Source organism: Pontibacter chinhatensis (genome assembly GCF_900113285.1).
Taxonomy (GTDB): Bacteria; Bacteroidota; Bacteroidia; order Cytophagales; family Hymenobacteraceae; genus Pontibacter; species Pontibacter chinhatensis.
On record NZ_FOOT01000003.1, the window covers coordinates 1 to 115,343 of the forward strand.

The 115,343-nt window shown below is 53.2% G+C and carries 97 protein-coding genes (1 of these 97 running past the window's edge); 47 read left to right on the forward strand and 50 right to left on the reverse strand.

Going from position 1 to position 115,343, the window contains the following annotated elements:
- Positions 1 to 281 precede the first annotated feature (281 nt).
- Positions 282 to 1,526 (reverse strand): NAD(P)-dependent oxidoreductase, encoded by a 1,245-nt coding sequence (locus tag BM040_RS09150; protein WP_092100397.1) that lies wholly within the window; start codon positions 1,524 to 1,526, stop codon positions 282 to 284.
- A 236-nt stretch (positions 1,527 to 1,762) separates the two neighbouring features.
- On the opposite strand from BM040_RS09150, the gene gcvP reads away from it, so the two are divergent.
- Together gcvP and BM040_RS09160 are read left to right on the forward strand one after the other, a co-directional pair.
- Positions 1,763 to 4,681, forward strand: a complete 2,919-nt coding sequence (gene gcvP, locus BM040_RS09155; protein ID WP_092100399.1) for an aminomethyl-transferring glycine dehydrogenase — start codon at positions 1,763 to 1,765, stop codon at positions 4,679 to 4,681.
- A 231-nt stretch (positions 4,682 to 4,912) separates the two neighbouring features.
- A complete protein-coding gene (locus tag BM040_RS09160; RefSeq protein WP_092100401.1) occupies positions 4,913 to 5,524 on the forward strand; it encodes a DUF4136 domain-containing protein in 612 nt (203 codons plus the stop codon).
- A gap of 1 nt (position 5,525) precedes the next feature.
- Here the strand turns inward: BM040_RS09160 and BM040_RS09165 are convergent, their stop codons facing one another.
- The 10 genes from BM040_RS09165 to BM040_RS09210 form a co-directional block, all read right to left on the reverse strand.
- Positions 5,526 to 7,775 carry a TonB-dependent receptor gene (locus tag BM040_RS09165; protein ID WP_245756164.1) on the reverse strand — a complete coding sequence of 750 codons (2,250 nt, stop codon included), beginning with the start codon at positions 7,773 to 7,775 and terminating at the stop codon, positions 5,526 to 5,528.
- 232 nt (positions 7,776 to 8,007) lie between these two features.
- On the reverse strand, positions 8,008 to 9,993 hold the full coding sequence (locus tag BM040_RS09170; protein WP_092100405.1) for an OmpA family protein: 1,986 nt from the start codon (positions 9,991 to 9,993) through the stop codon (positions 8,008 to 8,010).
- A 20-nt stretch (positions 9,994 to 10,013) separates the two neighbouring features.
- Positions 10,014 to 10,952: a PorP/SprF family type IX secretion system membrane protein gene (locus tag BM040_RS09175; protein ID WP_245756165.1), complete on the reverse strand. Its 939-nt coding sequence runs from the start codon at positions 10,950 to 10,952 to the stop codon at positions 10,014 to 10,016.
- Between the two features lie 23 nt (positions 10,953 to 10,975).
- Positions 10,976 to 15,127 (reverse strand): ice-binding family protein, encoded by a 4,152-nt coding sequence (locus BM040_RS09180; protein WP_092100407.1) that lies wholly within the window; start codon positions 15,125 to 15,127, stop codon positions 10,976 to 10,978.
- Between the two features lie 435 nt (positions 15,128 to 15,562).
- On the reverse strand, positions 15,563 to 16,465 hold the full coding sequence (gene lipA, locus BM040_RS09185) for a lipoyl synthase (RefSeq protein ID WP_245756166.1): 903 nt from the start codon (positions 16,463 to 16,465) through the stop codon (positions 15,563 to 15,565).
- 123 nt (positions 16,466 to 16,588) lie between these two features.
- Positions 16,589 to 17,317 (reverse strand): hypothetical protein, encoded by a 729-nt coding sequence (locus tag BM040_RS09190; RefSeq protein ID WP_092100409.1) that lies wholly within the window; start codon positions 17,315 to 17,317, stop codon positions 16,589 to 16,591.
- Positions 17,318 to 17,531: 214 nt separating this feature from the next.
- Entirely contained in the window at positions 17,532 to 17,873 is a 342-nt protein-coding gene (gene ytxJ / locus BM040_RS09195; RefSeq protein WP_092100411.1) for a bacillithiol system redox-active protein YtxJ, read from the reverse strand.
- 25 nt (positions 17,874 to 17,898) lie between these two features.
- A complete protein-coding gene (locus tag BM040_RS09200; protein WP_092100413.1) occupies positions 17,899 to 18,264 on the reverse strand; it encodes a hypothetical protein in 366 nt (121 codons plus the stop codon).
- 31 nt (positions 18,265 to 18,295) lie between these two features.
- Entirely contained in the window at positions 18,296 to 18,502 is a 207-nt protein-coding gene (locus tag BM040_RS09205; protein ID WP_092100415.1) for a hypothetical protein, read from the reverse strand.
- A 93-nt stretch (positions 18,503 to 18,595) separates the two neighbouring features.
- Positions 18,596 to 20,575, reverse strand: a complete 1,980-nt coding sequence (locus tag BM040_RS09210; RefSeq protein WP_092100417.1) for an alpha-ketoacid dehydrogenase subunit alpha/beta — start codon at positions 20,573 to 20,575, stop codon at positions 18,596 to 18,598.
- Positions 20,576 to 20,898: 323 nt separating this feature from the next.
- Here BM040_RS09210 and BM040_RS09215 point away from each other — a divergent pair, with 323 nt between their 5' ends.
- The 8 genes from BM040_RS09215 (at position 20,899) to BM040_RS09255 (ending at position 31,265) form a co-directional block, all read left to right on the forward strand.
- Positions 20,899 to 22,158 (forward strand): M16 family metallopeptidase, encoded by a 1,260-nt coding sequence (locus BM040_RS09215; RefSeq protein ID WP_092100419.1) that lies wholly within the window; start codon positions 20,899 to 20,901, stop codon positions 22,156 to 22,158.
- 1,031 nt (positions 22,159 to 23,189) lie between these two features.
- Positions 23,190 to 23,642: a PepSY-like domain-containing protein gene (locus BM040_RS09225; RefSeq protein ID WP_245756167.1), complete on the forward strand. Its 453-nt coding sequence runs from the start codon at positions 23,190 to 23,192 to the stop codon at positions 23,640 to 23,642.
- Between the two features lie 157 nt (positions 23,643 to 23,799).
- Positions 23,800 to 24,249, forward strand: coding sequence for a MarR family winged helix-turn-helix transcriptional regulator (locus tag BM040_RS09230; RefSeq protein ID WP_092100423.1), 450 nt, complete (start codon positions 23,800 to 23,802; stop codon positions 24,247 to 24,249).
- Between the two features lie 56 nt (positions 24,250 to 24,305).
- Positions 24,306 to 25,130, forward strand: coding sequence for an aldo/keto reductase (locus BM040_RS09235; protein ID WP_092100425.1), 825 nt, complete (start codon positions 24,306 to 24,308; stop codon positions 25,128 to 25,130).
- Positions 25,131 to 25,230: 100 nt separating this feature from the next.
- Positions 25,231 to 26,331, forward strand: a complete 1,101-nt coding sequence (locus tag BM040_RS09240; RefSeq protein ID WP_092100427.1) for an alkene reductase — start codon at positions 25,231 to 25,233, stop codon at positions 26,329 to 26,331.
- 1,080 nt (positions 26,332 to 27,411) lie between these two features.
- The gene (gene ispF / locus BM040_RS09245) at positions 27,412 to 27,897 is read left to right on the forward strand and encodes a 2-C-methyl-D-erythritol 2,4-cyclodiphosphate synthase (RefSeq protein WP_092100428.1); all 486 of its coding nucleotides are present in this window, start codon (positions 27,412 to 27,414) and stop codon (positions 27,895 to 27,897) included.
- Positions 27,898 to 28,105: 208 nt separating this feature from the next.
- Positions 28,106 to 29,650, forward strand: coding sequence for a M28 family peptidase (locus BM040_RS09250; protein WP_092100430.1), 1,545 nt, complete (start codon positions 28,106 to 28,108; stop codon positions 29,648 to 29,650).
- Between the two features lie 238 nt (positions 29,651 to 29,888).
- Positions 29,889 to 31,265 carry a LutB/LldF family L-lactate oxidation iron-sulfur protein gene (locus BM040_RS09255; protein ID WP_092100432.1) on the forward strand — a complete coding sequence of 459 codons (1,377 nt, stop codon included), beginning with the start codon at positions 29,889 to 29,891 and terminating at the stop codon, positions 31,263 to 31,265.
- Between the two features lie 388 nt (positions 31,266 to 31,653).
- On the opposite strand, the gene BM040_RS09260 is transcribed toward BM040_RS09255, so the two are convergent.
- Positions 31,654 to 32,862, reverse strand: a complete 1,209-nt coding sequence (locus BM040_RS09260; RefSeq protein ID WP_092100434.1) for an NADH-quinone oxidoreductase subunit D — start codon at positions 32,860 to 32,862, stop codon at positions 31,654 to 31,656.
- Between the two features lie 218 nt (positions 32,863 to 33,080).
- Here BM040_RS09260 and BM040_RS09265 point away from each other — a divergent pair, with 218 nt between their 5' ends.
- From BM040_RS09265 to BM040_RS09290, 6 genes are all read left to right on the forward strand, one after another.
- The gene (locus BM040_RS09265; protein ID WP_092100436.1) at positions 33,081 to 34,151 is read left to right on the forward strand and encodes a hypothetical protein; all 1,071 of its coding nucleotides are present in this window, start codon (positions 33,081 to 33,083) and stop codon (positions 34,149 to 34,151) included.
- Between the two features lie 38 nt (positions 34,152 to 34,189).
- Positions 34,190 to 34,621, forward strand: coding sequence for a GNAT family N-acetyltransferase (locus tag BM040_RS09270; protein WP_092100438.1), 432 nt, complete (start codon positions 34,190 to 34,192; stop codon positions 34,619 to 34,621).
- A gap of 75 nt (positions 34,622 to 34,696) precedes the next feature.
- Positions 34,697 to 35,047, forward strand: a complete 351-nt coding sequence (locus tag BM040_RS09275; protein ID WP_092100440.1) for a hypothetical protein — start codon at positions 34,697 to 34,699, stop codon at positions 35,045 to 35,047.
- Between the two features lie 178 nt (positions 35,048 to 35,225).
- Positions 35,226 to 35,645: a hypothetical protein gene (locus tag BM040_RS09280; protein WP_139217788.1), complete on the forward strand. Its 420-nt coding sequence runs from the start codon at positions 35,226 to 35,228 to the stop codon at positions 35,643 to 35,645.
- A 210-nt stretch (positions 35,646 to 35,855) separates the two neighbouring features.
- Positions 35,856 to 36,044: a hypothetical protein gene (locus BM040_RS09285; protein ID WP_092100444.1), complete on the forward strand. Its 189-nt coding sequence runs from the start codon at positions 35,856 to 35,858 to the stop codon at positions 36,042 to 36,044.
- The gene (locus BM040_RS09290; protein ID WP_092100446.1) at positions 36,044 to 36,838 is read left to right on the forward strand and encodes an SPFH domain-containing protein; all 795 of its coding nucleotides are present in this window, start codon (positions 36,044 to 36,046) and stop codon (positions 36,836 to 36,838) included. The genes BM040_RS09285 and BM040_RS09290 overlap by 1 nt, the downstream gene beginning before the upstream one ends.
- Before the next feature lie 586 nt (positions 36,839 to 37,424).
- Here the strand turns inward: BM040_RS09290 and BM040_RS09295 are convergent.
- From BM040_RS09295 to BM040_RS09305, 3 genes are all read right to left on the reverse strand, one after another.
- Positions 37,425 to 38,033 (reverse strand): NADH-quinone oxidoreductase subunit C, encoded by a 609-nt coding sequence (locus tag BM040_RS09295; protein WP_317040166.1) that lies wholly within the window; start codon positions 38,031 to 38,033, stop codon positions 37,425 to 37,427.
- 61 nt (positions 38,034 to 38,094) lie between these two features.
- On the reverse strand, positions 38,095 to 38,610 hold the full coding sequence (gene nuoB, locus BM040_RS09300) for an NADH-quinone oxidoreductase subunit NuoB (protein WP_073851253.1): 516 nt from the start codon (positions 38,608 to 38,610) through the stop codon (positions 38,095 to 38,097).
- A gap of 37 nt (positions 38,611 to 38,647) precedes the next feature.
- Positions 38,648 to 39,166 carry an NADH-quinone oxidoreductase subunit A gene (locus BM040_RS09305; protein WP_092100448.1) on the reverse strand — a complete coding sequence of 173 codons (519 nt, stop codon included), beginning with the start codon at positions 39,164 to 39,166 and terminating at the stop codon, positions 38,648 to 38,650.
- 772 nt (positions 39,167 to 39,938) lie between these two features.
- On the opposite strand from BM040_RS09305, the gene BM040_RS09310 reads away from it, so the two are divergent.
- On the forward strand, positions 39,939 to 41,375 hold the full coding sequence (locus BM040_RS09310; RefSeq protein WP_092100450.1) for a thioredoxin-like domain-containing protein: 1,437 nt from the start codon (positions 39,939 to 39,941) through the stop codon (positions 41,373 to 41,375).
- 10 nt (positions 41,376 to 41,385) lie between these two features.
- On the opposite strand, the gene BM040_RS09315 is transcribed toward BM040_RS09310, so the two are convergent.
- Positions 41,386 to 41,952 carry a DinB family protein gene (locus BM040_RS09315; RefSeq protein WP_092100452.1) on the reverse strand — a complete coding sequence of 189 codons (567 nt, stop codon included), beginning with the start codon at positions 41,950 to 41,952 and terminating at the stop codon, positions 41,386 to 41,388.
- 144 nt (positions 41,953 to 42,096) lie between these two features.
- On the opposite strand from BM040_RS09315, the gene BM040_RS09320 reads away from it, so the two are divergent.
- Positions 42,097 to 42,777, forward strand: coding sequence for a hypothetical protein (locus BM040_RS09320; protein ID WP_092100454.1), 681 nt, complete (start codon positions 42,097 to 42,099; stop codon positions 42,775 to 42,777).
- 115 nt (positions 42,778 to 42,892) lie between these two features.
- On the opposite strand, the gene BM040_RS09325 is transcribed toward BM040_RS09320, so the two are convergent.
- Complete coding sequence (locus BM040_RS09325; protein ID WP_092101437.1) at positions 42,893 to 43,756, reverse strand: YDG/SRA domain-containing protein; 864 nt, start codon at positions 43,754 to 43,756, stop codon at positions 42,893 to 42,895.
- A gap of 52 nt (positions 43,757 to 43,808) precedes the next feature.
- Positions 43,809 to 44,099: an acylphosphatase gene (locus tag BM040_RS09330; RefSeq protein WP_317040167.1), complete on the reverse strand. Its 291-nt coding sequence runs from the start codon at positions 44,097 to 44,099 to the stop codon at positions 43,809 to 43,811.
- Positions 44,100 to 44,290: 191 nt separating this feature from the next.
- Here BM040_RS09330 and sdaAA point away from each other — a divergent pair, with 191 nt between their 5' ends.
- The 4 genes from sdaAA (at position 44,291) to BM040_RS09355 (ending at position 51,799) form a co-directional block, all read left to right on the forward strand.
- Positions 44,291 to 45,196, forward strand: a complete 906-nt coding sequence (gene sdaAA, locus BM040_RS09335) for an L-serine ammonia-lyase, iron-sulfur-dependent, subunit alpha (RefSeq protein ID WP_092100456.1) — start codon at positions 44,291 to 44,293, stop codon at positions 45,194 to 45,196.
- Positions 45,197 to 45,447: 251 nt separating this feature from the next.
- Positions 45,448 to 46,419 carry a porphobilinogen synthase gene (gene hemB, locus BM040_RS09340; RefSeq protein ID WP_175491028.1) on the forward strand — a complete coding sequence of 324 codons (972 nt, stop codon included), beginning with the start codon at positions 45,448 to 45,450 and terminating at the stop codon, positions 46,417 to 46,419.
- A 765-nt stretch (positions 46,420 to 47,184) separates the two neighbouring features.
- Positions 47,185 to 50,949 carry a S8 family serine peptidase gene (locus tag BM040_RS09350; protein ID WP_092100462.1) on the forward strand — a complete coding sequence of 1,255 codons (3,765 nt, stop codon included), beginning with the start codon at positions 47,185 to 47,187 and terminating at the stop codon, positions 50,947 to 50,949.
- Between the two features lie 298 nt (positions 50,950 to 51,247).
- Entirely contained in the window at positions 51,248 to 51,799 is a 552-nt protein-coding gene (locus BM040_RS09355) for a hypothetical protein (RefSeq protein ID WP_092100464.1), read from the forward strand.
- 403 nt (positions 51,800 to 52,202) lie between these two features.
- Here the strand turns inward: BM040_RS09355 and BM040_RS09365 are convergent, their stop codons facing one another.
- The 4 genes from BM040_RS09365 to BM040_RS09380 all read right to left on the reverse strand — a co-directional run bounded on the left by BM040_RS09365 (position 52,203) and on the right by BM040_RS09380 (position 56,296).
- Positions 52,203 to 52,583, reverse strand: a complete 381-nt coding sequence (locus BM040_RS09365) for a co-chaperone GroES (RefSeq protein WP_092101440.1) — start codon at positions 52,581 to 52,583, stop codon at positions 52,203 to 52,205.
- A gap of 17 nt (positions 52,584 to 52,600) precedes the next feature.
- Positions 52,601 to 53,128: a hypothetical protein gene (locus BM040_RS09370; protein WP_092100469.1), complete on the reverse strand. Its 528-nt coding sequence runs from the start codon at positions 53,126 to 53,128 to the stop codon at positions 52,601 to 52,603.
- Positions 53,129 to 53,224: 96 nt separating this feature from the next.
- A complete protein-coding gene (locus BM040_RS09375; protein ID WP_092100471.1) occupies positions 53,225 to 54,430 on the reverse strand; it encodes a homogentisate 1,2-dioxygenase in 1,206 nt (401 codons plus the stop codon).
- Positions 54,431 to 54,625: 195 nt separating this feature from the next.
- On the reverse strand, positions 54,626 to 56,296 hold the full coding sequence (locus BM040_RS09380; protein WP_092100473.1) for a S41 family peptidase: 1,671 nt from the start codon (positions 56,294 to 56,296) through the stop codon (positions 54,626 to 54,628).
- 237 nt (positions 56,297 to 56,533) lie between these two features.
- Here BM040_RS09380 and ruvX point away from each other — a divergent pair, with 237 nt between their 5' ends.
- Positions 56,534 to 56,950 (forward strand): Holliday junction resolvase RuvX, encoded by a 417-nt coding sequence (ruvX, locus tag BM040_RS09385; protein WP_092100475.1) that lies wholly within the window; start codon positions 56,534 to 56,536, stop codon positions 56,948 to 56,950.
- Positions 56,947 to 57,516 (forward strand): peptide deformylase, encoded by a 570-nt coding sequence (gene def / locus BM040_RS09390; RefSeq protein WP_092100477.1) that lies wholly within the window; start codon positions 56,947 to 56,949, stop codon positions 57,514 to 57,516. The genes ruvX and def overlap by 4 nt, the downstream gene beginning before the upstream one ends.
- An 81-nt stretch (positions 57,517 to 57,597) precedes the next feature.
- Here the strand turns inward: def and BM040_RS09395 are convergent, their stop codons facing one another.
- The 10 genes from BM040_RS09395 to BM040_RS09440 form a co-directional block, all read right to left on the reverse strand.
- The gene (locus BM040_RS09395) at positions 57,598 to 58,455 is read right to left on the reverse strand and encodes a hypothetical protein (protein WP_092100479.1); all 858 of its coding nucleotides are present in this window, start codon (positions 58,453 to 58,455) and stop codon (positions 57,598 to 57,600) included.
- 527 nt (positions 58,456 to 58,982) lie between these two features.
- Complete coding sequence (locus BM040_RS09400; RefSeq protein WP_092100481.1) at positions 58,983 to 59,507, reverse strand: GNAT family N-acetyltransferase; 525 nt, start codon at positions 59,505 to 59,507, stop codon at positions 58,983 to 58,985.
- A gap of 22 nt (positions 59,508 to 59,529) precedes the next feature.
- Positions 59,530 to 60,594 carry an FUSC family protein gene (locus tag BM040_RS09405; protein WP_092100483.1) on the reverse strand — a complete coding sequence of 355 codons (1,065 nt, stop codon included), beginning with the start codon at positions 60,592 to 60,594 and terminating at the stop codon, positions 59,530 to 59,532.
- A gap of 123 nt (positions 60,595 to 60,717) precedes the next feature.
- Entirely contained in the window at positions 60,718 to 61,179 is a 462-nt protein-coding gene (locus tag BM040_RS09410) for an SRPBCC family protein (protein ID WP_092100485.1), read from the reverse strand.
- A 191-nt stretch (positions 61,180 to 61,370) separates the two neighbouring features.
- On the reverse strand, positions 61,371 to 61,796 hold the full coding sequence (locus BM040_RS09415) for a PH domain-containing protein (protein WP_092100487.1): 426 nt from the start codon (positions 61,794 to 61,796) through the stop codon (positions 61,371 to 61,373).
- A 122-nt stretch (positions 61,797 to 61,918) separates the two neighbouring features.
- Entirely contained in the window at positions 61,919 to 63,046 is a 1,128-nt protein-coding gene (locus tag BM040_RS09420; RefSeq protein WP_092100489.1) for an erythromycin esterase family protein, read from the reverse strand.
- Between the two features lie 90 nt (positions 63,047 to 63,136).
- Positions 63,137 to 63,745 carry a hypothetical protein gene (locus tag BM040_RS09425; protein ID WP_092100491.1) on the reverse strand — a complete coding sequence of 203 codons (609 nt, stop codon included), beginning with the start codon at positions 63,743 to 63,745 and terminating at the stop codon, positions 63,137 to 63,139.
- A 92-nt stretch (positions 63,746 to 63,837) separates the two neighbouring features.
- Positions 63,838 to 64,254, reverse strand: coding sequence for a hypothetical protein (locus tag BM040_RS09430; RefSeq protein ID WP_092100494.1), 417 nt, complete (start codon positions 64,252 to 64,254; stop codon positions 63,838 to 63,840).
- 249 nt (positions 64,255 to 64,503) lie between these two features.
- Positions 64,504 to 65,028, reverse strand: a complete 525-nt coding sequence (locus BM040_RS09435) for a DUF421 domain-containing protein (protein WP_092100496.1) — start codon at positions 65,026 to 65,028, stop codon at positions 64,504 to 64,506.
- A 61-nt stretch (positions 65,029 to 65,089) separates the two neighbouring features.
- Entirely contained in the window at positions 65,090 to 66,343 is a 1,254-nt protein-coding gene (locus BM040_RS09440) for a DUF2254 domain-containing protein (protein WP_092100498.1), read from the reverse strand.
- A gap of 180 nt (positions 66,344 to 66,523) precedes the next feature.
- Here BM040_RS09440 and BM040_RS09445 point away from each other — a divergent pair, with 180 nt between their 5' ends.
- A complete protein-coding gene (locus tag BM040_RS09445) occupies positions 66,524 to 67,486 on the forward strand; it encodes a zinc dependent phospholipase C family protein (RefSeq protein ID WP_092101442.1) in 963 nt (320 codons plus the stop codon).
- Here BM040_RS09445 and BM040_RS09450 read toward each other — a convergent pair.
- Positions 67,483 to 68,391, reverse strand: coding sequence for an ion channel (locus BM040_RS09450; RefSeq protein ID WP_092100501.1), 909 nt, complete (start codon positions 68,389 to 68,391; stop codon positions 67,483 to 67,485). The two genes, BM040_RS09445 and BM040_RS09450, sit on opposite strands and share 4 nt — an antisense overlap.
- A 127-nt stretch (positions 68,392 to 68,518) precedes the next feature.
- Between BM040_RS09450 and BM040_RS09455 the strand changes: the two genes are divergently transcribed.
- The gene (locus BM040_RS09455; RefSeq protein ID WP_092100503.1) at positions 68,519 to 70,087 is read left to right on the forward strand and encodes a serine hydrolase; all 1,569 of its coding nucleotides are present in this window, start codon (positions 68,519 to 68,521) and stop codon (positions 70,085 to 70,087) included.
- 360 nt (positions 70,088 to 70,447) lie between these two features.
- Here the strand turns inward: BM040_RS09455 and BM040_RS09460 are convergent, their stop codons facing one another.
- The 3 genes from BM040_RS09460 to ettA form a co-directional block, all read right to left on the reverse strand.
- Positions 70,448 to 71,413, reverse strand: coding sequence for a GNAT family N-acetyltransferase (locus tag BM040_RS09460; protein ID WP_175491029.1), 966 nt, complete (start codon positions 71,411 to 71,413; stop codon positions 70,448 to 70,450).
- Between the two features lie 10 nt (positions 71,414 to 71,423).
- The gene (locus BM040_RS09465) at positions 71,424 to 72,416 is read right to left on the reverse strand and encodes a GNAT family N-acetyltransferase (RefSeq protein WP_092100507.1); all 993 of its coding nucleotides are present in this window, start codon (positions 72,414 to 72,416) and stop codon (positions 71,424 to 71,426) included.
- Positions 72,417 to 73,057: 641 nt separating this feature from the next.
- Complete coding sequence (gene ettA / locus BM040_RS09470) at positions 73,058 to 74,728, reverse strand: energy-dependent translational throttle protein EttA (RefSeq protein ID WP_092100509.1); 1,671 nt, start codon at positions 74,726 to 74,728, stop codon at positions 73,058 to 73,060.
- 340 nt (positions 74,729 to 75,068) lie between these two features.
- Between ettA and BM040_RS09475 the strand changes: the two genes are divergently transcribed.
- The 3 genes from BM040_RS09475 (at position 75,069) to BM040_RS09485 (ending at position 77,706) form a co-directional block, all read left to right on the forward strand.
- On the forward strand, positions 75,069 to 76,382 hold the full coding sequence (locus BM040_RS09475) for a DUF349 domain-containing protein (RefSeq protein ID WP_092100511.1): 1,314 nt from the start codon (positions 75,069 to 75,071) through the stop codon (positions 76,380 to 76,382).
- 283 nt (positions 76,383 to 76,665) lie between these two features.
- Positions 76,666 to 76,887: a DUF2795 domain-containing protein gene (locus BM040_RS09480; protein ID WP_007652164.1), complete on the forward strand. Its 222-nt coding sequence runs from the start codon at positions 76,666 to 76,668 to the stop codon at positions 76,885 to 76,887.
- Positions 76,888 to 77,025: 138 nt separating this feature from the next.
- On the forward strand, positions 77,026 to 77,706 hold the full coding sequence (locus BM040_RS09485) for an ABC transporter ATP-binding protein (protein WP_245756168.1): 681 nt from the start codon (positions 77,026 to 77,028) through the stop codon (positions 77,704 to 77,706).
- Positions 77,707 to 78,427: 721 nt separating this feature from the next.
- Here the strand turns inward: BM040_RS09485 and BM040_RS09490 are convergent.
- Positions 78,428 to 79,105: a 2-C-methyl-D-erythritol 4-phosphate cytidylyltransferase gene (locus BM040_RS09490; protein WP_092100515.1), complete on the reverse strand. Its 678-nt coding sequence runs from the start codon at positions 79,103 to 79,105 to the stop codon at positions 78,428 to 78,430.
- Between the two features lie 220 nt (positions 79,106 to 79,325).
- A complete protein-coding gene (gene queA, locus BM040_RS09495; protein ID WP_092100517.1) occupies positions 79,326 to 80,372 on the reverse strand; it encodes a tRNA preQ1(34) S-adenosylmethionine ribosyltransferase-isomerase QueA in 1,047 nt (348 codons plus the stop codon).
- A gap of 198 nt (positions 80,373 to 80,570) precedes the next feature.
- Between queA and BM040_RS09500 the strand changes: the two genes are divergently transcribed.
- Positions 80,571 to 81,818, forward strand: a complete 1,248-nt coding sequence (locus tag BM040_RS09500; RefSeq protein ID WP_092100519.1) for an ABC transporter permease — start codon at positions 80,571 to 80,573, stop codon at positions 81,816 to 81,818.
- A 143-nt stretch (positions 81,819 to 81,961) separates the two neighbouring features.
- Positions 81,962 to 82,825: an LOG family protein gene (locus BM040_RS09505; RefSeq protein ID WP_092101444.1), complete on the forward strand. Its 864-nt coding sequence runs from the start codon at positions 81,962 to 81,964 to the stop codon at positions 82,823 to 82,825.
- Positions 82,826 to 82,889: 64 nt separating this feature from the next.
- Here BM040_RS09505 and BM040_RS09510 read toward each other — a convergent pair whose 3' ends face one another.
- The 4 genes from BM040_RS09510 to BM040_RS09525 all read right to left on the reverse strand — a co-directional run bounded on the left by BM040_RS09510 (position 82,890) and on the right by BM040_RS09525 (position 89,961).
- Positions 82,890 to 84,971 carry a hypothetical protein gene (locus tag BM040_RS09510; protein ID WP_245756169.1) on the reverse strand — a complete coding sequence of 694 codons (2,082 nt, stop codon included), beginning with the start codon at positions 84,969 to 84,971 and terminating at the stop codon, positions 82,890 to 82,892.
- A 30-nt stretch (positions 84,972 to 85,001) separates the two neighbouring features.
- Complete coding sequence (locus tag BM040_RS09515) at positions 85,002 to 86,081, reverse strand: DUF4249 domain-containing protein (RefSeq protein ID WP_245756170.1); 1,080 nt, start codon at positions 86,079 to 86,081, stop codon at positions 85,002 to 85,004.
- A 122-nt stretch (positions 86,082 to 86,203) separates the two neighbouring features.
- Positions 86,204 to 87,265, reverse strand: a complete 1,062-nt coding sequence (locus tag BM040_RS09520) for a DUF4249 domain-containing protein (RefSeq protein WP_092100525.1) — start codon at positions 87,263 to 87,265, stop codon at positions 86,204 to 86,206.
- Complete coding sequence (locus tag BM040_RS09525) at positions 87,262 to 89,961, reverse strand: TonB-dependent receptor (RefSeq protein ID WP_092100527.1); 2,700 nt, start codon at positions 89,959 to 89,961, stop codon at positions 87,262 to 87,264. The genes BM040_RS09520 and BM040_RS09525 overlap by 4 nt, the downstream gene beginning before the upstream one ends.
- Before the next feature lie 237 nt (positions 89,962 to 90,198).
- Here BM040_RS09525 and BM040_RS09530 point away from each other — a divergent pair, with 237 nt between their 5' ends.
- The 3 genes from BM040_RS09530 to uvrA all read left to right on the forward strand — a co-directional run bounded on the left by BM040_RS09530 (position 90,199) and on the right by uvrA (position 94,063).
- Positions 90,199 to 90,609, forward strand: coding sequence for a YidH family protein (locus BM040_RS09530; RefSeq protein ID WP_245756171.1), 411 nt, complete (start codon positions 90,199 to 90,201; stop codon positions 90,607 to 90,609).
- 27 nt (positions 90,610 to 90,636) lie between these two features.
- Complete coding sequence (locus BM040_RS09535; protein WP_245756172.1) at positions 90,637 to 91,038, forward strand: YidH family protein; 402 nt, start codon at positions 90,637 to 90,639, stop codon at positions 91,036 to 91,038.
- Positions 91,039 to 91,159: 121 nt separating this feature from the next.
- Positions 91,160 to 94,063 carry an excinuclease ABC subunit UvrA gene (uvrA, locus tag BM040_RS09540; protein ID WP_092100530.1) on the forward strand — a complete coding sequence of 968 codons (2,904 nt, stop codon included), beginning with the start codon at positions 91,160 to 91,162 and terminating at the stop codon, positions 94,061 to 94,063.
- 59 nt (positions 94,064 to 94,122) lie between these two features.
- Here uvrA and BM040_RS09545 read toward each other — a convergent pair whose 3' ends face one another.
- A complete protein-coding gene (locus BM040_RS09545; protein ID WP_092100532.1) occupies positions 94,123 to 94,695 on the reverse strand; it encodes a DUF4142 domain-containing protein in 573 nt (190 codons plus the stop codon).
- Positions 94,696 to 94,782: 87 nt separating this feature from the next.
- Positions 94,783 to 95,358, reverse strand: a complete 576-nt coding sequence (locus BM040_RS09550) for a DUF4142 domain-containing protein (RefSeq protein ID WP_092100534.1) — start codon at positions 95,356 to 95,358, stop codon at positions 94,783 to 94,785.
- A gap of 218 nt (positions 95,359 to 95,576) precedes the next feature.
- Here BM040_RS09550 and BM040_RS09555 point away from each other — a divergent pair, with 218 nt between their 5' ends.
- Positions 95,577 to 96,272: a hypothetical protein gene (locus BM040_RS09555; RefSeq protein ID WP_092100536.1), complete on the forward strand. Its 696-nt coding sequence runs from the start codon at positions 95,577 to 95,579 to the stop codon at positions 96,270 to 96,272.
- Positions 96,273 to 96,345: 73 nt separating this feature from the next.
- Here the strand turns inward: BM040_RS09555 and BM040_RS09560 are convergent, their stop codons facing one another.
- The gene (locus BM040_RS09560) at positions 96,346 to 97,062 is read right to left on the reverse strand and encodes a TapB family protein (RefSeq protein ID WP_092100543.1); all 717 of its coding nucleotides are present in this window, start codon (positions 97,060 to 97,062) and stop codon (positions 96,346 to 96,348) included.
- A 41-nt stretch (positions 97,063 to 97,103) separates the two neighbouring features.
- Between BM040_RS09560 and BM040_RS22065 the strand changes: the two genes are divergently transcribed.
- Positions 97,104 to 97,232 (forward strand): hypothetical protein, encoded by a 129-nt coding sequence (locus BM040_RS22065; RefSeq protein ID WP_262502450.1) that lies wholly within the window; start codon positions 97,104 to 97,106, stop codon positions 97,230 to 97,232.
- Positions 97,233 to 97,242: 10 nt separating this feature from the next.
- On the opposite strand, the gene BM040_RS09565 is transcribed toward BM040_RS22065, so the two are convergent.
- From BM040_RS09565 to rpoN, 3 genes are all read right to left on the reverse strand, one after another.
- On the reverse strand, positions 97,243 to 98,025 hold the full coding sequence (locus BM040_RS09565) for an enoyl-CoA hydratase-related protein (protein ID WP_092100545.1): 783 nt from the start codon (positions 98,023 to 98,025) through the stop codon (positions 97,243 to 97,245).
- Between the two features lie 1,026 nt (positions 98,026 to 99,051).
- The gene (locus BM040_RS09570; protein ID WP_092100546.1) at positions 99,052 to 99,669 is read right to left on the reverse strand and encodes a hypothetical protein; all 618 of its coding nucleotides are present in this window, start codon (positions 99,667 to 99,669) and stop codon (positions 99,052 to 99,054) included.
- A gap of 110 nt (positions 99,670 to 99,779) precedes the next feature.
- The gene (rpoN, locus tag BM040_RS09575) at positions 99,780 to 101,222 is read right to left on the reverse strand and encodes an RNA polymerase factor sigma-54 (protein WP_092100548.1); all 1,443 of its coding nucleotides are present in this window, start codon (positions 101,220 to 101,222) and stop codon (positions 99,780 to 99,782) included.
- 323 nt (positions 101,223 to 101,545) lie between these two features.
- On the opposite strand from rpoN, the gene asnS reads away from it, so the two are divergent.
- The 8 genes from asnS to BM040_RS09615 all read left to right on the forward strand — a co-directional run bounded on the left by asnS (position 101,546) and on the right by BM040_RS09615 (position 109,326).
- Positions 101,546 to 102,985, forward strand: coding sequence for an asparagine--tRNA ligase (asnS, locus tag BM040_RS09580; protein WP_092101447.1), 1,440 nt, complete (start codon positions 101,546 to 101,548; stop codon positions 102,983 to 102,985).
- 117 nt (positions 102,986 to 103,102) lie between these two features.
- On the forward strand, positions 103,103 to 104,563 hold the full coding sequence (locus BM040_RS09585; RefSeq protein ID WP_092100552.1) for a hypothetical protein: 1,461 nt from the start codon (positions 103,103 to 103,105) through the stop codon (positions 104,561 to 104,563).
- 99 nt (positions 104,564 to 104,662) lie between these two features.
- The gene (gene kynU, locus BM040_RS09590; RefSeq protein WP_092100554.1) at positions 104,663 to 105,937 is read left to right on the forward strand and encodes a kynureninase; all 1,275 of its coding nucleotides are present in this window, start codon (positions 104,663 to 104,665) and stop codon (positions 105,935 to 105,937) included.
- 217 nt (positions 105,938 to 106,154) lie between these two features.
- Positions 106,155 to 106,574, forward strand: a complete 420-nt coding sequence (locus BM040_RS09595) for an energy transducer TonB (protein WP_092100556.1) — start codon at positions 106,155 to 106,157, stop codon at positions 106,572 to 106,574.
- Between the two features lie 24 nt (positions 106,575 to 106,598).
- On the forward strand, positions 106,599 to 107,063 hold the full coding sequence (locus BM040_RS09600) for a hypothetical protein (RefSeq protein WP_092100561.1): 465 nt from the start codon (positions 106,599 to 106,601) through the stop codon (positions 107,061 to 107,063).
- 66 nt (positions 107,064 to 107,129) lie between these two features.
- Positions 107,130 to 107,570: a hypothetical protein gene (locus BM040_RS09605; RefSeq protein WP_092100562.1), complete on the forward strand. Its 441-nt coding sequence runs from the start codon at positions 107,130 to 107,132 to the stop codon at positions 107,568 to 107,570.
- 111 nt (positions 107,571 to 107,681) lie between these two features.
- Complete coding sequence (locus BM040_RS09610; protein WP_092100563.1) at positions 107,682 to 108,758, forward strand: calcium:cation antiporter; 1,077 nt, start codon at positions 107,682 to 107,684, stop codon at positions 108,756 to 108,758.
- Between the two features lie 121 nt (positions 108,759 to 108,879).
- Entirely contained in the window at positions 108,880 to 109,326 is a 447-nt protein-coding gene (locus tag BM040_RS09615; protein ID WP_092100564.1) for a hypothetical protein, read from the forward strand.
- 21 nt (positions 109,327 to 109,347) lie between these two features.
- On the opposite strand, the gene BM040_RS09620 is transcribed toward BM040_RS09615, so the two are convergent.
- Positions 109,348 to 110,748, reverse strand: a complete 1,401-nt coding sequence (locus BM040_RS09620; protein ID WP_092100565.1) for an alanine/glycine:cation symporter family protein — start codon at positions 110,746 to 110,748, stop codon at positions 109,348 to 109,350.
- 145 nt (positions 110,749 to 110,893) lie between these two features.
- Between BM040_RS09620 and BM040_RS09625 the strand changes: the two genes are divergently transcribed.
- From BM040_RS09625 to BM040_RS09635, 3 genes are all read left to right on the forward strand, one after another.
- Positions 110,894 to 111,487, forward strand: a complete 594-nt coding sequence (locus BM040_RS09625; RefSeq protein WP_092100566.1) for an alpha-ketoglutarate-dependent dioxygenase AlkB family protein — start codon at positions 110,894 to 110,896, stop codon at positions 111,485 to 111,487.
- Between the two features lie 66 nt (positions 111,488 to 111,553).
- On the forward strand, positions 111,554 to 112,942 hold the full coding sequence (locus BM040_RS09630) for an FAD-dependent oxidoreductase (RefSeq protein ID WP_092100567.1): 1,389 nt from the start codon (positions 111,554 to 111,556) through the stop codon (positions 112,940 to 112,942).
- A gap of 396 nt (positions 112,943 to 113,338) precedes the next feature.
- Positions 113,339 to 113,893 carry a DUF4168 domain-containing protein gene (locus BM040_RS09635; protein WP_092100568.1) on the forward strand — a complete coding sequence of 185 codons (555 nt, stop codon included), beginning with the start codon at positions 113,339 to 113,341 and terminating at the stop codon, positions 113,891 to 113,893.
- Positions 113,894 to 113,960: 67 nt separating this feature from the next.
- Here the strand turns inward: BM040_RS09635 and BM040_RS09640 are convergent, their stop codons facing one another.
- Positions 113,961 to 115,343, reverse strand: the 3' portion of a protein-coding gene (locus tag BM040_RS09640; RefSeq protein WP_092100569.1) for a hypothetical protein. It continues 186 nt past the right edge of the window; 1,383 of the gene's 1,569 nt are visible here — the last part of the coding sequence; its start codon lies off the right edge, out of view; its stop codon occupies positions 113,961 to 113,963.

Consider the following 115,343-nt stretch of genomic DNA (forward strand, 5'->3'; position numbering starts at 1 on the left):
CTTCGCCTCATCCCCTGCCCCGCTCCTGCTGAACGGGAGGGCAAAAGTAGAAAACCTTTCCCGAAACGCAAACGCCCCGCCTAAAAAAAGATGGCGCAACACCGGAAAAGGCTCAAGGTCAGGGGGAAAGTTTTTCATGGCCTTGCCCAAAGCGTAAGAAGGAGATATCTCCATAGGCGCCCTTCGTCCCATAATGAGAAAAAAAAAGCCCCGAATTGCTCCGGGGCTATACTATACTATACTATACTATACTATACTATACTATACTATACTATACTATACTATACTATCTCCTGCTTCTCCTGATTGCTGGTTGCACTATCGGCATAATCTTGCAGATAACTAAAGGCCGCAGTTAGCTTTCCGTTTCTGGCGATGGTACCGCGCTCTAGCATACCACCGGCATCCCCGTTAAAGAACTGCGGGAACACATTGTCTATTAAGAGGCGGCCAAAGTCGCGGGAGGCATTGCGCGGCAACTCGCAAGGCAGGTTGTCTACGGCCATCACAGTGATGTTGCCTGGCTTAGAGTATGGCGGCTCCAATTCTCCTGTTTCGGGGTTGTAATCGTAAGCCGGGTCTGGAATGGTAGAAGCCCGCTTGGTAGACGGGATGGAGCCATCAACGTCGCAGGTAATATCCGCAATGGTATCTATCTTAAAATCTGCCTGGCGCATGTCTTCTTCGGTAAAAAGCTTTGGAGCACTCGGGTCCCAGTAGGCGCAGGCCATCAGCAAATCGGTCACACGGGTAAACTTGCGGAAGGTACTCTTATATAGATGCGGGTTGGCGTAGAAATCCGGAGAGTCCCATACTTCCACATCGGGGCGTGCATTATAATCACCGGAATGCAGCTGGGCATACACCGGCTCCGTGAACTGCTTGTAGAGGTAATCGAACACGCTCACCTTCCGGATTCCCATCTTATCGAGCACTTCCATCGCTCCTCCGGCCACGCGCCCGCCTCCGGTTACGGCAATCTTTATCGGCGGTAGCTTCACCTTAAAGTACTCTTCCTGCATGTCCTCCATCTCGTGGCATTGGTAGGCCGGCTTCAGGTCGAAGAGCTGGTGCTTTTTGCCATAGGTCAGGATGCCGTTGTAGGCGCCCACGATTCCGGCATAGCGCCCGAAGGCCACCACTCGCTGCCCCTGCGGGGTTTTCAGAAGCTCATAGTCTATTAAGGTAATGTTCTTGTCCAGCACAGCGCGCAGCAACTTGGCGTTGTGGGGCTGCTTTTTAATAGTATGGGAGAAGAAAAAGTATGTTTTGTTCGGAATCAGCTGGTCCACCGGCACCTCCTTCACCCCCATCAGCACATCGCAATCACTCAAATCCTGCTGTAGCGGGATGTCGAGTTCCTGATATTCGGCATCGGTAAAACAGCGGATGTCGCTTGGCTGCACCACAATCTCCATTTCCGGAAACTCCTGCAAAGCTTCGACGCATTTCTTAGGCGTGAGGGGCACGCGTTTATCCACCGGTACTTTACCTTCTTTAATAATGCCGATCTTCAGTTTACGCATATGGTTAAGATGTTGAATTGTTGCCGATAAATTTGTGTTAGAGCTTATATACCAAGCAGGCGCTGCCTCAGGTTTATACTTTATAAATTACTCAGTTGCGCTACCTTAACTATTTAGGTTTGATGCTTCAATATAATAAAGTATTGCTACTTTTGTAGCACAAATCAGGAACTGGCAACAGACCGGCTTCCGAACGAGCTGAAAACTCAAAATTCCAGATTAAATATAACTTCGTTATGATTTTTAAAACCAAACCTGCAGACGTATTTAAGGAGCGCCACAACGGCCCCGATAAGGAGCAAATGCAGGACATGCTACGCACTATAGGCGTAGAAACACTGGACCAACTGATTGAGGAGACCGTACCGGCCGCCATTCGCCTAAAGAGGCCTTTGAACCTGCCAGCAGCCCTGACAGAGATAGAGTTCCTGAACCAGTTCTCGCAGATTGCGAAGCAGAATAAAGTATACAAGTCGTACATCGGGCTTGGCTACAACGACACCATTATGCCTCCGGTTATACTTCGTAATATTATGGAGAACCCGGGCTGGTATACAGCTTATACTCCTTACCAGGCTGAGATCGCTCAAGGCCGTCTGGAGGCGCTGATCAACTACCAGACCATGGTAATGGACCTGACTGGCATGGAGATCGCCAACGCGTCGCTGCTGGATGAAGGTACTGCCGCTGCCGAGGCTATGGGTATGTTCTTTGCCCAGCGCAAAGGCAGCCGCAAAAATGCCAACCGCTTCTTCGTTTCGGAGCTGGTGTTGCCACAGACGCTGGACGTACTGACTTCGCGTGCCACCCCTATCGGCATTGAGCTGGTAATCGGTGACCACCGCGAGGTTGACTTCTCTGACGAGACACTTTTTGGCGCCCTGGTGCAGTATCCTGCTGCCGACGGTGCCATTTTTGATTATACAGACTTTATTGCCAAGGCACACGAGCAGGAAGTGTATGTAGCTGTTGCAGCCGATATCCTGTCGCTTACCCTACTGACACCTCCGGGTGAGATGGGCGCTGATGCCGTGGTGGGTACTACCCAGCGCTTTGGTGTGCCGATGGGCTTTGGCGGTCCGCACGCAGGTTACTTTGCCACTAAGGAAGCCTTCAAGCGCGTTATCCCTGGCCGTATCATCGGTATTTCGGTAGATGCCGAAGGCAACAGAGCCTACCGCATGGCTCTGCAGACACGCGAGCAGCACATCCGCCGCGAAAAAGCAACTTCCAACATCTGTACCGCGCAGGTACTGCTGGCCGTAATTGCCGGTATGTATGCCGTTTATCATGGCCCACGCCGTCTGAAGTATATCGGTCTGAACACGCATTCCCTGGCACAGCAACTGGAGAAAGGCCTGAAGGCCTTAGGCTTCGAGCAGCAGAACGAGCAGTACTTCGATACGCTGAAAATTGCCGTGGAAAGCGCCGAACTGAGAGATGCTATCCGCACGGAGGCTGAGGCTGCCGGCATTAACTTCCGCTACTTCGGAGAGAACAACATCGGTATCTCGCTGCACCAGAACACTAACCTGGCAGACGTAAAAGCCATACTTGCCGTGTTCGCCAAAGTGGCTGGCAAATCTGCCGATGTGCTGACTATTAACGAGCTTCCGGCCGAAACAGAAGTAACCTGGGCAGAGGGCCTCATCCGCACAAGCCCATACCTGACGCACGAGGTATTCAACAAGCACCACTCCGAGCACGAGATCCTGCGCTACATGAAGCACCTGGAGAACAAGGATATTTCGCTTGTTCACTCGATGATCTCCCTCGGCTCTTGTACCATGAAGCTCAACGCTACGGCCGAGATGATTCCGATTACCTGGCCGGAAATCGGGCAGCTGCACCCCTTCGCGCCTGCTGACCAGACAAAAGGATACCAGCAAATCTTCAAGGACCTGGAGGCGTGGCTTTGCGAAATCACGCGTTTTGATGCCGTATCGCTGCAGCCTAACTCCGGTGCGCAGGGCGAGTACGCCGGTCTGATGGTGATCCGTGCTTACCACGAGTCACGCGGCGACCACCACCGCAACGTAGCGCTTATCCCCTCTTCTGCCCACGGCACCAACCCGGCTTCGGCGGTAATGGCCGGCATGAGAGTGGTGATTGTGAAGTGCGACGAGAAAGGTAATATTGATGTGGCAGACCTGCGCGCTAAGGCAGAGCAGTATAAAAATGAGCTGTCTTGCCTGATGGTAACCTATCCGTCTACACACGGTGTGTATGAGGAGAGCATTGTGGAAATCTGCCAGACCATTCATGATAACGGCGGCCGTGTATACATGGATGGTGCCAACATGAACGCCCAGGTAGGCCTGACTTCTCCGGCCCACATCGGTGCCGACGTGTGCCACCTGAACCTGCACAAGACCTTCTGTATCCCGCACGGTGGCGGTGGTCCTGGCATGGGCCCAATTGGTGTGGTAAAAGATCTGGCTCCGTTCCTGCCGGGCCACGCTGTGGTTGATCTGGGTCGCAAAGATGCGATTCATGCGGTTTCGGCTGCGCCTTGGGGTTCTGCTTCTATCCTGCCGATATCTTACGCTTACATTGCCATGATGGGCGGCGATGGCCTGACAGAGGCTACCAAGTTTGCTATCCTGAACGCCAACTATATCAAAGCGCGCCTGGAGAAGCATTACCCTGTACTTTACGTTGGCTCTAATGGCCGCTGCGCGCACGAGATGATCCTCGATTGCCGTGAGTTCAAGAAGTATGGCGTAGAGGTGGAGGATATCGCGAAGCGCTTGATGGACTATGGTTTCCACGCGCCGACGGTATCATTCCCGGTAGCGGGCACGCTGATGGTAGAGCCAACCGAGTCTGAGGCACAGGAAGAACTGGACCGCTTCTGCGAGGTGATGATCTCCATCCGTGAGGAAATCCGTGAGATTGAGCAGGGCAAGGCCGATCAGAAGAACAACGTGCTGAAGAACGCGCCGCATACGCAGAAAGTAGTGCTGGTAGAGAACTGGGAAAGACCATACACCCGCGCGAAGGCGGTATTCCCGATGGCTTACCTGCGCGACAACAAAGTATGGCCAACCGTTAGCCGCATCGACAGTGCGTACGGCGACCGCAACCTGGTTTGCTCCTGCGCCCCTATCGAGGCTTACAATGAAAATGGAAATGAGATGGTAGCCATCGGCTAAGCCACTCCTGATTTATACTTTAAAAGCCCGGCCCGCATGGCCGGGCTTTTTTGTTGCCCATACCTATACTTTCGAGCTAGCAGCTATAGCAGGTAAATAAGTCTAAACTTCACTTCATTACCCACTATATATAATATTTTATACATATATTTACATCCATTTCTTTTACATACTTTTTAGGCAACAACGCAGCGTTTAAGTTGTACTACTGATAAGACTATTTATACCGCTATGAAGAATTCTGGCCTGCTTTATACTTTGTTCCTGCTGTCTTTGGTGTTGGTTGGTTGCTCCGGCATTCCTCAGTCGAGCAACGCCTATACGTACAATACCTCTGTTGACTTTGCGAAGTTCCGTAGTTACGGCTGGTATAGTGCGGAGGTGCCCAAACCTCGCGCCGGTGGCGCGGGCCCACAGTTTAATGTGCTGCTGGACGAGCGGGTGCGGGAGGCGGTGGCGAGTGAGCTCTTCAGGGACGGTTTGCAGCTTGATTCGGAAAAGCCGGATATCCTGGTGGCCTATGACCTGGCGGTAGACTCGAGCCAGACGCCCGGCGTTGAGTATACTTTCCCAGCAGGCTTTGGCTATGGCTATAGTTACTGGTTCGGCTACCGCTTTCGTTACAGCACCGCCGGACTGCCCAGCTACCGGCCCGTGCAGCAATACCCGGCCGGGACCCTGATCATCGACCTTATCGACCCAAACACCAACCAGCTTATCTGGCGCGGCATCAAGGAAGCCGGCATCAACCCCACTTCGCAGGACCTGCAGCGCATCAACCTGGCCGTGGCCGATATCATGGGGCAGTTTCCGCCCAACCCAGTAGATAGAAGGAATCGTTAGGCTATAATGTATACTTCAGGCTGAGGCCGCCGTAGTAGTTGCGGCCCGGCGCAGGCTGAAAGAAGCGCCCGCCAAAGGCGTTGAGGTCGTTGCCCAGGCTATACTTGGTGTCTGCCACGTTATCCACACCACTGTACACCTCCAGGCCGAAGTGCTGCCCCAGCTGCCGCTTTATCCCCAATCTGGCCCCGGCTACCAGGTAGCTGTCGGCGTAAACGGTGTTTTCATCATTCAGGGGAGTCTCGTCAGCGTAGTTGGCCGTCAGGTTTAAGTATAAGCCAAAGCGCGTGTGCAGATCCAGCCCGGCGGTGGCGGCATGCGGAGCCACGCCCGTGAGTTTGTTGCCGGAGTAGTCGTTCTCGTTTTGCTGATAGGCATCGAAGCGGAAATGGCTGAAGGTATAGCTCGTCCATACTTTCAGCTGGCTCAGTGGCCGCTCCGGATCATCGATTAAAGTATAAGCTATACTTGTCTCAACGCCTTTTTGGTCGGTGCTGCCCACATTCCTAAAAACAGCCACGCTCGACACATCCTGCCGGCTCACAATCGTTTCCCTAAGGTTGAAGTAGAAGCCCACTACATCAAAGCTCAGCTTGCCGCGCAGGGCAAAGCCTCTTATACCGGCTTCATAGTTTATCCCTTTTTCCGCCTCCAGCTCCTCGTTCAGCTGCCCGTCGGAGGTAAGGATTTCTTCTTCGGTAGGCGGCGAGAAGCCGGAGCTGACACTGGCATGAACACTCAGCTCTTCTGTCAGCTGCTTGAGAAGTGCTATTCTGGGGGAGAGCACCGCCTCAAAATCGCGGGTATACTTGTAGTTGCCGCTGCCCACCTGGTGCAGGCGCGTGATGTCATACTTGGTGTCGTTCAGGCTAAGGGCTGCCGTGGCGATAAAGTTTGCCGGAAGCTCCAACTCCGCCTGCGCAAAGGCAAAACCTGACTTGGCCACCACCTCATCGTCGGTGCGGAGGTCGCCGGCGGTGCCGCCGTTGTTATCGTAGGTACGGGCTGCCTCAAATCCTCTTTGAAACTCCCCTCCTGCCGTAAAGGTCGCTCCTATATTTCCGAGTTGGGTATTGTAGGCAAAGCTGGTGCGGCCGCCAATCTCCTGGTTTGTATTGCGCTCGTAGTCGGTGTTGAACGGATGGTTGCGGAAGCGGTGCATGCCATAAAGCGAGGTGGTGTTGCGCAGGCGGTCGCTAAAGGTATACTCCTGCTTCAGCCCCACATTTACGCTTTCCTGGTTCATGGATGCATTCTGCGCCACGCTGCCGAACATGCCACCGCGCGCCTGGCTTGGGTCCTGCTCATACTGATCCCGCGTCAGCCCGCCCGGCAGCTCATAGTATAAATCGGAGTAAATAAGGTTGGCAGAGATGCTGCGCCTGTCAGAAGGCCTAAACTCGGAGCTCAGCAGCAGCACCTCCCTATCTACCGCCGACTGTTGCCGGTGGCCGTCATACTCCTGCTTGGCGTACTGCACCAGAAAGTTGCTTTTCTCTCCGCCCACGCGCGCCGTGGCCGTGTAACGCCTCAGCCCATAGGAACCCGTCATTGCCCCCACTTCCAGCGACTGCTCCCCGGCTGCTGCCCGGCGGGGCTCCAGCAGCACGGTGCCGCCCGTGCCTGCCCCATAAATGCTGCCGGTCGGGCCTTTCAGGATTTCTATGCTTCCAATGTTGGCCGCATCCATCAGGTTGAGCGCCGTGGTGCCGTTGGCCTCAGTAAAAGGGATGCCGTCGTAGTAGAGTTTCACGTTCCGGATGCCGTAAGGCGAGCGCAACGAACTTCCGCGAATGGAAATACGATAGCTGGCCGGTGCCCGCTCCTCCATCCGCACGCCTGGCACTGTGTTTACCGCCCGCACCAAGGAGCCTTCGTCAAATCGCTCAATCACATCCCGGTCTATGATACTTATCGCGCCGGCCGTCTGTAGCAGGGGCCGGTTGGTTTCATACCCTGTTATCACCACCTCCTGCAGGCTGGCCGCACCCGGCTCTAGCAGCACCCGCAGCTCCTGGCCGGCACGCGGGTTCGAAATCACCACTGTTTTATAACCGATAAAGCTGAACACGAGGCGCGCGGGAGCCGTGGAGGTGGCCAGGCTAAAATAGCCGTTCTCGTTGCTGATGCCCTGCTCGCCGGAGCTGGCTGTAACCATTACGCCGGGCAGCGGCTGGCCGGTATCGGCGCGCAGCACAGAGCCGGTGTATAGCTCCTGCGCCAGCAGCACCTGAGGTAAGATTATCAGCAAAAGTAAAAGGGGGAAAGTATACGTATGGCGAAATACAATCATGAGGTAAATCAATGGTCAGTGTGAGAACGGTTAAAGGGGCCTAAAGTTTAGGCACGACTCTATGCAAATTAGTGCTTTTATACTTTGTTCCCGCTGCCATACTTCTCCAAACCCCTAAAAGATAAAAGGCTCCACAGAAACCGCAGAGCCTTTCCAAACTATGAAAGCTAATGAGAATTTAAATCATACTTTAGTTTTTCTTGATAGTGAACTCAGTACGGCGGTTTTTCTGGTGCTCTTCCTCCGGGCACTCCACTCCGTCAGCACACTTGTTCACTAACCTTGTTTTGCCGTAGCCTTTTGCCGTCAGGCGGTTACGCTCTATGCCTTTAGACACCAGGTAATCCACCGCAGCCTGTGCTCTTCGCTCCGAAAGCAGCTGGTTATACTTGTGGCTTTCGCGGCTATCGGTGTGCGAGCCCATCTCAATCTCCACAGCCGGGTTGTTCTTCAGCAGCGTCACCAGTTTGTCCAGCTCTTTGGCCGCATCCGGACGAATATCCCACTTATCCAAGTCGTAGTAGATGTTCTCCAGCACAATGGCCTTTTCCACCTCGTTCTTGTCGAAAAGCAGCGCCACCTGCACCGTATCCGGGGCTGTATCTGGTATATTTATACTTGATACCATTTTCAGGAAGCCGATTTTAGAGCCGGCAAAAGTATAGGCATTGCCGGCGCGGGCGTCTACAAAACTCTGTGCCTTCTCATCTGTAATAACCACCGTAGAATCTTTTGAGTTCTGTTGGCTCATTAGAATTCTTGTGTTAGGCAGCGGATCCTGCACGGTTTGCCTTAATTTGTTCTGATAACGGCCTAATGTGGTGATAGCCAGCACTACCGGCTTCTTCAGGATGTTAAAGGAATAGATGTCTTCCGTGCCGTTCTGTGAGTCGCGGTTAGAGGAAAGCAGGCCGCGCTTGCCAGGCTCCGTGAACATAATGCCGTAGTCGTTTTGCGGCGTGTTAATCGGGTAGCCCAGGTTTTTAACCGTGCGCCAGTTACCCCGCTCGCCCTCTGCCGAGAAGATATCCAGGCCGCCCATTCCCACGTGGCCATCGGAGGCAAAGTATAACTTGCCGTCGGCGTCCACATACGGGAAGCTTTCGCGGCCGCTGGTGTTGATAACCGGACCAGCATTTACGGGCGCCCCCCAGCTTCCGTCAGCTTTGCGCAGGCTGTAGTAAATATCTGTGTCGCCCAGGCTGCCCGGCATATCGGACACAAAGTATAACACCTGCCCATCAGGCGAGATGGCTGGGTGCCCTACTGAGTACTCCTCTACCTTATTATATTCGAATGGCTGTATATTGCTCCAGTTACCGCCTTGCCTGTCGGCAGAGTAAATCTCCAGTCGGTTGATCAGGTTCTGGTTCTCGTTCTTCTCCACCCAGCTGGTAGGGTCTGCGTTCACGTTGCCCAATGCAGGCACCATTTTGGTGCGGGTAAAGTATAACTTGCCTCCCTCTTTTGCGGCAGAGGCCGTCGCGTTATGGAAATCGGAGTTGATGACGTCCTGCAGCGGCTGTGGCCTGCCGTAGGTGCCTTCGCTTATCTCCTGCGCAATAAACAGCTGCAGGTAAGGGCGGCCGGTCCAGCCGTATACTTTCGGGTCTTTGCCATCTTTGCTCACGCCCCTGTCAGAGGTGAAGATGATGCCGTTGTTGCCGTAAACCGCAGGGCTGAAATCCGATGCCCCAGGCACACTAAGACCGGGTAACTGGGTTACTTCAGCCACAGCTGGTTGCTTCATCAGCCGCAGCGAGAGGTCTGTGGCCTCCATCAGTTGCTGGGCACGGTCGGCATGCTCGGGCATTTCCTCACCCCACAACATGTACTGCTCTTTGGCCTCCTGGTATTTGCCGTTGCTTCGCAGAGCCTCAGCATAGTAAAACAGGTTCATCGGCGGGCGTCCGGGCATGGCCACCACTTTGCCATACCATAGCTCTGCCTCCTGGTTCTGGCGTGTGAGGCGATAAGCCGTGGCGATGCGCTCTACCGTGGGCAGGTCTGGCTTACGCTTTTGAATAGCCTCTTTATAAACTGGCAACGCCAGGGCAAACTCATAATTTTCAAAATGCCTATCTGCCTTTTTCAGCGAAGACTGGCCTTGCACAGCTGGTGAAAAGCCCAGCACAGCGGCCACTGCTAAGTATAAGGGTATATTTTTAAGTCTCATATAGTAAGAAGCGCTAAGGGTTAAAAGTACTGCGGTGTCAGCATTTTGGTCTCTTTCTTACGGAAGAAGTAGTAGCCCACCGATACCTCGTGGGTGCTCTGGTTGCTGTACCCGTTCAGCATTTTATCATAAGAATAGCCCAGGCGAAGCTGCTTGAGCACCTGCACCTCCCCAATAAAGGCCACAGCCGTGCGTTTTTCCACATCGCCTATCTCTGCCGTGTTGAAAACGTTCATGCTGGTGCGGTACGAGCTTCCCAGCCACAGCCGGTCGCCTAAAAGTATAAAGGCGTTCACGTCCATATTCGTCGGCGCATGGAAATCCTCCTTCACCAGCACGCTAGGCTTGAGCTTCACGAAAGGGCTCACGTCAAACACATAACCGGCGGTAAAAAAGTAGTGCGGATTCGGCTCCACCTGCTCCATGTCCTTAAACTGCAGCAACTCCGTTGCCGAGAAGCCAGCGTAGAAGTTACGGGTATGGAAATAAGCGCCCACCTTTACGTCAGGCTTTATGGTCGTTTCCTTACCAGTCGGGATGGTCGGGTCGTCGACGATGCCGAATTTGCTGCCATCCACCATGTGCTGCACCAGGCCAGGCGCCAGGCCCAGGCTGAAGATGGCGTTTTCGCTCACCTGCAGCTTTACGGCGATGTTACCGTAGAGGCTGGTGGTGCTGTGGGCACCAATCTCATCGCGGGTAACGTTTGCACCCACTCCAATCCTGTCATTTGCCATTACCCCATCCACTGCCAGCGACTGGGTGCTTGGGGCACCTTCCACGCCCGTCCACTGCGAGCGGTGAAAGGCGTTTACGTTCAGCACGTTCTTGCTACCCGTGTAAGCCGGGTTGATGCTCATGCTGTTAAATATATACTGTGAGTACTGCGGGTTTTGCTGCGCGTGTGCGGCCGAGGTAAGCAACAAGGCCAGCAACAGGTAACATATTCTCATTTTCATCTGGATTACTAAATTTTTAGCTACTACCTGAAGATGGTGGTGTAGCCGGTATACTCTTTCACTACGCCGTCACATAATGTCACCCTTACCTTGTAGAAGTAAGTACCTTGCTCCAGTCCTTTGCCATTCCAGTTGTTCTGGTAGCCTTTGGTTTTGTACACCTCAGATCCCCAGCGGTTGAAAATAGTCACCTCGTTGGTCGGGAATTTCTCCAGGTTACGGATATGCCAGTTGTCGTTCTTACCGTCGCCGTTCGGGCTGAAGGCTTTCGGGAAGTCCAGGTTACCGTCGGCTTTGGCGGCATCTACCGGGGCTGAGGCTTCCATGCTGCTGCAAGGGCCGTTGTCGGCCACTACGGTTACCGTGCCCTGCAGGTCCGGCCTGTCAGCTTTCACCTTGATAGAGGTGGTGCCCTGACCGGAGGTGATGGTGAAGCCGCTGCTTACCGTCCAGGTATAGCCTGTGGCACCTGCTACCGGCTCAATGGAGAATACAAGTCCATCGCACACGTTGCTCTTATCGGCAATCTGGCCTGGTGTAACCGGTGGTGTGAAGACCACGATATCGAACTTACCTTCTGAAGTGCCGCAGCTGTTGGTGCCCACTACTGTAATAGCACCTGATGTAGAGCCAGCATTTACTGTTACAGAAGTACCTGTATTGCCGCCCTCGAAGCTCCAGCCCTGTGGCAGCGACCAAGTATAGGTAGCGCCTTCCTCAGCGTTAGAGATAGTATAAGTAAGTTGCTGTGTATACTCGCAAACATCGCGGTTGCCTGCAACAACCGGAGCGGCAGGAGCAAGCGCAGGGGCTACTGCCTTCGTTGCTTCGGCACCCAGGCCGCACTCGTTTCTTACAGCTACCTTGATGTTCCCGGCTTTATCACCCACCACCACTACAATGCTGGTCGTGTTCTGGCCTGATTTCAGTTTCCAGGTTTCCGGCACGCTCCACTGATAACCGGTCGCTCCGCTTACGGCTGGTATGGTATAAGTAAGCTCTGCACCGATACAGGCGCCGTTGCTGCCGCTGATGGCCGGGGCTGCCAGCACATCATTTACCGTAACATCTATAGAAGCTGCCTGCACACTGCTGCCACACGCATTGGCCGCTTTAGCACTTACTTTGCCGCTGGCGTTGCCAACCGTTACAGTAACTGTTCTCTCGTTCTCGCCTGCTACAACTACCCAACCGGCTGGCAAGCTCCAGTTATAGGAGGTTGCCCCTGTTACGGCTGCGGCGGTGTAGGTTTGCTGTGAGCCAGCGCATACTTTAGACGCACCGCTTATACTGGCTGGCGCCTGCGGCAGTGGGTTAATGCCAATCGTTTTAGAGGTTTTAACAGTAAAGCAGCCGTTGCTAACTTCCAGCGTTAAGGTACCTCCAGTGGCACCGGCGCTTACCTCTACCCTGGCAGCCGCAGCGCCGGAAGTAATGGTTAAGCCACCGTTCGCAGTCCATTTGTAAGTAACTGTGCCTTCGTAAGCCGGCGCTGTGTATACATTGCCTGTGCTGTTCTGGCACACGTTGCTTTCACCAGAGATAGTCGGAGCAGCCAGTGTTGGAGTTACCGCTACTTCTTTAGAGATAGTCAGTGCGTTGCCGCAGAAGTCGGTAACGGTTACAGATACAGTACCATTGGTAGCACCCGCTCTTACAACTACCTTGTTACCAGCCTGAGACACAATTTGCAGGCCTCCGGATACAGCGAACTTATACTCGGCACCTGGAAGTACCTTCGCCACAAACTCGATTGTTTCGTTCTGGCAGGCTGTTTCTTTGCCGGTTAGCGTAAAGTTGTCGATGGTCGGTGCCTCGTTAACTCTGATCTTTCTGGTAAATGCTTCGCTGCTACCGCACGCGTTGTTGGCTTTCACACTTACCTCTTTCTCACCGCTTGCCCCGCCAACCACTACGGTTACCTCTCTGGCATCGGTGGCTGAGCCTGGTGCGAACTGCCATCCTTGTGGCAACACCCAGGTATAGCTGGTGGCGCCTGCTACGGCGGTTGTGCTCAGCTTAAGCTGCTTGCTGGCGCATACATCCATGTCACCGAGAATAGCTGTTGGCGCAGCAGGTGCCGGTGTCACTTTGATGGCTTTTGTTTTCGTGCTGCTAAAGCCACAGCTGTTGGTCACTTTCAGGGTTACGGTGCCGCCCAGCAGGTTGCCTTCTTTCGCCTTCACCCCTACGCTGGCGCCGTTGCTGGCTCCAACAATCTCCAGATTTGCAGTTACCGTCCACTCATAGGTCAGCGTTTCTGCCGATTCGCCTGCGGCCAGCGTAACAGTGCCGTTAAAGCATACCGCGTCGTTTCCGGTGATGGCTGGCGCTACCGGTGCTCCGGTAACGTTAACCACAACCTCCGCGCTTGCTGTTTTGCCGCACTGGTCCTTAACAGTAACCTTTACTGTCTGCTTGCCACTGGCTGGGCCTGCATTTACTATAATTTGCTTGCTGTTTCTGTCAGAGCCCGCCGCGAAGCTCCAGCCCTGCGGCAGCTGCCAAGTGTAAGTACCGCCAATAACTTCCGATGCCGCGGTAAAGGTCAGGTTTGTTGCGCTGGCACAAGCCGTGGCAGGTGCCGTTTGGATGGCTACCGCTAACTCAGGGTTACACTTCACCTCCGGTATCACCACGTCATCGTCATCATTGTCTGGGTCAGAGTCTTCATAGTCTCCAGGGTTTGTTGGATTTCCCGGGTTATTCGGATCAGTCGGATTACCTGGATTGTTTGGATCTGTCGGGTCCGTTGGATTGTTCGGGTTTGTAGGATCGGTCGGTTTTGTAGGATCAGTTGGAACGACATCCTTGGCAATGATGCTAACGATGTTTCTGATTTCGCCCGGCTTTACAATTCTGGCCCTGATGGTGAGCGTAACGGTAGAGTTGCCGGCCACAGATGGTACATAGAAGATGCCTGACTCCTTGTTATACACGCCTGTGCTGGCCGTATAGCCCACGAACTCCAGGCCTTGCGGCAGCCTCTCCCTTACATACACATGCTCCTCAGCCTCGTCTGCATAGTTGGTGAGGGTGATCCTGTAATTAACAAAGTCGCCCACATAATATGTTTGCTTTGGATCGAGGAGTTGCTTGGTTACGCCCAGGTCCGGTAGCACCACTTCTGCCTCGTCTTCGTCATCATCCGGAATTGGGTCCGGGTTATCGCCAATAATGATTACTTTGTTTTTGATGTTACCCGTGCTGACAATCTCAAACTCCAGCTTCAGGACTTCGGTGGGGCCCACCTTCATGTCGCCTATAAACCACTGATGGGCTACCGGATCGTATGTGCCTCTCGTAGCGGAGATAACCCTTACAAACCGAAGTCCCGCGGGTATCTCTTCGTTTACCATCACGTGCATGGCCTCGCCCAACCCTCTGTTGGTGGCCTCTATCGTATAGGTAACCTTAGCGCCCAGCGTTACCTCGCTGTACTCCACATCCTTCTTTACCTCCAGGTTGGTCTCTACGATAATCGGCATGGCCGTGGAGTTCTCGTCGAAGTATATGGTGCCTTTAAGCGAGAAAGCACGGCCAACCAATGCCGCTCTGTTGTGGAAGGTGATGTCTCCTGTGGCAATGATGTTGCCTTGGAAAGAGCTGCCGGCCCCAATCGTGGCGGAGCCGTTTACAATCCAGTAAACGTTTTTGGCGGAGGCACCCATGTCCGAAAACTGGATACTGCCGCTGTTGGAGATAAAGTCGCCGTCTACAACGAAGATGAATTTAGAGTTGATGTCTGCCTGGCCGTCGAGCCGGAGGGTACCATTGAGCAGCGTGTTGGTGCTGAACCTATGAATACCCGGGCCAACCGAATTGTTGTTTCCCAGCTCATAGTTAGGGGCATACTCTAATGTTGGAACCAGCGCCCACAGTTCGTTGTAGATTCTGTTGGCATTCTCCATGCCTGCTTTGGCCAGATCTGTATTGCGCTCTTTTCTGCCAAGCACATCGGCGAACTGTTCGCCCTCGACAGTCCTGTTAGGGCTAACGCCAATATTGCCCTGGATTTTGGTTATCCCGGGCCCCTTGAAAACAATCTTCTTGTTGGCTAGCGCCGAAAAAGTAGTTGCCCGGCCAAGGTTAATGTCTATGCCCGGCTCCTGCGCCAAGCTAAGGGTGATACTGCCAGTCAGTAAAAGAAAGGTCAGCAGTAGATGTTTAATCATAAAACTCAGAAATAACTGTATATAACGTCACTTACATATCTATAGATAGGGCTATATCTATCCTACCTTCTTTTACTTGAATGGCCGAAAATTGTTGCTAGCAAAACAATTAATTCATTATATATTTATATAAAAATACTAAACGAAAGAAATTCCCTGCCCGCATGAGCCTCGTCAAAGCCGGTAAAAAATATTGGGGGTAATCAGTGCAATTAGAACTGCATTAGAGAGAAAAGTAAATTTGTTTACATAGGCATACTACACAGGATTTCGCCGTTAAAATTACATTACACAACAGTATTTTCAAATATATTTGAATATTTTTATCAAAAAATGAGATAAATGCAATTTTGCGATAATCACGGAATGGGGCAATAAAAAATGCCCCTGCTGCAAATCTGTGCAACAGGGGCATTTTTTATTATTGTTATGCCTTTAAACGTTTACATGGCGCTCGGCATGATATGAAGATCGTACTAATGGGCCTGATTCCACATACTTTATGCCACGTCTCAAGCCTTCCTCGCGGTAGTGGTCAAACAGATCGGGGTGTATGAACTCAGCTACCTCGATGTGGAGCTTGGTTGGCTGCAGGTACTGGCCCAACGTTAGAATGTCGCAGCCGTTGGCGGCCAGGTCGTCCATCGCCTGGTATACCTGCTCGCGTGTTTCACCGAGGCCTAGCATAATACCGGTCTTGGTACGCTTGCCATACTCCTTGGTGCGGCGGATCTGCTCCAGCGAGCGATCATACTTGGCCTGCGGGCGCACGCGGCGGTACAGCTCCTTCACCGTTTCCATGTTGTGCGACACGACCTCCTGGCCAGCCGAGATCATCGTGATCAGGGCATCCCAGGTGCCTTTCACATCGGGGATAAGCGTTTCGATGGTAGTGCTAGGCGAAAGTAGCTTTACCTGCTTCACTGTTTCGTGCCAGATGGCGGCGCCGCGGTCTTTCAGCTCGTCGCGGTTCACGGAGGTGATTACGGCGTGCTTTACCCCCATCAGTTGTATGGCCTCCGCTACGCGGCGCGGCTCGTCTTCGTCGTACTCGTTGGGACGGCCGGTGGCCACAGCGCAGAAGGAGCAGCTGCGGGTACACACATTACCAAGGATCATGAAAGTAGCGGTGCCTGCACCCCAGCACTCGCCCATGTTGGGGCAGTTGCCGCTCTCGCAGATGGTGTGCAGTTTATATTCGTCTACTATGCTTCTTACTTTGGCGTATTCCTTCCCAACCGGCAGTTTCACGCGCAGCCAGTTTGGCTTGCGGGGCTGGCCTAACGCATTAAGTCCCTCGGGCTTAGCGTTTGGCTGAATTACCGGAAGTGTCATCATTTCATCCATGCTGCAAAGATAGGAAGTTATGGCTTAAGAGTTTAACCACAGGTCAAAAATGTAAGACCTCTGGAAGATATGACTCTCTAACAAGCCGGTGGCAGCAAATGTTCTGCAGGAGGTTTACTTTCGGCTGCCGTAAAACAGGTTCAGGTAAACCGAGGTGAAGGTGTTGTTGTTCTCGGCCAGCGGAATGATAACGGGCGTGCTCGGGAAATACTCCACAGCCACCCCTACTTCTATGCCTGCTATACTTTCGCGGTAGCGGCCATACTCAAAGCTGAGGCCGGCTCTGGCGTGCAGCCCTGGCTTAAACTTGGTTTGCCCCAGGCCACGAAACACGGTGTCGCTTCCCAGGATATAGTCGGTATTGGTGTGGATGGTCTCGTCGTAGGGTACGGTGCGCACATCGTTGGTGGTGCCGTCGTAGCTGTAGTCAATATAATAAGGTACGAGCAGGCCGAGGGAGGGGCCAATGGCACCCAGCGCATTTACCTGCACCCCCGATTCAGCGGCTTTGCGAAACAGCACCAGCTCACGACCGTAGTGTGGCCGCACCACAAAAAAGTAGTTCTTCTTGCCATACACGAAGGGCTCGCCCACATAGTTCAGGTAGCGCTCCTCCTTCGGGTGCTTTATCTCCACAATCTCGATGCCGCCGAACTGGTACATGTTCTTGCTCATGTAAAACGAGGAGCGCACAAAGGCTCCACCAATCAGGCCGCCGTTAGAGTTGAAGTTAATGCCGTAGCTTGTCTCCCGCTCGAAGCTTTCATCCTCCTCGCTTTGGGCAACAGCAGGGGCAACCGCCAGAAGCGCAGCCACCAGTATGCATGTCAGAAATCTTATCACGGAGCTTGTGGTTTCAGATTGTATAAAAGTACACAGATTTACGTGTATTTCAAACTAAGGATATACGCAGCCAGCTTATACCGCTGTTGCCCTCAGCCCGTTAGCAGGACCTGCTGTATCTATACCGCTTAACTATAAAAGAAAGTATAAACGTGCCCGCTCCACGGATTTCCTGCCAGTACTTTATACGAAAAAACGGTGGCTGAAGTATACTTTAGGCCGATACTTGCTTGCGTACCCCGTCCACGTTAATGCCCAGGTGGGAGGCATCGTAGGTGCAAACACCGTCCTGCACCAGCAGCAGCTGCGGCGACTCGTGCTGCACCTGCAGCAACTCTGCCACTTCGTTAGACACAGGGCGATAGCTCAGCAAATCGAGGTAATAGGGTTTCACGTGGTCCAGGCCAGCTCCGTTCCACTGGCGCTCGAGGCGGCTTTTGGCTGTGGAGCTGATGGAGCAGGATGTGCTATGCTTAAAAATCACCACCGGCGTGTTCTTCGACTCTTCCAGTATTTCCTCCAGTTGCTCTACGCTAGTAAGTGGGTGCCAATTCATATCGTCAGGTATTTCTTTTCTTTAGTTACTGCTTCTTTCCGTCGCGGACTTTATACTTCTTTTTCTTCTTAAACAGTTTGAGCTTTTTGGCAGGATCTCCCTTCACGTTAAACTGCAGTTGGTCCCGCTCATCCCGCTTTACGCGCCTGCGCCCTGCCTCTCCTTTTTTAAAAGTATAAGCGTCGGTGTTCAGGTGGCTGTCTTTATACTTGCTGTTTACCTTCTCCGCATCCCGCAGCGACTTTCGCAGCTGCTGGTCATGCTTCGCCGACGCCTGGTAGCTTATCTGACCGTAACCGGGCAGCGTACCTAACAGGAAGAACAGCAGCAGGCCCAGGCCGTACTTAAATGCTGTCCGGCAGCAAGATTCAACAACACGCACCTTCATCATGGTTTTATACTGATTCTGTCTTAACTGGTTTCTAGAATAATCCCAACCCGCGCGACTTCTTCACCCTACCGTTCTTGTCGGTGTTTACTTTGATGCCTTCTAAACCTGAACCCTGCACTTTTGCAGTACGCTTGCTGGTAGGCTTAGGACAAGGAATAATACCTTTGCGCTGGCAACCTGCGCCCGCAAGCAGCAGCAGGCACAGCATCATCATCAGGTATGGCCGAAGTATACGCATGATGCAAATATAGTAATATTATTTTATAAAACACAGTTTAAACACAAAAGCAGCACCGCATACTACAAGATTGTATACGATGCCGCTTTCGTTTTAGTAGTTCAGCATGGCTTCTGCTTTCTGGCGCAGGCGCTGCCGTGGCAAGAACTCATGCTCCAGCGGCGGCGCAAACGGCACGGCGGTGTCCAGGCTGGCTACCCGGGCTACCGGGGCATCGAGCTTCTCAAAGCAGTGCTCGCTTATCCAAGCGGCAATTTCTCCGCCAATGCCACCGGTCATGGTGTCTTCATGCAGTATAATCACACGGCCTGTTTTCTCCACAGCGGCACGCACGGCCTCCTGGTCCCAAGGCAGCAGGGTGCGCAGGTCCAGGATCTCTATGCTGGCATCGCTTAGCTCCTGCTGCAGCTGCTTGGCCCAGTGCACGCCCATGCCATAGGTAATAATGGTGAGGTCGGTACCCTCGGCCACTGTTTTGGCCTTGCCAATCTCTACCGTATAGTAATCATCCGGAATCTCCTGCGAGATGGAGCGGTACAGCAGCTTGTGCTCAAAGTACATCACCGGGTTGGGGTCCTCGATGGCGGCGTTCAGCAGGCCTTTGGCATCGTAGGGCGAGGAGGGGTAAACCACCTTTAGGCCCGGCGTGTGGAAGAACCAGGCCTCATTGCTTTGCGAGTGGAACGGCCCGGCCGCTGTGCCCGCGCCTGTTGGCATGCGTACCACCACGTCGGCGTTCTGGCCCCAGCGGTAGTGGCTCTTGGCCAGGTTATTCACAATCTGGCTGAAACCGGCGCTCACGAAGTCGGCGAACTGCATCTCTACCATACTTTTCTGCCCGCGCACCGACAGCCCCAGGCCAATGCCCAGGATGGCCGATTCGCAGAGCGGCGTGTTGCGCACGCGCTCTTTGCCGAACTTATCCACAAAGCCCTCCGTCACTTTAAACACACCGCCATACTCGGCAATGTCCTGCCCCATCAGCACCAGCTCGGGGAAGCGCTCCATACTTTGGCGCAGCCCGTCGGAGATGGCGTCCACGAAGCGGCGCTCCGTTTTGGCCTCCGAGACCGGTTTAATCACCTCCTGGTTGAAAGGCTGGTACATATCGGCCAGTTCCTGCGCGACATCGGCTGTCGGCATCGGCTCGTTAAAGGCAATGTTCAGCCCCTCCTCTATCTCGGCCTTCAGCTCCTCTTTTATACTTTCCATGGCCTTCTGCGTCAGCACCAGCTCGTCGAGCAGGTAGCGTTCGTAGTTCTCCACAGGGTCTTTCTTGGCCCAGCGCTCAAACAGCTCCTGCGGCACATACTTGGTGCCACTGGCTTCCTCATGGCCGCGCATTCTAAACGTGATGGCCTCGATGAGCATCGGACGCGGGTTTTTGCGGATGCTGGCTGCGGCCTGCCGGATGGTGTCGTATACTTCCAGGATGTTGTTGCCGTCAATCTGCAGGGCATCCATGCCGTAGGCCGGCCCTTTATCAATAAAATGCTTGAACTTGAACTGCTCGTTGCTTGGTGTGGAGAGGCCATAGCCGTTGTTCTCGATGAGGAAAATTACGGGCAGGCCCCACACGGCGGCCACGTTCAGCGCCTCATGGAAATCGCCCTCTGAGGCGCCGCCGTCGCCGCTGAACACCAGCGTCACCTTCTCCTTGTTCTCCAGCAGGTCGGCCAGGGCGATGCCGTCGGCCACGGCCAGTTGCGGGCCCAGATGCGAGATCATGCCCACAATATGGTGCTCATTGGTACCGAAGTGGAACGAGCGGTCGCGGCCCTTGGTGAAGCCGTGCGTTTTGCCCTGAAACTGCGCAAACAGGCGGTCCAGCGGCACGTCGCGGCCAGTGAAGACGCCCAGGTTGCGGTGCAGCGGCAGGATGTACTCGTCAGGTTCCAGCGCCAGGGCCGAGCCCACCGAGATGGCCTCCTGTCCGATGCCGGAGAACCACTTGCTCACACGCCCCTGGCGCAGCAGCACCAGCATGCGTTCCTCAATCATGCGCGGCTTCAGCAGGGCGCGGTATAGTCTGATTAGTTCTTCTTCGGAGTACTCTTTGCGGTTATAGTTCATCTCTTTAATGAAAACCTCGTTATAGTTTTTGGGTTAATTAATGGCAAGGCACCCGTAAGGTATGCCATTAATTTATACTTTTGCTTCATTAGGTTACTGCCGTAAGGCAAAGGAATCAGCCCTTTTCACCTTAGCGAGCAAAAGCTACAGAAAACCTGCAAAGGCTGCAAGCAAAGACAAAAAAGTCTCTATATTCTATACTTTCAAAGTATAAAGTATAGCCGCAGCCGGCATTTAAAAGTATAACCGGATAGTTTATGGGATGTCGGGATGAGTCTCCTGGCAGTATCCCCTAACTATTCAACAAAGGAGCGATTAAGATTATGATAGATTTCAAAGAATTTACCCTTGACAATGGTTTGCGCGTGATTGTGCATGAGGACCACACCTCGCCGATGGCAGTGCTGAACGTGCTCTACGACGTGGGCTCGCGCGACGAGGAGGAGGCCCACACGGGTTTTGCCCACCTGTTCGAGCACCTCATGTTCAGCGGCTCCAAGAACATACCGGTGTACGACGAGCCCCTGCAGCGCGTGGGCGGCGAAAACAACGCCTTCACCAGCCCCGATATCACCAACTATTACCTCTCGGTGCCGGCACAGAACATCGAAACCGGCTTCTGGCTGGAGTCGGACCGCATGATGGAACTGGCCTTTAGCGAGCACGGCCTGGAGGTTCAGCGCAAGGTGGTGGTAGAGGAGTTTAAGCAGAACTACCTCAACCAACCCTACGGCGATGTGTGGCTGAAGCTGCGCCCGCTGGCTTACAAGGAGCACTCCTATAAATGGGCGACCATCGGCAAAGAAATCGCCCATATCGAGGAGGCGACCATGGATATTGTGAAGGCGTTTCACAGGAAACACTACTCGCCGAGCAACGCCATCTTGGTAGTAGCCGGCAACGTGACTTTTGAGCGGGCGAAGGAGCTGACCGAAAAATGGTTTGGCCCCATCCCGGCCGGCGAGAAGTATGAGCGCCAGCTGCAGGCCGAGCCGCGGCAGACGGAGGAGCGCGTGCTAGAGGTAAGTTCCGATGTGCCGCTCAGCGCCATCTACAAAGCCTACCACATGCCGGGCCGCCAGCACCCCGACTACCACGCCGTGGACCTAATCAGCGACATCCTGGGCCGGGGCAAGTCAAGCCGACTGTACGAGCAACTGGTAAAAGAGCAGAAGCTGTTCAACTCCATCTCCGCCTCTGTGTCGGGAAGTATAGAACCGGGGCTGCTCATTATCCAAGGCAAGCTAAACGAGGGCGTGGACCTGCAGGAAGCCAACGCCGCCATCGAGGCTATTGTGCAGGAGCTCATCGATAACCGCGTGGACGAGGAGGAGCTGAACAAGGTGAAGAACCAGGCCGAGACGAGCATCGTGTTCTCGGAGATTGAGTTGCTTAACCGCGCCATGAACCTGGCCTACAGCAAGCTGCTCGGCGACACCAACCTCATCAACCTGGAAGGCGAGAAAGTACAGGCCGTCACGCCGGACGACATCCAGCGCTGTGCCCAGGAGGTGCTGCGCAAAACCAACTGCTCTACCCTGCTTTACAAAGCGGAGAAGAAGGAGCAGTTGGTGGAGGCTTAGGTTGTAGGTTTAAGTTTAGAAATAAGTGAAAGGCTGCCACGTATGGCGGCCTTTCTTTTTAGTAGCCTTGCCAACGTGTTAGCTGTTGTTCTCCTTCTCTGGCGCAAGTCTTCAGACTTGTGTCCTATGATGGCGTCGAGTCTCCGACTCGACTGGCTTGAAAAGCCATACTTTATACTTTGGCTGTACTTCTTATACTTTGGCTATACTTTCAATCCCCTCGCTGGCGCGAGTTTGCAACTCGTGCCTAACTATGGTGTCGGGTTTGTAACCTAACTGGCTTGAAAAGCCATACTTATACTTTGGCTAGGCTTTATACTTGCCGGTTATACTTTCCTAGCCACTGCTTCCTGCAACTGGAGCTAAGCTATCATTGCTAGCTTCTGTTCCTCCTCCAGACTTACATAAGCTATTGTTTCATCTCTTATTTGGCTCCCTCCCAGGCCGGGAGGCCTCGCCTTCGGGCATCGCGCTGCTTTCGCTTCCTGCCCTCGTACCTCGGGCTGCCTCACTTCGCTCGTCACCGGAACCTCTCGAGGCGCTCAACCCAAAGGCTGGGAACCATTCGATAGCCACGGCTATTACTGTCATCTCGACCTTTGGGAGAGATCTGGATAGAATTCCTGATAGATCTCTCACTGCGTTCGAGATGACAGTGAAGGGCGCAAGTATAATTCCCTACTCGGAGGGGCTAGGGGTGGGTTTATACCTTGTAAGGACAGGTCGCGACCTGTCCGCGGGAGAACTGAGGCTATAAAACTTATACTTCAGCAATAGTAATGACAGGCTCCCCTCCTTGGCTAAGGAGGGGATAGGGGTGGTTGGACCCGGCACTGCAAGTATAAACTACTGTACTTACTAAGAAGGCTGGACCAGGAGCTATACTAAGGCAGGCGTGCTTGAAACCAGAATCAAAAATATCCCTCTATCCGCCCCATCTCCAGAATTGCTTCAGATTTGCTCCAGGTTTACTTCAGATTCGGGCTTTAGCTTTGAGGCATAAACATTCTTTAACCTTTTAAAGCAAGACCATGAAATCAACCGCATTTGCATTCCTGTTTTTGGGCAGCTTCCTGTTTGCCTGCGACGATAAAGATGATGATGTAAAGCCGGACGATGTGCCTGCAGCCGTGAAAGAAAGCCTGATCAGCGCCTTCCCGAATGCCCAGAATATTGAGTGGGAAAAGAAGGCCGAGGACTTTGAGGCCGACTTCGACCAGGAACTGGTGGATTATGATGCTTTGTTCAACGCCTCCGGTAGCCTATTGAAGCACAAGTATGACCTGCCTGAGGCAGAACTGCCGGAAGAAGTAAAGGCTGGTATCAATCAGAAATACGCTGGCTTCCGCATCGATGATGCCGACGTGCTGGTGCAGGATGGCGATACCCTCTACCAGGTAGAGCTGGAGAAAGACAAGCAAGAGCACAAGCTCGTGTTCTCCGCCGATGGCCAGGAGCAAACAGGCACCCCGTACTGGGACTAATCCCTCCTTTTAGAGCTCAGACTTATGCTTTACAAAGCGCGGTGCTACGGCACGGCGCTTTGCTTTTTTATACCCGCACCGCCCACTGCCGCTAGTCCGCAAAACCTTTTCGAGTCAATAGTTGTATATACAAATAACAAAAAGTACATTTGTGACCATGCGGATAGAAGACGAAATAAATCAGAAGGAATTTAAAGACGATTACCGTCGCCTGATGGCTAACCTGTTGTTTACCAACAACTGGTTGAACCAACAGCTTATCCCTTTTTTCCGGGATCTCGGTCTCACACTGCAGCAGCACAACGTACTGGCTATTGTGCGGGGGCAAAATCCCGAGCCTGCCTGCTTCGGCGACATCCAAAACCGCATGGTTGACCGCAACTCCAACGTTACCCGCCTCATTGACAAGCTCATTGAGAAAGGCTACGTTACCCGCGACATCTGTCAGGCCAACCGTCGCATGATTGAAGTGCGCATCACCGACAGCGGACTGAAAAAACTGCAGGAGGTGGACACCCGCTTCCCGGAACTTTTAGCGCATTTCCATAAACTTTCGAAAGAGGAAGCTGTTATGGCTAGCAACCTGCTCGATAAACTAAGGGGCTAATATTTTTTTCGCTATACATTTGTATACACAAGTAATGTACATACTTTAGAATTTCTATGAAATATATCCAGATAAAAGGAGCCACCATTCCAGCTTTGGGCCTGGGCACCTTCCAGCTAGCGGGAGACACAGCGCAGAAAATCGTCGCCCATGCCCTAGCCACCGGCTACCGTCACATCGACACAGCGCAGATGTACCAGAACGAGGCCGCGGTGGGTAATGCTATCAAGGAGTCCGGGGTAGCCCGAAGCGAGGTTTTCCTGACCACGAAGGTACTGCCGACGAATCTTTCTAAGGAAAAGTTCATGCCCTCTGTGGAGGAAAGCCTGCAGAAGCTGCGCACCGATTACGTGGACCTGCTGCTGATACACTGGCCGAACGCGGAGGTGCCTGTGGAGGAATACATGGCTGAGTTGGTAAAAGCCCAGGAAAAAGGTTACGCCCGGTACATCGGGGTCAGCAACCACCCTACCGCCCTGCTCGACAAGGTGCTGGCCACGGGTGCTGAGATTATTACCAACCAGGTGGAGTATCACCCTTTCCTCAACCAAGACAAACTTTATACTTACCTGCGCCAGCACAACCTGACACTAACCGCCTACAGCCCGATTGCGCAAGGTAAAGTACTGGGCAACGAGACGCTGAAAAGCATCGGTAGCAAGTATGGCAAAAACGAGGTGCAGGTAACGCTGCGCTGGCTCATGCAGCAGGACGGGGTACTGGCCATCCCGAGAAGCGCCAAGGAAAAAAACGTTGAGGCCAATTTCAACATCTTCGACTTTGAGCTCACGCCCCAGGAAGTGGAGCAGATAAACCAGCTGAAGCAGGCCAATACCCGCCTCATCAGCCCTTCCTTCGCCCCGGCGTGGGACACGGTTTAATTGATAATTAAGAATTACGATTTAATAACTATGAATGAGGAAGATTGTGCAGGCTGGAGAACTCCTAAACTTTCTACCTCTCCAACTTTCTAACTACATTATGTCACAACCACTTTTAAAACCAATTACGTTAGGCGACCTGACGCTGAAGAACCGCGTCGTGATGGCACCCATGACGCGCAGCCGCGCCGACAACGAAGACAACGCCGCCAACGACCTGATGGCTACGTACTATGCCCAGCGCGCCAGCGCCGGGTTGATTATCTCCGAGGGATCGCAAATCTCAAAGCAAGCTGTTGGCTATATCAACACGCCCGGCATTTATAGCGCGGAGCAGGTAGCCGGCTGGAAAAAAATAACCGAGGCCGTGCACGCCGAAGGAGGCAAGATTTTCCTGCAGCTGTGGCACGTAGGCCGCATGTCGCACCCCGACTTCCACGGCGGAAAACTGCCGGTGGCCCCCTCTCCCATCAACCCCAACGATAAAGCCTTTACACCCGAGGGCTTCAAAGATACCGTTACACCGCACGAGTTGACCATCCCGGAGATAAAGCAGATTGTACAGGATTTTAAAACGGCAGCCCGCAACGCCATTGATGCCGGTTTCGACGGCGTGGAAGTGCACGGCTCCAACGGTTACCTGCTGCACCAGTTCTTCGTGAGCACGGCCAACGTGCGCACCGATGCCTACGGTGGCTCTGTGGAGAACCGCGCCCGCATCCTGTTCGAGGTGCTGGACGCCATTAAGGAAGTGGTGCCGCAGCACCGAATTGGCGTGCGCCTGAACCCTAGTATGCACGGCGCATTCGGCATCACCGTAAACGAAGATACCATCCCGACCTTCGACTACATTGTAGAGCAGCTGAACAAGTATAACCTGGCGTACGCGCACCTGACTGAGGCCTCGCCGGCCAACAAGGACGTGCCGCACATCGAGCCACAGGTGGCCAAGCGCTACCGTCCGAAGTATAAAGGCAACCTGATTATCAACGGCGGCTTTACACAGGAGACAGGAAATAAAGTAATTGCCGACGGTGATGCCGACATGGTGGCCTTCGGTGTGCCGTTTATCGGCAACCCGGACCTGGTGGAGCGCTTTGCCCAGAACGCCGAGCTGCAGCAGCCGGACCAGAGCAAGTTCTATGCTTCCGGTCCGGAAGGCTATGTGGATTACCCTACGCTGGCAGAAGTGGAAGCCTAGGCCGACGTCACTGCATCATAAAAAAAGGCGCCCGCTATACTTTAGCGGGCGCCTTTTTTATACTTTATACTTTAAGCTGTGAGTTAGCTTTTGCCTCACTCCAGCCTTCTCCTAAAAACAGGGGAGGTTTATACTTGCAGCACCGGGTCCAACCACCCCTGGCCCCTCCTTAGCCAAGGAGGGGAGTTCTGTCATTGCTTTGGCTGAAGTATAAGTTTTATCGCTGTCTTTCTCGCGCGGACAGGTCGCGACCTGTCCCTACAAAGTATAAACCCACCCCAGCCCCTCCGAGGAGGGGAATTGCCTGCAGGCGATTACACCCCTGTTTAGCTTTGCTCGCAAGCTTCGAACTCCCGTTCTCACTTGTCCTCAAGGGAATAGTCTATACCTGCTGCATAGCCATGACCGTAGCTATCGAATTCTTTCCCAGCCTTTGGGTTGAGCGCCTCGAGAGGTTCAGGTGCCTGCAAGGCATTGCGACGCCAGGAGCAAAGGAAGCGAAAGCAGCGCGATGCCCGAAGGCGAGGCCTCCCGGCCTAGGAGGGAGCCAAGTTAGAGATGCAACTTTAGGCTCGTAAATCTGGAGGATGAGCCGCAGCTAGCATGGATAGCTTGGTTCAAGTGGAAGGAAGCGGTGGTTCAGGGAAGTATAAACCAGCAAGTATAAAGTATAGCTGAAGTATAACATATGGCCAGAGCAAGTATGGCTTTTCAAGTCAGTCGAATCAGAGACTCGACACCATCGTAAGACACAAGTCTGAAGACTTGCGCCAGAGAGTGACACAAAGTTAGAGTATGGCGAGCACGTATAAAAAAGTATAACTCCAAGCTTTAAGGCTACAACTATTTATACTTTCTGTTCCCATAGTTTTCCGACAAAAGTATAGATGAACGCGGGTACTTGTTCGTATGCTACGCTGTGCTGCTCATAAGGATGGTAGCGAAACCAGAAGTATGGGGAAGCGCTCTGCTCAAAAATCAGCCGTGGCGGTGGCGCAATAATGGTATTTTTAGCTTAGATTTACCTTTTGAGCCTACCTGTAGGCAGGCTTTATACTTTTATACTTCCGCTTACATTCTATGAAACTGAAAATAAGAACCGGCTTCGGCTACGACGTGCACCAACTGCAGGAGGGGCTCGATTTCTGGCTCGGCGGCATTAAGATTCCACACACGCACGGCGCCCTGGGCCACTCCGACGCCGACGTACTGACCCACGTGATCTGCGACGCCCTACTGGGTGCCGCCAACATGCGCGATATTGGCTACCACTTCTCCGACAAAGATCCCAAGTATAAAGGCATCGACTCTAAAATTCTGCTGAAGGAGGTGGTGCACCTGCTGTCCCGCGAAGGCTACCAGATTGGCAACATCGACTCGACCATCTGCCTGCAGGAGCCGAAGGTGAACCCGCATATCCCCGCCATGAAGGCTTGTTTAGCGGAGGTGATGGGCATCCCGGAGGAAGACATCTCCATTAAGGCCACCACGACCGAGCACCTGGGCTTTGTGGGCAAGAAGGAGGGCGTAGCTGCCTTTGCCACCGTGCTAATTGTAAAGGAGTAAGTACGGCCCGTTAAACCCGCAGCATCGGCACAAGTCTAAGCTGAACTTCTACTTTAGTTATACTTAAGTACAGGGATGAACAGGTTAAATATAGACAACGTACAAGCAACCACCTGAACCATGACTGCTTATACTTTGAACGCCTTTTGTCCTTTGTCTACAGTTCTTTTGTCTTGATACTTATACTTTTAAACACCTAAACTACACCATGAAGAGACATAATCTCTACGCCGCCCTATTGCTGGCCGCTATAGGCTACGGTTGCGCCAAGGGTCCAAGCGCCAGCAACCCCACCACCGATGTGGCCAAACTGAGCGAAGCGGCCCCCAAATATGCTGAAACCATTACGGCGGCAGACCTTTCCAAGCACCTCTACATCATCGCCTCTGACGAGTACGAAGGCCGCAATACCGGCGAAAAAGGCCAGAAAATGGCAGCTGAGTACATTGCCCGCGAGTTCCGCGAGGATGGCCTGGTTGGTCCGGTAAAGGATAACAGCGCCAACCCCTACTACCAGACTTTTAACCTGCAGAAAAGCGCCTGGGGCCAGGGCCATATCACCGTAGGCTCTCAGAAGTATACCATGATGCAGGACTTCTTCCCGTTCGGCTCTTCGCCGTTCAGCACCGAGCAGAACGTAGAGGCTGTGTACGTAGCCGATGCCTCCCAGATAACCGAGGGCAACGCGTCCGGGAAACTGGTGGTAACCAAACTTGCCATGGGTGAGGTGGAGACCAGGATGCGTGGCTTTGGCGCCGCCGCTGAGAAAGCAGGAGCCAAAGGCGTGGTGTATGTGTTAGGCGCCGAGGAGTACAAGCAAATGGAGGAGCGATTCTCACACCGCCTCTCCCAGCCTTCCATCACGCAGATGAACAGCACCCGCACCCGGCCGGCCACTATTTTTGCCGCGCCAAATGTAGGGGCTGCCATCCTTGGCACCACGCCCGATAAACTGGCGCAGGCCTCTGCCTCGGCTGCTTTCACGCCGGCCTCCGGCATTAAAATTCTGATGAGCAGAACTTCTGAGCCGCTGGAAACGGAAAACGTACTGGGCTTTATTGAGGGGACCGATAAGAAAGATGAGGTAATCGTGGTAACGGCGCACTACGACCACGTAGGTGTGGACGAGTCGCTGGAGGGCGATAAGATCTTTAACGGCGCCAACGACGATGGCTCCGGCACGGTGGCAGTTATCGAGCTGGCCGAGGCCTTTGCCCAGGCTAAGAAAGACGGTTACGGGCCACGCCGTAGCGTGCTGTTCATGCTGGTGACTGCCGAGGAAAAGGGCCTGCTGGGTTCTGAGTACTATGCCAACAACCCTATCTTCCCGCTGGAGAACACGGTGGCCAACATCAACATCGACATGATCGGCCGCATGGACTATACCTACGAGAAGACCAACGACAGCAACTACATCTACGTGATCGGGGCCGACAAGCTTTCTTCGGAGCTGCACCAGATAAACGAGGAGATGAACCAGAAGTACGTGAACCTGAAGCTCGACTATACTTATAACGACGAGAACGATCCGAACCGCTTCTACTACCGCTCCGACCACTATAACTTCGCCAAGAACGGTATTCCGATTGTGTTCTACTTCAATGGCGTGCACGACGACTACCACCAGCCGGGCGACCATGCCGACAAAATCCTCTACGATAGCGCCGAGAAGGTATCCCGCCTGGCGTTCCACGTGGCGTGGGAGTTGGCCAACCGCGAAAATCGAATTGTAGTGGACAGCAATAAGAAGTAAGCTTTTACAGTTAGAGAGTTAAAAAGTTAGAAGGTTAGAAAGTTAAGGAGTTAGAGCTGGCCTGAAAGGTAAACTGTAGTTAAGACACAATTAATTATAGCCTTTCTAGTCGCCGGTTCAAAAACTTACAAACTTTCTAACCTTCTAACTTTTTAACTTTATACCTTTAGGGTGTTTTCGTTTTATGAGGATGGCCTGAAGTATGGCTCACTCTGGAAAACGCAGGGGGAAATACAGTATGAGTAAACTGAGACAGTTTCTGCAGGACGCGGAAACGAAAGCATTCGACCAGGGGCACCGCGCCACCATCAAGTTCAACATCGGCAAGTATAACGCCGCCGTGCAGCGCGGTCTTACCCAGTACTCCGACCATGAACTGGCGCGCGAGCGGGCCTCGTATATAAAAACCCAGACCATCAACAACCTGGACAAGTACCTGATGGAGTTTGAGGCCAATTTTACGGCCCGTGGCGGCAAGGTAATCTGGGCCCGCGACGCACAGGAGGCTTTGAAGGAGATTGGGGAGATCATGAAGCGCAAGCGTGCCCGCTCGGTGGTTAAATCCAAGTCGATGACGACGGAGGAGATACACCTGAACGAGTACCTGGAGAAAAACGGCATCGAGACCGTGGAAACCGACCTGGGCGAGTATATCGTGCAGCTGGCAGAGCAGCGGCCCTACCACATCGTTACGCCGGCCATGCACATGTCTAAAGAGGACATCCGGGATCTGTTTGTGCGCAAGCTGGGCATCCCCCCTACCGACAACGCCGAGGAACTGGTAGGCGTGGCCCGCACGCTGCTGCGCGAAAAGTATACGTCGGCGGAGGTAGGCATTACGGGCGGCAACTTCCTGATTGCGGATGTGGGCGGCGTGGCCGTCACCGAAAACGAAGGCAACGGGCGCCTTTCCACCGCCTTCCCCAAAACGCACATCGCCATTGTGGGCATCGAGAAGATGATCCCCTCCATTATGGACTTGGACCTGTTCTGGCCCTTGTTGAGCACCAGCGGCACCGGACAGGGGATAACAGTTTATAACACCATTTTTACCGGCCCGCGCCAGTCCAAAGAAAAGGACGGCCCAGAGGAGATGTACGTGGTGCTGCTCGACAACGGCCGCACCGACCTGCTGGCGCTGCCCGAGAAGCGCGAGGCGCTAAACTGCATCCGCTGCGGCGCCTGCCTGAACGTGTGCCCGGTATACAAAAACATCGGCGGCCATACGTACGAGACCACCTATAGCGGCCCCATCGGCTCGGTAATTACACCGCACCTGAGCGGGATGGCCGAAAACAAGCACCTGAGCTTTGCCAGCTCCCTGTGCGGCGCCTGCACCTCGGTTTGCCCGGTTAAAATCAACATCCACAACCTGCTGCTGCTGAACCGCAAACAAAGCGTAGACGAGGGCATGGCCGAGAGCCAGGAGAGAACGGCTATCAAACTGTGGATGAGGGCGATGAAGAGCAGAACGCTGATGAACCTGGCCCCTGCCGGCATTAAGAATTTTGTGCTGCGCTACGTGCAGAAAGACAGCTGGAGCAAACGCCGCGAGCCGCTGCAAGCCGCGCCAAAATCGTTTAACCAGCTCTGGAAAGAGAAACGCGGAAGATAAAGGAAAAGCCTGCTGATGAAGCAGGCTTTTTTATTAGTCTGAATCAGGATTTGCAGATGGACAGGATTTTCTGTAGTATTTATTACTGGCGCGAGTCTCCAGACTCGTGACCTGCCAATGGTGTGAAGTCTCCGACTTCACTGAGGCCGGAGGCATCAGGGTGAGCTCTGTAAACGATTATCATCCCCCTACCCCCTTCGAAGGGGACTTTCGCAGGTCCGGGACCAACCACCCCTAACCCCTCCTTATCCAAGGCGGGGAATCTGTACTTACTTTGGCTGAAGTATAAGCTTCATAGTTTTTGTCCTCACGCGGACAGGTCGCGACCTGTCCCTACAAGTATAAGTCCAATAACCAACAACTAATAACCAGCAACTAAAACCAACCCCTACCTATCCACTTCGCCCAGCACGATATCCACAGAGCCGACGATGGCGATGAGGTCGGCGACCATACAGCCGCGGCTGATTTCGGATAGTACGGAGAGGTTGACGAAGCTTGGGGCGCGGCCTTTGGCGCGGAACGGCACGTCGCTTTTATCAGTGGTGCGGAAGTAGTAGCCTAGCTCGCCGCGCGGTGTTTCGCCACGGAAGTATAGCTCCTGCGTGCCTGTCATGCGCATTTTCTTGGGACAGGCGGCCTGCGGGTCAAAGTCGGGGGTGCGTTTGTGGTCCCCGGTAAGCTGGTCGAGGCACTGGCGGATGATCTTAACCGACTCGCGGCACTCCAGGGCGCGCACGTAGTTGCGGTCCCAGCAGTCGCCGGTGGTGCCGGCCAGGCCCTGCCCTATCGGCACCTCAAAGTCCAGCTCGGGGTACACGCTGTAGCCATCTACGCGGCGCAAATCATACTTCAGGCCGGAGCCGCGCAGCATGGGGCCAGAGCAGCCATAGTTTATCGCCACGTCCAGCGGAAGTATACCCACGTTGGCCGTGCGGTCTATAAAAATCTTGTTGCCTAAAAGAATGGTGTCCAGCTCGTCGAGCTTGGGCTGCAGGTAGTCTATAAACTCGCGGCAGCGCTCCTCAAAGCCAATCGGCAAGTCATAGTATAAACCGCCTACCCAGATGTAGTTGTACAGCATCCGCGCCCCACACACCCACTCCAGCAGGCGCTGAATATGCTCGCGGTCGCGCAGCAGCCACAGGAACGGCGTAAAGGCCCCAATGTCGATGGCGTAGGTGCCGATGGCTACAAAGTGCGAGGCAATGCGGTTGAGCTCCGTTACCAGCACCCGGATATACTCCACCCGCTTCGGAATCTGGTCGGTGATGCCCAGCAGTTTCTCCACGCCCATGCACCACACATGCTCCGAGTTCATGGCCGCCAGGTAGTCCATGCGGTCTACGTAGGGGATGGTCTGGTTATAGGCCATACTTTCGGCGTGCTTCTCGAAACAGCGGTGCAGGTAACCGATGTGCGGCACCACCTCCTGAATGATTTCGCCGTCGGTGACCACCTCCAGGCGCAGTACGCCGTGCGTGCTCGGGTGCTGCGGCCCCATGTTCACAATCATCTCACCGGCCTTCAGCTCATCCTGGCTGAACTTATTCGGCTCCGACTGCAGCAGGTAGTTTTTGTAGATGGTTGAGGACACGGGGTAAATGATTAATGACTAATGATGAATGAATAGCAAAGGTCGGAAAAAAGGGGGAATGATGGGAGGGGTTTGTTGAGATGGCAGTGTTAGCAATAAAGACAAGGTCTGATATGTATAATTTTAACAATATATAGTATATTAACCCTCTGGTATATATATTTTGCTAAACTATTTAAACCCATTGATTATAAAAATCAAAAACTAATCTATATCATATGCTAAACGAAATTTATCCTGATTTTTTTATATTAGATGGAGATAAACGAAATAAAGAACATAAACTACTAGTATACTCTGATAAATATGCCGAAGGACAGTTACCAAATGCTGCACTAATGCTCATTCGACAATATGGAAAAAGCAAGAGGCTTACTGCTAAAGAATGGAAAAAGGAAAAGAGGACTTTTTATGTCAGTTGGGAGAGGGATAGCCAGAAAATTCAATCAGAACCAATAAATTATCAAATTATATTAAACAATATTAAAAATAACAACATCTTTCTTCCTCATTTGCTCAGACTTCCAACTCTAACAGAAGAGTTTATTGATATTTCAACAAATTATGGCCTAGCCTCCCATCCAATTACCCATAATTTAGAACCTCAAATAAAATTTGTTGCTTGGAACAGAGATGGTTTTTTGGGAGAAAACTTTCCAATAAAGCCAATTTTAGCACGTGAAGGGTTTTGCATAGAATCGTTCTTAGATATTCTTATAGCAAGAGTAATATCCAAAAGAGATACTCTAGTAAATTCATCAAATAAATTCTATTCCTTTAATTGGTTTTTCACTTTACGAGATATAGTTAATGATTGTATTTCAAGTATAGAAATCGCATTACATCTTATGTATAATAAGGCGAAGTTTCATCCAAAACCAGATTGGCTCTTTGATGAAGCAAAGTTAGGATCAAAATACGGTAGAAGATTTAAGGATAAGTTGAAATGGGTGTCACACATATCAGGCAGTTCTTTCAATATTGAATCACTTAAACCGTCTGTTTTTCTTCTTAAAGAAATTCGTAATCATTTGAACCACTTTGACCCACCTAGCTTTTGCCTAACTGCTGAAGAAAGCCCTAAAATTTTGAATGCGGTTTTGGACATCAGTAAGATTCACATAGAGATGAGGAATTCTCTAAACTTATCAATTTCTAACAACCTAATTAATTTATATTTACAGAAGCCAGTATTATTTAATCCAGAGTTAGCATATGCTAGAAGAGCTCCTTTTAATGAGAAAGAGGAGGGATATAATAGTTGCAGATGGCCTGAAGAACAAGAATAAACCAAGCACGCCATTAAAAGGCTATCTCACACCAACCCATGAACCTGCACCTCAGAACCCTCACCCTTACGGACACCGAAGCCATTACCAACCTCTCCTCCCAACTCGGCTACCAGGCATCCGTGGCTGAGACCAACGTATGGCTACAGGAAATTCTGGCGAGCAAAGACCACTGCGCTTTCGGTGCGGTGCTGGACGACAAATTGGTTGGCTGGGTGCATGGGTTTTATACGTTGCACTTGGAATCGGGCGCTTTTGTGGAGATAGGCGGACTGGTGGTTGATGAGAACTGCCGGAGAACCGGAGCCGGCCGGATGCTGGTGGAGCAGGTGCGGGCGTGGGCCGGGCAAAAGGGAATCGGCAAGGTGCGGGTGCGCTGCAACACCCGAAGAACCGACAGCCATACTTTTTACAAAGTAATTGGCTTTGAGGAATTAAAAGAACAAAAGGTTTTCAGTATATTGTGTTAAAATCATACTTCTTATAGCTTTCCCGCTACTACAGGAGTACAGCCTATACTTTTCTTTAGCTTATACTTTCTCCTGATGGGCGCGGCAGGGATGATGCTGTCTTTTCTGCCCCAGGAAGTTGCCGGCAGTTTAGGCATGTCCGAAGCTGCTGCCGTCATCTTGCAATTGCTGGGAGCGCTATACCTTGGCTTTGCCATGATAAACTGGACAGCCAGGGCAAACCTGATTGGCGGGATTTACAGCAGGCCTGTGGCCCTTGGCAACCTGGCCCATTTCGTTATCGCCGCACTGGCTCTGGCCAAGCTATCCTTCAAAACCCCAGCCCTACACTACCTTTGGGTGGCGGCGCTGATTTACTCAGCTTTTGCCGTCCTTTTTGCGTATGTTTTCTTTACCACCCCTGACCTGAAAAGCAAGTATAACTAGAGCACTCAGCATTACGATTGAATAGCTTTAGCATACGCGCTGGCACTACCCTGTAGCCTATACTTCTGCCCCAAAGCAGCCTCCTACCCCGTTAGCTTTCTGATGCCCCGGCTACACGAAGGCTTGTTTATTTCCTTTAATAGCCTTTTTTAACATCCAAGAGTCGATGCTTATGCAGTTGAAATTACTTTTTTCAAGATGGGCGCAGGTAGCGGGGTTATTTTTAATGGGAGGCACGCTAGCCTGGGCTATTAAACTGGCCGTCATTATCTCCACAAATGGCCGGATTATTACCTCCGGTGCCGCTGCTTTTTTCATGGCGACCGGTATTGTGTTGCTGATAATCGGCTCCACGGGCATCGGGTATTACCTCAGCCGGAACCGTAGCGTACTGGTACGGATTATTGCCATGCTGCTTTCCCCTGCGCTGGTATTCGGCTCTTTTATCCTCATTGGCATGGTTACCAACCCCTTGCTGCAGAACAGCAGCATCTGGTATGCACAGCAGGAAGCCCCCATCGGAGTGGCTGTTATCCTGTACATGGCGGTGGGGTATTTCCTTTTCAGGAGCGGCAGGCGCGATACCACCTATGCCTAAGGTATATGCAAGTTCGATATCTGAATTCATACTATAGCTACCTGCTTGCGTCAGCAGAAGGCCACTGTAATACACAGTCCTGGTTAGCCCAGATCTTCAGGAAAAGAAGTCGGCTAATAATAGCTATTTATACTTTCATGGCGACAATCAGCCTTGTATGAATGAAAGAGAAAAAGGTTTTTAGTATATTGTGTTTGCAATATACTTTCGATGAAATTCTCCTACATCCTCTTGCTCATTCTGCTGCTGCTTGCGGACATCTTTGCCTACACCGAAGTAGTCACGCTTATCCGCCAGCCTTCCGACGCCTCAGTTATACTTGGCTTTGGGCTGCTGGCGCTGCTCATACTTGCTAACTTCCTTTTGATCCGTTTTACCCTTAACAAACTAAAAGCCTGATGAACCGAAAAATCACTACCTGGAGCATTGCCGTGCTGCTTATTGTTCTGTTTTCCGCAACCGCCATGACCTCCTGCACCCGCATCGACGCAGGCCATGAGGGAATACTGGTAAAGCTTTACGGCACCGATAAAGGCGTGCAGGACGTGAACCTGGTAACCGGGCGCGTGTGGTACAACCCGTTCACCGAGGAGGTCTTCCAGTTCCCGACCTTCGTACAGACGGTGGATTACCCGGCCTTTACCGTGAACGCGAAAGACGGCTCTGTTTTTACCGTTGATCCGACCATCTCTTTCCGGGTGAGCCCCGGCGAAAGCCCCCGCATCTTCAGCAAGTACCGCAAAGACATTGAGCTGATCACCAAAACGACATTGTTTAACTATACCCGCGATGCCTTCCGCATCCAGTTTAACCAGTACACTACCGACAGCATCATCTCGAACCGCCAGAGTTTCGAGGATAAAGTACAGCTAGCCCTGGACAATGCCCTGCGCAAAGAAGGCTTCGAGCTGGAGCAGATGACCAGCGGTTTGCAGTACCCCGAGGTGATTGTGCAGGCCGTAAACCTGAAAAACAAAGCCGTGCAGCAGGCCATGCAGGTAGAGAACGAGCTGAAGGTAGCTGAAGCCCAGGCCCGCAAGAAAATAGTGGAAGCCGAGGCCGAAGCCCGCGCCAACGAACTGCGACAGCGCACGCTCACACCCCTGCTCATCCAGCAGCAGTTTATCGAGAAGTGGGACGGCAAAACCCCGCTCTACGGCAACTCGCCCACCTTCTTTAAGAACGTGCAGTAAGTATAACGTATAAAACCAAAGGGCGCCGGTTATACTTCCGGCGCCCTTTGGTTTTACCCCACCCCACCCCTCCCCTAAGAACAGGGGAGGGAGCTTTGCAGTACCGGGTCCAACCACCCCTAGCCCCTCCTTAGCCAAGGAGGGGAATTTCTGCATACGATTACATCCCCCTGCCCCCTTCGAAGGGGGACTTTGGCTGGAGCTCCGTCAGCAGGAGCTATCGATTTTATCCCAGCCTTTGGGTTGAGCGCCTTGTGCATGTTGCGGTGCCCGCCAGGGCAGCCCGCAGCGGAGCGAGGAGCAGCTTCAGGCACACAGCGCGAAGCCCGAAGGCGAGCCCTCTCGGGCTTGAGAGCTCCAAAGTATAGATGCAACAATAGCTCATGTAAGTCTGGAGGATGAGCGGTAGCTATTAAGGATAGCTTGGTTCAAGTGGAAGGAAGCCGTGGCTCAGGGAAGTATAAACCAAAGTATAGCCAAAGCATGAAACAGAGAAATAAGAAACTCGCAGCAGGCTGCGAGAGCTTTAGCAAGTAAAAATCCCCCGCCTTAGCCAAGGAGGGGCAAGGGGTGGTTAGACCCGGATTTACTCCGGTTTCTCCCGCTTATCCGGAAACTGCTCGGCGGGCGGTTGCTGGGTAAGTATAACTGGCTCACCCCGGAAGCCATTGTTCTCGTTGTGTTTGTCGTAGGGTACTTTGATGCCGTGGTAGTAGTCCTGTAGCTGGTAATCCTTGCGGAGCGGGTGGCCCTCCCAATCGGCGGCGCAGAGGATGCGGCGCATGTCGGGATGATCTGTAAAGTAGATGCCGAACATGTCGAACACCTCGCGCTCGTGCCAGTCGGCGGTGCGCCAGATGTGGCTAACAGTAGGCACCTGCGGCATCACCTCCTCCGGTGTGCTATTGCGCGGCACCCGTACTTTCAGCGTCAGGTGATGGTCGTAGGGAATGGAGTATAAAGTATAAATTACCTCCATGGTACCCGCCTCCGGCCCGTTGTCCATGCCTGTCAGGCAGGAGAGGTAATCGAAGTAGGTTTGCTCGTTGTCGTGGAGTTCCAGGCATACCTCCGGCAGGCGCTCCGGCTCAAGCACCAGGTATGGCTGCAGGGCATCGGTCTTTGCCTCAAGTATAACCGCTTCGCCAAACTTATCACCTATAAACTGCTGTAGCTCCCCGAAAGTCATAATCATTAATTAATAGTGAATAATGAGTAATGACTAATTAATACATCTAATCATTACTGATTACTCATTAAGCATTCTTCATTCTCTTTGCCATAATTTGCTGCACGGCTCTGGGGGCACGAATGGTTTCCTGGCGGATGATCTCCTGCAGCTTTAAAAAGCCGCCGATCAGCGCCTCTGGCCTTGGCGGACAGCCCGGCACGTACACATCCACCGGAATGATTCTATCCACGCCTTTCACCACATGGTAACCGTGCTCCCAGTAGGGGCCGCCGCAGTTAGAGCAGCTTCCCATCGAGATTACGTAGCGGGGCTCGGGCATCTGCTCGTAGAGGCGGCGCACACGGTCGGCCATTTTAAAGGTAACTGTTCCGGCCACAATCATCACATCCGACTGGCGCGGCGAGGCACGCGGTATAATGCCGAAGCGATCCAGGTCGTAACCCGAGGCATAAGCACCCATCATCTCAATGGCGCAGCAAGCCAGCCCGAAGCCCATCGGGAACAGCGAAGTGAGTCGCGCCCAATTGAGCAGATCGTCGAGCTTGGTGATAACTACGCCGCCTTCTCCTGTCTTATCCACGTTTTATAATTAAGAATGATGAATGACTAATTAAGAATTATACTCCGTTTGTCCTTTGTCCTGCGTCTTTTGACTTCAGGTCATACTTCCGCTCGTTTACGCGCTGGTACACTTCCATTGGGATGCTGGAGCGGCTCTGCGGAAGTATAGGCTTCGGCTTTATCCAATCCAGGTGCCCTTTAGCCCAGGCATACGCCAGGCCAAGTATAAGCACGCCTATAAAGATGAACATCTCCACGAGCGAAAACCATCCCCACACACCGTCTGTGGCCTCTATCAAGTCTTTGCGCCCGAACACGGTGGCCCACGGAAACAGGAAAGCCAGTTCTACATCAAAAATAATGAAGATGAGCGCCACCACGTAAAAGCGCGGGTTAAACTGCACCCAGGCATTGCCAATCGGCTCCTCACCCGACTCATAGGTGGCCAGCTTCTCCGGGTTCGGGTTTTTCGGGCGCACCAGCTTACTGGTGAGCAGGCCAATCACTACGAAAATAGCCCCGCCAACCAGAAAGAGCAGGATGGTTCCGAAGTCTGAGATATAGTTTTCTGCCATTGTGTTGCAGGTGTTTAGGCAAAACTACAATAAAATTTCCACCCCTCCTCTAAAAGAGGCTTCAAGATGGTGTAGGAGTGAGTTTGTGCCTTCTCCGCTGGCGCGGGTTTGCAACCCGTGCCTACTATGGCGTTGGGTTTACAACCCAACTGGCTTGAAAAGCCATACTTTATACTTTGGCTGTACTTTATACTCTGGCTATACTTCCTGCTTTATACTTTCGCTGGCGGGAGCTTGTAGCTTGTGCCTTTTTATACTTGGTGATTTATACCTCCCTAGCTGCTGCTTCCCGCAACCTGAACCAGGCTATCCTTGCTAGCATCCGTTCATCCTCCAGGCTTACATAAGCTACTGTTGCACCTCTGGCTTTGGTGCCCTCCCAGGCCGGGAGGCCTCGTTTTCCCGCTCGGCGCTGGGAGCTTTTCCTGCCCTCGTGCCTCGGGCTGCCTCGCTCTCGCTCGGCACCGGAAAAACTCGCATAGGCGCCTCACAGAAAAACTGGGAACAATTCGATAGCTACAGCCTTTGCTACGGAGCAAGTATAGACTGTCCCCTGGAGGACAAGTGAGAACGAGAGTTCGAAGCTTGCGAGCATTGCTCAACAGGGGTGTAATCGCCCGGAGTAACTCCCCACTCGGGAGGGGCTAGGGGTGGTTGGACCCGGACCTGCAAAGCTCCCTCCCCTCTTTTTAAGAAAGGCTCATAGTAAACAAAACACCCCACAAACCTGTAACAACTATAGCACCGCACACGCTTAAACCATACTTATGCTATGCTTACCGGACGCGTAAACGCACCAGAGATAAATACTGTACATGGCTGGCTTAACACCGACAGGAGTTGGTCCATCAAAGACTTCGCGGGCAAAATAGTGCTGCTCGACTTCTGGACCTTTGGCTGCATTAACTGTCAGCACATTGTGCCCGACCTGAAGCGGCTGGAGGAGGAGTATGCCGATGTGCTGGTGGTCGTGGGCATCCATTCAGCCAAGTTCGACGCCGAGAAGCAGAACGAGACCATCCTGCAGGCTATCCGCAAGTTCGGCATCGAGCACCCGGTGGTAAACGATGCTGACTATAAAATCTGGAACCAGTACGGCGTACGCGCCTGGCCTACCACCGTGCTCATAGCCCCCAACGGCAAGGTAGTGGGCCAGCATGCCGGCGAAGGGGTGTACCAAACGGTACAGCCTTATATAGAGCGGTTGATAGAAGAGTATAAGGATATCCTGAACCACGAGCCGATTCGTTTCCACGTGGAGCATGAAGAAAGGCAGGAGCAGGGTTTGTACTTCCCCTCCAAGCTCATCAGCGACGCAGAGGGGAACATTTATCTATCTGACAGCGGCCATAACCGTATCCTCAAACTTAACCAACAGGGGCAGGTGCTGGAGGTAATCGGCAGCGGCAAGCAGGGCTTCGACGACGGCAGCTACGCAGAGGCTACCTTTTACGAGCCGCACGGGCTGGCGCTTCACGGAAGTATACTGTACGTGGCCGACGCTAAGAACAATGCCATCCGAAAAGTTGATTTAGAAGCAAAACAAGTGAGCACGGCAGCCGGCACAGGCGAGCTGGGTTACTACTTCCTGGACGATAAGCTGGACGAGCCCGTGAACCCCAACAGTCCCTGGGACCTGCTCATACTTGGTGAGCACCTCTACATTGCGAACGCCGGTAACCACCAGATTCTGCGCATGGACTTAGCCACCGAAAAAGTATACCGCTACGCCGGCAGCGGTCGCGAAGCGCTTACGGATGGGCCACTGCGCGAAGCCGCTTTTAACCAGCCCAGTGGTTTGGCGCATAGTGGGCCTGTACTTTATGTAGCCGATGCCGAAGCCAGCGCCATCCGCACCGTAAACACGGAGACAGGCATGGTGCTCACTCCGCTGGGCAGGGGCCTTTTCGACTTTGGGGATGTAGACGGGGATGCCGACGATGCGCTGCTGCAGCATTGCGTGGGCCTGGAGATAATAGACAGCAACGTGTACATTGCCGACACCTACAACGGGAAGATAAAGGTGCTGGATGTACAACGCAGGCGCGTACGCACCCTCACCAGCGGCCTCCACGAACCCAACGACATCATTTTCCTGAACGGGCAGCTATGGGTAACCAGCACCAACAGCCATCAGTTGTTTACCGTGGATATCCATTCCGGGGAGAAGCAGGAGGTGCAGGTGCGTTTTAGCGCGGCCAAAGTATAAAAACGCATACTTAGGCCGCAGCCTGTTGCGCTAGTTGCTGCTTTACGCGCAGCGCCTGCTGTACGTGCCGCTCCTGGTGCAGCACTACAAACTCCAGCGCCTCCCCTATCCGCAGCTTCAGCAGCTTAAAAAATTCCACCGGCACCGCCTTCTTGTTCAGGTCCACCTTCCGGGCATCATAGATCAGCTGCAGCAGCTCCTGCTGGTGTTGCAGAAATTCCCCCACGGTAGCACGGTTCAGCTGGCTGTTGTTGGGGTTCATGTGCTTCACGGTCTTGTGCTTTTTGGTGTTCTGGGGCCGCACCATCTCCACCGATTTTTTTCCCAGCCAGCTGTAGCTTATACTTCCGAGGTGGGCTTGCTCGCCGGTATGCTGCGCAATGGCGTTGGCCAGGGCGGGGTTATAGTAGCGGCTGTAGCGGTTCAGATGCTCCAGGCATTGCAGCATGCTCCAGCTATTGGGGGCAGGTTTATAGTTTAAATCCACCAGACTCATCGACTCGAAGCTGTGGGCCACGGTTTCCGCTAGATGCCTGACAGATTTCGAAAGTTGCTCCAGTGTAGTCATGGTTCTCATAGTCTTAGGTAGTACAGCACAAAGGTACAGCAGGTTACACGCCCTGAGCTGTAACGTTAATCAGGATTTACTATAGTATATATAAAGATTTTTTTGCATATTAAGCACCCGAAGCAACACGTATTCCACGACATTCTAACCTGTATGAAAAACGCTCTAAAAGCACTCTCCCTAGCACTATTTGCCTGCGCCCTGTTCAGCCTGGATGCTGCAGCGCAGTATACTTCCACCACAGACATGGAAGCCCGCCCTGTGCACGAGTATAACGCCATCACCATGATTGGCTCGCCTTACCTGCACCCCGACTTTGCAGAGGGCACTATCACGCTCAGCAATGGCACCATTTACGAGGGCGTCAACATCATGTACGATCAGGTAAGGGATGTAATTGTATTTAAGGGGAAGGATGGCCAGGTAAAGGAGCTGATAGAGCCTGTGAAGGAGTTCTCCATCAACTATATCCACAACAACGGCAAGCTGCACAAAACTTTCCGCAAAGGCTACACCGGCGAGGGAGTTTCGGCGGACGCCTTCCTGGAGGTGCTGGCTGACGGAAAAACCACTTTGCTCAAGAAAACCTCTAAAAAGATATTCGACCGCAAAGGCTACAGCTCGGCCACCATTGACCGGGAGGTGCAGGAAAGCGAGGAGTACTACATTGCTACCGGCAACAAGCTAACGAAGGTGAAGAAAAGCAAGGGATCGCTCTTGGCTGCTATGCCCGGCAAAGCCGATGACCTGCAGAGCTACATTAAAACCAACGCCCTGAACCTGCGAAACGACAGCGATATAATTAAACTGGTAGAACACTACAACAGCCTGTAGAGCGCTGCTTATACTAGAAACGCCTGATGCGGGGTCACTCCTCCGTCAGGCGTTTTTTTGTTGATGCTGAGCAGCTGTGAAGTATGGGATTTACTGAGAAGGATGAGGGGCAGGATTAGGTAGTAAAGTGTTCTCTGTGATACCGGATAAACTCCCGGTTAAGCCTATGCTCTGCCTTCACATATAACTCTCCTTCTAACCCAACAAGTTTAAAATCATCCTCAATAGTAAACCCACCATAGTCAAACATTATGTGATGGTTTGGACACAAGCAAAGCAGGTTATCTAATGTGTCAGGACCATTATGCGGCACACCAAGTGGCTTTATATGCGCTGCCTCAGCATAAAAACCTGCATTTGTAACTATTCTAGTATGACAAACCTGACAATGAAAGTCATAAACTTCCTTGACTTTGAGGGTTAGTTGGTAATCTCTATTGATTCTTTGATGGATAACAGCTGTTCGAGTAGCTTTAGCATACTCAGGGGAGTCTTCATTCAATTCAAAGATACTTCCACGGTCTACTTCTAGTTTTTCAAGGCGAAACAGCCAAACATCAAAGCCTGATTTCCCTCTCTTTTTCCAGTAATCTGTAACTTTATAGAGGCCATCATACCGGTACCCAAAAGCTGGTGAGTGTTTCGACTTATGATTGGCTCCCCTTATTACCCTAACCGGCAGTTGATTTTGACAATTAATAGCCAGGGCTTTGTTTTTATCTGACAAGACCTGATGAGCGACTTGCTTCTTGGAGTTGGGGTCTCTACCACCATGGCCTGTGTAGATGATTATGTTCCCCAGATCAAGGTCATCCTCATACCCACCGGAAAGTACGATAGAATCTGCCCCCTCTTTTTGAGAGCCGCTTATTCCTGCTTGATTTGGTCTATGCACTTTACTGTGCGATAAGGCAATCCTGCTTTCGAAGATATCGCCTTCATATACATTGGGTATGTGACCAAAAACACGCTTGCTCATAGGTAGCTCAATCACTTTAAGTGAATATAGGTATTTCTAAGTAAAAGCTCCCTTACCGCCGCTGCTCAAAACCCTCAAACCGCTTCAGATCCTGCTTTTCCTCCACCTCCACTTTCTCTACCTTCGCACGCCTGGGCCCGACGTGTACCCAAGCTTCGAGCATCTCCAGCACCTGCGGCTCTCCTTCGGCCTCTAGGTATACTGTCCCGTCGGGCTCGTTCCGCACAAAGCCCGTAAGGCCCAATTCCTGCGCCTTCTCCTGTGTGCTGGCCCTGAAAAAAACGCCCTGCACCTTGCCGTGCACGCGCATGGCCACGCGCTTCTTCGCTTTCTCTTCCATCATCCAAGTATAAAGTATAACCTTCGTCTCTGCTCAAGAAAAACGGGAAGAACAATCCATGGTTATGCTGTTTATACTTTGGCGGTGCAGAACATTATCCCTGCCCTCATTTGTTATCATTTAAACACGTATACTTGTATACAGGATACGGGACATTTGCCCGCACAAACACAACCAGGAAGGAGTTAAAAACCATGTCACTACTATTCACAGATTTTAAAAGCTGGCAACAGCACTGCGCTGAAACCGGCGAACCGCTCTACCAGCCCGTGCTGGAGTATGAGATAGAGCAGAAAGACCGCACCGAGGAGTTTATCTGGGAGAACATCGCCAAGGCCTACGACGTGATGAAAGACGCCGTAAAAACCGGCCTCAGCGAGGACATGCGCTCCCGATCCGGCATGGTGAACAACGGGGCCAAGAAAGTGGCTAAATCGCCGGTTACGGTACTCTCGCCGGAGTTCCAGATGCTCGTGTCGCGGGCGCTGGGGGCCAAGGAGGTAAACTCGTGCATGGGTCGCGTGGTGGCCGCGCCAACGGCCGGCGCCTCCGGTATACTTCCGGGCACCCTTACCACCCTGCAGGAGCTGCACGGGCTGGAAGATAGAAAAATACACGAGGCCCTGCTGGTGGCAGCCGGCATCGCCTTGATTATTGAGCAGAATGCCTCGCTGGCTGGTGCCGTAGGTGGCTGCCAGGCCGAAACGGGCAGTGCGGCCGCGATGGCGGCGGGCGGCATTGTCTACTGCCTCGGCGGCACGGTAGACCAGGTGTTCAACGCAGTGGCTATTACTATCCAGTGTATGCTGGGCCTGGTGTGCGACCCGGTGGCAGGCCTGGTGGAGGTGCCCTGCATTGTGCGCAACGCCAGCGCAGCGGCCATTGCCTTCTCTTCGGCCCAGCTGGCCATTGCCGGCGTAGACCCGGTTATTCCGGTAGACCAGTGCGTAGCTGCCTTAGGCGAGGTTGGCGAAAGTATGGAACGCAAGTATAAAGAGACCGCCGAGGGCGGCCTGGCCAACACCCCGAGAGCCCGCGAGATAGAAAACTTCGTGCTGGTGCAGGACGTGGAGATTCTGCCGGATGAGGACGAGCACTAAGTTGCTTTCCGGGAGGGAGGCTACCATTCCAGATGCATGTTTAATCCACTTTTCCAGGGATGGGTGCATTTGTTTGGTCTAATCGGGTTCAGAGGGAAATTAAGCTGGTATAACAGCGAAAATTGTCGCTCTTCCTATTAACTCCTGACAGAAAACGCCTCTATTCCGACAAACGCAGCGCTTTTCTGCCATTAATGCCGTACCTTTGCACGAACCCAAAACAGAAGGAATTTCTGTAAAAATTTATACTTATGATCAGAAGACCAAGACGTAACCGCCAGACGGAAGCTATCCGCAACCTGGTGCAGGAAACAACACTGGGAATCAATGATTTCATATACCCGCTCTTCGTAATCGAGGGCCAAAACCAGCGCATAGAGGTGGCCTCCATGCCAGGCATCAACCGCTTCTCCATCGACACGCTGCAGGAAGAAGTGGCAGCTTGCGTGGAGCTGGGCATCAAGTCTTTTGCGCCGTTCCCAAGTATACCCGAGCAGCTAAAGGACAAGTATGCCTCCCAAAGCCACAACCCGGAAGGACTCTACGCCAGAGCTATCCGCGAGATAAAGAAGAACTTCCCTGACGTGGCGATTTTCTCTGACGTAGCCATGGATCCCTACAGCTCTGACGGCCACGACGGTATTGTAGAGAACGGTGTAATCCTCAACGACGAAACCCTGGAAGTACTGGGCAAAATGGCCCTGGCGCAGGCAGAGGCAGGTGCCGATGTGGTAGCCCCTTCGGATATGATGGACGGCCGCGTGGCGCACCTGCGTCATGTGCTCGATGAGAACGGTTACCAGCACGTAGGCATCATGAGCTACACTGCCAAGTATGCCAGCGCCTTCTACGGCCCCTTCCGCGACGCCCTGAGCTCTGCTCCGAAAAAAGGCGACAAAAAAACCTATCAGATGAACCCCGCCAACAGCCGCGAGGCCCTGCTGGAGGCCGAGCTGGACATTGCCGAGGGTGCCGACTACCTGATGGTAAAGCCGGCCCTGGCCTACCTGGACATTATTAAATCGCTGCGTGAGAACTCGCACCTGCCCATCGCTGCCTACAACGTGAGCGGCGAGTACGCCATGGTAAAAGCCGCCGCCCTGAAAGGCTGGCTGGATGGTGAGAAAGCGATGTTAGAGAGCTTGCTAAGTATAAAACGTGCCGGCGCAGACATCATCCTCTCCTACTTTGCCAAGGAGTTTGCACAGCTGCAGCAGCGCTAGTAAAGTATAGATAAGCATAGAACCCCCGCCCTGGCTTAGCTGCTCAGGGCGGGTTTTTTGTTTTATACCCCACCCCTACCCTCCCCTAAAAACAGGGGAGGGAGTCTACAATACCGGGTCCAACCACCTCTACCCCTCCTTATCTAAGGCGGGGAGCCTGTACTTGCTTTGGTTGAAGTACAAGCTTCGTAGTTGCGGGTATGGCGCGGACAGGTCGCGACCTGTCCCTACAAGAATCAACCCACCCCTACCCCTCCGAGGAGGGGAATTATACTTGCTGCTCACCCTGTCATCTCGAGCAGGGCGAGAGATCTATCGGGAATTCTTACCAGATCTCTCCCGATGGTCGAGATGACAGCAAAAGCAGTGGCTATTGAATGCTTCCCAGCCTTTGGGTTGAGCGCCTTGTGAGATCCGGTGCCCGCCAAGGGCATGCTGAGCGAAGCGAGGCAAGGAGGGAACACCGCGCGATGCCCGAAGGCGATCCCTCTCGGGCTTGAGAGCTCCAAAGCTTGAGGTGCAACAATAGCTCATGTAAACCTGGAGGATGAACAGTGGCTAGAAAGGATAGCTTGTATCCAGTTGCGGATAACGGCGGCAAGGGAAGTATAAATATGAGGCACGAGCTACAAGCTCGCGCCAGCAGCAGCTCAGAAAGTATAGCCAAAGTAAAAGCGCAAACTCCCTTAACACAGGAACTCCTTTGACGTTAATCTGATTTTACAGTATCTTTAGAATGGAACATACTTACCCTACTATACTTTTATGAAAAGACTGAGCCTCTGGCTGGTAGCATTGGGCATGGCCGCAAGTACAACAGCACTTGCGCAGCAGGGCCTGACACCTGACCGCACCAATACGCAGGCCCTCCGGCGCATTGCCACCGATGCCGCCAGGGATTACCAGGCCAACCGGGCAAAGGCACTGGAGCTCGCCAGAAAGTATGGTTGGATCATCGAGAAAGAGTATAAAGATGGCACCGTTATCTCGCTGCAGGGAGTGGATGCGACGGGCTGGCCGGTTTACTACATCACCTACAATAGCACCAGCGCCACTACCACCCGTACCAACCAGCTCTGGGCAGGAGGCTCCCTCGGCCTGAGCCTGAACGGCAGCAGCAGCAACCTGGCCAACAAACTGGCCATTTGGGACGGTGGCCGCGTACGCGCCTCACACCAGGAGCTTACCGGGCGCATTATCCAGAAAGACAACCCCACCAAAGAAAGCGACCACGCCACGCACGTAGCCGGTACCATGATGGCCGGTGGCGTGAACCCCTTGGCAAAAGGGATGGCTTTTGGCTATAAATCGCTGCTGGCTTATGATTTTAACGGGGACAATGCCGAGATGGCCGACGCTGCCAAGGATCTGCTTATCTCCAATCACTCCTACGGTAGCCTGGCCGGCTGGCGCTACAACTCCGACCGCAAGGGCACCGACGAGGACCCGTACTGGGAATGGTGGGGCAACACCGCCGTCAGCAACGAGGAGGACTTCACGTTCGGATACTACAACAACGAAGCCGCCACCTGGGATGAGATTGCCTACAACGCCCCCTACTACCTGATTGTGAAGTCGGCGGGTAACAACCGCGCTGAAAACGGACCGGAGGTGGGCAAGCCATACTTGCAGCGTAAAAGCAACGGCACCTTTGAGCTCGTAAAATCGCGCCCGGCAAGTATAAGTAAGAACGATGCTTATGATGTGATTTCCACCACTGGCACGGCCAAAAACATACTTACGGTGGGAGCCGTGGGAGCGCTTTCAGAGGGATACAACCAGCCGCAGGACGTCCGAATGGCTTCCTTCAGCTCCTGGGGGCCTACCGACGACGGCCGTATCAAGCCTGACCTGATGGGCACTGGCGTGGAAGTGCTCTCCACCTACTCCTCTAACGACCGCAGCTACCAGGTGCAGAGCGGTACTTCCATGGCTTCTCCCAACATCTCCGGCACCCTGCTACTCCTGCAGGAGCATTACGCCAACCTCAACAATGGCAAGTTTATGCGCGCCGCAACGCTCAAAGGCCTGGCCATCCATACGGCCGATGAGGCCGGAGCCGCTGCCGGACCTGACTACCAGTATGGCTGGGGTTTGTTAAATGCCGAGCAGGCAGCCAGCGTTATCAGCAACAGCGCTGGCACGCACCTGTTGGAGGAACGCGCGCTAAAGCAAGGTGAGGCGCAGACCCTGGAGGTAACCGCCTCCGGCAAGGGCCCGTTAAAAGTCACCATCTCTTGGACCGACCCCAAAGGCACTGTCACGTCTGTTGGCTCCAAAGCCCTCAACAACCGCACACCCAGGCTGGTAAACGACCTCGATATCCGCATATCAGGGAATGGCAAAGACTACCTGCCTTGGACGCTCGACCCGGCAGCCCCCGAGACAGCAGCAAAACCCGGCGATAACGTGCTGGACAACGTGGAGCAGATTCTGATTGCAGACGCCGTACCGGGCATGAAGTACACCATTACCATCAAACACAAAGGCAACTTAAAAGATGGCCCGCAGGCTTTTGCGCTGCTGGCAAGCGGCGTAGGCGGCAAGGCAGTCTGTGCCAGTGCCCCCACTTCTAACCAAGGTGCCCGCATCAGCAAGCTGACATTTGGCGGCCAAAGTATAAACCAGAAAGATGACTGCACGACCTACCGCAACCTGACCTCTACGGTGTTTACCCTGGAGCCCAGCCAGACAAAGCAGCTCTCGCTGGAGCTGGGCAGCTGCGGCACCGTGGCTCCCCGCGTGGCCAAAGTATACATCGACTGGAACGGCAACGGCACGTTCACGGATGCCGGCGAGGAGGTCGCCGCCTCCGGCGTCATCAGCGGCAATAGCACCTTCACCGCTTCGGTAAAAGCACCGGGGGCACTGGTGGCAGGCGACAAAGTACGCATGCGCGTGGTGGTGCAGGAAACCGCTGACCCGGCCAGCGTGAGCGCCTGCAACAGCTACGCCCGCGGCGAGAGCCAGGATTACCTTGTTCAGTTCATCCGCGCGCGCCACGATATCGGCATTACTTCGGTAGCACCTTTAGGATCCGGTGCTGTGTGCGCCACCTCTGAGCAAGGCGTGGTGGTGGCCATCCGCAACAACGGTACAGCCGAGCAACAGAACATCCCGGTAAGTATAAAAGTGCTGAAGAACGGGCAGCAGCTGACCACCCTATCCGGAGTATTCGATAAAAAGCTGGCCCCCTTTACGCAGGCCGAACTCGTGCTGGATGGTTCTTTCGCCACAGAGGCAGGAGCAACCTACGAACTGGTAGCCGAGACAAAACTGGCCTCTGACGCGGTAACAGGCAACAACCAGCGCGGCTATACTTTCTCCGTGACGGGGAACACGGACACCCCGCTCAATGCCTCGGCATTCCAGTGCGGCAACAGTCCGATTTATACCTTGTCGGCTGAGGGAAGCGGCGCCCCATACTGGTACACCTCCCCTGAGAGCACCACCCCGATAGCAGCGGGCAACCAGGTGCGTGTACAGGCTGCGGCGGCAGGCAAAACGCTTTACGCCGCCTTCGATGATTTCTCAGCCACAGTAGGCCCTGCCGATAAAAATCAGTTCCCGGGCGGGGGGTATAACCAGTTTTCGCCGGATGTGCAGGTAACTACGGCTGCGCCGGTGGTGCTGGAGCAGGCCAGGCTCTACATTGGCCACAGCGGCCGAATCACGTTCACGGTGTATGACGCAAACGGCGCTCCGGTATCGGTGCGCGAGCTAAAAGTGAGGGCCACCCGCAGCACCCCGGCCACTGGCCCGCAGGCTGATGACCCGAACGACAAGGGACAAGTATACTACCTGGGCCTGGAGCTGCCCCGCGCCGGTACCTACAACATCGCCATTTCGTACGGGGACAGCGCCACCATTTACCGAAACAACAAGGGCGTGAAAGGCTACCCGTTCGGCCTGGAAAACGTATTTACCATCAGTGGCAATACGGCTACCTCGGAGTGGGAGAGCTATTACTACTACTTCTATGACCTGAAGGTGCGCGCCCTTGGCTGCGCCGGCCCGCGTGTGCCGGTCACGCTGAAGGAAGGCACCCCGCTGGATCAGCCCAAAGTTTCGCGTGACGGCAAGGAGCTTGTATCGAGCCAGCCGGAGGGCAACCAGTGGTACCTGGACGGCCACCCGCTGGAGGGAGCCACTGCCCAGCGCATCACGCCTACCCTGAACGGCCAGTATAGCGTAATCGCCTTTAAAGAGGGCTGTATCTCGGATATGTCGCTGGCGTACCGGTACGAGGTGGAGACCGCCTCGCGCGGCGTAGGGCCGGAACTGAGCGTGTTCCCCAGCCCGAGTCCGGATGGCAAGTTCAGCTACACCGTGGAAACCTCTGCCCCTGAAAGTATAACCTTACAGGTAGTAGACATGCTGGGCCGGGTGCTTTATACTTCTGCCATTGGCCAGGTAAACGGCCAGTACAAAGGCATGATCGACCTGAGCAAACACAGCAACGGGTTGTACATGGTGCGCCTGCAGCACGGCAGCCAGGTTTATACCCATAAGGTCATGATACGCAAATAAAACACCTCTAATTACCACACAACCCGCCGGCGCTGAGGCAGCGCCGGCGGGTTTGTTTTTAGGGTATACCTCTTCCCGGAAAGAGTCAGTCAGTTGAAAGGTCTTATAAGCGAGCCAATGATAGCTGCTATTCTGTAAAGAAACTTGGTAGAAAAAGAGGGCCCCTTCTCCCGGAGGTTAAGCCTATACTACATGCCACCAGGTTCCTTTCAGGATGACAGGGTGAAAAGAATGTTGTCTCTCTCCCAGGAACTATAAACATAGCGCTACATCCATATTTATTCGCTATTTTGGCTCTATGAAAAGATATCTTATTGCCTCCCTGTGCCTGCTGTTACTGGCGGCCTGCACCAGGACACAATACCCACTGAGCAAACCGCAGCAAGCCTTCTACCAAAGTATGAGCAGCCTTTGTGGCAAATCCTTTAGCGGCAAAGTAATTTTCCCGGCTGATGGCAAAGACCCGTTTGCAGGCGCTCCCCTCACCATGATTGTGCAAACCTGCTCCGACACGGTCCTCCGTATCCCGTTTTGGGTAGGTGAGGATAAGTCCAGAACCTGGGTGATTAGCAAAACAGCCGAGGGACTACAGCTGAAGCACGACCACCGGCACGAGGACGGCACCCCGGATGAGGTGACCATGTACGGAGGCATTGCCTCTACCGCCTCTACCGAACAGGAACAGCGCTTCCCGGCAGACGCTTACACAGCAGAACTGCTGCCTGCTGCTGCTACCAATGAGTGGACGCTGGCCCTCAGCCCCGATGGCCGCACCTTCAGCTATATCCTCAAGCGCGACAACCAGCTCCGCTTCCGGGCCGACTTTGATTTGACGAAGCCGCTGGAGTAGCAAAGTATAAAGTATGGAATTTAAGCCTTCCCAGGAGGTAGGTATCATTCAGGCAAACTCGCTCGGCATGGCGCGAGCGTCCACGCTCGTGACCGGCTATCGTTGGGCCTCCGGCCCAGTCGGATTACAAATCCGACCTCATAACAAGGCACGGGTTGCAAACCCGCGCCAGCAAGTGGGGGATGAAAAGGCACTGCACCGAGGAGAGGAACTTTGCGAACAATAGCTTTCTGGCGCGAGCGTGGACGCTCGCGCCAGAAGTACAATAAAGCGCAATTAAGGTCAAGTATAAAGTATGAAAAACACGAAGCCCGGGCTCCTATGTCCCGGGCTTCGTGTTTTAAAGTATAAACTACAGGAAAGTATACCTCAGCAAAGTATAAACTCCCCTTAGCTGTACCAGTTACAAATCCTCCTCACGCACCAGCATCAGCACTGCCGACTGCGGCACGATAAAGTATTTCTCGCCCTGGTAGTTGATCTCGATGGCGTCGCGTTGCAGGTAAATGGCCAGGTCGCCTTCTTTTGCCTGAAGCGGAATGTAGCGCACCTCCTCTTCGTCCTCCTCCTTCCAGGTATCTTCTTCGTAGCCGAAGTCTACAGGGATAGGATAGCCCGGACCTACTCTCATGATATAGCCTTCCTGCACCTTCTCTTTTTCCTGCACCCCCGGCGGCAAGTATAAACCGCTCTTGGTCTGGTCGCTGGAGGTTTTAGGCTTTATCAGCACGCGGTCGCCCACAATGATGATTTTCTCTAATTTGTTTCCCTCTGAAATTCTCATCTGTATTGTATGCATTCTTATAAAGGATCTGCGGTTACTTTGAATCGCATATCAGCTTTGATAGTTATGTCTTCTGTTACCGGCTTCGAGATTTCGGCCTGCGTCCGAATGGTATAGTTGTCGCCCTTGATGTATTCGTCCAGCTTGGCGTTGGTTGATTTGAGTTTTAGCACGTTAGTTCCTGTGGGCACCTCATCCAGGTAGGCGATTTTCACCTCCGGCTGCTTCTCACTGGAAATGTAGAGCTCAATGCGCTTCAGGAAATCAAAGTTCTGCGTTTTGGGCTCCGTTATTGTCAGCTCCAGCCGGTTCAGGCTTACATTTTTCACTAACTCGGCACGCGTCTTATTGTTCTTAAACGTTTCCTCTGAGTTTGTGGTGATGGTAAACGGTGTGGCCGGCACAAGCGCGCCTAAAGGAAAACCGGACTCGATGGTAAAGGTCTCCTCTTCTTCAATATAAAAAGTAAGCAGGTCTTCGATTTTCTCACAGGCAGTGGCTACTACAGCAAAGAGCAGCACAGCCACCAGCATTATTCTTTTCATCAAAGTACCAAGTATAAAGGGTATAAAACAATTACGGCGGGAAAACCAGACCCGGAGCCTGCCTTTCCCGCCGCAAGTTACAAAACAAGAAGCGGTTTAGTCAAACATATCGCCTATGCGCACCTTATCGTCATCGTCTTCGTTCCAGCTCATCGGGTACTTCTCGTCCAGGTAGGGCAGGGCGTCCTCGGTCAGGTGCAGCGGCCGGAAGGTGTCGATCATCACGGCGTACTCCTCGGTTTCCTTCTTGCCTATACTTGCCTCCACAGTGCCCGGGTGCGGCCCGTGCGGTATGCCTCCGGGGTGGATGGTGAACGAGCCTCGGTCCACGCCCTTGCGGCTCATGAAGTTGCCCTCCACATAGTATAGCACCTCGTCGGAGTCTACGTTGGAGTGGTTGTAGGGCGCCGGAATAGACAGCGGGTGGTAATCGAAAAGGCGCGGCACAAAGGAGCAGATTACGAAGTTGTGCGCCTCAAAGTTCTGGTGCACCGGTGGCGGCTGGTGGATACGGCCTGTAATTGGCTCAAAATCCTTGATGTTGAAGGCATAAGGAAAGAAGTAACCATCCCAGCCCACAACATCAAACGGGCTTGATTTATAGTAAAACTGATGCAGCTCTCCCTCCTTCTTCACCTGCACCAGGTACTCGCCTTTCGCGGTTTCGGTGATGAGCTCCAGGGGCGGGCGCATGTCGCGCTCGCAGAACGGGGCATGCTCCAGCAGCTGGCCAAAGTGGTTGCGGTAACGACGCGGCGTCTCTATCGGGCTAAACGATTCAATCACCAGCAACCTTACCTGCCGCTCGCCCTTATCGAAGCGGAACTTGTGGATAACCGTGCGCGGGATGACGAGGTAATCGCCGGGGCCAAACGGAATGCGCCCCATCTGGGTGAGCAATTCGCCGGTGCCGTCGTGCACAAACACCACCTCGTCGGCCTGCCCGTTTTTATAGTAGTAGTCCATCTCAGGCTCTGATGGGTTGCAGAGGCTGATGGCCACGTCGCTATTAAACAGCAGGGTTTTGCGGGCGCTCAGGTAATCGGAACCGGTTACATTTGCCTCCACGGTGCGCAGGTGCTGTGGCGCCAGCTTCACACCTTCGGCGCGTTTGGGCGCAAAGGGCCTGGGTTCTCCGATGCGGCTGATCTGGGTGGGCGGGTTGATGTGGTACAGCAGCGAGGATACGCCGCTGAAGCCCAGCGTGCCTACCAGTTGCTCGGCATAAAGGCTTCCGTCGGGTTGCCGGAACTGCGTGTGCCGCTTATGCGGGATCTCCCCTAGTTTATGGTAAAAAGGCATATAGATTAGTTTTTAAGGTGCTACCAGGTATTTGACTTTGTGACAAAGGATTTTTTGACAAAGGACTTTTCGGATAAAGTAGTCGTCCCCCTACTCCCTTCCAAGGGGGATATTCTTAAACGAGGGGAAGGAGTTAGTCATTATCAGAGGTCTTTTGTCTTATATCACCCAGTCCTTTGTCAAGTCATGTTATACTTACATACTTCCTGCTGCCAGGCTTTGGGCGCGGCTAAAGTGCTTCAGGCCCTGCAGAAACTCCTCATCCGACTGGTGCAGCACTGGGAAGAAGCCGTCGTTGCCGTACACGCTGCGGGCAATAAAAGCCTTCAGGTGGTTGCGCAGCAGGGCCTTGGATCGTTGGAACTGGCCATCGTTATACTCTACCCCGGAGGCTTTGGCGGTCTGCACCACCTCCTGCAGCATTTTGTCCGTTACCTCGAAGTTCTTGTTAAACTTCTCAAACGGCATTTTCTCAAGCTCCTTCTTATGCTTCTGGTAATAGTTCAGGCTGTACTCCCGGATCACGTTCTTGTTGTAGAGCTGGCTCAGGTACTCTGATAAGGCCGTCGTGTCGCGGGGCACAAACACATCGGGCATAATGCCACCGCCACCATACACGGCCCGTCCTGCCAGGGTTTTATACTTTAAAGAGTCTACCAACAGGCTGCTGTCCGGGTGGAAGTACTCACCATTCTCGAAGCGGTGCAGGATGTCCATCTCATACTCTTCTGTATCGCCCTGCTTGTAAGGTTTCTGGATAGAGCGCCCGCTTGGGGTGTAGTAGCGGGAGATAGTCAGGCGCAGTTCAGAGCCGTCGTTAAGCGGAATCGGCATCTGCACCAATCCCTTGCCAAAGGAACGGCGACCGACAATCAGGGCGCGGTCGTTGTCCTGCAGGGCGCCGGCCACAATCTCGGAGGCAGAGGCGCTGCCCTCATCCAATAGCACCACCAGTGGCCCTTCCTCAAACACGCCCTTGCGCTGGGCGAAGGTTTTGGAGTCGTAGCGGGTTCCCTTGCCATCGGTATACACGATCATCTTGTTGTCGTCAATAAACTCATCCGCCATCCGGATGGCGTGGTCCATGTAGCCGCCGGGGTTGCCGCGCAGGTCGAGCAGCAGCTGTTCCATGCCTTTCTCCCGTAGGGCCTGGAGCGCTGTCATAAATTCCTGGTAAGTGTTGGCTGAGAAGCGGCTGACCTTGATATAGCCTGTTTTATCGTCCACCATGTAGCTCACGTCCACCGAGTGCGTCGGAATTTTGCTGCGCTCAATGGTTAAGACCAGCGGCTTTTTGGTGGCGTTGCGCTGGATGGTGAGGTTTACCTTGGTGCCTTTCGGGCCGCGCAGGCGCTTGAACACGCCCTCGTTGTTGATGCCGATGCCGGCCACCGTCTCGCCGTCTACTTTAATGATTTTGTCCCCTGCCTGTATACCAGCCGCCTCAGACGGCCCGCCGCTGAGCGGAGTGATCACGTAAATGGTATCCTTGAAGATGTTGAACTCCACGCCGATGCCCTCAAAATCGCCTTCCAGGTAGGAGCGCGCCATGGCCAGTTCATCGGCCGGGATGTAGGCTGTGTGCGGATCGAGCTTTTCGAGCATCTTGGTGATGGCGTAGTCGGTCAGTTCCTCCACGTTCACCGTGTCCACGTAGTCGCGGTCTATGTAGCTGAGGATGTCGCGGAACTTGAGGTAGCTTTTGGCCGTGCCCTGCGGATTAGTAGTGGAGGGGGCGAACATGGTGGCGCCCAGCAGCAGGCCCACCACCAGCGCCATACTTACGAACAGCGGCAGCCGTACCTGGAACGGTGTGTTCCGGACCCTTCTGTTTTCCTCACCATGCTCCATATCATCCATGCTCATAAAAGTATAAAATCAGTAAAATGCCGCAGTACAGGCAGGGCAAAGTAGTACAAATTTTACCTTAAATATACTGAAGCCTACTATATCTATACAAATACAAATTTGTTTAAGTTGCTCTACATAAGGCATACTTAAGGGCCGCCCCGCCAACAGGCTAAAGTATGGCCCGTACTATCAGATTAATTTTTAAACCCCTACCTTTGCACTGGTAACCACAGCATTGGCAAGTTTATACTTATGGGCAGAATTTTAGGGATTGACTACGGAACAAAGCGGGTGGGCCTGGCCTCTACAGACCCGCTCCAGATTATAGCCAGCCCCTTAGAAACCGTTCATGCCCAGGATGTGTTGTCTTACCTGAAGGCGTACGTGCAGCGCGAGCCCGTGGAGGCCTTTGTACTGGGCATGCCCAAGCGCCTGTCCGGCGAGGCCACCGACAACACGCAGCACGTGGTGGGGTTTCAGCGCAAGCTGCAGAAGGAGTTCCCGGGCATACCGGTGCACCTGGTGGACGAGCGCTTTACCTCCAAGATAGCGCAGCAAAGCATGCTGGCCGGGGGACTGAAGAAGAAGGCCCGCCAGGACAAGGCAACCGTGGACCGCATCAGCGCCGTTATCATTTTACAGTCGTATTTAGAAAGCAGAAACATATGATTTACCCAATAACCGCCTACGGAGACCCGGTTCTGAAGGAGCCGGCACAGGATATCCCGAAGGACTTTCCGGAGCTGAAAGAGCTCATTGAAGATATGTACGCCACCATGTACCACGCCCACGGCGTTGGCCTGGCTGCCCCGCAGATCAGCAAGGGCATCCGCCTGTTCGTTATCGACTCGGAGCCAATGATGGACGATGAGGACAAGGGCAAGGGCGTGAAGAAGGCCTTCATCAACCCGGAGATTGTGGAAGAGGACGGCGAGGAGTGGGGCTTTGAGGAAGGCTGCCTGAGCATCCCCGGTGTGCGCGAGGTGGTGTACCGCCCAGAGCGCATCGTGATCCGTTACTTTGATGAGGAGTGGAACGAGCACGAGGACACGTACGACGGCATGACCGCCCGCGTGATCCAGCACGAGTACGACCACATAGAGGGCATCCTGTTCACCGATTACCTTTCCGGCCTGAAGAAGCGCCTGATCAAGAACAAGCTCACCAAGATCTCCAAAGGCGAGGTAGACGCAGACTATAAAATGCGTTTCCCGGCCCTGGCCAAAAAGCGCTAAGGTTATACGTTAGCTTTATACCAAAACCGGCCTGCCACATCCACTGTAGCAGGCCGGTTTTGTTTGGCAGTTATACTTGGCTTATTCCGTTACAGTCAGTGTAAAGGAGTTTTCCAGGGTGAAGCTACCCCATGAAGTAAAGTTATATGCTTCGCCGTTCGCAATTACTCCTTCTTCAGCAGCACTCAGCTTGATGTGTATAGTTTTTTCGGGGACGAAAAGACCATTTTGGAGGATTCGTAATACAATAGGGGTGGAAGTATTCCAGGCGCTTCTGTAAAAAATTGGGTCCAGCACTACATGTGCTTCCTTTTCATAATGCGTCCCCTCTTGGGCCGTCCCAGAGAATGCAAGTGTGATTTTCTGGGGTCGCGTGAAGGCTCTGTCTGCAGTTATACCAATGTAAAAGCCTTCAGATATATAGTTTCCTTTCATTGCTGTTCGAGCTACATCAGACTCACGATGTTTAACTATGCCAAATACAGGCTTTGGTGTTGCATCAAGATAGTCTATAGCCAAGCTGGTTTTGGGGATCACTACCTCGTTTTCAAAGCTATACAACTTTATTTCGGAAGTGTAGTTACCTTGGTATACTTCATCCTTGGCTACCCGCAAGCTTATCGTTCTTTGCTTATGACCGGCAGGTATCGGTATCCGGAGCAGGTTAACTGGCTTGCCATCCACCTCTAACGTAATCCATCCGTCATGATGAGGAACATCCCTATCCAGAAGCTCACTCGCTCCTTCCAGGTATAGGAACCTAAGGTCCTTATAGGTTCTGTCCAGTTCAACTGTCAGCTCAACTGCCTCTCCCCCCTCCTCAAGGGTTTTGCTGGAGCTGCTCATCGTTACGCTTACACTGGCTGGTTCTGTATCATCGTCTTTACAGCCCCAGAGTAAGAGGCAAAGGCTAAGGCAGAGCAGGATTTTTTGTTTCATAGGAATTCGGTTAAGTATGTAGGATTGGTTTATAAGCTCCTTTCAGCCCTTGGATGTATGATGCATGCCCTTCAACTCTTCCCTGTGCCCCTTCCTGCATACTTCTCCCCCACTTGCACTTCTTATCCTGTCCGAACAGGCCAGAAGCTCCGAGCGGAAAAGGCGTTATACTTCCAGCTCATCAGCTTTCTTAGGTAAAGCAAAAGATGAAAACCTTCTGTGCTATGAATATACAGATAAAACCATATTTATCATCCTCCTCGCTAAAAAATATCACATTTTATGCTTACACTTTATACTTGAAGATACGCCTTATACTTCTGGCGACCCTTCAATAACCGCTATACCTCTGAAAACAAACCTTATTCCTAGCCACATGGCGCTATCGAAGGCTTACTGAAGGTACAGGCTGACGGACGTGAAATTGCACTTGTTACTATAGGGTTCAGGTGCATGAGTAGGATTCAAAGTATAAAAGCCGCTTGCTATACTTTAACAGGCGGCTTTTATACTTTGAAGAAAGGGATTTATACTTGCCCGAACGCTTCCGGATAATTTACGGTGCCTGTTACGCCCTGTAAGCCCCCTGTTACCAGCTCAATGGCCATAAAGGCGTTTTCGGGCACGTCAAAAGGTGGTTTTATTTGCCAGGTAATGGCCGGTGCGAAGCCAAATTTGGGGTAATACGCCTCGTGCCCCAGCACAATCACAGCGGTGTAACCTAAAGTCTTTGCCCTGCTCAGGCCATGCGTTATTAATTTGCCGCCAATTCCCTGTCGCTGCCGTGCCGGTTTTACGGCCATGGGCGCAAGGGCCAAACTATCGAACGAGCGCCCGTTCTTATCCATGATTTTGATTTTGGAGAACAGGATGTGCCCCACGACCTCCTCTCCTGCTACGGCTACCAAAGACAGCTCAGGTATAAAAGCATCGCTCTCGCGCAGCAACTCCACCAGCTTCGCCTCGCCATCCTGCCCAAACGCCGCCTTGTTCAGCTCATATACCGCCTGGTGATCTGCCGGTTGCTCCTGCCTTATTTCTATCTGAATCATCTTACCTAAAGTATAAAAGCCGCTATTCCACTGCCTTCTTCCGCCGCGCCATCGAAAACCTGGTGGCCCTGATCTGCCGGGTAGCCAGGAAATGGAGCTTTTCGTTGTACAGCACCCACCCACCAACGGCACCCACTATACTTCCAATCAGAATATCGAAAAAGCGTGTCCGGATCAGGGTGGTCGGGTCTACGGTTAGGGCGGTGCCGGTCTCGGCCAGGAAAATGGTGAGGATGGTGATAAAGATTACCGCGATGGCATAGTTGCGCACCACCAGGAACTCCACAATAATCTGCAGCACGATGATGCTGATGCTGATGGCCAGCAGCGAGGGCTGGAGCAGCAGGATGAACCAGGTCAGGACCAGGCCCAGAAAGGTGCCCAGGATGCGCTGGGCGCTCCGCTGCCAGACGTGTGTGGCACTGACGCCTTGCATCACGGCGGCGCAGGAGGTAGGCACCCAATAGGCTTTTTCCAGGTCCAGCATGTAGGCAATGAGCAACGAGAGTCCGACAAAGCTCCCGAAGGTAACCGACTCCACAAAGTTGACATACTGGTTCTTGGACACCTTGATCACCTCGTCCTGCGCACGTACTTTCCGCAGCGTCACCAGGCTATACGCCAGGCCAAGGATGCAGGAGATCATGGTGCCGATACCGGCAAGCCCAATCTGGTACGGCGCCGTTTCGAGGTTAAAGGGCATGGAGATGGCCACGGAGGCAATCATGATGAAGAAGAAGTTGCCTGGCGGCCGCACCATCTTCACGTAGTACAGCACCAGGTGAACGGCAAACGCATACAGCCCCAGCACCACCGAGGCCACCACCGGATGAAACCCGAACAGCACGCCCACCGCAAAGGAAACCATGATACCGAAGGAACTGGCCATGAGCACGATCATCCGCCGGGCTATACTTTGCGACTGGATGTAAAGTATAACCAGGGCCGCCATGGAGGCTATTTTACCATCCTGCAGGTGATCGGTGTAATACCCCACCAGCACCGGCAGGCCCACGCAAACGCCAGCCAGAACAGGCAAGTGCCACTTCCGATCGGTCTTTCTGAATTCAAAGAGTTCTTTTAGCATCCCTTACAGCCGCCCGTTATACTTTGCTCTCCGCTCATGAAAGTATAAACGGAACCAGTTGCGCAAATATACGGCTGATACCTGGAAACAGGCGACCGAGGCTTTACACGCTGCGATGCGCTGCTATACTTCGGGCTTCATGAAATCGAAGGCGCCTTTGCGTAGGTTAATGCCGTACTCGAGGTACGCTTTGAGGCAGGCCAGGAAGTTCGCCCACCCTTCGGTGTTGCCTCTCAGCCAGTTAAGACCCGCCTCGTCGTTCTCCATTTCTTTCTCCGTAATGGTTACCAGCGTTGCGTTATCGCCTTTCGGCGTCAGGGTTATCTCCACGAGCAGTTCCTGGTCGCCGTGGTCCCAGAAATAGGAAACATACTTGCCTTGCTCGATTCGGCCTACCCGTACCGGGAAACGCTCGTCAAACTCCGGAAACTTCCAGGTCACGGTTTTGCCTGCCTCCATCGGGCCGGAGCTTTCCGAAATAAAGTAGTTCGACATTTTCGCCGGATCCACGATGGCTTCAAATACTTCGTGGGCAGGTTTTAGCACCTGCAGCGCTGCCTTAACTTCCAGTTTCTGGTTTTTCATGTGCTTTTATACTTTCCTTGTCCTTCTTCTAAAAATAGCGAAAGCAACCGACGCTGCCCAGGCCATACTTGCAAATTGTGCTGATATGCGCAGCTCTGTCCGGTTTATACTTCTAAGCTTTCAGACAGAACATCAATTTATACTTTCCTTCGCCAGTTTACAGGGGCAACAGGTGCAGAGAAACCTGCCTACTATTTCTCCACTACTTCCAGAGCCGGGTTCACTGCCAGCAGGTCTGCGATAAAGGCTTCTTTGTCTTGTGGGGCCAGGTAAATTTCGTCGAAGCGGTTATACTTCAGCACCAGTCCGCCCCTGGCAAGCGCAGGCTTTATCCCCACCCACATGGTTTTCCCGTTGATAACTTTGCTGATCTTCCGGATATCAATTGTCCCCTTGAGGAAAGCGGATTTATACTTTAACTGGCCGTTTTCGATGATGTAGTAGGTATCAAAGTATAGCCACACGAACAGCGCCAGCGGACCCGCGAGGGGCAGCAGCAAAAAAGGTTTCTCGGAGAAGGTGGCGCTATCGGCAAAGTACAGGACAACCGGAAGCAGAAATGCTCCTGCCAGCATAGCATGTATAAAGGTGTCTTTCCTGGGGGCGTAGGTTTTCATAGGGTGTAAATTGGTGGTTATACTTGTCTCGCTCGTGGAGAATGCTTTTACGCTAACACTCTTTCAGAGCCGGGCAGCGGCTACACTAAATTGGCGTTTCAAATTCTATACAACTCATCCTGTTAGTTTGGGCTAGCCGTTTTGAAGTAAACAAGGTAGTCGAATGATTTATTAGATTTGGTTTTATACGTTCCGTTGCCTGCTCCAATATCTCTGATTGTCAAATTCTTAAAGTCCTTCATATTTATCAATATTGGCTCTTCTCCAGCGTAATTGATGTTATTCCCTATCCAATCCGGATCTTTTAAAGGCTCAAATGTGGTCGTGCCAGTACGGTAAGTATTTCTGATTTCTCCTTCACGAAAATCGAGGCCTACTGCTACATATTCTGCTGGCAACAGCTTTTTTAAATGATGGCCTATTGGCTTATACCAACCGCTTTTGGACTTGGCGACATGCCCATTATGCGCCCAAAGAAACACCGGCTTATCTTCATGCTTTAAATGCTCCAGTACAAGCTCAGCCATATTAGCGTCCCTTATGTTAGTGAAATTAAAAGGATTAGCTTTCTCAAAGGCAAGGGCCTGCTCTATAACTCTCTGGTGTAGATGCATAGTAGGATGAGTGCTACCGTGTTTATTAACCAAGGCTCTCAATGCCAGCACTGTCTTCTCAATTTTCTCCTGCTCTTCTTTTGGAAGCCTTTTTATGTTATAGTTACGAGATGCGCCTAATTCTTTAAGAAGTGCCAGGCCATTTAAAGGAATTGCCTTCTCGAAGTTAGGGTCTTTATCACGCAGGAACGTTTCAACGACACCTGTTGCCACCTTAGCCGATTGGGCATCTATCCCCTTGATGGAGAGCTTTTCTGCGGCAGGTCTATCGTGGTTGTAATCGCGCATCCATTGAATCAAGTCAGCCATTTCGCTTCCTGCATAAATGCCATACAGGCCCTTGTCGATTACCGAGTCGGGCTCTGAGCTGTTGGCGCCCCAGATATACTCATTAATGACAGTTGCGGCAGAATAATTGGTTTCTACCAGGAGAGTCTTCGTCATCCCCCTATGCACAAACTCTTTGAACAGTTCTGCTCTATACTTGACAAACGCTGGCACCCGATGGGCTGACTCTCCAACAGCAATTACTTTGGCGTTTTGTAATTCAGGAAGTGCTGCAAGCGGTTTCTGTGCTCTTAGATCATGAAACACAAAAAGAATAAACAGTAAAATGGGCAAAGCTGCTCTTCTCATCCGATGTTTAATTTAAGAGTTCGTTTCAAAAGCTACATGAACCGCTAACAGACTTGGTTTTGCTATGGCACAGCTAACGTGATGGTGAGGTTATAGCCTGCTGCTCTTAGAAATGACATAGGCAAACTGAAGGCCTACCGCTGGATAAAGCTGGCTGTTTCCAAAGTCAAAGTCGGTGGCATACCCCAGCCCCAAGTGAAGGTTGGAAATGAATCGCTGCCCGAGGGGCCGCTGCATGCCCCAATGCACTTCGTTCAGGAGAGTTTTATTTAAAGGTTCTTCTACCCAGTTCCAATCACTTCTCCCAAACACCCTGCTTGTGGTATACTTGGTTTGAAAGGCCACATAATTGCCTGCATTGTGCAGCGTGGATTTTGACTTCTCAATTCGCTTATCCCGGTTATAGGTATACTTAAACTCAGACCTTAAATAAGCAACCGGCTCATTGAGGATGAATGTGCTGTTAAACCCGTTGGCATAGCTGTTCTTCTCGATGGCATACCCACCGCCCAGCCCTGCGCTTAGGTTAACGGACCATTTGCTACTGAAAGGAACTTCGTAGCCTACGCCGATTCCGTGTAGGCCGGCTTCGAGTTTTGTCAGACTCACCAGTTCTGTTGTTTGAGCTGCTTCGTCTGACTGCCCAAACGCATTAAAGCTAAGCATGGCTAAGGCTGCAAGTATAAAGTTTGTTTTCATTGTGTGTTGTGTGATCAGTTACGACTGTTAGTACAAAGGACGAGTAAGGCCAGAGTATGTATGGCTTGCATGCATTGCTGGCAAGTGGAATGCTACTGCACCTCTATTTTCTTCTCAAGAAAGAATGCTCTAAGCTCATTGGAGACTGGCTCTACTTTACTGATGCGTCTTTTTGCGCCGCCTTTTAACTTTAAATCGAGGAAAGTCTTCCCATTTCTTTCTTTGAAAATGGCTTTTCCAATTTCCTGTAGCTCAATTTCACCTTTAGTCGTTCTAAACAAGCTATAAATAAGAACCGCTAGGTGTAAAAGTCCGATAATGCTTCCTGACCACAGCAAAAATTCGTCACCTGTTTTCATATACCTCAATACTGATAAGACACCAAAGAGGGTCCACATGGATGAGGAGGCAACTCTTCTAAACTTTTCCTTTTTTGCTTTATCCCGGATAGTAATCTTCTCTTCACCTAATACTATCTCTCCTTTATCTAAGGGCAAGGTTCTCTCCATTTTTATACCTCCTGTGTATGCCAATTACCTGCTAGCAGAAACTCGACTCCTGCTATTCGCCAAATCCAGCGTCTAAGCGGGATCAAGCTACCGAATATACTATATAGCAACGATAATATAAAGAATGAAAGAAGCTATTCTCCGATAGCTTTAGTAGAATAGACAAGCAGCTGTGGCCATACTTGCACACACCGCAAGTATGGCCACTAAGTGTAAATCATACTTCTGGCATTTACCTTTTCACCATGCTTACCTCAAAGGCCGTTTGACATTCTGCAGCACCGAGCTCTCCGTACTTTCCAGCTCCTTAATCACGCTGATGCTTCCTTCTGTCTCCAGGATAACAGCGCCCACTTCCTCTACAGAGCCGATCCCCTGGCTGCGCATGGCTGCCAGAATCTCCTCCTGGGTAACCCGCTGCGCCCGCATAGCCTCCCGCAGAAACTTTCCCTGATAAAGTAGCAGCACCGGTGTCGCCTTTACCAGGTTGCTCAGCTTTTTAGACCGCACCGATGCCCAGGTAATGGCATACTGCAGGAAGATGAGCACGGCAAAAGCCATTGCGCCATCCATCAGCGAAACATCTTTTGACAGCAGCACCGTAGCAAGGGTAGAACCCAATGCAACGGTAACTATAAAATCAAAGGAGTTCATCTTAGACAATGTTCTCTTACCTGACAGGCGCAGTTGAATGATAAGCACCACGTAGGCTAACACACCGATAACGAGCGTCCGCAACACACTTTCCCAACTGTCGAGTAATAGTTTATCCATAACAAGGTTTTCTTAGGTTTCATATTTACCAGCCTCCTTCACCATCCCTATAAACCGGCATTTAAAGGTCTTCGTCCTCACTTTCGGCAATGGCTTTTTCCACCTTCCGGAGCATGTGGTTGATAACAGCTGCGTCTGCCTCGGAAGCGCTCTGGCCTTGCAACTGCCTTAGCGCTTTTTGCATCTCCCACCTCAGCGTGCGGTCTTCTTTTCCGTAGTCCCATACAGGCAGCACCGTCCGCTTAAATATTTCTTCAAACGAAAGCTCGCAGATGATCACCCGGGGAATACCCTCGCTATCGCGGAAGGCAAGCACGGGGTAATGATTGAGTCGAAACGCCAGCAGATCAGCCAGGGCGTGCAGGCTGAGCACGGCCGTGCCGGAGTCGTTTATGCCGGGGCTGAGGGCTTTTAAGGCTACTTCCATTAGCTGTTTAAAGCCGTAGAAGGCATTCTTATCAAGCGGCTCGCCGTTATGAAACTCCATTAACGTATACAATTGCTCCTGCTGCTCTTGGCTGATTTTGTGTGCGGCATTGATCTCAGCGAAGGCAACGCCTTTCATGACAAACGACCCCATGTGGTAGCAGAAGCGCAATTCCCAGTTCTGCTCCCGGCACAGCTGCACCAACCCCTTTCTGTTGAAGCCCTGAAAGTAACCCGACTCGGGCGCACGTAAAGTATGGGAGCTGTTAAAATGGGCAGGAGCCGCTGGCGCACTGTCTTCGTTTTCCCGGCACTGCTGCTTGAGCCCAGCCATTGTTTTCACGTAAATGCGCCTGATAATGGTCTCATACTTCACCGACTGCGTGATGTAATGCAGGAAGTAGATAAAGAGGAAAATATCGAGGATGGTGAGCAGGATGAGCAGGTATACACTGAGGGCGGGCACGTGTATACCTGTGTCGGTATCGCGGATAGTGCTCAGCAGGAACAAGGCATACACAATGGTGCCGATGTAAAAGCCAAGCACCCATTGCTGAAACCGGTTCTCGATCATGCTGTCAAGCACCCGGTTGCTCATGTTAGAGGCCGCCTGGTTCAACAGGATCATCACCATCGAAAAGCTGAAAACAGTAAGGGAAAGAATACCAGCGGCGATGGTCGCAGCGATGGACCGGGCAGTACTGGCATCCCGGAGGCTCACAAAGTCGAGGCGGCTCTTGATGGCCTTGCCCAGAGGCGAGAAGTCGATGTAGAGCAGCACGTACGACAAAATCAGGAAACAGCAGGCAATGATAGCAGGGTAAAAGGCAATGCTGTTTACCAGGCTACCGTAAAACTGTCGTATCCACTTCGTAAAGCGTGCCTTCATAAGGTGTAGCTCCTTTTCCTTTCCGCCATCCGCATACTTTTAGCTTATAGTTTCCTACGGCAAAACAGCTTAATAGCTACGAAGGCACCTGAAGCGCTTCCTGGCGCCGCGGTAAATTCCCTGCAAACATAACCCCTGTTTTACCAACCCAGTAGGCTTACCGTATGAGACTTTATGGTTATGAAAGGTAAACTTATACTTCTGGCATTCACCCTGTTGCTGCCACTCAACGGCTATACCTGGGGCTTTTTTGCGCACCAGCGCATCAACCGCCTGGCCGTGTTCTCGCTGCCGCCCGAGATGGTCCGGTTCTACAAAAAGCACATCCGCTATATCACCGAAAATGCCGTGAACCCCGACAAGCGCCGCTATGCCGTAGAGGGCGAGGCTCCGCGCCACTACATCGACCTGGACGTGTACGGCGACAGCGCTTTGCACAAGATGCCGCGCTTCTGGCCGGAGGCGGTGGAAAAGTATACCGAAGACACGCTCATGGCCTATGGCATTGTGCCCTGGCACATCAACCGCATGAAGTACCAGCTTACCCAAGCCTTTAAGGAGCGCGACGTGGACCGCATCCTGCGCCTGAGCACCGAGATTGGCCACTACATCGCCGATGCCTGCGTGCCGCTGCACACTACCCAAAACTATAACGGCCAGCTCACCGGTCAGCACGGCATCCACGCCTTCTGGGAAACGCGCCTGCCCGAGCTCTTCTCCGACAACTATGACTTCTTTGTAGGCCAGGCCACCTACATCGAGCAGCCGCAGCTAAGGGCGTGGGAGCTGGTCGCCTCGGCCCACACCGCCCTCGACTCGGTTTTATACTTTGAGCGCGAGCTGACGCAGGAGTTTGACGAGGAGAAGAAGTATAGCTTTGAGGTACGCAACAACCTCACCACGCGCGTATACTCCCGCGCTTTTTCCGAGGCCTACAGCAAGCGCCTGAACGGGCAGGTGGAGCGGCAGATGCGCCTGGCCATCCACACCATCGCCAGCTACTGGTACACGGCCTGGGTAGATGCCGGCCAACCCGACCTGCGCCGACTGGCCGACCTCTCCGCCAAGGAGCTGCAGCGCCTGGAGATGGAGAAAAAGGAGTATGAGCAGGGCGCTCATCCCGCGCGAGAGGAAGACTCTTAAAAAACGGGCTCTGTTTCGTGCAGCCTGTGCAGGTTCAGGATAATTCTCCCTTCGGCATCCGTATCGTAGGCTCTCTTGAAACGGAAGTTCCACAAGATTTCATCAGGCGTATAGGAAAAGCGGGAATGAATGTTCTGCCCGAATGCCTCGTCGTAGCCTTTCACCGATATCAGCACCTCGGCCCGCTGTGCCTGCAGCTGCTCCGGGCTAACATTATACAAGGGGCTTTCTTCGTCGATGTGGTGCACAACGGTCCACTCCAGCGGAAAGAAGTGCAACGTGGCCTGCTCCAGCTTCAGGTTGTAGTAGTAGCGGTTGTAATTGGGGCCCTCCAGCATCAGCAGCACCCGCGCCTCCATCTCCATGAGCACATTGCTGCGCTTGTTGGCCAGCCGGAACTGCAGCGTCCGGCCGCCTCCGGCACCGGGAGCGATAACGGCGTTGTTGCTGTAGAGGATGCGCACGTTAGGCCTGGAGAAGCGGCCAAAAACCACCCCGGCAATAAGCGCAAAGCCCACCCAACCCAGCAGCGACTCCAGCGTCACGACCAGGTTGGTGGCCATGCCATAGGGGGCCAGTACGCCGTAGCCTACCGTGGTGAAGGTCTGCACGCTAAAGAAGAACGCATTCAGAAAGGGCGGGATGGTGGCATCCGTGCCGCGCAGGTTTTCGAGGCCACACCACAGGTACAGCAGGGCGAAGGCCGTGTTTACCAACAGGTACACGCTAAGTATCAGCAGCAGCAGCTTTCCCGTCGAGAGGCGGCTCAGGTACTGGTAGGTATCATAGAAGCGTGGCCGCCTCCCGCGCTTTACGATGTTAAAGGAGCCATCTTTGTTGATGAGTCGTTTTGTGGCGCTGGCATACTTTTTACCCAGGCCCAGGTCAATGATGCGCCCAAACATAGTGTATGAAGTTAAGCTCTGCTAAAAGATACGCAAACAGCGGCCCCAGCGTAAGCGTTGCGCCGCCAAAGCTTCACGGGGCGTTCAAATATTACCTATATTGCTGCCTGAACCTACGACCATATCGATGGACAGAATCTATACTTTCCGCATCAGCCTGATACTGCTATGCCTGGCCCTGCTGACCCTGCCACAGACGCAGGCGCAGCAGAACACCGCCGCCACCCTCCAGAAACTCGACGCCTATTACCAGAAGGCCCTGAAAGACTGGGACGTGCCGGGCATGGCCATCGCCATCGTTAGAAATGACTCCGTGATTTTTGCCAAAGGCTACGGTGTGCTCGATAATAAGAAGGGCGGCCAGGTAGACGCTAACACCGTTTTCGGCATCGCCTCTAACTCCAAAGCCTACACCGCCGCCGCATTGGCCACCCTGGTAGACCAGGGCAAGCTGGAGTGGGACGACAAAGTGAAGCAGTACGTGCCCTACCTGCAGCTCTACGACCCGTTCGTGACAGAGAACCTGACCATCGAGGACCTGCTGAGCCACCGCTCCGGCTTCCAGACCTTCAGCGGCGACTTGCTCTGGTACAACACCACCTACAGCCGCCCCCAGATAGTGGAGCGCATGCGCTACCTGAAACCTACGTACAGCTTCCGCGACGGCTACGGCTACTCCAACCTGATGTTTATCGTGGCTGGTGAGGTAATTGAGAAAGTGAGCGGCAAAACCTGGGAAAACTACATTAAAGAGACTTTCTTCCAGCCGCTGGGCATGAGCCGTTCCTATACTTCTGTAAATGAGCTGAAAGGCGTACAGAACGTGGCCTCGCCGCACGGCAACGATGAAAACCGCAAGCCCGTGGTTACCACTCTCAACGCCTGGGACAACTGGAACCCGGCTGCCGGCATTTTTACCAGCGTCAACCAGCAGGCCCAGTGGATGCGCCTGCAGCTGAACCGCGGCAAGTATAACAACAAGGAGATCTTCAGCGAGGAGGCCAGCCGCAACATGTGGACGATGCACAACCCCTTCCCGGTAAGTAAACAATCCGAGGAGCTGGTGCCTTCCACGCACTTTGTGGGTGCCGGCCTGGGCTGGTTTGTGAGCGACTACCAGGGCCGCAAGCAAGTGTACCACGGCGGCGGGCACGAGGGCATGAACAGCCGCACGGTGCTGGTGCCGGAGGAGAACCTGGGCATGGTCATCCTGACCAACAGCATGAGCAGCATCATGACCCCGCTCGGTAACTATACGTTGGATCAGCTACTGGGCGTGGAGAATGGCCGCGACTGGAGCCAGTTTTACCTAGACAGAGCCGCCGAGGCCCGCAAAGCCGAGGCTGCCGCTGCCGCCAAGGCGCCAAAAGAGAAGAAAGCCAAAAAGAGCAAGCCCGCCCGTGACCTGCAGGACTACGCTGGCACCTACCACAGCAAGCTCTACGGCAACGCCACCATCAGCCTGAAAGAAGGCAAACTGCACCTGCAGCTGGAGCCGGCACCAGTGCTAAGCGGCACCCTCCACTTCTGGCAGCACGATATCTTTAACCTCGATTGGAAAAACGATTATGCCCTGCTCACGCCAACCAACGTGCGCTTTATCACCGGTGAGGACGGGAGTATAACCCAGCTGCGCCTGGATGCCGACAACCCGGACTTCCACTTCAGTGAGCTGGAATTTGAGAAGGTGAAGTAACAGCAGGCGCTGTAAAGTATAAAAGGCCATACTTTCGTATGGCCTTTTTCTTTTAGTGGTACGGTTGTTAGTAGCTTACCAACACTGCTATGGTGCCAGCCACCGCAAAGTAAGCGGCGATAATCAGGTATGCTAGGGTTTCCTGGTCTTTGTAAACATTTTTCATGGCAATCAGCGTAAAAATTTTCACATATAAAGTTCCGTTATGATTTTGTCTTTATTGTGTATACGCCGCTTTGCTTACAAATGTTAGGGTATAAATTATTGACTTTCTAAGGGTTAAATCCCTATTGCTGTACTTTTAAAGGATATTTTCTGCTGCAGAAGTAGCTGCTGCTATGGTACTGCTTTTTTGTGGACCTACAACCGTAACAGCAGCTGTTGCCGCGCCTGCTTCAGCAGCCGGAGGGGCAGCGGCAGGTGGTTGTACTTCAAGGTATAAAATGGCGCCGGCACCGGCCCAAAGCTTTCGTAAAAGCCAGCTATACTTTCTATCATCGGGCTCTCGAAGTCCAGGGTTTGCGGGGTGTTGGCGTTGCGTTGGATGAGGTCGTCGAGAAGCAGGGTGCGGCCATTGCTTTTCCGCCCGCTGCTGTCGGCTGCGTTAAAGATGTAGACGATGTAGCCGCCATAGTATAAAAACAGCGCGCCCGCCGTGATGCTTCCGTCTTCCGTTAACGTATAAAGCAACTCGGCTATCCCCTTTTCCACACAGGCTGTGTATAACTGGCGCAGCGTGTCGTAGGCCGCCTCATCCACCCCACCGTATACTTTGTGCGCGATGTTCTGCCGGAACAGGCCGATGAGCGGCTCGATGTCCTTGCTTGGGGTGAGGCGCAGCTTTTCGCGGCGAGCTTTGTTAAGATTATACTTGCGGTCGCGGTTGTAGCCTTTCCAGAGCTGCTCGTAAGGCTTGTTCAAATCCAGGTACAAGGTATAAACCGGCTGCAGTTCTTCCTGCTTTATACTTTGCAGGGGAGCGGAATTGCCGGTGCAGAACGCGTAGCCCGAGGTATACTTGAAGTGCTGCTGCACCAGCGCCAGAAATGCCTTTGCTTGCTCCGGCCTCAGCTCCTGTCGCGCGTAAATGCCCAACTGTTGGCAGAAGAGCGGCTGCTGCAAGTATAAAATGCCATACTTGCGGCGCACCGGCAGCGGCATCACACAAGTATAAACTACCCCCTCCTGCTCCACCACCGCCTGCCATCCCGGCGACACCACATCCAGGTACCACGTGAGCGCATACACCTGCCGCTGGTCAGAGGCTTCCACACAGGCGTCCCAGGCGGCTTTGTCGATCTCGTTATGCTGGAGTAGCTGGGCCACAGGCATTGGTTTATACTTCCTCGGCCACGCCGGAGGCAAAGAAGGTGCGGTATACTTTCATCCGCAGGTTGCGGATGATTTTGACGTAAAGTGGCAGGCCGTTGTGGCGCAGGGCAAAGTACTTGACCCGGTGCGCCCCAAAGCTGGCGTAGAAGTGCTCTATCTGCTCAATCATCGGGCTCTCAAAATCAAGGGTATAGCTCGTGCCCGCGTGCTGCCGGATAATCTCATCGAGCACCAACGTGCGCCCATTCGCTACGCGCCCCTCCTCATCGGCGGAGTTAAAGGCGTAGCTAATAACATTGTTATACTTGAAGAACAGGCAGCCAGCGTTCACTTCTCCGCCGGAGGTAGTATAAATCAGCTGGGCCACGCCACGCTCCTGCATCACCCCGAACAAATCGCGTAGCATCTGGTAGGTGCTCTCGGCCACGCCGCCCACCACCTTGTGCTCGATGTGCTTTTTAAAGTGCTCGATCAGCGGCTCGATATCATCGCTCTCGAACATGCTCAGGTTAGCCCGCTGCGCCCGCTTCAGGTTCATCTTGCGGTCGCGGGTGTAGTTTTTGTAGAGCTCCGGGTAGGGTTTGTCCAGCTTCAGGTAGCGGGTGTAGCGGGCAACCAGGTCATAGGTATCCTGCAGCTGCTCCAGGCTGCCGGTGTCGCTTTTGTTAAAGCGGTAGCTGTGGATAAACTTGTAGCGCCCGGTGGTCAGCTCCAGCATTTTCTCGCGCACACCGGGACTGCTTTGGTGCGTGGTAAAAACACCCAGCTGGTGCGTGTGGTAAGGCTGGCTCAGGTACGGGAAACCCATTTTCTGGGTACCTGGCAGCGGCATTACCGTTATATATTGCCCGGCCTGCTCTTCCACCAGTGCCTGCCAGCCTGGCGCCACCACATCCAGAAACCACGACAGGGCATACACCATGTTATCGGCAGAGGCCGTGATGCAGGCGTCCCATCTGGTTTTGTCTATCTGCTCGTGGCGGAGGTACCTTATCATACGTTACTGCGGTATTGCGCCCGCCACAGCTTGCCGGCAGGCCATTAGGCAAACTTAATCATTTTTAGGCTGATGATTGCGCTACGAAAGTCTGTTAAAAGAGCAGGGGCTGCACCCGATTGGAGTGCAGCCCCTGCTTATACGGTACTGTTCGTAAATCTAAGCCATCACCAGCATGTGACTGATAAAACCACCCACAATAAAATAAGTAGCAACGATTACGTTTACCAGAGAATCATTCAGTACAACTTTTTTCATGATGTTTAAATAGTTTTGAGGTTAGTTTATATAGTGAGACGTAAATGCTGCATCCAGTTGCCTGACAGAAGGTTACCATTCTACCTAAGCAAGCGATGCAAATAAATATAAGATAAATTAAATATACAAATTATAGTATGTTATTGCTTTTGATTTATACTTTCCCCGCAGCACCTCATCCCTGAATATTACAAACGCCTTATTACCAGCTACATCACCAAAACATGTTTGGGTTGAAAAGAATGCAATAAAATTTTTTTAAAATATTTTTCAGATTGTCGCTATAACCTGCCGTTTATCAACCAGTTATCCCCGTAACACGGCATAAAAAAGCCCCCGCAACCTGTGGCTGCGGGGGCTTTTCATACTTTATACTTTCAGGATTACACCAGCTTCTTATAGCGGATACGCTTCGGCTCCACATCGCCCATGCGCTTCTTCTTGTTCTCCTCGTACTCGGTGTAGTTACCCTCGAACCAGTACACCTGCGAGTCGCCTTCAAAAGCAAGGATGTGCGTACAGATGCGGTCCAGGAACCAGCGGTCGTGGGAGATGATAACGGCGCAGCCGGCAAAGTTCTCCAGGGCGTCTTCCAGGGCCCGGATCGCGTTCACGTCCAGGTCGTTGGTCGGTTCGTCGAGGAGCAGCAGGTTACCGCCTTCTTTCAGCGTCATGGCCAGGTGCACGCGGTTGCGCTCCCCACCCGACAGTTTGTCTACTTTCTTCTCCTGATCAGCGCCCGAGAAGTTGAACTTGCTTACGTAAGCGCGGGAGTTCACCTGGCGGCCGGCCATCATCATGTGCTCGGTACCACCCGAAATCACCTCAAACACCGACTTGCTCGGGTCCAGGTTGGCGTGCTCCTGGTCTACGTACGATATCTGCACGGTAGAGCCCACGCTGAAATCGCCCGCATCCGGCTTCTCCTGGCCTGTTATGAGCTTAAACAGGGTTGTTTTACCGGCACCGTTCGGGCCGATGATGCCCACAATACCACCCTGCGGCAAGGCAAAGCTCAGGTTCTCGAAGAGGAGTTTATCGCCGTAGGCCTTGCTGATGCTGTGTGCCTCGATGACCTGCGCACCCAAACGTGGGCCATCCGGGATAAACAGCTCCAGCTTTTCTTCCTTCTGCTTCGCGTCCTCGCCGGCAAGCTTGTCGTACTGGCTGATACGGGCCTTAGACTTGGCATGGCGGGCTTTTGGGGCCATACGCACCCACTCCAACTCGCGCTGCAATGTTTTCTGGCGCTTGCTTTCTGTTTTCTCCTCAGCAGCCAGGCGGCTAGCCTTCTGCTCCAGCCAGCTGCTGTAGTTGCCTTTCCACGGAATACCTTCGCCACGATCCAGCTCCAGAATCCAGCCAGCCACGTTGTCGAGGAAGTAGCGGTCGTGGGTTACGGCGATAACGGTGCCTTTATACTGCTGCAGGTGCTGCTCCAGCCAATCCACCGACTCAGCGTCCAGGTGGTTGGTTGGCTCGTCCAGCAGCAGTACGTCCGGCTCCTGCAACAGCAGGCGGCAAAGGGCCACGCGGCGCTTCTCACCACCCGACAGGTTGCCGATCAGGGCGTCCTCCGGCGGCGTGCGCAGCGCATCCATGGCGCGCTCCAGGCGGTTGTCCAGTTCCCAGGCATTCAGCTGGTCGAGTTTCTCCTGCACGTTGCCCTGGCGTTCGATGAGTTTGTTCATCTCATCGTCCGTCATCTCCTCGCCAAACTTCATGTTAATCTCGTCGAACTCCCTCAGCAGGGCCACCACTTCGCTCACGCCTTCCTCTACCACCTCGCGCACGGTCTTGGTAGGGTCCAGTTGCGGCTCCTGCTCCAGGTAGCCCACGGTGTAGCCCGGGCTCCATACTACCTCGCCTTGTATTTCCTTGTCTACGCCCGCAATGATTTTGAGCAAGCTGGACTTACCAGAGCCGTTAAGGCCCAGCACGCCGATTTTGGCACCATAGAAAAAGGAAAGGTAGATATTCTTCAGTACTTGTTTCTTTGGAGGGTAAATCTTACTCACCCCGGCCATCGAAAAAATAATGGTTTCGTTGCTCATGCTTTATCTGATATAGTGTTTTGCTTATATGTTCTGTAACAAAGGTACTGACTTTTAGTTGCCAAAGCAGCTTTGCGGGCGGCGCGGCTATCCGCCTGATTACTATTAACGTAAGGAATGACAAATATCGCAAAAATTCATGTCTCGGTACTTCACAAAAGTGCTTTGAAATCCTTAAACTTGTAAAAATCTGTATGGGTAAGGTACGCGCTTACTGATCCTGCACGAGTTACTGCCAGCCGCGCCAAACGCTAATGGCAAGCCTGCGTATGCAAAGATTAGTTTACTTCCGTTGCCTTACCCGGTAATTACTATACGACCCATAACCTAATCCAGTAAAATGGAACACAACAACTTATTGGAAGAAGCCAAGAAGTTTGGTTTTACCCAGGACCAGCAAGTGTGGCTAAAGCCCTTTATGAACTACCCCGCCCGTAGGGTAGGCGAAGTGAAAGAGTCCGAGGATGACTCGCTGGTATACTTTGCCAAGCGTTTCGAGATGTTTAGCGAGAAGGTGAACAACCTGCTGCAGCGCATCGAAACCTCCGATAACAAAGGCTCTTTCCTGATGAAAGTGCTGCACATGAAGGAGCAGGTGGGCAACTACGACGCCCTCGGCGACTTTGAGCAAATCTACCACATCCTGAGCAAGGCCGAGGAGGAGATAAACGAGACCATCCGCCAGAACCGCGAGAAAAACCTTAGCATCAAAGTAGGCCTGATACAGGAGGCTGAGGCCCAGCAGGAAAGCATCGAGTGGAAGGAGACGACCGAGAAGATGAAGGATCTGCGCACGGCCTGGATCAAGACCGGACCGGTGGAGAAAGAGCTGACCGACGAGATCGAGGCCCGCTTCCGGGATGCCGTGGAAGGCTTCTTCGAGCGCAAGAAGAACTTCTTTGAGGACAAAAAGCGCATGCAGAGCCGCGCTTATGACCGCTACCGGGAGCTCATCAACCAGTCGTATGCCCTGCAGGAGTCGGAGGACTGGGAAGGCACCACGGCCAAGCTGAAGCAACTGCAGAACGAGTGGAAAGACGTGGGCGGCAACCTGCCGCGCAAAACCATGACCAACCTCTGGAACAGCTTCCGCAAGGCCCATAACCACTTCTTCGAGCGCCTTAAGCGCAAGATACAGAAGGAAAAGAACGCCTCGCGCGATCAGTTTTACGAGCAGAACTATGCCCAGAAGCAGCAACTGGCCAGCGAGGCTGAGCAACTGCTGCAGGACATGAGCCTGAACGACGCCGTTCGGCGCGCCAAGGAACTGCAGGCCGAGTGGAAGAAGGTTGGCCCGGTTCGCCCGGAAGTATCAGATCTGGTGTGGGAGCGCTTCATCAAAGCCTGCGACCGCGTGTTTGAGATGAGCAGCCTTGAGCACTACATCCGCAAGCGCCAGCAGACGAACGGCGAGTCGCTTTCTGAAACAGACGGGCTGCAGGCACGCATCACGGCCCTTAGAGATTTTATTAAATCAGACAAAAACGAGCTGGAGGTGCTCGAGTCTAACCTGGACAAGCTGAACGACTCGCCGAGCAACGAGGCCTTCCGCAACATGCTCAAGGGCAAGATCCGGAACTTCAACCGTAAGATCGGCACCAAGACCTCGCTGATCGAGATGTTCCAGAGCCAGCTGAGCGCTATCTCCCGCTAAACCAAGGCATTGCCTATACTTTATCAAAAAACGCCTGCTGCCGCTGCAGCAGGCGTTTTTTGCTTTTTCCCCCATTCCCTGCGCTTCTTCTTACGCCCTATGTTATAATTTAACCATGGAGGCTAAAATTTCTGCGTTACGAATGAACATTTGTGCTTTATTTGCGTTGTGTTGGTAAAACAGACAAAAAAGCAATAAATATTTGGTAAAAATTTTTGTTCTTGTTTTTATTTATACTTTTGCGACTATATACAAACGCCAATAAGTTAAAGGAGAAAATACTATGTACTGGACACTTGAATTAGCTTCTTACCTGGAGGATGCACCCTGGCCAGCCACTAAAGATGAGCTGATCGATTACTCTATTCGCTCTGGTGCCCCGATGGAGGTTGTAGAGAACCTGCAGGCCCTTGAGGACGACGGTCAGCCTTATGAGAACATTGAAGAAATCTGGCCTGACTATCCTACCAAGGAGGATTTCATGTTTAACGAAGACGAGTACTAATAATTAGTAATTGCTAATGAATAATGAGTAATTGCGCCTGAGGTAGAACCTCTGCATTATGATTCATTAGTCATTCATCATTACTCATTGATTAACGTCGTCACAGTAAAAAATCTGGTTGCGGGTTATGGCCATCGTGTGCTAATCCGCAACCTTTCTTTTTCTGTGCCCTCCCCTTCCTTTGTCGCCATTATCGGGCATAATGGCGCTGGCAAAACCACCCTCTTCCGCGCCTTTCAGGGCAAAATAGCGTACCAGGGCGAAATACTGGTGCAGAACCAGAACCTGCGCCACCTCTCTAACCCATCCGGCAGGGGCCTGGTGGCCTACCTTCCGCAAAAAGCGGCCGTCAACTTTCCCATTAAAGTACACGACCTGGTGGTGATGGGACTGTTCCGCAAGAAGCGCTTTTTCGAGAATTATTCTTCCGAGGATTATGCGTTGGCGGCCCGGGTGCTGGAGCAACTGCAGCTGTCACACCTCCTGAACCACGACTTTACCACCCTTTCCGGCGGCGAGCAGCAACTAGTCTGGCTGGCCCAGCTGATGCTGCAGGACGCCGGCATCAACCTGCTGGACGAGCCCACGCAGCAACTTGATGTCTACTACAAGAACAAGGTTTTCGGCTTATTGCAAGACTGGGTAGAAGCGCGTGGCAAGACCGTGCTGTGCATCACGCACGACCTGCAAAACCTGGCAAACATGCGGGGCTTCCTGCTGAACCTCTCTAAACCAAACCCTGTCCTAGAGCCGCTATCCCCGGAAACGGTGCAGGAGAACCAGGCTTTTCTGGAGGCGGGTCGACAGGCAGTAGTGTAGAGACTTAAAGGTTATAAGGGAATTCTATACTCTATACTTCTTTTCCGGCTCTTCCTGGCGCAGGTCTTTAGCCTTGTGCCCGCTATGGTGTCGAATCTCTGACTCGACTGGCTTGAAAAGCCATGTTTTATACTTTGGCTATAATTTCATACTTGAGCTATACTTGCTGGTTTATACTTTCGCTGGCGCGTGCTTGCAGCTCGTGTCTTTTATACTCGCTGCTATACTTCCATCCACTGCTTCCTTTTGCTTGAACCAAGCTATATTTTCTAGCCTCCGTTAATCCTCCAGATTTACATACCTATTGTTGCATTTATACTTTGGTGCCCTCAAGGCCGGGAGGCCTCGCCTTGGGGGTAGGGGCCCTCGATAAGGGCATCGCGCGGTGTACATTTCCTTTGCTACCCTTCGGTCGCAATGCCCTGGACGGGCACCGGAAATCTAGAAGGCGCTCAACCCAAAGGCTGGGATAAGGTCGATAGCTGCTGCTTTTGCTATGCAACAAGTATCAACTGTCCCCTTGAGGGGGCCATAAGGGGTGTAATCGTTAATGGGAATTCCCCTCCTCGGAGCGCTAGGGGTGGGTTTATACTTCGTAGGGACAGGTCGCGCCCTGTCCGCGCAAGGGCAGCAACTATAAAACTTATACTTCAGCCAAAGTAACTACAGAGAATTCCCCGCCTTAGCCAAAGAGGGGCCTGAGGTAGTTGGACTTGGTATTTTATACTTTCCCTGCAAAGGCCTCGGCCAATATAAGGTCCTCGGGGGTAGTGATTTTGATGTTGCGGTAACTGCCCTCTACCAGCGTGATACGTTCGCCTATACTTTCTACCACGGAGGCGTCATCGGTGAAGTGCTCCTGCTCCGGCTGCTCGTAGGCTCTGCGAAGGATGCTTGCCTGGAAAACCTGCGGGGTTTGCACCAGTTTATATTTGGCACGCGGCACGGCACGACTCGTCTCCCCTACCAGCTCCCGGATAGAGTCTTTCGGCGAAACGGTCACCACGGCACTTCCATACTTTGCGGCAGCCTCGTAAGCGGCACGAATGGTGTCTACTTCCACAAATGGGCGCACCCCGTCGTGTACCGCCACAAGCCCCTCACCCATAACGGCACCTAACCCGTTCTTAACAGAGCCGAAGCGCGTAGCACCGCCCGGCACCATCATGTGGAACAGCCTGAAATGATGCTTTTGGCAGAGGCTGCGCCAGGTAGTTAGCTGCTCCTGCGGCAACACGACAATTAGCCTGACGCCCGGGTTATACTCATAAAAGCGCTCGATGGTGTGCATCAAAATAGGTTTACCCGCCACTTCAATAAACTGCTTCGGTATATCTTGCTGCATACGGGTGCCGCTGCCACCGGCCACTATAATTGCGTACTCAGGAGTCTGTGCCATGGGGTAAAGTTAGAAAGTTGTTTGGAGTTTGGGAGTTAGAGAGTTTAGAAGTTTGAGAGTTGTAATACTTCGCATCATTCATTTCTGCCGCCACAGGTGTAGCAAAAGTATAACCTGTAGTTAACGTTACAGTATCAGAGCCCATTCACTCAATCATTCAAAATTAATAAAGCCCCGGCTTTTGGGGCCGGGGCTTTATACTTTGGAAGTAGGTTTATACTTACAGGATCAGCATTACGTCGCCGTAGCTGAAGAAGCGGTAATTCTCTTTGATGGCCTCCTCGTAGGCTTTCATGACAAGGTCGTAACCACCGAAGGCAGCAGCCATCATCAGCAGCGTGCTCTCTGGCATATGGAAGTTGGTTACCAGCGCATTGGCTATCTTAAAGTCGTACGGAGGGAAGATAAAACGGTCGGTCCAGCCCTCGTTGCTCTTCAGGCGGTTGCTGGCCGATACAGACGACTCCAGGGCACGCATAGTAGTAGTACCGATGGCGCACACACGTTTCTTGTTATCCAGAGCCTTGTTTACGCGCTCAGCAGTAGTGGCAGGAACGATAAAGTTCTCCGAGTCCATCTTGTGCTTGGTCAGGTCTTCCACATCTACCGGGCGGAAAGTGCCCAGGCCCACGTGCAGCGTAATCGGCTCCACGTCCACACCTTTAATCTCCAGGCGCTTCAGCACCTCTTTGGTAAAATGCAGGCCAGCTGTTGGAGCAGCCACGGCGCCTACGTTCTTGGCATACACCGTCTGGTAACGCTCGCGGTCCTCTGGTTCAGCCTCGCGCTTGATGTACTTCGGAAGTGGCGTCTCGCCCAGGTCGTTGATGGTTTTGTAGAATTCCTCGTCCGGGCCGTCGAACAGAAACTTAATCGTGCGGCCACGGGAAGTGGTGTTGTCAATAACCTCGGCTACCAGATCGCTGTCGCCGAAGTATAGCTTGTTGCCCACGCGGATCTTGCGGGCCGGATCTACCAGCACGTCCCACAGGTGGATGTCTTTGTTCAGCTCGCGCAGCAGGAAAACCTCGATCTTCGCCCCTGTCTTCTCCTTGTTGCCGTACAGGCGGGCCGGGAACACCTTCGTGTCGTTCACCACCATCACGTCGCCCTCGTCGAAGTACTCCAGGATGTCTTTGAAAACACGGTGCTCGATTTTACCGGTGTCGCGGTGCACTACCATCATGCGGGACTCGTCGCGGTTCTCGGCAGGGTGTGTGGCCAGGTAACTTTCAGGAAGATCGAATTTAAATTCAGATAATTTCATATATCAAATATTACGGTATTTGGTTCTTATACTTGCAGGGGATTTCTAATTAGACAACAGCAGAACCTCGCGTCGGGGTTCATAATCAACCGCATACTAAAAAGCAAAAAATCAAACCGCAAATTTACTCAATTTGCCCGAATTATGCTTACTTTTAAAAAATACTTGACGCCGTTATACCTGATATAAGAAGAAGCCATGATTTACCTCCGCCTGATAGCAGAAAGTTTCCGTTTCGCCTGGCAAGCCCTGCGCGCCAACCTGCTGCGTACCATCCTGTCGTTGCTGGGCGTCACGATTGGCATCTTCGCGATTATCTCTGTGTTCACGCTGGTAGACTCACTGGAGCGTAACGTGCGCGACAGCATGAGCTTTATCGGCGACAAGGTGATTTATGTAGAGAAGTGGCCATGGTCTACGGGGGGCAGCTATCCCTGGTGGAAGTACTTTCAGCGCCCGGAAGCTACAGAGCAAGAGTTCCGCATGCTGGAGCGGCGCATCACCACCGGTACCGGCGTCGCCATCACTGCGAGCAGAGGCGGCAATACCTACAAGCAAGGCAACAACAGCTACTCCAACGGGAATCTAACGGGCATTTCCTACGATTACCCTAAAGTAAGCGAGGTGCCCATCGCCGACGGCCGCTATTTTACACCACAGGAGTCGGAGGCAGCGCGCAACGTGATAATCCTGGGCGACGAGATCGCCACCACCCTCTTCCCCTACAGCAGCCCCATCGGGCAAACGCTGAAGGTAGCCGGGCAGAAGTTTACCGTTGTCGGGATAATCGAGAAGCAGGGCGAGAATATTTTTGGGATGCCGAACATGGACCAGATGGGCATGATTCCCTACAGCACCTTCTCTAAAATGTTCGATGTAGGCCCCCGTGGCATCGGCTCCAGCATTGTGCTGAAAGGCCGCGAAGATGACCCGGGATTGCTGGAGCTGGAGTATGAGGCCCGCGGCATTATGCGCAACATCCGTGGCCTGCGCCCCCGCGACGAGGACAGCTTTGCAATGAACCGCCCTGAGATGATACAGGAGGCCATTGGCGGCTTTTTTCAGGTGGTGGGCCTGGGCGGCTGGGTTATTGGCGGGTTCTCGATCCTGGTGGGCGGCTTTGGCATTGCCAACATCATGTTCGTGTCGGTAAAGGAGCGCACCAACATCATCGGAATCCAGAAATCACTCGGAGCCAAAAACTATTTCATACTTTTCCAGTTCCTCTTCGAGTCGGTGTTCCTGAGCCTGCTGGGCGGCGGCATCGGCATTCTGCTCGTGTTCCTGCTCACGCTCATCCCGCAGGACATGATGAAGATTACGCTCTCGGTGGGCAACATTATACTTGGCCTCGGCGTATCGGCCGTGATTGGGATGCTGTCGGGGATTATACCGGCGGTGCTGGCCTCTAACCTGGACCCTGTAATTGCCATCCGTTCCAAATAAGGCAAAATATCGCGTGGCTTTTCTTGTTTTAACCTCACGAAAACGAAGGGCCAACGTATTTAAATAAAATTTGTGATGAAGCGCGCCGTTATTGCAGCGGCGCAGGAGCGCGAAAGCCTCCGCAGAAGATGACGAGAAAGAAAATGACAAAACTTAGAAAGACGAGTAAGACCAAGCTAAACGACGAGGCGCTGCACACCGGCAGTGGCCAGACCATCCTGAAGCCAGACGTAAACGACAATAAAGCCAGATCGGTAACAGACCTGCGCGAGAGCGGCCAATCCACTGCCCCGCCTGCCTCCGAGGAAGACATAAAAATACGTCGTGCCTTTGTAGACAAGGACTGGAACGAGATTAAGATTGCCGACTCGTGGCAGATATTCAAGGTAATGGCCGAGTTTGTGGACGGCTTCGAGAAGCTGGCCAAAATTGGCCCCTGCGTTTCCATTTTCGGTTCGGCCCGCACCAAGCCTGACAACAAGTATTACATTATGGCCGAGGAGATTGCCGCCAAACTGGTGCGCCACGGCTATGGCGTGATTACGGGCGGCGGACCGGGCATTATGGAGGCCGGTAACAAAGGCGCCCACTCCGAAGGCGGCAAATCGGTGGGCCTCAACATCCACCTGCCCTTCGAGCAGTTCAACAACATCTACATCGACTCCGACAAGCTTATCAACTTCGACTACTTCTTTGTGCGGAAGGTGATGTTTGTGAAGTATGCGCAGGGCTTTGTGGTGCTGCCGGGCGGCTTCGGCACACTGGACGAACTGTTTGAGGCGATTACGCTGATCCAGACGAAAAAAATAGGCGCTTTCCCGATTGTGCTGGTGGGCCGCGAGTATTGGAGCGGCTTGCTGGAGTGGGTGGAAAACGTGATGCTGAAGATGGAAAGCAACATCAGTAAGGAGGACCTGGACCTGGTGCACATTGTGGATGACCCGTCGGAGGCGGTGAAAATCATCGACGACTTCTACAGCAAGTACCTGCTCTCCCCGAACTTCTAAGAGCGCTATACTTTATACTTTGGAAGCCCGCTGCCAACACAGCGGGCTTCGTTGTTTTTATACTTTACTTCACAAGCCGGACCTGGTAGGTTGCCTCTCCGGTAACAGGTAGTCCATCGGCCGTTATACCTTGTATTCTTATAGAAAAGTCGCCTGTCTGGTCGGTAGTGAAGAAAGAGAAAGTCGCCTTGCCGTCAGAAGACAGCCTGAGCTGCGGCTCCCAGTAAACCAGTTGCCTGAAATCCGGGGTGGCGCTGGTGCCTGCACCAGGTGCCGCCGCGACAAATACCCTGGGCCGGTTGTACTGCTCAAACAACGTGGCATACCCCTTCTCCCTCAGTTTGTCCCTGGCCTCGCCGCTTTTGGTGTATACCGCCAATATGCCATTATCCGCCACGTGCCCCAGGTTAGCCGCATAAAGCTTCTCCTCCATCCAGGTTAGCTCAAAAGAGGAGATGTCGTTCAGGTCGAGCGCCAGTATCTCTTCCATGCCCTTTACCACTACGCCATCTATCAGGTATATCGGCTCTCCTTTCATCATTCGCTTTACACCCGGAGCAACGTAGAGCAGGCGCGCGCGGTGCCGCCCTTTCTTTTTGCCGAGCCTCAGGTTTGTGGTTGTCTCGCGCAGGGCTTCCTCCACATTGTCGAAGGTAATGTACTCGTCCAGTCTGGCTACCCTGTCGGCTGGCAGCCTGGGCACCGGCGCTGTGGCATGGGCCTCTGCCAGGCCGTATGCCTCGTTTATCCGGGTTCTGTTGCGCTGCTGCAGGGCATACTGCACCACATTTTCCGGCAGCGCCTGCACAAAAGCTGTGTCGGTAACTGCACGATAACTCTCGTTCACGAAGGGCATATTTACACCGTCTTTCACAAAGGCATCTACCAAAGACTCAACGCCATGCGCCATCGCTGTTTTACCAGACACTAACCCTGCCCATAGTTCCTGGTCAGGACCAGCTGCTACTAATTGCCCGCCTTCAGCATTGCGCCCCAAAGTTGAGTTGATAGCCAGCGGCATCGTAAAATCGGGTTTTATACTTGTAACGGCAACTGCCAAAGGGGCGCCTGGGGCATGAGTGGTCTGAACGGTGACAGTTACCTGCTGCCGTGGGCCGTACTGCTGCCTGTCTGTGCTGATACTTAGGAGAGGTTGCTTCTGCCGTTGCGCTACCTGCTGCTCGGCCTCTACCAAGCCGCCCGGGTTCAGCAACAGCAGCCTTACGGCCTCACCTGCTTCGGCTGGCCAGGGCACCGCAATGGCTCCACCGGCATTGCCACGTTGCGAGAAGTATACTTTGCCCCCGGCCTCTGCCACCAAAGTATAGCGCCAGGAAGAGGGATTGTTAATCCTTACACGGAGCTGCTCGGCTGTCTGCTCCTCCACCGCCAGCGATAACCCGCTTTGCTTTGCCTCGGGCACGCTTACCCGCCCTGGCGCATAGCCTTCGGCCTGCACCTGTGCCTGGTATTGCTCCTGTGGCGCTGGCGTAAAATCAACCGTGGCCAGGCCGCTCTTATCTGTTTGGAAGTGGACTACCGTTTCACCGGCGCTGTTTTCTATACTTCCGCTGGCAGTAATGCCTACACCGGCCGCATTGGTCACTACTACGGCTAGCTTGGTGGCCACTCCGGCCACCAGACTGTTAGACTCCGGAAAGAACTGCACCTGCACCGGCTTGTTTGCCTCTGCCGGCTTTTTAGTATGGAGGGCCGCCACCTCGCCGGCATTCACAATCAGGAGCGGCTCGCGGTACTGCTGGTCCTTACTGTAGTTCCGCATCCAGTTGGTGGTAGCCAGCAAAGTATAGGTTCCTGTGGGGAGGTTCTCCGGCAGAAGTATGTCGCCGCTCGCCTTGCCTTCCTCCACTATCAGCCGCTGCCGAAGTATAACCTGCTCCCGGGCATCGAGCAGCTCCACATACAGCGTTTTGCTGGGTGGAATGTTGGAGGGAATCTTGCTGAGGAATGCCGTAAACCAAAGCCGCTCGCCGGCTGCGTAGTAAGGTTGGCTGTGTACCAACTGCACCCGTTCCTCAGAGAGTAGCGCCTGCACCTGTCCGGCCTCGGGTAGCTGCTGCGCCATGGTGCTGTAACTTAGCAGGGGCGCCAGTAAAAGTATAAACAGTTGTTTTGTTATCCGCATTTGCCTTGTCATAGAAGTAAGCCACTGATTCTAAAATCCCTCCGGCCTTTCGTCCGTCACGTTAGGGTAAATATCCACAAGCCGGCAATCCCCCTCAGGGATCACCCACGGCGGGCCGGGAAAAGGGGCATAGAGGTAGCGCGGCACCATCTTATAGTCTTCTGTCAGGGCCGAGGCGGTAAAGTAGCCGAACACCCGTTCCTCCGGGTCGGTGGTGCTGTAGAGGTTGCCCTTTATCTGGGCCGGCGGCGGGTCGAAGATGCTGCCCACGTTGCTCTGCTGCTCGTTCAAAAGGCGCCAGAACTCATAGGCCTCCGCTGTCAGCGAGTACTGCCGGATCCGGATGCGGTACATGGTGGGGATGTCGGCCGGGATGATCGCCACAGGATGCTCGAAAAGCCTGCCGTTCGTGAGCCTGTCGTCGGTGGCAGCGACTCTGGTGTTGATGCTGCCTACGTTGGCCCAACACAGCGCAGGCACTGGCGCTTCGCCTGTGTTACTATAAAACGCAAACACCCCTTCGGTGTCCCAGCGGTAGAAGTTGCCCTGCTCCTCCGGGTCCTGCACCTGCACCTTTACCTCAAAGCCCACACTTTTTTGCTCCACTAACTCTCCGGCACCATTCTCCACCACGTTGATGAACTCCTTAAACTCATAGTTTATACTTTGGATAGCTGGTACCGGCGTCAGCAGCTCCGGCCTCGAGGCATACTCCCGCCCATCCGGCAGGCGAACGTGCAAGGAATAGCTCTTGCCCGCTACTGCTTTGAATTCACTCTCCTCTAAAATATAAACGCCACGTAAAGCATAAATCTCGCGATTGCCTTCGGTCAGGCGCATAGTCTGACCCTGTGCGTCCCGTACTTCCACCACAGCTCCCAGCACCGGCTCAAACAGCACGATGTTGTTCTTGCTGTCGAAGGGCGCCGTCCAGGAGAGGGTCACCTTGTTCAAGTCCGGCCTGTTCTGGTCTGTGAGCAGGCCGTCCACCACCAGCAACCTGTTTTCTGCGCCTGTCTCCAGTTCAAAAGGCTCCACGCAGGCTTGCAGGCCAAGTATAAGCAGCAGCAGGCTCCACAGGCAGGTCCTGAATTTTGAATTCTCCTCCATCATCGCCTGATCTTAAAGTTGAAAGATATGGCCGGTAGCACGGTAAGGTTGGCTGTGCGCCCGTAAAAGTATAAGTAGTTTTCTATTGTCCGCATTTGCCTTAGCTATGAAAGTGACTGAGGTTAAAAGCCTTCCGGTTTTTCGTCCGTCACATCTGGGTAAAGGTACGTATACCGGCAATCCCCCTCGGGCAGCACCCACGGCGGCCCGGGGAAAGGGGCATAGAGGTAGCGCGGCACCATCTTATAGTCTTCTGTCAGGGCCGAGGCGGTAAAGTAGCCGAACACCCGTTCCTCCGGGTCGGTGGTGCTGTAGAGGTTGCCCTTTATCTGGGCCGGCGGCGGGTCGAAGATACTACCCACGTTGCTCTGCTGCTCGTTCAGCAGGCGCCAGAACTCGTAAGCCTCCGCCGTCAGCGAGTACTGCCGGATGCGGATGCGGTACATGGTGGGGATGTCGGCCGGGATGATCGCCACAGGGTGCTCGAAAAGCCTGCCGTTCGTGAGCCTGTCGTCGGTGGCAGCGACTCTGGTGTTGATGCTGCCTACGTTGGCCCAACAGCTTGTACGCCCTCCCGGGCCTTTGGTGAAGAAGGCAAACACCCCCTCCGTGTCCCAGCGGTAGAAGTTGCCCTGTTCCTCCGGGTCCTGCACCCGCACTTTCACCTCAAAGCCTGCTGTTCTTTTCTCTACCAGTTTCCCGTCGCTGTTCTCCACCACGTTGATAAACTCCTTAAACTCATAGTTTACACTTTGGATGGGGGGCACCGGCGTCAGCAACTCCGGCCTTGAGGCATACTCCCGCCCGTCGGCCAGGCGGACGTGCAGGGAATAGCTCTTGCCGGCCACCGCTTTGAATTCACTCTCTTCTAAAGTATAAACGCCACGTGAAGTATCAACTTCGCGCTTGCCCTCGGTCAGGCGCATGGCCTGGCCTTGCGCGTCCCGTACCTCCACCACAGGATGAATCACTGCGATGTTGTTCTTGCTGTCAAAAGGAGCTGTCCAGGAGAGGGTTACCTTATTCAGATCCGGCCTGTTCTGATCGGTGATCAGCCCGTCTACCACTAGCAACATGTCCTCGCCGCCTGTCTCCAGTTCAAAAGGCTCCACGCAGGCTTGCAAGCCAAGTAGCAGCAGCAGACTCCACAGCCAATTACTATGCTCTGTTCTCCCCCGCATCATCTCATAATCTTAAAGTTATAAGATATGGCCGGCACCGCAGAACCGATCACCGAGAGCTTGTAAGCCTGCGGGATACTGCCGCCGTAGATTGGCTTGAAGTATACCGAGTAGGGGTTTTTGCGTCCATACAGGTTATACACCGAGAAGGTCCAGTTGCTGATGCTGTTGGGGTTGCGCTTTTTGGAGCCGTCAATAATCAGGGCCACGTCCAGGCGGTGGTAATCGGGGATGCGGTACTGGTTCCGGTCGCTGTAGTTTACCATTAGCAGCCCTCCAATCTTAGCCACCGACTCCGGGTAAGTTGTAGGCCTGCCCGTGCTGTAGGTAAAGTTGGCCGAGACGCTAATCAGGCGGCTAAGTTGCTGGTTCATCACCACTGTAAAGTCATGCGGCTTGTCGAAGTTGGATGGGAAGAGCTCGCCTCGGTTGATCTTCTCCTCCGGCGTAGTCCCATCTACCTGGCGCAGTGCCCGTGAGAACGTATAGCTGGCCCAGCCTGTGAGCTTTTTGCCTTTGCGGCGCACCATCAGCTCTACACCGTACGCCTTGCCCTCCCCGGGAAGCAGGTCTGCATCCAGTGTCTTGTTCAGCAGCAGGCGGGCGCCATCCTTATACTCTACCAGGTTGTAGAGCTTTTTATAATAGCCTTCCGCAGAAAACTCCACGCTGTTATCGTCAAAGTTTCTGAAGTAGCCCAGTGCCACCTGGTCGCCGACCTGCGGTTTGAGGTAAGGGTTGCTTGTTTTCCAGATATCCACCGGGGAAACTGCCGTGGTGTTGGAGATGAGGTGGATGTACTGCACCATGCGGTTGTAGCCCAACTTCACGGAGCTGTTCTCGTCCAGCGTCACCCGCAACGAAGCCCTTGGCTCCAGGTAGTTGTACTGCTTTATCTTCTCGCCTTTGTCAAAGTATAAGGTGTCGGTGATGCTGGAGGCACGCCGGGGCACCTCCGGGTTGTATACATACACCTCGCCCGGACCCAGGTTAAAGTAGGAAGAGTAGCGCAGGCCGTAAGACACAGAAACTTTCGGGCTGAGGGTGTACTGGTGGTCCAAGTAAACGGCTGCTTCCAAAGAACGCTCTTCCGGCATTTTAATGTGAAGCAGACTCGACTGCTCCGATGTCGGCTTCAGCTCCCCGGAGTTAAACTTGTACCAGGTAGCGGAGGCGCCCACCCCAACCTGATGCTTTTCAGAGGGCTCGTAGTTCAGGTCGGCCTTCAGGAGTTTATACTTGATGTCAGAGTCCAGCGTGTAATCGTAAGGGGCGGTTTCGGAACTGACGCCGTATGCGTAGTCTCCAATAACGCCGGTAACGGTAGAGAACAGTTTATTGGTGAAGGTATGGTTCCATTTGGCAGTACCGGTGGCTGTGCCCCAGGCATAGGTCGTGTCGGCCCCGAACCGGAAGCTATCGCGGCTCAGGTAACCTGAAAGTATGAGCTGGTCCTTCTCGCTCAGGGTATAGCTCACTTTCCCGTTGAAATCGTAGAAATAGCCGTCGCTGTCGCGCACCGACTTGTCGGGCACGTAGCGCATCATTAGCCCCGGGTAAGCGCCGCGAGCGCCCAGTATAAAGGAGGCCTTGTCTTTAGCCAGCGGCCCCTCCACCATCAGCCTGCTCGACAGCAAGCCAATGCCGCCACTTACGATGTGGCCTTTCTTGTTGCCATCCCGCAGCTGCACATCCAGCACCGAGGAGGCGCGCCCGCCATACTTGGCCGGAATGCCGCCACGGTAGAGCGTCACGTCCTTGACCATATCGGGGTTAAAAACGGAGAAGAAGCCGAACAGGTGAGAGGAGTTGAAGAGGGGCGCCTCGTCCTGCAGGACAAGGTTCTGGTCTACGCTGCCCCCGCGCACGTTAAAGCCTGTGGCCCCTTCCCCCACCGTGGTTACGCCAGGCATGGCCAGCACACTGCGCACAATGTCCACCTCGCCCAGAAAAGCCGGGATTGTTTTCACTTCCTTGATGTTGAGGCGGGCAACGCCCATCTCCAGGCTCGCCACGTTCTGGTCGGGCGCTACCGTGGACACCTCTACTTCCCGCAGCTCATTTGATACCTCGAACAATTCCACATCCATGATCCGGCTCTGCTGCAGCTGCAGCCTTCTGCGGTCGGTTACCATGCCCACCGACCGCACCTCCAAGGTATAACTGCCGGCAGGGATGGTAAGAGAAAAGCGTCCTTTCTCATCGGTGACAGTGCCTTTCTTCAGCTCGTCAATCACGACGGTGGCTCCTATGCCCGGCTCCTTTGTTTTGGCGTCGCGCACCTGCCCGCTCAGGGTGACCATACGCCTACGGGTACTCTCCGGGGCTGCTCCGGCTATGGCTTCTGCCACTTCAGCGGTATCGGTGTCGGTGCTGAGCCGTGGCACCAGCACGACCGTCTGCGGGTCGTAGTGCAGGGCGGTGAGTTGGGTGCCTGCCAGCACCTGCCGCAAAGCAGAGAGCAGCGGCTCCGCTTTAAAGGCCTGCGTAACGCGTACGCCCTCCAGCCACTCATCCAGGTAGAATATCCGAAGCGCATGCTTCTCCTGCAGGTCTTGCAGCACCGCCTCAAGCGGCTCGTTGTTATAGGTGGCCGTCACCAGTTGTTGGCCGGGCCCCTGCTGTGCCTTTGCACTGGCTGCAGCAATAAGCAAGCCCCATACAAGTATAAGTATGGCCAGTAAGCGAAATCGGTTCATCCGGGCAGTAGCGGTTATGTTGGCGGAGAAAAGCGGCTAGCGCGCTGCAGATGAGGCGCTTCCCATACATAGCAATATATAATTATTATCTTATATCTCAAACAACAGCGCCTCCTGTAAGTATAAATTACTCACCCTTATTCCCTATTCCACCTTAAAAACGGCTTTTCTCCCCAGCCGCCAACCCAGCATTCGGCAACCGGCATTCCGGAGGGGGCAACGGCTTTACCCAATGGTATGGCTATCGTATATTATACTATGCTGAGCCCGGAGAAAGAGAAGATAAAGAAGCTGAAGAAAAAGCTCAAGATACAGGAGAAGAAGAACGCCGAGATACGCGACCAGATGGCCACGCAGCGCACCGTCTTCGCCAATGAGCGTACCCTGATGGCGTACCTGCGCACGGCCATGACCGTGTCGGCCGGCGGTTTTGTTGCCATTAAACTCTCCGACGATGTGTACCTGGACGTAATCGGCATTATGCTCATTCCGGTTGGAATCATACTGGCTGTTTACAGCTTCAGCAGATACAGGCACAAGCAGAAGGTGATAGAAGGCCACCATCAGGACTACCGCCCCACCAGCCACGAGCACGAGCGGGCGCACCATAGCAGGTACAACGAAGAAGGCCAGCACGGACTGCCTTAAGCCCCCCCTGCTATCAACATATACCCTATGCGACACCACCAGGCTATGACCATTTCAGAACAGGACGAGATAAAGAAGCTGAAGAAGCAGCTGGAGCACCAGGAGCAGAAAAACGCCGAGATACGCGACCAGATGGCTGTACAACGCACCATCTTCGCCAACGAGCGCACCTTCATGGCGTACCTACGCACCTCACTGGCCATTGTGGGCGGGGGCTTTGCAGCCCTCAAATTCTCAGACGAAGGGTACCTGGACATGCTTGGGTTAATGGCCATGCCACTGGGGGCGGCGCTGGCTATCTATAGTTTCTACAGGTACCTGCACAGGCAAAAGCTCATTAAGCAGCAAATGAAGGAATACACGCACACCAGCTATCACCACGCCAAAATCCACGAGAAGGAGGCGGCCAGCTACAACAACACACCTTAGTACTTAACCTGTCCGCAGCTAAACCATTTAACCTTGAATGCTGTTAAGATAGGTTAGCGTGCTGCAACGGCGAAGCGCTAATATTTTTATACCTTTGCTATTTAAAATCAAGCATTCCTGAATGGCTTACAACCAGGCACAAGCAACCACTAAAGGGGCCGCTTCGGCAGCTTTTTCGCAGAACGGCGAAACGCAGCACATTGAAGTATACGGCGCCCGCGAACATAACCTCAAGAACATCTCCATTACGCTGCCGCGCTACAAGCTGGTGGTGTTTACGGGCATCTCCGGCTCGGGCAAGTCGTCGCTGGCTTTCGATACCATTTACGCCGAGGGGCAGCGCCGCTACATGGAGACCTTCTCGGCCTACGCTCGCTCCTTTATGGGCGGCCTGGAGCGCCCGAACGTAGACAAGATCGAAGGGCTTTCGCCGGTTATCTCTATCGAGCAGAAAACCACCAGCCGCAACCCGCGCTCCACGGTAGGCACCATCACCGAGATCTACGACTTTATGCGCCTGCTCTGGGCGCGTACTTCCGAGGCCTATAGCTATGTGACCGGCGAGAAAATGGTGCGCCAGAGCGATGACCAGATCGTGAACCACATCCTGGAGCACTTCGACGGCAAGCGCATTGTGGTGCTGGCCCCGGTGGTAAAGGGCCGTAAGGGGCATTACCGCGAGTTGTTCCAGCAGATCCGCAAAATGGGTTTTATCCGTGCCCGTGTGGATGGCGAGCTGCTGGAGATAACGCCGAAAATGCAGGTAGACCGGTACAAGATCCACGACATCGAGATTGTAATCGATAAGATTGTGGTGAAGGAGGAAGACCGTTTCCGGCTGTCCAGCTCTATCCAGAATGCGCTGACGCACGGCAAGGGCACGGCGCTGATACTGGATGCGGATGCCGACAAGACGCACTTCTTCTCGCGCCACCTCATGGACCCGGCCACCGGCATTGCCTACGACGACCCGGCCCCGAACTCTTTCTCCTTTAACTCGCCTTACGGCGCCTGCCCGGTCTGCAACGGCCTGGGCGAAATACAGCAGATCACTGAAGAGTCGGTGATACCGGACAGGGACCTGAGCATACGTCGTGGGGGTATCGCGCCACTGGGCGAGTACCGCGACATCTGGATTTTTAAGCAGATAGAGGCGCTGTTCAAGCATTTTAAAGTCTCGGTTTCTACGCCGATAAAGGACCTGCCCGAGGAGGTGGTGAAGGTGTTGCTCTACGGCCTGGAGGAAGACCTGGAGGTGAACACCAAGAAGGGCAACTATACGGTGGAGTTTGAGGGCATCATCAACTTCCTCAAAAACCAGATGGAGTCTGACTCGGACAACATCCGCAGCTGGGTGGAGGATTTTACGCAAACTAACACCTGCCCGGAATGCAACGGCTATCGCCTGAGAAAGGAATCGCTGCATTTTAAGCTGGATGGCAGGAACATAGGTGAGCTGTCCGTGCTGGACATCAACAAACTGGCGGCCTGGTTCCATGACCTGGAGAGCCGCCTGAGCGAGCGCCAGAACGTTATTGCCAAAGAGCTGCTGAAGGAAATCCGCAAGCGTATCGGCTTTTTGCTGGATGTGGGCCTGGATTACCTGAGCCTGCACCGCCCGGTGAAAACACTTTCCGGCGGCGAGAGCCAGCGCATCCGCCTGGCCACGCAGATCGGCACGCAGCTGGTAGGCGTGCTTTATATTATGGATGAGCCAAGCATCGGCCTGCACCAGCGCGACAACGAGCGCCTGATAAAAGCCCTGCAAGACCTGCGCGACCTGGGCAACTCCATTATTGTGGTGGAGCACGACAAGGACATGATCCTGCAGTCGGATTACGTGGTGGATATCGGGCCTGGCGCAGGGGTACACGGTGGGCAAGTGGTAACCGCCGGCACGCCGGAAGAGATGATGCAGGCGGGCACGCTTACGGCTGAATTCCTGAGCAACCGCCGCAGCATTGTGGTGCCGCGCCAGAAACGCCCTGGCAATGGCGAAAGGCTTATACTTAAAGGCGCCACCGGCAATAACCTGAAAGACGTAACGCTGGAGCTGCCGCTTGGTAAGATGATCTGCGTAACGGGGGTATCGGGTTCCGGTAAATCCTCGCTTATCCACGACACGCTCTATCCTATACTTAACACGCACTTCTTCCGGGCCAAGCGCGAGCCGCTGCCTTACCAAAGTATAGAAGGGCTGGATAAGCTAGACAAGGTAATTGAGGTGGACCAGTCGCCGATTGGCCGCACGCCACGCTCCAACCCCGCTACCTACACCGGCGTGTTCACCGACATCCGCACGCTGTTTGCGCAGCTGCCGGAGGCTAAAATCCGGGGTTATACACCAGGCCGCTTCTCGTTTAACGTCAAGGGTGGCCGCTGCGAGGCCTGCGAGGGCGCGGGCATGCGCACCATCGAGATGAACTTTCTGCCGGATGTATACGTGCCCTGCGAAGTATGCAAAGGCAAACGCTACAACCGCGAAACGCTGGAGGTGCGCTTTAAAGGCAAAAGTATAACTGACGTGCTGGACATGACCGTGGAGCAGGCCGTAGAGTTTTTCGAGAGCCAGCCGCGTATCCTGCGCAAGATACAAACGCTGAACGAGGTAGGCTTGGGCTACATCACCCTTGGCCAGCAGGCCACTACCCTGTCCGGTGGCGAGGCCCAGCGCGTGAAACTGGCCACGGAGCTGTCCAAGAAAGACACGGGCAAAACGCTATACATCCTGGATGAGCCCACCACGGGCCTGCACTTCCAGGACATCGAGCACCTGACGGAGGTACTGCACAAGCTAACAGACAAGGGCAACACAGTCCTCATCATCGAGCACAACCTGGACCTGATTAAGGTGGCAGATCATATCATAGACATCGGTCCTGAGGGCGGCGAGAAAGGCGGAACGATTGTGGCCGCCGGAACACCGGAAGAGGTGGCCGAAACCGGCCTGGGTTATACTTCGCGCTTCCTGAAGGAAGAGCTAAAGACCAGCCACTACCGCGAGAACGAAGAGGCCAGCGCCTAAGCGTTTAGTCTTATACTTAAAAAGCCCGCTACCTTTCATGGCAGCGGGCTTTTATACTTTTAGAGGTCTTCCAGCGATTTCTCCAGCCTTTCGAGTATCTGCTGGTGCTGCTTCAGCAGGGGCACCTGCTTGCTGGCGTACTGCTTCAGTTCCATCACCTTACCGTTTTTGGCGATGTCCTCGTAGCGCTCCAGCAGTTCCCTGTTCTGGTCCACGATGCGGCGCAGGTAGCTCAGGTCGAAAGAGATGCCGGACTTATCGGTTACCTCCTGGTATACTTTGTGGTGCGCATCGCCCAGGGTAGTGGGCAGCACAAAGTTACCCCGGTCGGCCATGTCGCGCAGGTCGTTTAAAATGCCTTGGTGGGCGGTTACCATTTCTTCTGCCAGGCCTTTCACCTCGGGGCTAACGGCCTTGCCGGTGGCAGCCTCCCCCAGCTGTACCTGCAGCATGCTGGCGCTGGCCGCCTCGGCAGCAAACAGGGCGTCGTTTTTCATGTCCTCCTGCACACCAGCCGCCTCGAACTGCTGCATGCTTTGCTCAGCAGCCTGGCTGATGCTGTCGTTGGTGCCGCAGGCGGTGGCAAGCACCAGCACCAAGAGGGTAAACGCACTTAGTATACTTTTCTTCATAGGTTTTTCTGTTGAATGTATAAAGCATCTGCAAGATAAGGCTTACAGATGCTTTATGAAAACCTGGCTACAGGTTAAGTGCCTGTATTACTTTTTCACCGTGTCCCGAAGCTTGCGGGCGCTTTCCAGGTGCTCGCGCAGCTTGGGCAGCTTGTCAGCCGCGAATTTCTGCACCTCGGCATCCTGCAGATCCCTGGAGGCCTCTTCGAAGTCCTCCACGGCATCCTCATGCGAGCTGACCATCAGGTCCATGTAGTCCCTGTCGAAGTCCGCGCCTTTTTTATCGCGCAGTCCGTCCAGTTTGTTGCGGTGCTCGTTGCTCATGCTGTCGGGCAGCATCATGTTCTTACTCTGAGCCAGCTGTCGCAGCTCCTCGTTTGCTTTGGTGTGGTCGGCCACCATCATCTTGGCAAAATCTTTCACCTGCTGGTTCTGCGCCATCTTTTGCGCCATATTGCCGGCCTCTACCTCCAGCATGCCGGAGCTGGCGGCCTCTGTGGCAAACTCAGACGCGTCATCCACCTGCTCTTCCATGGGGGTGTTTTCTACCTGTTGCTCGTTCACATCCTGCGCCTGCTCCACGGAGTCATTTTGCTGGCCGCAAGAAGCCACGGCGAACAGAAAGGCGCCTGCTATAAATCCTGTTGAGATAATCTTTTTCATAGTTATACTTTTTATCAGGTTATGTTTTGATTTATTTCAGGATTATATACGCCTTACGAGAAGTGGAGTTATTAGCGTTTGCACATACTTATCTGCCATAGCCGCGCAGCGCCCGATAAGCTTTAACCCGGATGCAACATAAATTTACAAAGGGATGTAAAGCACAGAAAAGCACACCGTTCCCCCGCATCCTTTTCCTTACCTTAAACACATATGACATGAGAAACAGCAAGTATGTTTTCGCATCTGCCTGGCTGGTGCTGCTCCTGATCCTGTTCCTGCCTCAGCACCGTGCCTTCGCCCAATCCGGTGAGGGAGATGGCCAGCCCAGCGCCGCCAACGACCGCATCCTGAAGCTTCACCCTTTGCAGATCGGGGAGATCTATTTCTCCTACGAGAAGATGCGCACCGAGCGCATCTCAAACGAGTTTGGCCTGAGCTACGTGTACCAGGGCTACCTGAAGAGCGATGATTTTCTGCCGGACGCTGTGAAGGTGGGGGGCGTGCACATACGCATGAGCCAGCGTTACTACACCTCTAAGAAGTACGACAACGTGCCGTTCGGCTTCTTCCACGGGCCGATGTTTGGCTATCGCTTCATGGCTTTTGAGGAGGGCGCTTTCGACAGCCCCTTCGAGTCGCCGTCGGATCCAAGCGGCCGCCGGGTAGGGCGCCTCTACCAGAACAGCCTGGAGCTCAGTTACCAGTTGGGAGGGCAGTTTAAGCTGGGCCAGCACTTTACCTGGGAGGTTTCGGCGGCACTGGGGGCACGCCTGAAGTATGCCCTGGCCAAAAATGCCGACGAGTTGCTGCCGGAGAATATTATCGGCCATACGCTGGCTTCTGAACCTAACTCGGCCATTTTTGTAGTGCCTGCGCCGCAGCTTAATGTTTCGGTGGGGTATGCGTTCTGAGTTTGGCCGGAAATAAGATCGCCGGTACCAGGTGGCACCGGCGATCTCGCCATGAACAGACGGACTAAGCGCTTTATTCTATTTTACTGAGCACCGTGTAGGATTGCAGCTTGCCATTGCGGTAGGTTTCGGAGCGCACCATCCCGATGCCCGGCACATAATATTCTACCGTTTCGAGGCGCATGCCGGGCATTTTCATACCCATGGCGCGGTTCTCCACCTCTGTGTTATACTTTATCTTGTAGCTGTCGTACGTACCGGCCGGCACTTTTATACTTTCCTTGCCTTCCACCTTGCGGTCTGTCACCTTCATCACCATGGTCATCATACTCTGGCCGTTGCCTTTGTTCTTCATTTCCATGGTCATGCTGCCATCTTCTAAAGACTGGCCCGGCTGCAGGTTGCCAGGGTAAAGCATCTTGTCGCCTTCCACGGTCATTTCCATGTCGGGCTGCCCTTCCATAGCGTTCTGGCGGTTCATCAGCGAGCGCATGTCCATCCAGATGCTGCCATCCTCACAACCTACCTTAAAGTCGCCCTCGGTGGCAAGTTTGCCCTTGTTGTCATACACCTGGCTCTGGATCGTGGCCTCCACCTTGTCGCCGGAGGTGTCTGTTTCACGCACATGATAGGTCATGCGGCCCGTCTGGCGATCTTTCTGGTCGTAGGTCAGTAACTCATACTTTGCGTTTTCGCGCAGCAGCAGGTAATCGCTGCAGTTGGACTGCGCCTTTGATGCAACCGCCACCAGCAAGCAGCACAGCAAAGGCAAGAAGGCCTTACGTATCATAATTTCATAGTTTTGCTTAAAAATAAATAAAAATATTTATAGTGAAGATATACTTCTATACGAACATCTCCAAGATAAGTCTTGAGAAAGTGCAGCGAAGTATAAACCTGGGCAGCAGAAACGGCAAGAGCCGGACAGGTTTGCCCGGCTCTTGCCAAAGTATAATTTGATTGAAGTTGCCTAAGCCCCTTTAAACTGAGGCTTTCGCTTTTCGTTAAAGGCGGCCACACCTTCCTTGTAGTCCTCTGAGTTGCCGGCAATCTTCTGGCAGTAGGCTTCGTACTCCAGCATTTCTTCCAATGTAGAGTTGAACGACTTGTTCAGCATCTTCTTCATCATGCCGATAGCCTTTGTGGGGCCGGCGGCATAGCGGGTAGCCAGCTCGGCCACTGCAGCATCCAGTTCCTCCGGTGCCACCACCTTGTTCACCATGCCCAGCCGCAGCGCTTCCTCTGCCGTCACTTTGGTTCCGAGCGTGCTCAGCTCAAAAGCCTTTAGCGAGCCCACCACGCGCGGCAGGAAGAACGAGGAGCCGGAGTCGAGCACCAGGCCCACATTTACGAACACCTCTATCATACTTGCTGCGGTGCTGGCCACAATCAGGTCGGATGCGAGCGCCAGGGAGCAGCCGGCACCGGCCGCCACGCCGTTCAGCCTGCAGATAATAGGTTTTGGCAGGTTGCGCATGGCCCGGATGATGGGGTTATACCGCTTCTCCAGCGACTCCGACAGGTCGCGCTTGCTGGCGCTGGCAATGGCTTTCAAGTCCTGGCCAGAGCAGAAGGCTTTGCCTGCTCCCGTCAGCACCACCACGCGCACGCTTTCATCACGGGCAACCTGCTTCAGGGCATCCTGCAGGTCGTAGCTTTGCTGGTCGTTAAAGGCATTGAAGACATCCGGGCGGTTCAGGGTAATGGTAGCCACGCCATCCCGTACCTCATATAAAAGGCATTCGTAGTTCATGTGTGTTGGGGTTAGTTTTGATTAGTATAAAGTTAGGAAATCCCGCCTGACCTGCAAGCTGCCACATTCCCTTCCTGTCTGCACATCTGCATCTACGTAAGCCATATTTTCATACTTGCTGATTTATACTTTATACTTTCTCTGGTACAAGCGTCCGCTTGTGCCTTTATACTTCCCCCGCTGGCGCGATTTTTCAACTCGTGCCTACCTATGATGTTGGGTTTGCAGCCCAACTGGCTTGAAAAGCCATATTTATACTTTGGCTATGTTAGCTGATTTATACTTTCGCTAGCGCGAGCTTGTAGCTCGTAACTTTTTATACTTGCCCAATTATACTTTGCTAGCTCCTGCTTCCTCCCGCTTGAACCAAGCTATACTTCCAAACCACCGTTCATCCTCTAGTTCCCACTAACCTACAGTTTCATCTCCTGCTTTCTGCCCTCCCAGGCCGGGAGGCCTCGCCTTCGGGCATCGCGCGGTGTACATTTCCTTTGCTACCCTTCGGTCGCAATGCCGCTAAGCGGCACCGGAAATCTACAAGGCGCTCAACCCAAAGGCTGGGAATAGGTTCGATAGCCACGGCTATGATAACTGTCCCCTTGAGGACAAGTGAGAACGGGAGTTCGAAACTTGCAAGCAAAGCTCAAGAGGGGTGTAATCGCCTGAAGATAATTCCCCTCCTGGGAGGGGCTGGGGTGGGTTTATACCTGTACAAACTCCCTCCCCTGTTTTTAGGGGAGGGTTGGGGAGGGGTGAAAAACCGCTGTTCTTAGGGCTACCATTCGGACACAAGTATAACCTACCTCCTCTCCCGCGAGCTTTCAGCTCGTGGTTATTTATTGCCGCATGTTTTCAGCTTGTGGGAGTCACTATTTATACTTTCGCCAGTTGAAAACTGGCCCCATAAAAGCTCCAAGTTGAAAACTTGAAGCAGCAATGGACTTGTATCCGAAGCGTAGGTTCTTGGGCCCAGGGCAGGGTTGATATCCGAGCAGGAGTAACTGGACCCGGCACGGCAAGTATAAACTACAGCGCCAGCGAAGCCATGAGCGCCAGCAGAAAGCCGCTTCCGAAGCCGGCGTAAACCTCCTCAGGGGTATGGGCCTGCAGTGCCAGTCTGGCCGACATAACGGCTCCGGTCAGGAAAACGCCTATGATAATCGGGTAAATCAACAAGGCCTCTGGGGCCAGTTTGTGCAGCAGGACCAGCAACCCTAGGGCACCGCCCATACCAATACTGTGCGCGCTTATCTTCCAGAACTGCGTCACGATATAGGCCACAAAAACCGAGGCCGCGATGATGCCCATCACAAAGTAGAAAACAGGGTTGTAGGTTGGCTCGCGGTAAAAAAGGTAGGCAGTGGCAGCGTAGCAAATACCCGTAAACAGCAACGGTATACTTCGTTGGTCCCGCCTGTCGGCCTCCATCGAGTCGAGGTAGCCCAGACGTACCATGGCGTACACAGCTGCTGTGGGAAGTATAAAAGTGGAGAAGAAGATCATGGCCAGCACAATCCAACGCACCTGCATGGGCAGCGTGAGCGCAGACTCGGGCAGGTAGTAAAGTATAATAGCGAAAACGTACGTCGGCAGCAGCAGCGGGTGAAAAACAACAGACAGGGCCTTTGCGAGCGAACGATTCACGGAGAAGTTAGAGAGTTAGAAGGTTAAAAAGTTGGGAAGTTAGAAAGTGATAAGTTGCAGCCTGGCCGGGTTATATTCATCAACAATTTAACAATCCAACCATTCAACAATTAAAGCTCCTTACGTAAACGGGCCACGGGGATGTTTAGCTGCTCCCTGTATTTGGCCACGGTGCGGCGGGCAATGTTATAGCCTTTCTCGTTCAGCAGTTTCTCTATCTTCTCGTCGGAGAGTGGCTTGCGCTTATTCTCGTTGTCGATGATCTCTTTGAGGATGTGCTTTACCTCGCGGCTGCTGGCGTCCTCGCCGGAGTCGGTGGCAATGCCCTCGGAGAAAAAGTACTTGAGCGGGTAGATGCCAAACTCCGTCTGTACAGCCTTGCTGTTAGCCACGCGGCTCACGGTACTGATGTCCATCCCGATTTCCTCGGCAATGTCCTTCAGGATCATCGGGCGCAACATACTCTCGTCGCCTTCCAGAAAGAAGTCGTGCTGGTACTTGATGATGGCCTCCATGGTGCGCAGTAGCGTGTTCTGGCGCTGGCGGATGGCGTCGATGAACCACTTGGCCGCGTCGAGCTTCTGCTTCACAAAAGCCACGGTCTCCTTCAGCTTCTTGTCCTTCTTATCCGACTTGTCGTAGGCATCGAACATGTCGGCGTAGGAGCGGCTGATGCGCAGGTCCGGGGCGTTGCGGGAGTTAAGCGATAGCTCCAGCTGGCCGTTGTTGTTGGTCAATATAAAATCAGGGATGATGTACTGCACCCGTGCTATTCCCGCGCCTGCGCCACCCGGTTTCGGGTTGAGGCGGGTAATCACATCGATGGCCTTCTTCAGCTCCTCCTCCGACACGTTAAACTTGCTCTGTATCTTCTGGTAGTGCTTTTTGGTGAACTCATCAAAGGTCTGGCGGATGATGCGCTCGGCCAGCACTGTGGTAGCGTCCTGCTCGCGGCGCTCCAGCTGCAGCAAAAGGCACTCGGGCAAATCGCGGGCGGCGATACCGGCCGGGTCGAAGGTCTGGATCAGGTGCAGCACCTGCTCTATCTCCTCCTGCGTGGTGTCGATGTTTTGGGAAAAAGCCAGGTCGTTGGCAATGGAGCTCAGCTCGCGGCGAATGTAGCCGTCGTTGTCAATGCTTCCGATCAGCTGCATGCCGATGGAATATTGCTTGTCGTCGAGGTCCAGAAAGCCGAGCTGGTCCAGCAGCGAGTCGGTCAGGGTGGTAGCCATGGCAATGGGCATCTCCCGGTCTTCCTCGTCATCCCCGCCACGGTCACCCTGCATTTTGTAGCCGCTTATCTCATCGTCGTTCAGGTAATCGTTCAGGTCGATCTCGTCGTCCTTGCCGTAATCCTCCTCGTAATCGTCCGATGAATCGCTATACTCCTCGGCAGGCTCCTCGCGCCCCTCTTCCAGGGCAGGGTTTACCTCCAACTCCTCTTTTATGCGCATCTCCAACTCAGCAGTAGGTATCTGCAGCAGCTTGATAAATTGTATCTGCTGCGGCGATAGCTTCTGGGATAAAAGTTGTCTTAAATCGAGTCGCTGCATAGGGTATAAGGGTAAAAAGGCGCCATTTCGCGCACTTCCAAATTTAGGATAATTTTACTTGCATTTAAAAAAAAGGTTAAAATATCGTTACTTTGGGAGGTTTCCGGTAGAACGCGGCTTAGAGCACCTTAGTATGGCGCTCCGGCAAGAATAACATAAGTCAGGGTGTGGCGCGCGGGCTTCCCGGGCTTCGGAGCAGAGCTGTTTTAAAGTATAGCCGCAGCAGCCCGGAACGAATTTTGCTAAAAGGCCGGGACCGCATTATTATAAATTTTATATTTTTAGAGGATAACTGTACCTTCAGGGTACTAATAACCATACACATGCAACGCACAAAAGTTAAAGATCTGCTACAAGGCGCCGAGGTAGGCAAGGAGGTATTGCTGAAAGGCTGGGTGCGCACAAAGCGCGGAAACAAGTATGTAAACTTTATTGCCGTAAACGACGGCTCCACGATAAATAATTTACAGGTAGTAGCTGAGGCCGAGAAGTTTAGCGAAGAGTCCCTGAAGGATGTCACCACGGGTGCCGCCATTGCGGTGGTGGGCCAGTTGGTAGAGTCGCAGGGAAAGGGGCAGGCGTACGAAGTACAGGCCACTAGTATAGAAGTACTGGGCAAAGCCGACCCGGAAACCTACCCGCTGCAGAAGAAGGCGCACTCGCTCGAGTTTTTGCGGGAGATCGCGCACCTTCGCTTCCGCACCAACACGTTTGGCGCTGTTTTCCGAGTGCGCAACACGCTGGCCTTTGCTGTGCACAAGTTCTTCAACGAGAAGGGCTTTGTCTACATGCACACGCCTATCATCACGGCCTCCGACGCAGAAGGTGCCGGCGAAATGTTCCGTGTAACAACCCTGGATCCGAAGAACCCGCCGCTTACCGAGAGTGGGGAGGTAAATTATGAGGAGGATTTCTTCGGCAAGGCCACGAACCTGACCGTATCGGGGCAGTTGGAGGGCGAATTGGCTGCCATGGCTTTCAGCGATATTTATACGTTCGGTCCTACTTTCCGTGCCGAGAACTCCAATACCACGCGCCACCTGGCCGAGTTCTGGATGATTGAGCCGGAGATGGCTTTCTATGACCTGAAAATGAATGCCGACCTGGCCGAGGAGTTTATCAAGTACATCATCCGTTACGCCCTGGAGCACAACCGCGAGGACATTGAATTCCTGGGCCAGCGCCTGGCGGAGGAAGACAAGGCCAAGCCGCAGAACGAGCGCCAGGAGATGACTTTGCTCGAGAAGCTGGAGTTTGTGGTAAACAACGACTTTGAGCGTGTCACCTATACCGAGGCTATCGACATTCTGGTGAACTCGAACCACTACAAGAAGAAGAAATTCCAGTACGACGTGGCCTGGGGCATAGACCTGCAGAGCGAGCACGAGCGCTACCTGGTGGAGAAGCACTTCAAGAAGCCGGTGATTGTAACGAATTATCCAAAGGATATCAAGGCCTTCTACATGCGCCTCAACGACGACGGCAAAACCGTGGCGGCCATGGACATCCTGGCCCCAGGCATCGGCGAGATTGTGGGTGGCTCGCAGCGTGAGGAGCGCATCGACATTCTGGTGGAACGCATGAAGAGCGTGGGCATACACGAGGAGGACCTCTGGTGGTACCTGGACACCCGTCGTTTCGGGGGCTGTCCGCACGCAGGCTTCGGCCTGGGCTTCGAGCGCATGGTGCAGTTCGTAACCGGCATGGGCAACATCCGCGACGTAATCCCATTCCCGCGCACGCCGCAGAACGCAGAGTTTTAAGCAAGTTTATACTTACAGGAGAGCCCGGCCATACTTTGGCCGGGCTTTTTTGTGGAGCTGTAACATCCTAAATATGATATTGCTATATTCGGGTCCCGAACCAAAGTATACGTATAGATGAACAAACTTTACTCTCTTCTGCTAGCCCTACTACTGGCTTTCCCAGCCGCTGCACAAACTGAGTTCACAAGCTTTCATGCCCAACTTACTAACCCTTCCAGTATACTTACAGCCGTTAACAGCTCAGGTGAGGTAGGTATAGTAGCCTTTGAGAATGGTGCGTTGTATAGCGCCGTTCTAGACGCTCAAGGGCAGAACACCTCCTCCTTCAAGGGTGTATTTAACTATAATGAGAAGAATGCGCTCGGCCTGATCGCGCGATCGGACCACTTCGTTTATTTCGAGAAAGTAAACGGGAAAAGGGAAGCTGTCCGCCCTTACCACATTGATAAGGCCACTGGCACCATTACGGCACTCAACCCTGTCACGCTTGCCTTAGATGACAAGGCTGAATTAGTGCAAGCGTATACACTAGGCAACCGGCTCTATAGTCTGTACTTCAGCAAAGTAACAAGCCGGGTGCAGGTGTGTGTATTTGAGAGCGAATCCGAGGTCACAGTAAAGAATTTTAACACGCCTGTTCTGGGGCTGTACGACCGTCTGCTAAAAGGAGAAAGGCCGGTGAACCCCGTTTTTATAGATCCAACGCAGGAACCTACGCTAGCTTCCGGGGTACATCAGAAAAAAATATATCACCAAGGAGACCAGATTCACATTGTATTTGATGGATTTGGGGCACAGCGCATGAACATCAGCAACCTGACGACAGAGGTACTGTACCTAGACCTGGCTACAGAAAAAACACGCTTTAGTGCACTGCCTCTCATCAAGAGAATACGCCCAATCGGTATAAATTCTTACGTGCACCAGGGTATACTTTACCAGATTCAGATTAAGCCAGACTACAACATGGAGCTGGGCGCATACGACCTGGAGACCTTAACACCTCTAAAAAGCTATGCATTTAAAAAGGATGAACCGCTAACCCTAAAAGCCTCTCCGGTAGCCTCTAACAAGCAAAAAGCGCATAAAGCCGATACAGCTGTTGTGGAGACGACAGAAACGGTACTGAAGAAACTGGGCATAGGTACCACTACTATACTTGCAGAAGAGGCTATCCCCGGCACCATCCGCCTGACACTTGGAAATTACGCGCTGACTTCGGGTAATGCAGCCATGCTTCCAACCGGCACTTCGCTCCTGAACCATGTTGGTCCAGCTGCTTTACCGGCAGTGATAGCACTCACCGCTGTAAAAGTGAATGCGGCAAACTCTGTTGAGTCTGCCAACTCTTTTCATGTATATCTACAGAAAGAGAATTTTGAGCAAGCTCTCCCTGTAGAGAACCCATCATACTTTGAGAAATTGAGCGCCTTTAACAGACAATTAATAGCCCAGAAAGTTCCTGTCACTGCTCCTTTCACTTATGACTATAAAGGACAGATGCACTATGGCTATCTCAACAGGAAGACCCAAACAATACACATCATTACCTTTGGCAAGGAGGAACAACTATAATAAAGTATTATTAACAGCCTGCGGAGTCGTATAACTCTGTTAGAATATTCAGTCAGTTAAAACAGCTACCGCCGTAGCCTCAAGTATAAACCGCACACCATGAACTATCAAAACACGCTTGCCTTTGCGCAGGAACAGGACCGCCAGGATCCCTTATACCATTTCAGAGACCGCTTTTACTTTCCGCAGGTAAACAAGCAGGACGCCATCTACTTCTGTGGCAACTCGCTGGGGCTGCAGCCAAAGTCGGCGCAGATGTATATCGACAACGAGATGTATAAATGGGCTAACCTGGCTGTGGAAGGGCATTTTAAGGGTGAGGAACCCTGGTTTAACTACCACGAGCTGCTGGCTGGAGGCACTGCCCGGGTTGTAGGTGCCAAAGAGAGCGAGGTCGTGGTGATGAACCAGCTTACCGTGAACCTGCACCTGATGCTGGTGTCCTTTTACCGCCCCGAAGGCAAGCGCTTCAAAATCATTACAGAAGGCGGTGCTTTCCCCTCCGACCAGTATGCCCTGGAGACGCAGGTAAAATTTCACGGTTACAACCCAGACGAGGCCATTGTGGAGCTTTTCCCGCGGGAGGGCGAGCACACGCTGCGCACCGAAGACATCCTGCAAAGTATAAAACAGCACGGCGAGGAACTGGCGCTGGTGATGATGGGCGGCATTAACTACTACACCGGCCAGGTATTCGACATGGCGGCCATCACCAAGGCCAGCCATGAGGCGGGCGCATTGGTAGGCTTCGACCTGGCGCATGCAGCCGGCAACGTGCCCCTGTACCTGCACGACTGGAACGTGGACTTCGCCGTGTGGTGTACTTACAAGTATCTGAACTCGGGCCCGGGTGGCACCTCCGGCGTGTTTGTGCACGAGCGCCACGGCAACGACCACAATATACCGCGTTTCGCTGGTTGGTGGGGTCACGATGCGGACGTTCGTTTCCAGATGAAGAAGGGTTTTATACCGATGCAAGGTGCCGCTGGCTGGCAACTGAGCAATGCCCAGATTCTGCCGATGGCGGTGCACCGTGCCGCGCTGGAACTGGTTGACGAGGCCGGTGGCATGGAGGCGCTGCGTGCCAAGAGCGAAAAGCTGACCGGCTACCTGGAGTACCTCATCAACGATGTGCACGTGGGCAAGGAGGTACTGGAGATGATTACCCCAACCGACCCGCAGGCCCGTGGCTGCCAGATTTCGCTGCTTGTAAAGAGAGATTCGCGCCTGCTGTTTAACAAGTTGATGGAGGCCGGCATTATCGTGGATTACCGTGAGCCAAACGTCATCCGCGTAGCCCCTACCCCACTCTACAACAGCTTTGAGGAAGTATACCGCTTCTCTGAAATCCTGCACCAGTGCCTGGAGAGGTAGAAGAGTTTAAGAGTTTGGGAGTTGAGGAGTTAGAGAGTATAAGCGGCTGGTGCTTTAAAGTGGTGCCAGCCGCTGTTTTTTTATTGTGCGGCAAAAAGCTTATTAGTATTTTGCTATATAGTATATTCGTTAGCCCAGTTCCGTTTAGCCGCCGGGTTTGGGCATATAGACGGATTGAGGTTCTGTTTATACTATAGTTGGGCAAAATGAAAAGTTAATGAAGAAGATTTTATACTCATTGCTCACTGTAGGTTTCATTTTTACAGGCTGCACACAAAGCAGCGTTAATGGTGAAGAAGTAATTGTTGAGCCAAAAAGTGAAGAGCTTATCATTGACCCAGTTGAATCCATGCCAAGATTTCCTGGTGGAGAAGATTCGCTTACAGCTTATTTGAACAAGAATAATCAATGGAGAGTGGGGCAATCAACGATAGAGGGAAGAGTAGTTGTAGGCTTTGTTGTAAGTGAAAAGGGTGAATTGAAGGAAATTGAAGTCTTGAAAAGTCTTTGCCAATCTTGTGATAAAGAAGCTATAAGATTAGTAGAAAGCATGCCTGATTGGATACCAGCCGAAGAGAATGGAAAGCCAGTACCAAAGAGAATGATGTTACCGATTAGTTTTGATGGTTTGAAGTAAAAACCCCTTTGCCCAACACAGCACATGAGCAAAGCTTCGGCTGCGCCTCGCTCACCTCATGTACGAATACCGTTCCCAATTCAAAATAAGAACTACAGCAATATGATTAGAAGCTTATTACTCATCGCCTTCCTGGTTGTCCTTGTAGCTAACAATACTTACTGCCAAGGCGTGCTGGATACCGAGAAGTATAAAGATGCAGAGCTATTTGCCGTAAAAAAGGGCTATGACGTGGCACAAAGGCTGGAAGAAATAAAAGCGGTAGAGGGACAGGAAATAACAGTCTTTCATGTGTCGGGTAAGCAAAACAAAATAAAGCTGAGTTATACTGGAGTTGCGGAAATGTCCAACAACCCCAACTTTTCTGATAAAAGCAAAGCCACCCTTATAACCGTTCGGACAAAAGATGAGAGCGGAATGGTGCGGGTGTACTTTCCCTTAACCAATGATAGCCGGTATAGAATTTACCTGACGGAAAAAATGAAGTAAGGATGGCTACCGCGAATTCCGGCCTTTATGCTGCACGTTTAACATCTGGAAGAATTAAATTACAGAGTGAAAAACAAGAAGCATTTTGCTCTATCAGAAAGTATAGCTGACAATAAGCAGTGGCTTATACTTTTGAACGCTTATTTAGGGCAAGCTGACTTCGCTGAATTTAACGTCCTTTACGACCCAACTAACCTGCTGCCTGAGCTAGAGGCGCTTGAACCAGATTTAGTGGAAGCAGGAAAAAGAAGTGATAAGTTTTATGCAAGCGGGTCCTTCCGAAGGTATAGATTATCTCCAAGAGTGAAAGACTTTATACTTTCAAAGCCTTACAACGCGTGGAGAAATTACCAGTTTGAGGACTTATCGCTTCTAAAGGATGGCACCGAAATACTCGCTACCATTACGCATGAAAATTATATTTTTGCCCGGATGTCTGAACAGGAGAGAGCAGAACTGAACAGGCAAGAGTTAGAATTTGGAGCACTGCAGGAAACAAAGGAATAAAGCTCCGCAGCCAGGCCCAAGCTACAGCACTTCGGTCGCTGGCACGTCGCGCGCTAATTCATACCACAACAACTTTAACCATAAACTTACGACCACTCCTAAATCAGTAACATGAGATTATTTCTTCAGTGGACCATTTTCATTCCGGCGTTGGCCTGGCTCCTGTTTTTTTCCGGGCTTATCTATGACAGCAGTTTCTTCCAGGTTATAGCGAGTGTACTGCTTATCTTAAGCGTGATGTCGGCCGTGCATCACTCCGAGATTATAGCAGAGCGGGTAGGAGAACCGTACGGCACCATTATCCTGGCCATATCCATCACCGTTATCGAGGTTTCCATCATCGTTTCCCTGATGATGTCGGAAGGGCAGGAAGCCGCCTCGCTGGCCCGGGATACCGTGTATGCAGCCACAATGCTCATCCTTAACGGCATTATCGGACTTTGCCTGCTGATAGGCGGCCTGAAACACTACGAGCAGAACTTCTCCGCGCCCTCTGTTACCATAGCCCTTATCTCGCTCGTTTCGATTGTGGTATTCACCCTAGTGTTTCCCACCTTCACTGAAAGCGTGCAGGGGTCTTACTACTCCACTCCCCAGCTTATTTTTGCCTCTATCGCCTGTCTGGTTATCTACGCTACCTTTTTGTTTGCGCAAACCAGAAGGTACCGACAGTATTTCCTTACCATTGGCCCCGATGAGAACGAAGAAGCAGCCGAGCCTATTCCAATTCCCAACAAGGTGTTCATCATGAGCCTTGTGTTTCTGATTGTCAGCCTGGGCATTGTGGTATTGCTGGCCAAAACCCTTTCGCCTACCATCGAAAGCATCATTATCAGCTACAGCCTGCCAAAATCACTAGTGGGTGTTGTGATTGCGGCCATCATTCTATTGCCAGAAGCAATCGCCGCCATTATTGCGGCCAGAAAAAACAGGCTCCAGACAAGTATAAATTTATCGTTGGGCTCTGCCCTGGCAAGTATAGGCCTGACGATTCCGAGCGTTGCGGTGGTTTGTATTATACTGGATGTGCCCGTTATCCTGGGGCTGGATATAAAGTCTATTGTGCTGCTGGGCCTGTCGGTATTTACGGTGATGCTGTCGCTGAGCAGCGGCAAGACCAATGTGGTGTACGGGGTGGTGCTGCTGATTAACCTGTTCGCCTTTATATTCCTGATGATATACCCCTGAGGCAGCAGGGGGGCGCTCTGTATTTTGCCCTCCTGGTAGGAATTGGGTGGCAACCACAACCAACGAGCCAAAGGAAAAAAATAGCTTTCAGAAAGTATAAATAACCACAAACACTTACAGGATGAACCCAATCGTCAGAAACATTTTAGCTGCTATAGCTGGTGTTGTCATCGGCAGCGCCGTGAACATGGCCCTTATCACGGTCAGCGGATCGGTTATTCCTCCGCCGGAGGGCGCAAATGTTACCACCACGGAAGGCTTAAGAGCATCGATGCATCTGCTCCAGCCCAAGCATTTCATTTTCCCTTTCCTGGCCCATGCCCTGGGTACACTGGTAGGGGCGTTTGTAGCTGCAGCCATTGCCGCTAACCACAAAATGAGGTTTGCGTTCGGCATCGGCATTTATTTCCTGGCCGGGGGAATTGCCAGCGTGTTCCTGCTCCCGTCACCGACCTGGTATACTGTTGTGGATCTGGTTGGAGCCTACCTCCCCATGGCCTACATAGCCGGAAAGCTGGCCGCCAGAAAAGCGAAACCAGTGCCGCATGAAAGTATGGCTCAGGGTTAAAACGGGGAACAGTAGCTGTCGCTATACTTTCTTTGCCTCACGCTCCTTAAGCCCCTCCTCGAACGCCTTCATCCGCTTAAAGTAATCTTTGGCGGCGGCTTTTACCTTTGGCGAGAGCAGCAGGCCTGAAACCATCGTCGGAATGGCCATCATGGCGTACATGCCGTCTATCAGCGCCAGCACCGCTGTTACCGAGGCCGTTGCCCCGAAGATGATGGTCATCACATAGAAGTAGTTGTAGTAGTGCTTATACTTTGCCCCGAACAGGAAGCTGAAGCACTTGGTACCGTAGTAGGAGTAGGAGAACAGCGACGTAAAGGCGAAGATGAGCACGCATAGCACCAGCACATAGTTGCCAATCGTTGGCATGGCTGAGTCGAAAGCATGCGCGGTTATACTTACGCCGTTCTTGTCTGGGTCCATCCAGGTGCCTGTAACGATAATGGCGAGGCCTGTGAGAGTACACACCACAATGGTGTCGATGAGCGGGCCCAGCATGGCTACTACGCCCTCCCGTATCGGTTCGTCGGTTCTGGCGGCCCCGTGCATCATGTCGGCTGTGCCGATGCCGGCCTCGTTGGAGAAGGAGGCCCTGCGCGCACCGGCAATGATAATGGCTCCCACGGCACCACCCAGTACGGAATTAGCCGTAAACGCATCCGTAAAAATCAGGGCAAAGGCGGCAGGTATACTGGTATAATTTACAGCCATAATGTAAAGCACCGCCAGCATGTACAGCACCACCATACTTGGCACCATCCTGCTGGCCACATGCCCGATGCGCTTTATACCACCAAAAATCACGAGCGAGGTAATGATAACCAGCGCCACCCCAATACCCAGGTTCCAGGCAAAGGCATTATCCGTGGCAACGCCGTTCGGCACCAGCACCACCTCCCGGATTACCTGTGTGAGCTGGTTGCTGGTGAAAATAGGGAGCGTGCCAAACAGGCCGGCCACCGAAAAGAAAACCGCCAGCGGCTTCCATTTCTGCCCCAACCCATGTAGCACCACATACATGGGCCCTCCCTCGATATGCCCGTTGCTGTCGCGGCCACGGTACATCACAGACAGGGAGCAGGTAAAAAACTTGGTGGCCATGCCTACAAAGGCGCTCACCCACATCCAGAAAAGCACACCCGGCCCGCCAATGGCAATGGCCACCGCCACACCGCTGATGTTGCCCATGCCCACCGTAGCCGCCAGCGCACTCGAAAGCGCCTCGAAGTGGTTGATGTCGCCCGGGTCGTTGGGATCGTCGTAGCGGCCCCGGATAACGTTTACTGCGTGCCCCAGGTAGCGGAACGGCAGAAAACCCGAGTAGAACATGAAGTAGAAGCCGCCGCCCATCAGCAGGATAAGCAGGGGCATGCCCCAGGCGGCATCGCTAAAGGCAACCAAAAAATCTTCTAATGCTTTCAAAAGGATATATCTTTAGATTCCAAAATACAAATTTTGCGGCATAATCAAATACCCGCGCCACGCATACTTTCAGGCTAAAGGATGATAACCCAGCCGGGCAAACCACTGTATCTGCTAACAAGCACAAGCTATACTTAACCGCCACATGTCCACACTCCATCTGCAGCAACTGCCCCTACCCGATGCCGAAGTATACTTTATACCCCACTTTATACCTGCCCCGGAAAGTGATGTATACTTCGGGCGGCTGGTGCAGGAGGTGAACTGGCAGCAGGAAAGTATAAAATTGTTTGGTCGCCAGCTGCCCATGCCCCGCCTCACGGCCTGGTACGGCGACAAAAGCTATACTTACTCCGGGCTGGAGAACAAGCCGCAGCCCTGGCTGCCCGTGCTGCAGGAGTTGAGGGAGAAAGTGGAGCAGGCCAGCGGCCAGAAGTATAACAGCGTGCTGCTCAACCTCTACCGCACCGGCCAGGACAGCATGGGCTGGCATGCCGACGATGAGCTGGAACTGGGCCAGCAGCCAAGTATAGCCAGCCTCAGTTTCGGTGGCGAACGCCGCTTCGCCTTTAAGCACCGCACCCGCAAAGACCTCAAGCCCGCTCCGCTTATACTTTCCCACGGCAGTTTGCTGCTCATGCAGGGGCCTACGCAGCACCACTGGCTGCATCATGTACCCAAAACCGCCAGAGCCGTACAACCTCGCATCAACCTTACGTTCCGCTATGTAAGAGGCTAACATGCTTGCCAATGCGGTCCGGAAAACGTTATTTTACAGTACTAAGAGGCTTTGCCCGGATATACTATGACCGAGAAAAAGAACATCGCCATCATGGGAGCTGGTTTGGTCGGCTCGCTGCTGTCTTTATACCTGGCCAAGCGCGGCCACAAAGTAGACCTGTACGAGCGGCGCCCCGACCTGCGGAAGAACCTGATAGATGGCGGCCGTTCGATAAACCTGGCCCTGAGCGACCGTGGTTGGCGCACCCTGCGCGGCATTGGCATAGAGGAGGCGGTGCGCCAGGTAGCCATCCCGATGCACGGGCGCATGATGCACGACGAGCAGGGCAACCTCACCTTCCAGCCCTACGGCAAAGAGGGGCAAGCGATTTACTCGGTCTCCAGAAGCGGGCTCAACGCTGCCCTGATGAATGTCTCGGAGCCAAACCCCAACATCACCTACCACTTCAGCCGCCAGGCCACCGACGTAAACCTGCCCACCAACGAGGTGCAGCTGCGCAACCTGGAAACCGGAAGTATAGAGACCGTGCAACCGGATCTGCTTTTCGGAGCTGACGGGGCCTTCTCGGTCGTGCGCGGGGCAATGCAGAAAACGGAGCGGTTCAACTACGAGCAGTCCTTCCTGGAGTATGGCTACAAGGAGCTTTCCATACCGGCCACGGCCGACGGAGGCTGGGCCATCGAGAAAAACGCACTGCACATCTGGCCGCGCGGCAAGTTTATGATGATTGCGCTGCCCAACATAGACGGTAGCTTCACCTGCACCCTGTTCTTCCCCTACGAGGGCGAGCAGTCTTTTGCAGCCATTAAAAACGAGGGCGACTTACTGGCCTTCTTCCAGGAGGTTTTCCCGGATGCGCTGCCGCTTATGCCAACCCTGGCCCAGGACTACTTTACCAACCCTATTGGTTCGCTGGTCACGGTGAAGTGCTTCCCGTGGAGCTACGGGGGCAAGGCGCTGCTGATTGGGGATGCCTGCCATGCGGTGGTGCCCTTCTACGGGCAGGGCATGAACGCGGGCTTTGAGGATATCACGGTGCTGGACCAGATGCTGGATGCGTTTGACGGAGACTGGGAGGCGCTGTTCAAGGCCTTTGAGCGCCGCCGCAAACCCGACGCCGACGCCATTGCCGACCTGGCCGTGATGAACTTTATCGAGATGCGCGACAAGGTGGCCGATCCGCGTTTCCTGCTCCGCAAAAAGGTAGAGGCCAAGATCTCGGCCCAGTACCCGGACGTGTGGCTCCCGCTATACTCCATGGTTACCTTCACCGACCTGCCCTACTCCTACGCCCTCGGAACGGGGCAAATGCAGGATGAGATCATGCACAAGGTGATGAAGCACATTCAGCGCATAGAAGACTACGACAAGCCGGAAGTGCAGCAGCTGCTGGAGCGGCAGCTTATCCAGAAAGGTAAACTGAAGAAGTATAGCGCCGAAACAAACGTATAAGCGGGCATAAAAAAGCGCAGGTTTATACTTCGGCCCTACCTAAGGGAAGTATAAACCTGCGCCGTGACTTTGCTTAGAAATAATAGCCGGTGGTGAAGGAGATGGTATTGGTGCTGGAACTGAGGTAAGAGCTCAGGGCATTTACGCGCTCATGGCTGTGGATGTCGAGCCCATACTCATATCGTATCTCAGCCGACAGATTGAGAAGTGTAAATTTATCTCGTAGTATAGCTTTCTCACCATTTACAGGTTTGCTAATAATGTAAAAATACCTGTCGCGCAGCTCCTTCCCTGCAAAACTATATACGTGCCTGTTAAGTATAATCCTCTATTAGCCTACCGCTTGCCGGACCTGTTTTTTACCATTCACACCTTAAAACTTTAAACCCGAATTTTATGAACATCTTCAATAAAAAACTAAAAGGAATTACTGTAGCCATACTGCTGCTGGGCGCCTGCGCTGTTACCGAAAACGCCATGGCGCAGAAAAAAGACAAAAAGCAGAAGGAGCCGCAGCAGACTGATGCGGCTGTACAGACACCGCAACCGGAGATCGGCCAGCAGGCACCCACCACATTCTCTGACCAGGACCTGCAGCAGTTTGCCGACGCCAGTGCCCGTTTGATAGCCGTGCACCAGGAGGGGGAGCAGACCATGATGAACATCCTGCAAGAGGAGAAACTAAGTGTGGAGAAGTTTAACGAGATGGCAAAGGCGCACCAGGAGCAGAAGCTAACTGAGGTGCAGGCCACGCCCGAAGAGATGGCCGCTTTTGACAAGGCCGCGAAACGGATGGTGGAGATGCAGCCCGCCTTCCAGAAAGACCTGGAGGAGGCCATTCAGCAGGACGGCATGACGCTGGAGAAGTTTGAGCAGATTATGCTTGCCTACCGCCAGGACCAGTCCGTTCAGCAGCGCGTGGACCTGCTGATGCAGGAAAAACAAAACTAACCCAGCATCAAGTATAAAAAAGCCCCGCCAGTATTTGCTGGCGGGGCTTTTTTATACTTGGTACTTCTTACTCCTGTACCTGGGGCTGCTCCTGTGCTTTTTGCCCGTGGGCGAACTCCACAATGCGGAAGGTGCGGGCCCTGCGGTCGTAGTAGCCGTAGTGCAGCTTGTTGCCGTAGCGGTACACAGTCTGGAACTCGGGCTCCGGCTTCAGGTTGCGCTCGTATTCCTCCACGCGTTCCTGCAGCACTTCTACCTCGCCCTCCTGCTCTACCTTTGCTAGGCTGTTGGCATCCAGCACCGTATGGAAGTAGGTGCTGATGCCAGGGCCTACCGGTCCGCTGTAGCCGTAGCCAAACGGATCGTAAAAGTAGCGGCTGTAGTACGGCGAGTTCAGGTAATAGCTCGGGATGTTATAAGCCGGCGTCCAACGGCCGGGGATGAGCATAAACCCGCGCGAAGTACGCACATAGCGGTCCGGGGTGCGCACCATGCGGCTGCGGTCGTTGCGGTTAGTCCGCTCGGTTGGCGCCTTGTACGAACCGATGGTCAGTTGCAGCGTGCTGTCGCTGTAGGTGTCCACGGTAATGGCCGGGATGCCGCTTGCCAGGTTACGCATGGCCTTGTCTTCCTTCTCAATCACCTCGTAGCCAGACGAGAACAAGCCGCCCGCCCCACGCTGGTACACCGGCGTAGAGGCCAGCGCCAGCTTTTCTTTGTCTGTGAAAGTATACTCCTTTACGGGCTGCAGCGTGTTAAAGTCATAGGCCGTAAGCTTCAGCTGGTCCTTCTCCAGGTTCAGGCGGAAAAGCTTGTCCTGGTGCAGGAAAGAGTTGAAGGCAGGCGTGTTGCGCTGCGCAATGGCCGGCAAGGTGCGATACTCTGTCTTCCCGGTGTTCCAGTCCAGCGTCAGGATCTCAGTGGTCGCCTCCTTCGAGGACTTGCCCCGCAACTGGTAGCCATCAAAAACCATGTGCAGCTTGTCGCCCCGGGAGTAGATCTTGCTGCGGTGATGGCCGGTATACACGTTGCGCTCCAGGTTGGGGTGCACATAAATCAGCCCTGACTCACGTGCGTAGCGGTCGCGGGTGCGGGGCATCTGCTCCGGCTTAAACAGCCTGTAATCCATGGTGGCCACGCTGTACTCTGAGTCACGGTACAGGTGCAGGTTACCGTCCTTGTCGGTGTAGAGCATGTAAAAGTGGTCGTCATCGCCGAAGCCACCCACAAAGTTCACGTTCCGCTCCAGCTTCAGCTGCACGTCCTGCAAGCTACGGAAGGCGCCGGTGTGGCGGTTGATGGCAAACGGGCGCACGTACTCCCGACGGCCGTTGGTATAGCGGCTGTAGAAGATAAACTCATCGTCGGTTACGCGGGTGCCCATTATCTGCGGGTCTTTGGAGCTGCGGTACGGAATCTCGTGCTGCGCCAGCTTTTCGCCCGTTGGGGA

Coding starts and splice junctions, on each gene's coding strand:
- BM040_RS09520 (WP_092100525.1), bottom strand. CDS start 87,265: ATGATGCGGGGGAGAACAGAGCATAGTAATTGGCTGTGGAGTCTGCTG.
- BM040_RS09310 (WP_092100450.1), top strand. CDS start 39,939: ATGCTTACCGGACGCGTAAACGCACCAGAGATAAATACTGTACATGGC.
- BM040_RS09490 (WP_092100515.1), bottom strand. CDS start 79,105: ATGGCACAGACTCCTGAGTACGCAATTATAGTGGCCGGTGGCAGCGGC.
- BM040_RS09395 (WP_092100479.1), bottom strand. CDS start 58,455: ATGAAACAAAAAATCCTGCTCTGCCTTAGCCTTTGCCTCTTACTCTGG.
- BM040_RS09315 (WP_092100452.1), bottom strand. CDS start 41,952: ATGAGAACCATGACTACACTGGAGCAACTTTCGAAATCTGTCAGGCAT.
- BM040_RS09175 (WP_245756165.1), bottom strand. CDS start 10,952: ATGAAAATGAGAATATGTTACCTGTTGCTGGCCTTGTTGCTTACCTCG.
- BM040_RS09425 (WP_092100491.1), bottom strand. CDS start 63,745: ATGAAAACAAACTTTATACTTGCAGCCTTAGCCATGCTTAGCTTTAAT.
- BM040_RS09465 (WP_092100507.1), bottom strand. CDS start 72,416: ATGATAAGGTACCTCCGCCACGAGCAGATAGACAAAACCAGATGGGAC.
- BM040_RS09320 (WP_092100454.1), top strand. CDS start 42,097: ATGAAAAACGCTCTAAAAGCACTCTCCCTAGCACTATTTGCCTGCGCC.
- BM040_RS09285 (WP_092100444.1), top strand. CDS start 35,856: ATGAAATTCTCCTACATCCTCTTGCTCATTCTGCTGCTGCTTGCGGAC.
- BM040_RS09205 (WP_092100415.1), bottom strand. CDS start 18,502: ATGCGTATACTTCGGCCATACCTGATGATGATGCTGTGCCTGCTGCTG.
- BM040_RS09330 (WP_317040167.1), bottom strand. CDS start 44,099: ATGATGGAAGAGAAAGCGAAGAAGCGCGTGGCCATGCGCGTGCACGGC.
- BM040_RS09440 (WP_092100498.1), bottom strand. CDS start 66,343: ATGAAGGCACGCTTTACGAAGTGGATACGACAGTTTTACGGTAGCCTG.
- BM040_RS09415 (WP_092100487.1), bottom strand. CDS start 61,796: ATGAAAACCTACGCCCCCAGGAAAGACACCTTTATACATGCTATGCTG.
- ispF (WP_092100428.1), top strand. CDS start 27,412: ATGAAACTGAAAATAAGAACCGGCTTCGGCTACGACGTGCACCAACTG.
- BM040_RS09225 (WP_245756167.1), top strand. CDS start 23,190: ATGAAATCAACCGCATTTGCATTCCTGTTTTTGGGCAGCTTCCTGTTT.
- BM040_RS09230 (WP_092100423.1), top strand. CDS start 23,800: ATGCGGATAGAAGACGAAATAAATCAGAAGGAATTTAAAGACGATTAC.
- BM040_RS09420 (WP_092100489.1), bottom strand. CDS start 63,046: ATGAGAAGAGCAGCTTTGCCCATTTTACTGTTTATTCTTTTTGTGTTT.
- BM040_RS09475 (WP_092100511.1), top strand. CDS start 75,069: ATGGAACACAACAACTTATTGGAAGAAGCCAAGAAGTTTGGTTTTACC.
- sdaAA (WP_092100456.1), top strand. CDS start 44,291: ATGTCACTACTATTCACAGATTTTAAAAGCTGGCAACAGCACTGCGCT.
- BM040_RS09560 (WP_092100543.1), bottom strand. CDS start 97,062: ATGATACGTAAGGCCTTCTTGCCTTTGCTGTGCTGCTTGCTGGTGGCG.
- BM040_RS09210 (WP_092100417.1), bottom strand. CDS start 20,575: ATGAACTATAACCGCAAAGAGTACTCCGAAGAAGAACTAATCAGACTA.
- BM040_RS09375 (WP_092100471.1), bottom strand. CDS start 54,430: ATGCCTTTTTACCATAAACTAGGGGAGATCCCGCATAAGCGGCACACG.
- BM040_RS09365 (WP_092101440.1), bottom strand. CDS start 52,583: ATGAGAATTTCAGAGGGAAACAAATTAGAGAAAATCATCATTGTGGGC.
- BM040_RS09535 (WP_245756172.1), top strand. CDS start 90,637: ATGCGACACCACCAGGCTATGACCATTTCAGAACAGGACGAGATAAAG.
- BM040_RS09410 (WP_092100485.1), bottom strand. CDS start 61,179: ATGAAAAACCAGAAACTGGAAGTTAAGGCAGCGCTGCAGGTGCTAAAA.
- BM040_RS09265 (WP_092100436.1), top strand. CDS start 33,081: ATGCTAAACGAAATTTATCCTGATTTTTTTATATTAGATGGAGATAAA.
- BM040_RS09480 (WP_007652164.1), top strand. CDS start 76,666: ATGTACTGGACACTTGAATTAGCTTCTTACCTGGAGGATGCACCCTGG.
- BM040_RS09610 (WP_092100563.1), top strand. CDS start 107,682: ATGAGATTATTTCTTCAGTGGACCATTTTCATTCCGGCGTTGGCCTGG.
- BM040_RS09400 (WP_092100481.1), bottom strand. CDS start 59,507: ATGATTCAGATAGAAATAAGGCAGGAGCAACCGGCAGATCACCAGGCG.
- asnS (WP_092101447.1), top strand. CDS start 101,546: ATGCAACGCACAAAAGTTAAAGATCTGCTACAAGGCGCCGAGGTAGGC.
- BM040_RS09515 (WP_245756170.1), bottom strand. CDS start 86,081: ATGGAGGAGAATTCAAAATTCAGGACCTGCCTGTGGAGCCTGCTGCTG.
- BM040_RS09240 (WP_092100427.1), top strand. CDS start 25,231: ATGTCACAACCACTTTTAAAACCAATTACGTTAGGCGACCTGACGCTG.
- rpoN (WP_092100548.1), bottom strand. CDS start 101,222: ATGCAGCGACTCGATTTAAGACAACTTTTATCCCAGAAGCTATCGCCG.
- gcvP (WP_092100399.1), top strand. CDS start 1,763: ATGATTTTTAAAACCAAACCTGCAGACGTATTTAAGGAGCGCCACAAC.
- BM040_RS09325 (WP_092101437.1), bottom strand. CDS start 43,756: ATGAGCAAGCGTGTTTTTGGTCACATACCCAATGTATATGAAGGCGAT.
- BM040_RS09160 (WP_092100401.1), top strand. CDS start 4,913: ATGAAGAATTCTGGCCTGCTTTATACTTTGTTCCTGCTGTCTTTGGTG.
- BM040_RS09445 (WP_092101442.1), top strand. CDS start 66,524: ATGAAAGGTAAACTTATACTTCTGGCATTCACCCTGTTGCTGCCACTC.
- ytxJ (WP_092100411.1), bottom strand. CDS start 17,873: ATGAATTGGCACCCACTTACTAGCGTAGAGCAACTGGAGGAAATACTG.
- BM040_RS09565 (WP_092100545.1), bottom strand. CDS start 98,025: ATGAACTACGAATGCCTTTTATATGAGGTACGGGATGGCGTGGCTACC.
- ruvX (WP_092100475.1), top strand. CDS start 56,534: ATGGGCAGAATTTTAGGGATTGACTACGGAACAAAGCGGGTGGGCCTG.
- BM040_RS09505 (WP_092101444.1), top strand. CDS start 81,962: ATGACAAAACTTAGAAAGACGAGTAAGACCAAGCTAAACGACGAGGCG.
- BM040_RS09355 (WP_092100464.1), top strand. CDS start 51,248: ATGAAAAGATATCTTATTGCCTCCCTGTGCCTGCTGTTACTGGCGGCC.
- BM040_RS09370 (WP_092100469.1), bottom strand. CDS start 53,128: ATGAAAAGAATAATGCTGGTGGCTGTGCTGCTCTTTGCTGTAGTAGCC.
- ettA (WP_092100509.1), bottom strand. CDS start 74,728: ATGAGCAACGAAACCATTATTTTTTCGATGGCCGGGGTGAGTAAGATT.
- BM040_RS09635 (WP_092100568.1), top strand. CDS start 113,339: ATGAACATCTTCAATAAAAAACTAAAAGGAATTACTGTAGCCATACTG.
- kynU (WP_092100554.1), top strand. CDS start 104,663: ATGAACTATCAAAACACGCTTGCCTTTGCGCAGGAACAGGACCGCCAG.
- BM040_RS09455 (WP_092100503.1), top strand. CDS start 68,519: ATGGACAGAATCTATACTTTCCGCATCAGCCTGATACTGCTATGCCTG.
- BM040_RS09530 (WP_245756171.1), top strand. CDS start 90,199: ATGGCTATCGTATATTATACTATGCTGAGCCCGGAGAAAGAGAAGATA.
- BM040_RS09435 (WP_092100496.1), bottom strand. CDS start 65,028: ATGGATAAACTATTACTCGACAGTTGGGAAAGTGTGTTGCGGACGCTC.
- queA (WP_092100517.1), bottom strand. CDS start 80,372: ATGAAATTATCTGAATTTAAATTCGATCTTCCTGAAAGTTACCTGGCC.
- BM040_RS09550 (WP_092100534.1), bottom strand. CDS start 95,358: ATGAAAAAGATTATCTCAACAGGATTTATAGCAGGCGCCTTTCTGTTC.
- BM040_RS09555 (WP_092100536.1), top strand. CDS start 95,577: ATGAGAAACAGCAAGTATGTTTTCGCATCTGCCTGGCTGGTGCTGCTC.
- BM040_RS09380 (WP_092100473.1), bottom strand. CDS start 56,296: ATGAGCATGGATGATATGGAGCATGGTGAGGAAAACAGAAGGGTCCGG.
- BM040_RS09510 (WP_245756169.1), bottom strand. CDS start 84,971: ATGCGGATAACAAAACAACTGTTTATACTTTTACTGGCGCCCCTGCTA.
- BM040_RS09255 (WP_092100432.1), top strand. CDS start 29,889: ATGAGTAAACTGAGACAGTTTCTGCAGGACGCGGAAACGAAAGCATTC.
- BM040_RS09270 (WP_092100438.1), top strand. CDS start 34,190: ATGAACCTGCACCTCAGAACCCTCACCCTTACGGACACCGAAGCCATT.
- BM040_RS09215 (WP_092100419.1), top strand. CDS start 20,899: ATGATAGATTTCAAAGAATTTACCCTTGACAATGGTTTGCGCGTGATT.
- lipA (WP_245756166.1), bottom strand. CDS start 16,465: ATGATGACACTTCCGGTAATTCAGCCAAACGCTAAGCCCGAGGGACTT.
- BM040_RS09305 (WP_092100448.1), bottom strand. CDS start 39,166: ATGGCAGAAAACTATATCTCAGACTTCGGAACCATCCTGCTCTTTCTG.
- BM040_RS09290 (WP_092100446.1), top strand. CDS start 36,044: ATGAACCGAAAAATCACTACCTGGAGCATTGCCGTGCTGCTTATTGTT.
- BM040_RS09525 (WP_092100527.1), bottom strand. CDS start 89,961: ATGAACCGATTTCGCTTACTGGCCATACTTATACTTGTATGGGGCTTG.
- hemB (WP_175491028.1), top strand. CDS start 45,448: ATGATCAGAAGACCAAGACGTAACCGCCAGACGGAAGCTATCCGCAAC.
- BM040_RS09150 (WP_092100397.1), bottom strand. CDS start 1,526: ATGCGTAAACTGAAGATCGGCATTATTAAAGAAGGTAAAGTACCGGTG.
- BM040_RS09600 (WP_092100561.1), top strand. CDS start 106,599: ATGAGCAAAGCTTCGGCTGCGCCTCGCTCACCTCATGTACGAATACCG.
- BM040_RS09200 (WP_092100413.1), bottom strand. CDS start 18,264: ATGATGAAGGTGCGTGTTGTTGAATCTTGCTGCCGGACAGCATTTAAG.
- BM040_RS09500 (WP_092100519.1), top strand. CDS start 80,571: ATGATTTACCTCCGCCTGATAGCAGAAAGTTTCCGTTTCGCCTGGCAA.
- BM040_RS09615 (WP_092100564.1), top strand. CDS start 108,880: ATGAACCCAATCGTCAGAAACATTTTAGCTGCTATAGCTGGTGTTGTC.
- BM040_RS09405 (WP_092100483.1), bottom strand. CDS start 60,594: ATGCTAAAAGAACTCTTTGAATTCAGAAAGACCGATCGGAAGTGGCAC.
- BM040_RS09250 (WP_092100430.1), top strand. CDS start 28,106: ATGAAGAGACATAATCTCTACGCCGCCCTATTGCTGGCCGCTATAGGC.
- def (WP_092100477.1), top strand. CDS start 56,947: ATGATTTACCCAATAACCGCCTACGGAGACCCGGTTCTGAAGGAGCCG.
- BM040_RS09170 (WP_092100405.1), bottom strand. CDS start 9,993: ATGAGACTTAAAAATATACCCTTATACTTAGCAGTGGCCGCTGTGCTG.
- BM040_RS09595 (WP_092100556.1), top strand. CDS start 106,155: ATGAAGAAGATTTTATACTCATTGCTCACTGTAGGTTTCATTTTTACA.
- BM040_RS09585 (WP_092100552.1), top strand. CDS start 103,103: ATGAACAAACTTTACTCTCTTCTGCTAGCCCTACTACTGGCTTTCCCA.
- BM040_RS09180 (WP_092100407.1), bottom strand. CDS start 15,127: ATGATTAAACATCTACTGCTGACCTTTCTTTTACTGACTGGCAGTATC.
- BM040_RS09235 (WP_092100425.1), top strand. CDS start 24,306: ATGAAATATATCCAGATAAAAGGAGCCACCATTCCAGCTTTGGGCCTG.
- BM040_RS09275 (WP_092100440.1), top strand. CDS start 34,697: ATGGGCGCGGCAGGGATGATGCTGTCTTTTCTGCCCCAGGAAGTTGCC.
- BM040_RS09350 (WP_092100462.1), top strand. CDS start 47,185: ATGAAAAGACTGAGCCTCTGGCTGGTAGCATTGGGCATGGCCGCAAGT.
- BM040_RS09630 (WP_092100567.1), top strand. CDS start 111,554: ATGACCGAGAAAAAGAACATCGCCATCATGGGAGCTGGTTTGGTCGGC.
- BM040_RS09430 (WP_092100494.1), bottom strand. CDS start 64,254: ATGGAGAGAACCTTGCCCTTAGATAAAGGAGAGATAGTATTAGGTGAA.
- uvrA (WP_092100530.1), top strand. CDS start 91,160: ATGGCTTACAACCAGGCACAAGCAACCACTAAAGGGGCCGCTTCGGCA.
- BM040_RS09625 (WP_092100566.1), top strand. CDS start 110,894: ATGTCCACACTCCATCTGCAGCAACTGCCCCTACCCGATGCCGAAGTA.
- BM040_RS09450 (WP_092100501.1), bottom strand. CDS start 68,391: ATGTTTGGGCGCATCATTGACCTGGGCCTGGGTAAAAAGTATGCCAGC.
- BM040_RS09295 (WP_317040166.1), bottom strand. CDS start 38,033: ATGATTATGACTTTCGGGGAGCTACAGCAGTTTATAGGTGATAAGTTT.
- BM040_RS09545 (WP_092100532.1), bottom strand. CDS start 94,695: ATGAAGAAAAGTATACTAAGTGCGTTTACCCTCTTGGTGCTGGTGCTT.